The sequence below is a fragment of the Achromobacter xylosoxidans genome (assembly GCF_002192695.1).
GTDB classification, from domain to species: Bacteria; Pseudomonadota; Gammaproteobacteria; order Burkholderiales; family Burkholderiaceae_B; genus Achromobacter; species Achromobacter xylosoxidans_C.
Map to the genome: position 1 here is coordinate 1 of NZ_MTLG01000125.1, position 110,835 is coordinate 110,835.

A 110,835-nucleotide genomic window follows, 5' to 3' on the forward strand; every position below is an offset into this window, starting at 1 on the left:
CCCACGTTCACGTGCGGCTTGGTACGTTCAAACTTGCCTTTTGCCATGGCTGACTCCTGACCTGGATTGCGCTTCAGACTGAAGAAAAGAACTTCGAAATTTGTGGTGCCCATGGCGCGGATCGAACGCGCGACCTCTCCCTTACCAAGGGAGTGCTCTACCACTGAGCCACATGGGCATTTAAAAATCTTGGAGCGGGTGAAGGGAATCGAACCCTCGTCGTAAGCTTGGAAGGCTTCTGCTCTACCATTGAGCTACACCCGCGGCATACCCTTTCACCTTCTCTTTCCCAAACCTTTTTCAATCCAAAGCCCTGGAAAACTTTACAGCCTTCTTTGCGAAGGCCATTCGGCTTTCCGAGCCTTACATTTTAAATCCAGGCAAACCGCGCCTGGATTTAGGTATGGGTCTCTGGTGGAGGAGGTTGGATTCGAACCAACGTAGGCGCAAGGCCAACAGATTTACAGTCTGCCCCCTTTAACCACTCGGGCACTCCTCCAGCGGAGAATTCGAGATTATGAACACTTTCAAATCCGTTGTCAAACGCTTCGGACGAAATATTCAAAATCCTTCTTCAACCACCGCTGCGTTTCCGCGCAGAGGGGGCGAAGCTTACAGGTTTCCGCGGATTGCTGCACGAAAAAGATCGGCGTACTGCTGCGGCGTGTAGTTGACGGGGTTGGTGCCAGCCGAGGGGTCCTCCGCCGCCATGCGCCCTACCCGCTCCGCCTGCGCCTCGTCGATGCCGATTTCCGCCAGGGTGTGCGGGATGCCCAGCGTCTCGCGCAGGCTCAGCACCCAATCCAGCACCGCTGCCGGGCCGGTATCCGGCAGATCCAGGTAGCGCGCCAGCGCTTGCAGGCGCGGCGCCACCGCGTGTTGATTGGCTTTCAGCACGTACGGCATGAGGATGGCGTTGAGCATGCCGTGGTGCGCGTCGTACAGCGCGCCCAACGGATGCGCCAACGCATGCATGGCGCCGAGCCCGCGCTGGAACGCCGTCGCGCCCATGCTGGAGGCCACCAGCATCTGCAGCCGCGCCTGCAGATCGCCGCCGTTGGCCACCGCCTGCGGCAAGTATTCCTTGATCAGGCGCATGCCCTCGATCGCAATGCCGGCGGCCATGGGATGAAAGAACGGCGAACAGTAGGCCTCCAGGTTGTGCGACAGCGCGTCCATGCCCGTGGCCGCGGTGATCTTCGGCGGCAGGCCAACCGTCAACTCGGGGTCCAGGATCACGACGGAAGGCAACATGCGCGCATGGAAGATGATGCGCTTCACTTCAGCGGCCTCGTCGGTGATGACGGAGGCGCGCCCGACTTCCGAACCCGTGCCCGCGGTGGTCGGCACCGCCACCACCGGCGCCATGCCTGCCACGTCGACGCGCAGGTAGTTGTCGCCGATGTCCTCGAAATCCCACAGGGGCCGCGTCTGTCCCGCCATCAACGCGATGGCTTTGGCGGCATCCAGCGCGGAGCCGCCGCCAAATGCGACCACGCCGTCGTGGCCGCCTTGCTTGTACGCGCGCACGCCGTCGTCGACGTTGCGGCCCGTGGGGTTGCCTTTGATTTCGTGGAACAGGCCGCAAGCCAAGCCGGCGTCACGGCAGGCCTGGACGGCGCCCGCCACCATGGGCAAGGCGGCCAACCCGGGGTCTGTCACGAGCAACGGGCGCTTCATGCCGAGTCCGCGGCACAGTTCAGGCAGTTCCTTGATGCGGCCGGGGCCGGCCTTGATGGCGGTGGGGTAGTTCCAATTAACGCTGGGCACGGTCATGTTCGCTTCCTGATGGCGTCGTATCAGACGCTGCGCAGATGAAAGGATTTGGCTTGCGTGAGCTGTTCGTAGCCCACCACTGACAGGGACACGCCGCGGCCGGAATTCTTGACGCCGGTCCAGGCCAGCGCGGGGTCCAGATAGTCGCAGCGATTCATGAAGAACGTGCCCGTTCGGACCTGCCGGCCGATATGCAAGGCCGCGTCCTGGTCCTGTGTAAATACCGCTGCCGTCAGGCCATACGGACTGTCGTTCATCAGGCCTATGGCTTCCTCGTCGCTGTCGACCGCGATGATGCCGACTGCGGGTCCGAAGCATTCATCGCTCATGATGCGCATGCGATGATCGACCTGCGTCAGCAAGGCCGGCGCAACATAAGGCGAGCCTATGCTCGCTTTCTTGAAATGCGAGCTATCAATCATATTTCTGGCGCCGGCCGAAACCGCTTCATCGATGATTCCGCGTATCTCGGCGGCGGCCTTCGCACGCACCACCGGGCCCAAGGTCGTGTCGGCGTGCAACGGGTTTCCCAACACGTAGCTGCGCGTCAGCTCGACGGCACGCTCGACGAATTCGTCGTACCGGGCGCGCGCCACGTAGATGCGCTGGATGCCGCAGCAGGACTGGCCCGAATTGAAGAACGCGCCGTCCACCAGGGTCTCGACGGCGTGTTCGATCTTGGCATCGGTCCGTACATAGGCCGGATCATTGCCGCCGAGCTCCAGCCCGGCGCCGATGAAACGCCCCGCCGCGCTCTCTTCCACGGCATGCCCGCCGCGCACGGAACCGGTGAATGAAACGTAGCCGACCTCGGGCGCGCGGATCAACCGGTGCACGATGGCATGGTTGGCATGCAGATACTGGAACACGCCCTTGGGCACGCCGGCTTCGCGGAACGCTCGTTCGATGAACTCCGCGCACAAGGGCGTCTGGTCGGAATGCTTGAGGATGACGGTATTGCCCGCCATCAGTGCGGGGACGATGCTGTTCACCGCCGTCAACAGCGGGTAGTTCCACGGCGCTATCGTCAGCGCGACGCCTATCGGCTCGCGGCTGATGAAGCGCGTGAAACCGGTCTGCTCTGGTACCTGAATGGGCGCCAGCGCCTCGCCAGCAATGGCGATCATGTGGCGCGCGCGCGCCTCGAAGCCCGCCACCTCGCCCGGCGTGTAGCGCAATGGCCGCCCCATCTGGATGGTGATGGCGCGCGCAATTTCTTCTTTGGCGGCGACGAAGCGGTCGACGGCCGCGGACACGATGCGCCCCCGCGCCTCCACGCCCAGCGCCTGCCACGCGGCTTGCGCGGCCTGGGCGTCGGCCAGCGCCTGCGCGATCTGCGCCTCGCTGGCATAGGGGCGGCGCACAACCTCGCGCCCGTCGATGGGACTGATGGTGATGAGTTCCTGGGTCATGTCTGCCCTGCGCAAGCGGTTGGGTTTGAATTCAGATGATTTCGAAGTAGCGCGCCAGTTCCCAATCGGTCACGTGACGCCGGAACTGCCGTTCTTCCCATTCGCGCGTGGCCGCGTAGTGTTCGACGAAGGCGTCGCCGAACAAATGACGCGCGGCCTCGGATTCGCGCAGGCGTTGCGCGGATTCCCATAGCGTGTTGGGCAGGCGCAGATGCGCTGGAAACTGCTGCGTGTAGGCATTGCCCTGCACCATCGGCTCGGGTTCGAGCCCCTGCTCGATGCCATACAGGCCCGAAGCCAGGGCGGCGGACAAGGCCAGATAGGGATTGGCGTCGGCCGACCCGATGCGCACCTCGACGCGCTGCGATTTGTCGCTGCCCGGGATCAGCCGCAGCGCGGTGGTGCGGTTCTCCATGCCCCACGTGGCGTCCAGCGGCGCCCAGTAGCCGGGCACCAGGCGCGAGTAGCTGTTGATGGTCTGCGCATACATGGCCATGAATTCCGGCAGGTAGCGCTGCACGCCGGCCATGAAGGAGGTTTGCGTCGCGCTCATGCCGTGCGGCCGGGATTCGTCGTAGAAGGCGGAGCGGTTGGTCTTGTGGTCGCGCAGCGACAGATGGATATGGCCGCTCTGGCCGGGATGATCATGCGACCACTTCGCCATGAAGGTCGCCATCAGCCCGTTCTGCTGCGCCAGCGCCTTGGTGAAGGTCTTGAAGAGAAAGGCCTTGTCGCCAGCGGCCGCGGCCAGGTCCACCGCCAGGGCCGCTTCCAGCACGCCGGGCCCGGTCTCGGTGTGCAGGCCCTCGATGGGCATGTCCATGCGTTCGCACATGTCCAGCAGCTTGCGGTAGAAATCGCCTTCGACGGTACTGCGCAACACCGAATAGCCGAAATTTCCCGGCGTCCAGTTCTCCATGTTGCGGTAGTTCTTGGCGCGCACGGAGTGCGGCGTTTCGCGGAACATGAAGAACTCGTACTCGAGCGCGGCGTAGACGTCATAGCCCATGCCGGCGGCCCGATCCAGGGTCCGGTGCAACAGCCGCCGCGGACAGATGGCGCCCGCATCGCCCTCGAACTCCGCCAGGAACAGCAGCATGTCCTCGCCGCCCGGCCCCTGCTCCAGCGGCAGCCGGCGGCCGCTTTGCGGAATGATCCTGAGCTTGGCGTCGGGATAGGCCGTGTGCCAACCCGTGTACTTGGTGTTGTCGTAGAGCTGGTCATCGAGATCCCAGCCGAACACCACGTCGCAGAACGCCAGCCCCGAGCGCAGCGCGCCCAGGAATTTGTCGCGCCGCAAGTATTTGCCCAGCATGACGCCATCGACGTCGGACAAGCCTACCTTGATGTGCGAGAGCTGGCTGGCTTGCACCAGCCGCTCCGCGTCTTCCACCGTTGCTACCCCTAGTGCATGCATGCTCTTTCACCTTGTGGCTGAAGCGTTGCGTTGGACTGCGGGCGGGCGGCGCGGCGTTCAGGTCATGGCCGCCTCCAGCACCCGCATCGCCTGGCGATGCAGCTGCGGCGTGGCGGCCGCGACGACGCGGCCCTGCGATTCGAGGCTGAGCGGCTGCCCCGACCAATCGGTAATGACGCCGCCGGCCCCTTCGATAACGGGCATCAGCGCCAGATAGTCATACGGTTGCAAGCCGGACTCGACCACCAGGTCGACATGTCCGCTGGCCAGAAGGCCATAGCTATAGCAATCACCGCCGTAGCGGCGCATGCGCGCGGCCTGTGTCAGCGCCTCGAAGGCGGCCAGTTCCGCGCCGGCAAAGATGTCGGGCGAAGTCGCGTACAGAATGGCCTGGCGCAATTCGGCGCAGGCGCTGGTCCGGCAGGCGGCGCCGTTCAGCAGCGCGGATGCGCCGGAAACGCCAAGCCAGCGCTCGTCCAGCGTGGGGATGTCGATCACGCCGAGCACGGGTTTGCCCTGGTGCAGCAGCGCCAGCAGCGTGCCCCACAGCGGGTTGCCGGAAATAAAGGCGCGCGTGCCGTCGATGGGGTCCAAGGACCACACGAATTCAGCTTCGGCATGCGAGGCGCCGAACTCTTCACCAAAGATGCCATGGTCGGGGTAGTGCTGGGCAATCGCTGCGCGCAAGGCGGCCTCGACCTCTCTGTCCGCTTGCGTGACCGGGCTTTCGTCGGCCTTGGTGTCGACGTCCAGCGGATGCCGGAACCACTTGCGCGACAAGGGACGCACACGGTCCGCCAGCGTCTGGGCGAACGAGGAGTACGCGGCCAGCTGCTGCGCGGATAACGGCGGTGAAGTTTGCATCGATGAGCTCCAGGCGTGGCGCGGGAGGATGCGCCTACGCCAAAAAAACCCTTGAATACAGGTTTTTCCAGTCTAGACACGTTGCCACAAATTTGCAAACATACATAAAACTGCAACCTGGAGGATTTGTTGCAGAAGACTGCCCGCCTATGTAGCTCGCCACCGTTGCCGTGTATTCCAACCGGAGTCCCATCATGCAATGTATGAAGAAGCTTAGCCTTGTGGTTGCAGTAATTTCCCTAGGTTGGACGCAGGCTCACGCCGGCGCCATCACCGTCTATACCGCCCTCGAAGAAGATGAAATCGCGGCCTACCTGAAAGCCGCCAACGCCGCCATGCCGGACGTGAAGGTCAATGTGCTGCGGCTGTCCACTGGCGATCTGGGCGCCCGCCTGATCGCCGAGGCATCCAACCCGCAGCAGGACGTGATCTGGGGCTTCGCCGTCAGCAACATGCTGGACCCGCGCCTGCAGAATCTGCTGGAGCCCTATGCGGCCAAGGGCATGGACGCCCTGCCCGCGCAGTACAAGGGCGCCGACCAGAAGTGGTTTGCGGCCACCGGCTACGTGGCCGCGTTCTGTGTCAACACGGATCGGCTCAAGTCCAAGAACCTGCCCATGCCTACGTCCTGGGAAGACCTGACCAAGCCGGTCTACAAGGGAGAAATCGTTATCCCCAGCCCCGCCGCCTCGGGCACCGGCTATCTGCAGATCGTCGCGCTGCTGCAGGGCATGGGCAAGGAAAAAGGCTGGGCGCTGCTCAAGGACCTGGACAAGAACGTGGCGCAATACACGCCCTCGGGCTCGCGCCCCTGCAAGATGGCGCGTGCCGGCGAATACGCCATCGGCGTGTCCTTCGCCTTCCCCGCCATGCAGTCCATCGAAGAGGGCTTTCCCATCAAGATGGTCATCCCGTCCAAATGGGTGGGCTACGAGCTGGAAGCCTCGGGCCTGATGAAGACCGCCAAGAATCCCGCCGACGCCAAGCGCTTCCTGGACTGGACGCTGTCGGCGCAGGCGGGCGGCCTGTACAGCAAGTACAAGGAACTGGTGACCATCCCCGGCGCCACGCCCAACAAGGCCGCCGAAGCCGCCGGCCTGCCCAAGGACCTGACCGCCGTGCTGTACCCCGTGGACTTCCCCAAGTCGGCCGCGGAACGGGACGCCACCATCAAGACCTGGCAGGAAACCATCAAGCGTTGACGGGTCGGCGGCCGGTGGCGAACCGGCCGCCGCCTGTCCTGGAGACGCCATGTATCTGGAATTGCGCGGGATACGCAAGACGTTCGATGCGTCGGTAGCGCTGCAAGACATCGACCTGTCCGTGGGCGAGCATGAATTCGTCTGCCTGCTCGGCCCCAGCGGCTGCGGCAAGACTACGCTGCTGCGCATCGTGGCGGGCCTGCTGCCGTTCGACCACGGCACCATCACGCTGGGCGGCCGCGACCTGAGCGCGCTGCCGGCGCGCAAACGCGGCTTCGGCATCGTGTTCCAGTCGTACTCATTGTTCCCCAACATGACCGTGGCGGAAAACGTGGGCTATGGCCTGCGCATCCGCGGCGAATCGCGCGAACGCATCGCCGCGCGCGTGAAGGAATTGCTGACGCTGATCAAGCTGCCCGACTACGCGCAGCGCTATCCGTACCAGCTGTCGGGCGGCCAACAGCAGCGCGTGGCGCTGGCCCGCGCCCTGGCGGCGGATCCGGCCCTGATCCTGCTGGACGAACCCTTGTCGGCGCTGGATGCGCGCGTGCGCACCGACATGCGCGCCGAGATCCACGACGTGCAACGGCGCCTGAAGATCCCGACGGTAATGGTGACGCACGATCAGGAGGAAGCGCTGACGCTGGCCGACAAGATCGTCTGCATGAACGATGGGCGCATCGAACAGGTGGGCTCGCCTTCCGACCTGTACCTGCGGCCGCGCACGCGCTTCGTGGCGAACTTCGTGGGCCTGAGCAATCTGCTGCCCACCGACTGGGTGCGCGAGGCCATGCCTCAGCTGTTGGCGACGCGGCCCGACGGCGCCAGCGAACGCTTCGAAGCCTGCCTGCGGCCGGAAAACCTGCGCATTGCCGCGGACGCGCACGGACCCGGCCGTGTGCAAGACATGACGTTCATGGGCAACCTCACCCGCTTGCGCGTCGCCTGGCAAGGGCGCGAACTGCTGGTGGAGCAACATGGCGCCGCCGGCCTGTCGCGCGGCGCCCCCGTGCGGCTGGAGATGGAGCCGGGCCAGTGCGCCTGGGTCAGCGTATGACGGATCGCGCCATGCAAACCGGAGCTGCCGCTTGAGCGCCGCCCATGCCAGTACTGCCATCGCCACGCCGGCCGGCCGCGCGCCCTGGTCGGCGGACCGCGTATTGTTGTGGACCTGCGTCGGCATCCCTCTCGTGGGGCTTGCGCTGTTCTTCCTTTACCCGCTGGCGACCGTGGCCTGGCGCAGCCTGGTTGAAAAAGACGGCTCGATCGGCCTGGGCAACTATGCCGAGGTCTTCGCGACCCGCGGCGTCCTCACGGCCACGCTGAACAGCCTGGTCATGAGCGCTGCCACCACGGTGGTCAGCGTCGCGCTGGGCTTTGCCATCGCGTACGGCCTGGATCGCAGCTGCATGCGCGGCAAGGCCGCCGTGCGGCTGGCGCTGGTGCTGCCGCTGCTGGCGCCATCACTGGTGCAGGGCCTGGGCCTCATTTTCCTGCTGGGACGCAATGGACTGGTGCACCGCTGGACCGGTTGGGAGATCGACATCTACGGCTTCTGGGGCCTGTTGATCTCCAACGTGTTCTACGCCCTGCCCCAAGCCGTGCTGATCCTGCAGGCGGCATTGCGCAACATGGATGCGCGCTACTACGACGCGGCCGAAGTGATGGGCGCATCCAGCTCGCGCCAGTTCTTCGACATCACCCTGCCCAACTGCAAGTTCGGCCTGCTGAGTGCGGCCTTCGTGGTGTTCGTCATCACGATTACCGACTTCGGCAACGCCGCCGTGATCGGCGGCAATTATCGGGTGCTGGCCACCGAGATCTACAGCCAGGTATCCGGACAGATGAACTTCGGCATGGGCTCCGTGGTGGGCATTCTGCTGCTGCTGCCCTCGCTGATTTCGGTGCAGATCGAGCGCGTCGCCTCGCAGCGCCAGTTCGGCTCGGCCTCGCCCAGCGGGCTGCGGGTCACGCCGCAACCGGCCCGCGGGCGCGACGCGGCGTTCACCGCCGGCGTGCTGCTGGCCTGCGGCACCATCATCCTGACGGTGGCCACGGTGGTCTTCGCCAGCTTCATGCGGCTGTGGCCGTACCGCATGGAGTGGACGCTGAAGCACTACGACATCACGGTCAGCGGCGGCTATACGCCGCTTTGGACGTCCCTGTACATTTCGCTGGCGGCGGCGGGCGGCGGCGTGCTGCTGTTGTTCTTCCTGAGCTTCGGGGTGTGCCGCATTCCGCGGGCATGGGCCAAGCTGGTTTATCTGGTGTCAGTGCTGCCAGTGGGGGTTCCGGGCCTGGTGCTGGGCCTGTCGTACATCTTCGCCTTCAACGCCCCCGGCACGCCCCTATACGCACTGTATGGCAGCGCCGCGCTGATCGCCCTGTGCAACTTCTATCACTATCACACGCAAGGTTTCCTGACGATGATGACCGGCATGCGCGCCGTGCCGCAGGCGCTGGAGGAGGCGGTCAGCTGCCTGGGCGGCGGCACGCTGCGGGTGCTGCGCGACGCGGTGCTGCCGCTGATCGGCCCAACCGTGCTGGGCGTGTTCTTCTTCCTGTTCATGCGCTCCATGGTGACCCTGTCGGCGGTGATCTTTCTGGTCACGCCATCGGTCAGCGTGGCGCCCGTTTCCGTCCTGCGCCTGGACGAAGCGGGGTTCGTCTCGCAGGCCGCCGCCTATTCAACCCTTATCATGCTGGTCGTGGGAGGTTCCCTGCTGGCATTGCGTGCGCTGATCGCCGCAGCCGCGCGGCGCCGGACATAGATTAGGAAACATCGGACATGTGGCAAGAAGAGCGGTATCAGAGAATCCGCGCCCTGCTGTCTTCATTGCAGCAGGTATCGACCGACCGTATCGTCGGCGAACTAGGGGTGTCGAGGGAAACGGTCAGGCGTGACCTGCTGGAACTGGAGGCCATGGGCGAACTGCGCCGGGTGCACGGCGGCGCCGTGCCGGTGCACAGCGAGCCGCCCATCGCGGAGCGCGTGCATACGCGCGTCAAGTACAAGCGCGCCATCGCGCGTGCGGCCGCGGGCCTGGTTTCCAGCGGACAGACCCTGTTCCTGGACGCCGGCAGCACCACCAGCGTGCTGGCCGACGAACTGGCCAAGCTGTCGGGCCTGACCGTCATCACCAACTCGTTCGACGTGGCCTTGAAGGTGGGCGCGGCCGGCAACGGCGCGAACCAGCTCATCATGCTGGGCGGCTCCGTGGGCGGCCCCGTCTGCGCCACGGCCGGCGACATCACGATCGCCGAGATCCACCGCTATCGCGCGGATCTGGCGCTACTGTCGCCGGTGGGCGTGGATGCCGAATTCGGCGCCACCAACTACGACCTGCGCGAGGCCGAGGTGGCGCGCGCCATGGCGGCCAGCGCCAAGCAACTGGTGTTGCTGGCCGACTTCAGCAAGATCGGCCTGTGCAGCCGCGTGTCGTACTGCAGCGCGGACCGCATCGACCATCTGGTCACCAACTCCAGCGCGCAGAAGTCGCCGGCCTACGCCGCCCTGAAATCCGCGGTCGGCAAGATCGTGGCGGTGTAGCGCTACCGTCGGTGGCGCGTCAGTCCAGCGACACGCCGGCGGTCTTCACCATGTCGGCCCAGTACACGGTGTCTTCCTGCAGCCGCGTCTTGAACGCGGCGGGCTGGCTGCCCACCGCCCAGCTGCCGCCGCTGTTGATCTTGGCGATCACGGCGGGCGATTTCATCGCCTGCCCCACGGCTTGCGCCAGGTAGGCGATGCGTTCGGGCGGCGTGCCGGCGGGCGCGAACAGTCCGTACCAGTCATCGGCGGTAATGCCCTCCATGCCCGCCTGCTTGAGCGTGGGCGCCCCCTTGAAGATGCCGATGCTGTTCTCGTGGCTGAGCGCCAGGATGCGCAGCTTGCCGGCGGCGACCATGGGTTCGGCCGACGCCGGCGAAGTTATCAACATGTCCACCGTGCCGCCCATCAGGTCGGTGATGGCGGGCGCCGCGCCGCGGTACGGCACGTGCACCAGTTTCACGTCGGCCTTCTGCGACAGCAGCGCCCCCATCAGATGGCTCATGGTGCCATTGCCGGGCGTGGCGTAGGTAATCACGCCGGGCTGCTTGCGCGCGGCTTCCAGATAATCGTTCAGTGTGCGGTACGGGCTCTCGCTGCGCGCCACCAGCACCAGCGGCGCCGAGGTGATCTGCGAGATGGGTGTGAAGTCCTTGACCGGATCAAAGCCCACGTTCTTGTACAGGCGCGGATTGACGGCCATCACGCTGGTCTGCGACATCACCAGGGTGTAGCCGTCGGGCTTGGCGCGCGCGACTTGCGCCGTGCCGACATTGCCGCCAGCGCCCGAGCGGTTTTCCACCACCACGCTCTGGCCCGTGATGGCGCCCAGTTCCTGCGCCAGCAGGCGCGCGACGCCATCATTGCCCCCGCCCGGAGGAAACGGCGATACGACCGTGATGGCCTGCTTGGGATAGTCCGGCAGCGGCGCAGGCGCCTGGGCGTGGACCACCGTCCCCCACAGCAGGCCGGCGAGCGCCGCGGCAGCGGCCTTGCTTACGTGCGATGCATGGTGCTTCATCTGATTTCCCCTTGTGATCGGCGGCCGGATACTCGGCCGTCCTTTGCATTCCGGTTCGGCATGAACCGTCCGCACCCCGGCCGCGCAGGCCGGGGCGTACTTTTCGGATTGATGCGTCTGCTGTGCCGCGGGGCCGGATCAGGCGGGCGCGGCGGCTGCGGTGTCAGCGGGCCGGAAAGCGGTAGCCCGCCAATTCGCGTTCGTCGATCTGCTTGACCAGATTGGTCTCCCAGGCCAGGTACTGGCGCGCGGCGGCCTTGTTGCCGTCGTGGCGGTCATGCACGAAAAACAGGTAGTCGATGCAGTCGGCGTCGACGGGCTCGGCCGGCGTGGATGCCAAGGCGATGCCTTGCGCGGACCAGCCGGAGGGGTCGCCGGTATTGGCATGGATGTCGTTCACACCCAGCCCCCGCAGGTCCTGCGCGGCCCACGCAGCCAGGGCGGCGTCCTCGGCCAGCAGCACCACGGGACGCGCGGCGTCCAGGCGCAGGCTGGCCAGCCGCGGGCGGATGGACCAGCGCGCGCCTGCGATATGGCTGGCGCGATAGCGCATGCTGGGACGAAGGTCGACCAGCTGCGCGCCCTGCGCAAGCGCGGCGGCAAGCTGCGCATCGTCCAGCAGGGGCAAATTCGGCGCCAGCGCCTTTTCCACAGGGTTGTCCAGCCGCGCCTGCACGCCTTCGCGCAGCACGCAGGCGTCCCAGCCCATCTGCCGCAGCCAGCTGGCGACCACCGGCGCGCGCACGCCTTCGGCGTCGAACACGACGATGCGCGCGCCGCGCACCGCCAGGTACTGATCCGTGGCCTGGATCAACTGGCCACCGGGCGTGTGCTGGGCGCCGGGCAAGGAGCCTTGCGCGTATTCTTCAGCGCTGCGCACATCGCACAAGAAGGTGCTGCGGGTCTTGTCGCGCAACCACGCCTGCACGTCTTCCGCGACCACCACCGGCACGCCATGGCTTTCGGCCAATCGCAAGGAGCGCTGCGCCAGCCCGGGCAGGTCCTGCGGCGCGATGCCGTCGTCGTAGCGGCGGCGCGCGCCGTGTTCGAGCTGCAGGTCCTCGAGATACCAACCCTGGGTGCCGTTCTCCAGCGCGTAGACGGGATTGGGCACGCCCAGGTTGATCAGCGTCTGCGCGCCGATGATGCTGCGCGTGCGGCCGGCGCAATTCACCACGATGGTGGTCTGCGGATTGCTGGCCAGCATGTGGGCGCGCAGCGCCAGCTCGCCGTTGGGGCAGCAGATGCCGCCGGGAATGCTCATCTTCTGGTATTCGGCAAAGGGCCTGCCGTCCAGCACAATCAAGTCATCGCCGCGGCGCTGGCGTTCGGCCAGGTCACGCGCGCCGATGCGGGGGGTGTGGAAAACTTCTTCGGCCAGTTCGCCGAAGGTCTTGCTGGGCACGTTCACGCCGGCAAAAACGGCATAGCCATCGCGCTGCCATTGCGCGATGCCGCCGACCAGGCGATGCACCTTGCGGTATCCGAGCGCCGCCAAGGCCTGCACCGCGCGCGCCGCCGTGTCGTCGGCGCCGCCCTCGTCGTAGACCGCGATCCGCACATCGCGTCGCGGCGCGAGACGCACGATATCCACTTCCAGCCGGCTGTAGGGCACGGGCGCGGCATAGAACAGATGCCCCTCGCCATACTGGCCATGCTCGCGCACGTCCAGCAACGCGATCTCCGCGCCGTCATGCAGCCACTGCTTGAGCGTGTGCGGATCGATGTCGACGACGGGCTGGTCTTGGGTGGGATGCATCATGGTGTTCAGATAGGACTGAGAAATTTTGGATAGCGCTTGCTCGAGATCGGCGATGAGGTCATCGGGATCCTCCAGGCCCACATGCAGGCGCAGCATGGCGCCGCGCCGCGCGGGATCCGGCAGGGACCGCGCCGCGCCCAGATTGACGGGTATCACCAGGCTTTCGAAGCCGCCCCACGATGCGCCTATGCCGAACAGCCGCAGGCTGTTGATAAGTCGCTCAACCGCGTCAACGGTGACCGCGCCGCCGAATTCCACCGTCAGGAGACCATTGGCGCCGCTGCAATCGCGTTGCCACAGCACATGGGAAGGATCGCCAGGCAAGGCTGGGCACAGCACACGCGCCACTTCCGGACGGCCCAACAGAAAGTCGGCCACGCGCAGGGCGCTGCGAGCGTGCTGCGCCATGCGCAGGGACAAGGTGCGCATGCCGCGCAACACCAGATAGGCATCATCGGCGCCGACGGTCTGCCCCAGGTCCACGGTGGCGCGCTCCAGCGCATTCCAGGCGCGCGAGTTGGCGACCACCGCGCCCATCATCACGTCGGCGTGTCCGCCCAGGTACTTCGTGGCCGCCAGGATGGAGATGTCGGCGCCCAGCGTGAGCGGTTTGTGCAGCAGTCCGGAGGCCCAGGTGTTATCCACAGCCAGCCAACAATCATGCGCACGGGCCAACGCGACCAGCGCCGGCAGGTCGGGCATCTCGTAAGTCAGCGAGCCCGGCGACTCCGCGTAGATCATGCGGGTCTCGGGACGAATGAGCGCCTCGATGCCTGCGCCGTCCGGCCGATAGTACGTGTAAGCGATGCCGAGCCGCGACAGGTGCTCGGCGCAGAAGCGGCGCACGGGCTCGTACACCGCGTCCGTGATCAGCACATGGTCGCCGGTGCGCAGATAGGCCAGCAGCACTGTGGCGATGGCGGCCTGGCCGGTGGGATACAGCTTGGCGCGATAGCCCTCTTCCAGCTCCACCAATGCATCTTCAAGCGCGTGCGTGCTATCGGTGCCGCGCGCGCCGTAGGACGGCAGGCGTTCCTGGTCGCGGCGGCCGCGCGTGTCGCGCCAAGCCTGCACGCTGTCGAAGACGTAGGTGCTGGCGCGCGTGACGGGCGTATTGACCCAGCCGCGATGAGGGCGACCTGCGCGCAACAGGCGCGTGGCGGACCGATAGGGCTTGTCCATGATCAGCGGCGCGTCTGCACGCCGATCGGCATGACTTTGCAGGTGCCGGCTGCCAGATCGAACGCCAGGCGCTCGGTCAGCGTTTCCAGCGCGCGGCCGTACATGTGCAGATGGCGGATGACGCTGTCGCCCTGGATTTCCACGGCGTGGATATCGTCCGGCATCAGCGCGATGCCCGCGCCGGGGCCGACCACCACGGTGCCGGTCTTCTCGAGACGGCCCACGCCAGGCACGGAGCCGTCGTCGCTGCGGTCGTAGACGTAGTTGTATTCCACGCCTTCCACGGCCGCGATACAGGCCCAGGTCGTGTGGTTGTGCGGAACGATCTGCTTGCCCGGACGCATGACGTTCAGATAGAGCGCGTAGCTCTTGTCGGCGTCTTCGGCGATCAGGTAGCGGGCCTGGCGCTCGCCATCTTCCGGCGCGGGATAGCGGTCGGCGGCCCACCAGTCGGTGTGGCCGGCCAAGCCGATCAATTCGTCCAGCACGGTCTGCAGGCTGTCGCGGTTCAGCCCCTTATTTCCTACAGTTTTTTTAATATTTCCGATGGCGTTGCTGATACCCGCCTGATGAGGATGCGCGTTGCTCACTTTGTGTTTTCCCTATTTTCATGAGTTATGGCATTGAATGTATCCCCCCTCCCCGTGAGGAACAATTTAAATTGCCTTAAGATTCCATTAGCATCGCTAATACTTTCTAGACGCCCATGCGCAACCTGGATCTGGACCTGCTCCGCACGCTGACGGCCATCGCCCGGCACGACACTTTTTCGGAAGCCGCCAATCGGCTGCACAAGACGCAGTCCGCCGTGACGCAGCAGATGCAGCGGCTGGAATCCCTCATCGGCCAGCCCTTGTTCGAGAAGCAGGGCCGCAACAAGGTGCTTTCGTCGCATGGGCGGCGTCTGGTGGAATACGCCCGCCACATGCTGGCCATCAACGATGAGGCGCTGCGCGCCCTGCAGGACGGGCCGCTGGAAGGCGACCTGAAGCTGGGCGCGCCGCTGGACGTGGCGGACTCGATCCTGCCCACGCTGCTGACGCACATCGCGCGCTCGGCGCCGCGCGTGAAACTCGAGATCCGCACGGACCGCAGCCCCTTCCTGATGGATGCCCTGCGCGCGGGCGAACTCGATCTGACGATATCCACGCGCTTCGACCAGGACTTCGAGGGCGTGGCGCTGCGCACTTCGCCCACGGTGTGGCTGGCGTCCGCCGATTACGTGCACGACATGCATGCGCCCGTGCCGCTGGTGCTGGCCGACGAACCCAGCATCTTCCGCCGGCTGGCGCTCACAGCGCTGGAGCAGGCGCGCGTGCGCTGGCACACCAACTATGTGGCGCCGACGCTGGTGGGAATAAAGGCCGCGCTGCGCGCCGGCCTGGGCGTCACCGCGCGCAGCGTGGAACTGTTGGGGCCGGAAATGCGGGTGTTGGGCGAAAAGGAAGGATTGCCGCCCTTACCCGACGTGACGTACTTCCTGTGGATAAGGCCTGACCTGATCAATCCGCTGACGCGGCAGGTCTATGACATGCTCAAGACCAGCCTGGGACTGGCGCAGCAAGGCGATGCGGCGGCCGCGCCGCCGCGCATCAATAGCGGTCGAACAGATCCTGCAGGGCCGCCGGATCGCGCGTGAGCGACAAGCCCAGCATCAGCAGGATGCGGGCTTTCTGGGGATTCAGATCGCGCGCGGCGACAAAACCCAGGCTGGCGTCATCGAGTTCAACGTCGCGCGCCACGAAGCCGCTGCCCGTGCGGCTGGAGCGCACCACCGCCACACCATTGGCCGCGGCACGGCTCAGGCCGTCGATGGCGAGGTCCGTGGCATTGCCGTCGCCGACACCGGCCAGCACGATGCCGTCGGCGGCATCCGCCAGGAAATCGATCAGGTCGGCCTGCAAGTTGGCGTGCGCATAGACGACATCCACGCGAGGCCAGCCGGCCTTCCCCAACAATGCGAGTGAAAACTCGCTTTCCACGGTATGCGTGGTGGTGTTGCGCGAATAGAAGAACGGCGCGCCGCCATGCATGACGCCCGCGCGGCCGCGATTGGGCGAGGCGAAGGCGCACAGGCCGGCGCTGGCAATCTTCTGAATCTCGCGGGCGTAGTGCACGTCTTCGTTCATGACGACGAGCGGCCCGCGGCCGCGCGCATCGGGATGGCGCGCCAGCGCCACCGCGTTATACAGATTGGCCGGACCTTCGGCGCCCAGCGCGGTGGCGGGACGCATGGCACCCACCAGCACCACGGGCTTGTCGTGGCGTATCACCAGACTCAGGAAGTACGCCGTCTCCTCAAGCGTATCCGTGCCGTGCGTGATGACGATGCCTGCCACCGAGGCGTCGCGGCACAGCGCGTCCACGCGCTCGGCCAGCGCGCGCCACACGGCGTGCGTCATGTTCTGGCTGCCGACATTGGCGACCTGCTCGGCGCGGATCTCGGCAATGCCCGCCAGCTGCGGCACGGCGGCCAGCAAGTCGTCGACGGAAAACGACCCCGCCTTGTAGCCGGCGGAGGTCGCATCGGCCTGGGCGCCGGCGATCGTGCCGCCCGTCGCCAGTACCGCGATGACAGGCAGCGCGCGCTCAGGCATCCACCACTCCGGACAGGCCCTGGCGCTCGAGCAGGGAATTCAGGTGTTCCCAGCCATGGAAGTCGATGACGATCTGGCCCTTTTCCTTGGCGCCCACTTTCAGCGCGACGCGCGTGCCCAAGTGATCGGACAGGGCTTCTTCCAGGCGCGTCAGATCGCGCGATGCGCCGTTGGTCTTTTTCTTGGGCGCCGTGGACGACTCGGCTTCCTTGGCGGTCTTGGCGACCAGCTTTTCGGCTTCACGCACCGACAGGCGGCGCGCAATGATCTGGTTGGCCAGCTGGATCTGCGTGGCCGCGTCCACGGCGAGCAGCGCGCGCGCATGGCCCATGTCCACGTCGCCCGCCAACAGCATGGTCTGCACCGCGGCGGCCAGGTTCAGGAGACGCAGCAGGTTGCTGGTGGCCGAACGCGAACGGCCGATCGCTTGCGCGGCCTGTTCGTGGGTCAGGCCGAACTCGTCCAGCAACCGGCGCACGCCCTGCGCTTCTTCCAGCGGGTTCAGGTCTTCGCGCTGGATGTTTTCGATCAGCGCCATGACGGCCGCGTTCTCGTCGGCCACCTCGCGCACCAGCACCGGCACTTCCTTCAGGCCGGCAATCTGCGCGGCGCGGAAACGCCGTTCGCCGGCGATGATTTCGTAGTGGCCGGGCGCGGCTTCGCCCAGTGCGCGCACCAGAATGGGTTGCATGATGCCTTGTGTGCGGATCGATTCGGCCAGTTCACCCAATGCGCCCTCGTCCATGCGCGTGCGCGGCTGATACTTGCCGGCGCGCATCTTCGATACGGGCAAGGTGGACGGCGGACCCTCGGGCTTGGCGGCGGCGACCTTGCCGATGTTCTCGATGGCAGGCGCGTCCGCGCCGAGCAAGGCGTCCAGTCCGCGGCCCAATCCCTTGGGTTTCTTGGTGGCCATAGTTAAATCCTCTTTCCTTCTGTTTTTGTATCCCGAGCCAGGCTCAGGCGTCCGTCTGCTCGGCGGGCAGACGATACCAATACGCGTAACAGTCTTTGAAACCGTAGCGGCCATACAAGGCGCGCGCGGCTGTATTCTCCGGCTCAACCTGCAAATAGGCTGTCGTGGCGCCGCCGGCGGCGCCTGTTGCCAACAAGTATTCAATCAGGCCGGCTGCGTAGCCTTTGCGCCGCTGCCCCTGGTCGGTGACGATATCGAACAGTCCCAGCAGCTCGCCATCGCGGACAGCCAGGCCCGCGGCAACGCACTGCCCCGCCGCGTCCGTTGCCAGCACCGGCGAGATATCCACAGCCAGTCCTTGCAAGCGCGTCCGATGTTCGGCGATGTGTCGGGATTCCGAGTTGCGCATTGCCCCGACCGCCGCCGCGAAGCGTTCGGTATCGACAATATTGAAACGCAGATCGCCCCGGGCGCTGGGCCTGGGAGCGAGCGGCATGCACATGACTCGGGTCTCGTCGGTAAAGGTATAACCGCGGGACTCCAGTTCGGCGTCGAGGGAAAAATCGGGACCGATGGAGGTAATGCGCAGCACCATGGGCAGGCCATGGCGCGCATACAACGATGAACAATACGCCAGCCGCTCGTCCAACGGACGTGTGGATAACCCCAGCACATTGATGCTGCGCGCGCGCTTGGCCGACGAAGGCGCGAATCGCACCAGCCAGCCATCGTAAAGCACCTGCGCGCCGACCGCCGTCGCATTCAGCGCGGCTTCTTCCAGACGCGTGCGCAGGCTGTCGCGCGCGTCTATGCGCGGCGTACCGGAGACTTGCGTTTCGGTCTGGGAAAAGAGCGTGACGGCGGACATGGTTACGGCCTACTTCAGATCCTTTTTCACGCGCTCGATCATTTCGGCGCCAAACGAGATATAGGCCTGCGCACCACGCGAGGCGCGGTCGTACACCACACCGGGCATGCCATAGCTGGGGGCTTCGGCCAAGCGCACGTTGCGCGGCACGACGGTCTTGAAGACCTTGTCGCCGAAGTGCGCCTCGAGCTGCGCGGATACCTGCTGCTGCAGGGTCATGCGCGGATCGAACATGACGCGCAGCAACCCGATGACGCGCAGATCGTCGTTGATGTTCCGGTGCACGCGCTTGATTGTGTTGACCAGGTCGGACAGGCCTTCCAGCGCGAAGTACTCGCACTGCATCGGAATGATGACGCCATGGGCGGCGGCCAGGCCGTTCAAGGTCAGCAGCGACAGCGTCGGCGGGCAATCGATCAGCACAAAGTCGTACTGCGTGGCGACGGTGTCGATCGCGGCCTTCAACTGGCGCTCGCGTTGGTCCATCTGCACCAGGTCGATCTCGGCGCCGGACAGTTCGCGGTTGGCGGGCAGCACGTCGTAGCCCCCCGACTCGGATTTGACGCGGGCCTGCTCGATGTTCGATTCGCCGATCAGCACCTGGTACAGGTTCGACTCCAGCGAGTTCTTGTCGATGCCGCTACCCATCGTGGCATTGCCTTGCGGGTCCAGGTCCACCAGCAGCACGCGTTGGTTGTGCGTGGCAAGGCCCGCCGCCAAGTTGATGGCGGTCGTCGTCTTGCCCACACCGCCCTTCTGGTTGGCAATGCAGAAAATGCGGGCGGTGGTGCTGGGGGGTATGTTCTTCATAGGGTTCCTTGACTACGGCGCATCCAGATCAGGCAGCGTTCGGCCTGTAACTCAGGCACGCGCAACGGCTGGATGTGATCGACTTGCCATTCTCCGCGCGCATGCAGCGCCTGTATTTCGTCCTCGGGGACCTTGCCCTTCATGGCGACGAGGGTACCATCGTTGCGCACATGGCGACCCGCGAGTTGCGCAAAATCGTCCAAGGAAGCAAAGGCGCGCGACGTCACGATATTGCACTCGGCGCGAGCCAAGGTTTCGACGCGAGCGTGGCTCGCCTGCAGATTGGGCAAGGCCAGCACGCCGCTCATCTGCCGCACGAAGGCCGTCTTCTTTTCGACCGCGTCCACGCAGGTCACCGACCAGTGGGGCCGCATGATCGCCAGAACGACGCCAGGCAGGCCACCACCCGATCCGACGTCGTAGAGCTTGGCCGGCGTGTTCGACGCGCCCAGCGCCTCGCTGAACGGCCCTACGGCGGCCAGGCTGTCGAACAGGTGCTGGATCAGCATCTGCTGCGGATCGCGGATGGCGGTGAGGTTGTAGGTCCGGTTCCAGCGCTGCATCTGCGACAGATAATTCAGCAGCTTGGCCATCGTGGCGGCATCGGCCTCCAGCCCCAGCTGCGCGCATGCGCGAGACAGGCGGCCGGCCATGTCCGCGCCGGCCGTATCGGCGTGCGCGCTCATGCCGCTTGCTTGCGCGAGCCGTAATGCAGGCGCTTCAGATGGATCAGCAGCAATGAAATTGCAGCGGGAGTGACGCCTGAGATGCGCGCGGCCTGGCCTATGGTTTCCGGGCGGTGCGCCTTGAGCTTCTGGCGCACTTCGAACGACAGGCTGGTCACCGCGTCGTAGTCGACGTCGGCGGGTATGGCCTGCTGTTCGTGTGCGATCTGCTTCTGGACTTCGACTTGCTGGCGGTCGATATAGCCGGCGTACTTCACCTGGATCTCGACCTGTTCGGCCAACACTTCGTCTTCCGTCACGCCAGGGCCGGCCAGCAGCGAACCGTCGGCGTTGCGGGCGGCCATCAAGGCTTCATAGGAAACATTGGGCCGTTTCAACAGATCTGCAAGTGAGTACTCACGTTCAATTGCCTTGCCCAACAGAGGCTCGGCAACTTCGGCGGGCAGTATACGCGGATTCACCCAGGAGGATTTCAACCGTTCGACTTCGGCTGCCACCGCGTCGCGCTTGCGATTGAAGGCGTCCCAGCGGGCGTCGTCGACGATACCGAGACGACGGCCGATTTCGGTCAGGCGCAAGTCGGCATTGTCTTCGCGCAGGCTCAAGCGGTATTCGGCCCGAGACGTGAACATGCGATACGGCTCGGTCACGCCACGCGTGACCAGATCGTCGACCAATACCCCCAGATAAGCCTCATCGCGGCGCGGGGTCCATTGCTCGCGATCCAGCGCGAACAGCGCGGCGTTGACGCCGGCGAGCAGCCCTTGGGCAGCCGCCTCTTCGTAGCCAGTAGTGCCGTTGATCTGCCCGGCAAAGTACAGGCCTGCGATCGCCTTGGTTTCCAGCGTGCTCTTCAATCCACGTGGATCGAAGTAGTCGTATTCGATGGCGTAACCGGGCCGCAGGATGTGTGCATTCTCCAGGCCAGGCAGGGAATGGATCAGGGCCAACTGCACGTCAAACGGCAGGCTGGTCGACACGCCGTTCGGATAGACCTCATGCGTGTCCAGGCCTTCGGGCTCCAGGAAGACCTGGTGCGACTCTTTATCGGCAAAGCGATGGATCTTGTCTTCGATGGACGGGCAGTAACGCGGGCCCACCCCTTCGATCACGCCGCTGTACATCGGCGAACGGTCCAGGCCGCCCCGGATGATGTCGTGGGTACGGGCGTTGGTGTGCGTGATCCAGCAAGGCAGTTGACGCGGGTGCATGCCGACATTGCCCATGTAAGAAAACACGGGGATCGGATCCAGGTCGCCGGGCTGCTCTTCGAGGATGCTGTAGTTGATCGAGCGTCCATCGATGCGTGGCGGCGTGCCGGTCTTCAAGCGCCCCTGCGGCAGGTCAAGTTCCTTCAGGCGCTGTCCCAGGGAGATAGCGGGAGGATCACCGGCACGGCCACCCGAATAGTTCTGCAAGCCCACGTGGATCAGGCCGTTCAGAAAGGTACCGGCGGTAAGCACCACGGACTTCGCCCGAAACTTCAGGCCGATCTGCGTAACGGCGCCGACCACGCGGTCACCCTCCACCATCAGGTCTTCGACGGCCTGCTGGAACAGCCAGAGGTTCGGCTGATTTTCCAGGCGGCCGCGGATCGCCTGGCGGTACAGCACCCGATCCGCCTGAGCGCGCGTCGCCCGGACGGCCGGCCCTTTCGAGCCATTCAGGATGCGGAACTGAATACCCGCTTCATCCGTTGCCAAAGCCATGGCGCCACCCAGGGCGTCAACTTCTTTGACAAGGTGGCCCTTGCCGATCCCGCCGATGGAGGGATTGCAAGACATTTGGCCTAGGGTTTCGATGTTGTGCGTCAATAGCAAGGTCTGGGCGCCAGTGCGGGCGGCAGCCAGTGCTGCTTCGGTGCCGGCGTGGCCGCCACCGACGACGATGACATCGAATTCGCGGGGATAGTCCATGATGGGGGGAGGGGGTAAGAGAGCGTTCGGTGCTCATTATAGAGGCAGGGATTGCATGTTTCACGTGAAACATGCTTCGGCGCAGCAAGAGGTGGCCCACGGCCAGATCGCCGTCGGCAAAAGGCAACGGGCGTCGTCTTTGGCAGGGATAAATATGTCGGCAGTTGCCACTGCTTTGCCTGGTTTGTTTCACGTGAAACGTCGTATTGACCGAGCCGGACCACCCTCCTTCTCTGAAAATGCATGTCATGGATACTCGACCACGCCCCCACACTAGCCATACGCAACTCTCAACCCGATTCAAGGCAGTACGAATCCTGCGCATCGCGCTATATGTTCCACGTGAAACATCGGTGGTTGTCTACCCAAGGGTATTGGGGCACCAGTCACGAGTAGCAGATACCCAGTTCGCAAGCACTCGTATCTTCTGGCTGATTGATCTCAAATCTATTGCTGTTTCACGTGAAACATTTCCCGGTAGCGCAGCAGGATGGATCGGAACATCTACTTGGCGCTTGCGCGGCGCGAAGGCTAAGGCAATGGAGTAACACGTCGGCCTATAGAAGGAACTCTTTCTACAAGTTCCGGCTTCCCTCGCCCCATCGATGTTTCACGTGAAACATCGACAGAGTGCTGCTTGAAGACGCTGTTTCACGTGAAACATGCCCCCTAAAGAAGAGGCCGATCGCAAGAAAGCAGATCTCAAATCAGTCTATGTTCCACGTGAAACAGGTGAAGCCAACTTTGAAATCGAAGAATCCTGCAATCTCCGGTTCAACATTCAGCATCGAGCTCAACAGAAAGAACCTAAGGATTCCCCAATTCCATTCTTCAAGCGAATCTTCTGATGGCAACCTCATGAAGATTCATCCAAGAAAAAAGCAATTTTCGAACCCCTACCCTACCCCTTACCCAAAACAGAGTCGTTTTTTTGGTTTCACGTGAAACCTAAACGATCATGAACCACCAAGTAATCCCTGCCCGCGAGCAGCGGCATACCTAACTAGCCACCGTAGCGCGATGATCAGTCTGCTCACTTCGCGACTATCTGGTCAGATCAAGGCTCATCGGGCCCGTATCGAAACTGGCTGGGACCTGAAACAGCGTGACATTGGAAAATCAGAAAACAACGTTATGCCTTCCTCGGTGGTCGAGGGACAAGGACCAGGCGTGCCGGCCACGAATGATTGGATTCCGGAAAACTCGTCAGAGCGCGAGATGCACCAGAAAGCCTCGCCCCGACAAGCTATGCAATTCTGCACAGCGTTATCAACAGCTACCAAATCCGCTAGCTGCCGAAATTAGCCGTTTCACGTGGAACAATTCTGGGGATAAGTCGCAGCTGGACAGCACAGGTCGCCGAAAAATCCGAGGGCATTCAACGAGGGCGGCAAAGTGCCAAGAAGCATGAAAAAGCACAAATGCACAACGTCTTCCCTATGACAGCAATGGATAATTTCTATTTTGGATGCTTGTCAGACTTAGGAAATTCCATGGCCAATACGAGGCCGTGCATACGCAAAATACCGTGGAAAACTATGTGGATAAGATCAGCCTAGAAGCCACAGTAAGTTTTCGAAAACGTGCACAACATGCGCTCGCCTCTGCAACTCACCTGGAACTCTGCAACTGCGCTCCGGTCAAAATACCGCTAAAAATTCTGGCCGCGGATTATCCCCAAACCTATCCACGCGCTCCCGTCCTGCGGTCTACCACTAGGCGGAAACCGCCGGCAATCTGGGTGCTGATTCCTTGACCAGACAACAATCTTGCACCGCCATGACAGAGTGCACCATCATCCTTTTGGGCGAGGTCCAGCCTTTCATGTGAACCCTGTGGAAAACTCGCCGAACGGGATCTGGGTGAAGATTGTCTCTACCGCGAACCCAAGGCCGGGTTCCACTCCTGACATTCAGGATCGCGCGGCGGCCGGGTAAGCAGCAGGCCGTGCCCCCATCTTCCGGTGCCTATCCCCATTTCTATCCACAGGCTGACGCCTTCGCCTGAGCCACCAAAGGGTGTAATTCTGTGCATAACCCGGATGGGGATATCTTTGTGAACAACCGGCCTCCGCCCGGGTAAAAGCGGGCCAGAGCGGCCCTGAAACAGTATGGCCGTGCCGACCTATTCTGACTCAAACTCACCCCAGAAATCGCCTTAAATGCCTGTATTCCCTAGGGAAAGGCCATGTTTAAACATGACCGTCACCGCAGTTCCGGATCAGCTCAAACGCCATGACCGCGTAGCGGCATCGTTCCAGGAAAGATGGGATAACTGTGTAAAACCTAGCGCTCGATACGCAATTGCTTCATTGCTGAGCATGAAAATGCTCATGCCCGAAAATAATTATCCACAAACTTATCCACGGCTGGAGAATATGTTAGTGAATACTAACTATCTGCGTGGAACAGGCAGCGCAGGCATTCGCGGCCAAATGAAACAACGCCCCAGACCATACGGTCTTGGGGCGTTGTAGCCAGGTCGGACCTGGCAGACGGGAAATTGGGATTTCCCGATTTAGAGCGGGCGAATTTCGGCCGCTTGAGGTCCTTTCGGACCATCCTTGACTTCGAATTCGACTTCCTGGCCTTCGTTCAGGCTGCGATAGCCGCGGCCCTGGATGGCGGAAAAGTGTGCGAAAACATCGGTACCACCAACGTCCGGCGTGATGAAACCGTAACCCTTGTCAGCGTTGAACCACTTAACTTTGCCCTTCTGAGCCATTTTTTCTAGCGTCCTGTAATTAACTCGAAATGCAATGAATCAAGGACGCCGTGAGAACTGAACGACCGGTAGAAATACCTGCGTTGCTGCTGCGTTCACGTTTGCCGCCTAGCTGCAGAACGAGTCCGCGCGCTGCTTGAATCAACTGCGTAATCAGCATACTCAGCACGCATTACAGACTCATATAGTTGTTTACCCCAATGTCGTATTTTTAATACTGGGTCTCGTTCCGCTAGGCGCTGCCACGCTGTCGACGCGCTAGAAAAGCGTAGATCGGCCCGGTCACAATCACCACAAAAACCATGCGCATGACGTGGAATGCGGTCACCACCGGAACACCCAGCTGCAGCACCTTGGCGGTAATGGCCATCTCGGCAATGCCGCCCGGCGTGGTGCCCAGAATCAAGGTCGGAATGGGAGCGGCCGACCATAGCGACAGCAAGGCGCCCAGACCGAACGCGAGCGCCAGCGCAGCCACCGTGAAGCACGCCACCGCGGCAATGAAGCGCGGCGCCGCCCGAAAGAAATCCGGCCGGTAACGGTCGCCCAGCGACCAGCCGATCAGCAACTGGCCTATCTTCGGCACGTAATCAGGAAGCGCCGACAGCTCGATGCCATTGACCGTCAGGATCATGGCGACCAGCATTGGGCCGAGCACCCAGGGATTCGGCAACCGCAGCCTCATGAAGGCGGCGCCGCCGATGCAGGTCAGCACAACCAGTGCCGCCAGCCCCCAACCGTGGACGATCTTGGGTCCGGGCACAGTGGGATCCAGACCCGCCACGCCCCACCACTGAAAGATGAAGGGCACGGTGACCACAACCATCAGCACGCGCACGCTATGCGCCGTCGCCACGCGGTCTATGCGCGCGCCGTGGCGCTCGGCTAGGTTCGCCATTTCGCTGGCTCCACCGATGGCGGAAGAAAACCAGGCTGTCTTGAAATCGACGTCGGTGTAGCGGCGCAGGATTGCCGTGCCCATGAAGGCCAAGCCTAGCGCGAACAGCATTCCGACGATGATGGGCCCCGCGTTGCTACCAATGTGGCCGATTACCTGCGGCGTGAAGTACAGGCCCAATGAAGTGCCGATGACCCACTGGCCCGCATTGCGCGCCGGCCTCGGGCACGCCGTGCCCAAGCCCGCAATGCGCGTCGCGGCGGTCACCAGCAAAGCGCCCAGCATCCACGGCAACGGGACATGCGCCCACACCGCCAACAACGCGCCCGCCAATGCGAGCGCCAGACCGCCCAATACTCTCCACAACATGTTCTGAACCACGATACCGCCGCGCCTTAAGCTCATGTGAAAAACGAATTATGAGTTAGTGGGATACTTACGAAAACTCTCTCTGCTAGCAACGTTCACTCTCGCGTCCACCATGATCCGATCCAAACTTCCCGACGTTGGCACCACCATCTTTACCGTGATGAGCCGCCTGGCCATCGAACACAAGGCCATCAACCTGGGCCAGGGATTTCCCGACTTCGATCCCGACCCTGCCTTGTGCGCCCTGGTAACCAAGGCCATGGCCGACGGCCACAACCAGTATCCCTACATGCCGGGCGTGGCGCCCCTGCGCGAAGCCATCGCCGCCAAGACGCGCGAACTCTACGGCCATGCCTACGATCCGGAAACCGAGATCACCGTCACCAGCGGCGCGACCGAAGCGCTAATGGCAACCGTACTTGCCGCCGTGGGCAGCGGTGACGAGGTCGTCGTCATCGAGCCCTGCTACGACTCCTATCTGCCGGCAATCCGCCTGGCCGGCGGCACCGCGGTGCCGGTGCCGCTGCGCGCGCCCACCGAGGCCGACCCCTACTACCGCATCGACTGGCAACGCGTACGCGACGCCATCACGTCGAAGACGCGCCTGTTGATGCTGAACTTTCCGCACAATCCGACCGGCGCAGTGCTGGACGATAGCGACCTGGACGCGTTGGAAGCCATCGTGCGCGACACCGGCGTACTGCTGGTGTCCGACGAGGTCTACGAGCACATCGTGTTCGACGGCAAGCCCCACGCCAGCGTGGCGCGCCGCCCGCTGCTGGCCGAACATGCCTTTGTGATCTCGTCCTTCGGCAAGACTTATCACACCACTGGCTGGAAGATCGGCTACTGCTGCGCACCGCGCCAGCTCAGCGCCGAGTTGCGCAAGGTACACCAATTCATGGTGTTCACCGTGCCTTCTCCCATGCAGTTCGCGCTGGCCGAATTCATGCGCGACCCCAAGCCTTACCTGGACCTGCCCGCCTTCTATCAGGCCAAGCGCGACCGCCTGGCGCAAGGGCTGGCCAAGACGCGCTTCCGTCCGCTGCCCAGCCCGGGCACGTTCTTTCTGCTGGCCGACTACAGCCAGATTTCCAAGCAAAACGAGGCCGACTTCGCGCGCGATCTGACGGTGAATCATGGCGTCACGGTGATACCGGTATCGGCGTTCTACCGCCAGCCCGATGCGCCCGAATCCAACCATCGCATCGTGCGCTTCTGCTTCGCGAAGAAGGATGCAACGCTCGATGCTGCCTTGGAACGTCTGGCGCAGGTTTGACGTCCGATGCTGATGGCTTACTAGTGAGCTCAATATCTCCGCCGACTCTATATACAAGAGCTTTCATTGAAAAATATGAATAAAAGCTCGTATTAAAAAATAGGCCACGCAGAGCGAATTCACGAACAAAAAAAGGGCGCCCATAAGGCGCCCTTTGCAATTTCCGGCCCAGATCCCGCGACCGGCTGCTGCCCATTGCAACAGCCGCGCCGCGTACGGATCAGACCGGACCAGCGGCAAGATTTTTCGCCTTGCGCATACGACGCATGATCTGCGGCACGATCACGACCGCAGCCGCCCCCACCCACATCGAGATCGATACCGGACTGGCGAACAACACGCCCACGTCGCCATCGGTCATCGACAGGGCGCGGCGCAGGTTCTGCTCCATCATGTTGCCCAACACCACGCCCAGCACCAGCGGCGCCATGGGCACGCCGAACTTGCGCAAGAAATATCCCAGCGCGCCGATGCCCGCGACCAGCAGCAGGTCAAAGGTTCCTGCGTTGATGGCATAGACGCCGATGTAGCTGATGCACAGGATCCCCGGCACCATCAGCCATCCCGGCACCGACAACACCTTGGAGAAAAAGCGCACCAGCGGCACGTTCATGACGAACAGCAGAACGTTGGCCACGAACAGCGAGGCGATCAAGCCCCACACCAATTCGGGTTTGGAGTCGAACAGCACCGGACCCGGCGTGATGTTGTAGAGCGTCAGCGCGCCCATCATCACGGCAGTGGTACCCGAACCGGGCACGCCCAGCGTCAGCATCGGCACGAACGAGCCAATGGCCGAGGCCGTGGCGGCAGCTTCCGGCGCGACCAGGCCGCGCATGTCGCCCTTGCCGAATTTGGCATCCGGATCCTTGGCCTCGATGATGCGCTTTTCCTGCGAGTACGCCACGGCCGCGGCCACACTGGCGCCTGCGCCAGGCAACACGCCCACGCCAAAGCCCACCAGCGAACTGCGCACCACGCTCCACCAGGTGAGCGCCACTTCCTTCAGATTGAACAGCTTGCGGCCGCTGGGCTTGACCTCGACGCTGTGCCCCGCCACCACTTTTTCCAGCATCTCCAGCATCTCGCTGACCGCGAACAGCGCAATCACCACCACCACGAATTCGATGCCGTCGGCCAGATGCACCGACTCGAAGGTGTAGCGATAGACCCCAGAATTCGCGTCCACGCCCACCACCGAAATAGACAGGCCTATCATCGCCGCCAGCACGCCCTTCACGGGTTGTTTACCCAGCAGGCTGGTCAGGCAGCAGAACGCAAAAATCATCAGCACGAAGTACTCGGCGGGGCCGAAAGCCAAGGCCCATTTGGCCAGCAACGGCGCCAGCAGGATGATGCCCACCACCGACACGATTGCGCCGAAGAATGCGGACCAGGCAGAGAGCGACAGCGCAACGCTGGCCATGCCCTGCCGCGCCAGCGGATAGCCGTCCAGCGTCGTCATGATGGCACTGGCCTCGCCCGGCACGTTCAACAGAATGGCGGTGATGCGGCCGCCGTACTCGGCGCCCACATACACGGCAGCCAGCAGGATCAGCGCGGTCTCGGGCGGCAGGTTCATGGCGAACGCGATCGGGATCAGCATCGCCACGCCGTTGACCGGTCCCAGGCCGGGCAGCACACCCACCATGGTGCCGATGAACGAACCGATCATGGCCACCAGCAGGTTGGTCAGCGAAAAGGCTACGCCAAAGCCTATCGCCAGGTGATCAAGAATGCCGCTCATATCAGGGTCTCCAGCAAACCGGTGGGCAGGACCACGTCCAGCACCTTGTCGAACAGCAAGAAAAACAGGACGCTCATGACGGCGCCGCCGATGGCGCACTTGACCCAGCCGCCCCCGAACAGACGGCCGACGAATATCGTCATCAAGGTGGTCGCGATCACGAAGCCCAGCCACTGGAACACGAAGGCATAGGCCACCACGAACGCCATCATCAGCGCGATGCGCGCATTGGCGCCAGGCGGATTGGCCTCGACCTGATGGCCGCCCTTGTAGACCAGCCACAGGCCGCACAGGCCTATGATCAGCGCCAGCAGCAGGGGAAAGGCGCGCGGGCCTACCGGCTCATAGGCGAAGGGGGCTTCGATTCCCCAACCCGCCGCGGTCATGAAGGCGGCCAGCGCAAGCGCCGCCACGCCCAATATTCGATCGTTCATGATCACTTTTCCGTTGTAGTCGCATCGCGTGGCGCAGCGCTCCCCTGCCGCCGCGGCAATGCCGGCGGCGGGGAACCCTGAAAAACGCGATAGGGAGGAGAGCCTTGCGGCTTACTTCTTGACCAGGCCGAAAGAGTCGGCCAGTTCGCCGTAGGCCTTGACCTGGTTCTTCACGTAGGCGTCCAGCTCAGGCCCGGTCTTGTTGAACGGGAACAGGCCCTGCTGCTGGCGCAGCTTGTCGAACTCGGGCGAGGACGTGGCCTTGTTGAAGGCGTCGACCCAGAACTGGTAGTCGCTGTCCGACACCTTCGGACCGACATAGAAGCCGCGGATGATCGGCCAGACGATGTCGTAACCCTGTTCCTTGGCGGTGGGCACGGTGCCCAGCTTGCCCGGCAGGCGCTGGTCGTTGAACACGGCCAGCACGCGGATGGGGGCGCCGCCTTCGAGCATGGTGAAGGCTTCCGCCGCGTCGCCCATGTAGGCCTGGATGTGGCCGCCGCGCAAGGCCGTGACGGCTTCACCGCCGCCTTCAAACGCCACGAAGCGCATCTTCTTGAAATCCACGCCCGCGGCCTTGGCGGTCAGCGCGGCCTTCATCCAGTCCTGGCTGCCCACGGTGCCGCCCGCGCCCAGCACGATCTTGGTCGGATCCTGCTTGAAGGCTTCCATCAGGCTCTTCAGGTCGGTGTACGGAGAATCGTTGCGGACCACGGCCACACCGTAGTCGGTGCCGATGGCGGCCAGCCAGCGCACGTCGTTGACGTTGTATTTGCCGAACTTGCCCTGGGCCAGGTTCAAGAGCGAACCGCCCGAGAAGGCCACTATGGTGCCCGGTTCATTCGGGTGCTGGGCCACGATGTTGTTGTAGGCCACGGCGCCGATGCCGCCAGGCATGTAAACGATGCGCATGGCGGTCTTGAGCGCGCCGCTTTGCTTCAGGCCTTCGGTGGCCAGGCGGCAGGTCAGGTCGAAACCGCCGCCAGGCTGGGCAGGCGCGATGCATTCCGGGCGGCGCGGCTCGTCGGCCGCGTGGGCTGCGCCCAGGGACAGGGTAATCGCGCCCAGCGCCGCGACAGCGGCCAGGCGTAGTTTCAGACTAGTCTGCATTTTTTGCGTCTCCGAAATTTATAGGTCTAGGTATGGCTGGAAGCTCTGCTCAGACGGTTCTTTCCGCAATAACGGCCCCAGTGGACGCAACCGTACAAAACCGAAGCTTTCCAAAAGCTTTCAAATTCCGTGGTTTTCCTGGTGCGACGCAGCATTTGTCCCATTTCCCAGGGTAAACACCAGTGCAGCCCTCAAACCCGCCTGCGGCACCCGGTTCTCCAGCACCAGGCGCGCGCCCAGGATCTCGGCGATGGTGCCGACGATGGCCAGGCCCAGGCCGGCGCCAGGCTTGTTCTTGCCGGCCGCGCCCCTACGAAAGCGGACGCAGGCGCGGGCGATGTCCTCGGCGGACATGCCGGGGCCGCTGTCCTCGACCACCAGCCTGGCTCGCCCGGGTTCGATCTGGATCTTCACCGTGACTTCCCCCGCTGGCGAGGTGTAGCGGATGGCGTTGTCCACCAGGTTGCTGACCGCCTCCCTCAGCAGCCAGTCGGCCCCCTGCACCACCACTGGCCGGATCTCGGCTTCCAGGCCGATGTCCAGCTGGCGGGCCCGGGCAGTGGGAAGCAGGATGCGGATGACCGCGTCGGCCAGTTCGACCAGGTCGACCGGTTCGGGGCTGAAACCGCCTTCGGCCAGCGAGGCGTCTTTAGCGCGCGCCAGAGCGAGCATTTGGTTGGTGGTGCGTACAGCCCTGTCCAGGCCTTCCTGCATCGCCAGAAGGGCTGTACGGACCTCCTGGGGGTCTGTTTCGCGCAAGGCATAGGCCGTCTGGGTTCGCAAAACCGACAAAGGGGTGCGCAATTGGTGCGAGGCGTCGTCCAGGAACTGGCTTTGGACCCTCGCCTGGGCCGCAAAACGGGCCATGTGGAGGTTTACGGCCCCGACTAGGGGTAGGACCTCCCCTGGCATGTCCGACGCGCTCACGGGGCTTAAATCGTCCGCAGAACGCCCTTCCACCTCCTGCCGTAGCCTGGCAAGGGGGCGCAGCGCCATGAAAACCCCCAGGATGATCACCAGAACGCTGATCAGGATCACGGCCAGGTCCCGCTCCACCGAGCGCACCAGCACCTGGTGCAGGAAGGCCTGGCGGGTATCCAGGCCCTCGGCCACCTGCACGATAACCCGTCCCCCTTTGTTTGCGTACAGAGGCGGATCCATGGGACGCGCCAGCGCCGCAACCCGCACAGGCGTGCCCTGGTAATCGGCGTAGAAAAAGCGTGGTTCGCCGGAAACCAGGGGTTCGGCAGGCATGGGCAGGCCCGGACTGCCGATTTCGGCCAGCCCGTCCTCGGTGGCGACCCGGTAGAACACGCTGCCATTGGCCGTCAGCTCGAAAAATTCCAGCATCAGGTATGGCTGCTCCATGGCTAATCCACCGCTGGCTGTGGATATGTTGTGGTCGATGGCGCGTAGTGCGCCAGAAAGCGAACGGTCATAGGCTATGTCGACCTGGTTGCGCAGCTGGTGGTTCGACAGCCACAGGGCGCCCATCATCACGAAGACCAGTGTCGGGATCAGCCACCAGAGGAGCTGGGTTTTCAGGGTGCGATTACGCTTTTTTGCGGCGAAAAACCCCTTTTTTTCCGCACTTCTAGTTGTCAACAAGGTTCTCCAGGCAGTAGCCCATGCCGCGCATGGTCACGATCTGCACACCGGTATCCGCCAATTTTTTTCGCAAACGGTGCACCAGGACCTCGATGGCTTCCAGATTGATGTCCGCGTCGTCGGTCAGGATGCGGTCCAGGATCTGCTGCTTGTTGATGGGTTCGCCGCTTTTTTGGATCAGTACCCGCAGAACCGAGTGTTCACGTGGGGATAACTGCAAGGGCTGTCCGCTGACCGTGAATTTTTGAGCGGAAGTCTCGAAAACCAGGTTTCCCAGCGTAAGCCGCGGGTGTTCACGCCCACGGCTGCGCCGGATGAGTGCGATCAATCGCGCTTCCAACTCTTCCACAACAAACGGTTTCGGCAGGAAATCGTCAGCTCCCTGGTGGAGCGTCCCGATTTTTTCGGCCAGCGAATCGCGCGCGGTCAAGACCAGGACCGGCGTACGGTCGTCCCGCGCGCGAATCTTCGCGAGCAAAGCATGGCCATCCATGCCCGGTAGTCCCAGATCGAGGATGACCGCGTCGAATTCTTCCATCGCCAGTCTTCTTTCGGCGACCAGCCCGTCATCTGCCCACTCAACGACGAAACCTGCGTGCCTGGCCAGGCTTCTTGAAAGCCAGCGGGCAAGTTCTGCTTCGTCTTCTATCAGGAGGATGCGCATGGACGGAGTCCGGGGGGGGATGGCTGGGCGGAATGGGAGAGCATGTTTGGCTTTTCCTTTATTTCTCTTTATATAAAGACTAATGATTAATAAGGCCTGTGGATAACTACCTTAACCTTGAAAACCTCTTTTCTTTCATCAGCTTGCAGCCGTTTTTGGCTGTGCAAGAACTCTGTGTGGGAAAAAAGCTGAAGTTGGACAAGATTTTGGACCCTGTCCGAAACCCCTGCTTGTTCAACTTGCCTCCACAAAATGTGCACAAGGCGTCTACTTAGGAGTTATCCACAGCCCCTTTCTGCCGAACCGGTCTCAAAAACGGCACTTTTACCCCGAAAAACGCCTCGCTGCCTACCTGCGTTTTCGCCGTTCAGGAGGCCTTTAGCGGCCCCACAAGGCGTTCGCGAACCGGGGGATTCGAGGGGAGACGCGCAGCCGTTCTTGACTGGGAACTGAACAAAAAGTGAGCAGGTTCCGCCGTAGAATTCCGCCATGGCGACAGAAATCAGAATCAAGAAATCAGGGTGGGCAATCTGGCTGAGAAGCCGTTTGTTGGCGGACAACTTGCCGGCCACGCTCTGCGCGGCGGCGCTGATGGGCCTCTTGGGTGCACTGGCCACCGTGGTGTTCCGGGAGATGCTGGCGTGGACGCAGATGCTGCTCGGGGGCGAGGACACTCCCCATGGCATGGTGTCCCTGGCGCGGGGGCTGAGTCCCTGGCAACGCTTTCTGATGCCGGCCATGGGCGGCGCCATTGCCGGGGCCATCCTGCAAATGGCGGCCAGATGGCTGCCCAAGCGCGGCGCAGCGGACTATATGGAGGCGATTTCCATCGGCCGCGGAGTCATCGGCTTTCGCCAGACGGTCGCGCGCAGCCTGTCGTCGATTTTTTCCATCGGCTCCGGCGCCTCCATCGGCCGCGAGGGTCCCATGGTGCAGCTGGCGGCGATGCTGTCATCCCTGACGGGACGTTATCTGGTGCTGCCGCCGCGGCATTTGCGCTTGTTGGTCGCCTGCGGCGCCACGGCGGGGATCACTTCCGCCTATAACGCGCCCATTGCCGGCGCCTTGTTCATTTCCGAGATAGTTTTTGGCGCGATCGCTTCGGCTACTCTGGTGCCGTTGGTCGTATCGTCGGTCGTGGCAAACATTGTGACGCGCCAAATACTGCATTACGACGCGGTTTTTCACATGCCGCCCTTCACTTTCGTGTCCGGCTGGGAAGTCATCAACTATCTGGGCCTGGGGGTGATCGCCGGCCTGGCGGCGCCGCAATTCCTGCGCTTTCTCGACACCGCGCGCGCCGCGTTCGGCCGCGTGCCCGCGCCGCTATGGGTGCGCATGGCATTGGGCGGTCTGATCGTCGGCGCCTTGTCGGTGGTGAACCCCGAGGTCTGGGGCAATGGCTACAGCGTGGTCAACAGCATGTTGCATACGCAGTGGGCCTGGCAGGCGGTCGCCGCCATCCTGCTCTTGAAAACGCTGGCCACCGCGGCCAGCGTCGGTTCGGGCGCGGTGGGCGGCGTCTTCACGCCCACGCTGTTCGTGGGGGCGGCGCTGGGCGCCTTGTACGGGACTGGCCTGCAGGCCTTGTTTCCGGCTGGAGATCTGTCGGCGGTATCCAGCTATGCGGTGGTGGGCATGGGCGCCCTGCTGGCCGCCACCACCTATGCGCCATTGATGTCGATCCTGATGATCTTCGAGATGACGCTCAGCTATGAGGTCATGCTGCCGCTGATGCTGGCCTGCATCACGGGCTACGTCATTGCGCATCGCATACGGCCGGACTCGGTGTACGCGAAATCGCTGGCCAGCAACCGGCGCGCGCAGCGCGTCGTTGCCAAGGAGCGTGACGAGTGACAAGGTTTCATTAATACGAGTAAATACTCGCATTAATGAAGAATGAAGAATAGCCCTTAAATCAGGGCTTTTTTCATGAAGACGCGCTTCAATCCGATCTCCTCGGCGCGATGGGTTTCCACATAACCGTATCGCTTGTAGATAGCGATGTTCTCGGTCATTTTCTCCTGCGTGTAGAGACGGATGCTGGCATAGCCGGCCCGGCGCGCCACGTGTTCCGCGAACTGCATCAAGTCGCGGCCATAGCCTTTTCCCTGCGCTTGCGGAGCGACTGCGATGTTGTCCAGCAACAGGCAATCGGCCTCCTGAATCAGGACCAGCACAGCTTGCACGGTATCGCGCACCCGCAGTACATGGACCACGCCTTGTGCGATGCGGGCTGGGTAATCATCGAGCATCGGTCCAGGCGTCGCGCCGATGCGCGCGACATAGTGGCCGTAGGCTTGCGCGACGATCCGCTCGATGTCGGGCAGGTCGCGGAGGGTGGCGATGCGTATGTCGGGAGGCATGCGAGTTCCGGTTAGTGCGCCGCCCGGCGTGGACGGATTTCCCAGAAATATAAGACGCTCGGACCGTCCAAAGATTGTTTTGCGAATTAGTTATAAAATTTATAACTAATAGTTCGCGTATATACCCCGAAGATGATGTGCGATCACCGAAGAAAATGCTGAGTGATCCCGCAAAGGAGTGTCAATGGCACCTAATACGTCTTTTCCGGCGAATGGCGCGCCCGACAACCTGTGGAACGAGTATGCAAGGTTCCACGAAGCTTGTTCAGGCGTGCTGGACCGGATCGAGCAGCACAGGGATAGCGGTATTGCCTTGTCGGAGAACGAATTGTCGGAGTTGAGAACCATGGTGCTCAACCTCAATGCATTCGGCCGGGTGCTGCATGGCAAAAGAGCGCGCGAAATGCGCCAGCTGGCCGAGCGGGCCGAACAGGCATTGGGCAAGGCCGGATCAGCTGCTGCCGCACGGATCAAGGAAGAGAGCGAGTCCCAAGACGATTCAGCCATAGTGACGGGCTGAGCCGGTACGCAGGATCTTGCGTGGTCATGCGTGCCGCCGGCGCAGGACTGAGCGCCCCATCGCCCCGACCATCTTGAGCGTGTACAACACGAACAAGGATCCCGTGATGTCGCCGGTCAGCATCGCAATGTAGCTATCCGCGAGCGCGGCCCTTTCTCCCTGGAGAAAGAACCAGAGATGATGAATCGTCGTGTTCATCAGCGCATAGACCGCCGCGCAGACCAGCAGGCGCCAGGCAGTAAGGTTGCTCAAGTCCGGCTGCAGTCGCAGTGCCGACCTGGCCCAGCGGTAGGCCAGATAGGGAGCGGCGGCGGCCATGAGGCCGCCGGCCACCGAGCGCAGGACGTCGTCGGGGAAGTAGTAGAAAAAGCAGGCGAGCCAGGATCCCGCCAGCAAGCCCAGCGCTGCCGGCAGGCCAAACAGCAGCGTGCATATCAGGCGCACGCCCGCGGGCAGATAGATCCAGTTGATGCCGCGCACGAACTCAAGGTTGGTAAACACCCATTCATTGACTACCAGACTGCCCAGGAACAGCACTATCGTCACCAGAGCCCATTTACCCTGATCTAGAATGTTTTCCATGCCTCGAATTCCGCCGCTTATCGGTCGCCGCGTCCATTATCCATGAAAGAAAAAAAGAGACCTGCCGATATCTACTTGCGCTTTCTGCGCCTGGCCGACGCGCTGCGCGGCCTGCCTGCGCTGCCATCGCTCGATCCCATGGAAGAACGCATACTTACGCTGATCGCGCGCGCATCGCAGGAACACCGCCGCTTGTCCGTGCGCGACGTGATGGCGGTCGATAGTATCGGTTCGCCTGCTACCCTGCACGCCCGCTTGAAATCCATGCGCGAGAAAGGCTGGGTATTGCTGGTCGACACCGAGGACGCGCGCCGCAAGCAGGTCGAACTCAGCCAGGCCGCGCTGTCGCATTTCGACCGGCTGTCCGAATGCCTGGTCGAAGCGGCGCGCAAGCACTGAGTAGCAGGGCTGCGGCGCCGCAACACGCGGGATTTCGGGTTATTTCCCGATGCAGAAGCTGGAGAAAATCTCGCCCAGCAGATCGTCGCTGGTGAACTTGCCCGTGATGCTGGACAGGCTGTCGTGCGCCAGCCGCAGTTCCTCCGCAAACAGATCCAGTACCCGGTCGTCCTGTTCAGCGTGCGCGCCGGCCAGCTCTAGGTGCTCCGCCGCATCCTGCAGCGCATGCAGGTGCCGTTCGCGCGCCAGCCACGGCGATTCGCCGCCGGGATTCCAGCCGGCGATGCGCAGCAATTCGGCGCGCAATTCGTCCAGGCCCGCGCCGCGCTTGGCCGAGATGCCGAGTTCCTGAGGGCCTGCGGCAAAAGGTGTGGACAGCAGATCCACCTTGTTGAAAACCTTGAGCACCGGCGTGCGCGGCGGCAGGCGCGCGGTGATCTGGGCGTCCAGTTCGTCGCCGGGCTGGGTGGCGTCCTGCAGATGCAGGATCACGTCGGCGCGCTCGATCTCCTGCCAGGTGCGCGCTATGCCTATGCTTTCCACCGTATCCTCGGTTTCCCGCAGGCCCGCCGTGTCGACGATATGCAGCGGCACGCCGTCGATGTGGATCTCCTGCACCACCTTGTCGCGGGTGGTCCCCGCGATCGGGGTGACGATGGCGATGTCGTCGCCGGCCAGCGCGTTGAGCAGGCTGGACTTGCCCACGTTGGGTTGCCCGGCCAGCACCACGTGCAGGCCCTCGCGCAGAATCACGCCCTGGCGCGCCTGCGCGATCAGCTTGGCGAGGTCCGCGGTCAGCGCTGCCAGTGTCGGGCGGGCTTGATACTTTTCGAGGAAGTCGATTTCTTCCTCGGGGAAATCCAGGGTCGCCTCGACCAGCATGCGCAAGTGGATGATGCGGTCCGACAGGTCGTTCACACGCGCGGAAAAGTCGCCCGACAGCGACGCCATGGCGCCGCGCGCGGCGGCTACCGACGAGGCCTCGATCAAATCGGCTACGGCTTCGGCCTGAGCCAGGTCCATGCGGTCGTTGAGAAAGGCGCGGCGCGTGAATTCGCCCGGCTCGGCCAATCGGATGCCCAGGTCGCGGCCGGCGGCCAGACAGCTTTCCAGCACCCGGCGCAGCACTGCGGGGCCGCCATGCCCTTGCAGTTCGAGCACGTCTTCGCCGGTATAGGAATGCGGCGCGCGGAAATAGATGGCGATGCCTTCGTCCAGCAATTCGCCCGTACCGGATTTGAACGGCAGGTAGTGCGCATGGCGCGGCGTGAGTTCGCGTTGGAACAGGCGGCGCACGAGTTCGGACAGGTCCGTGCCGGAGATGCGGACGACGCCGATACCGCCTCTTCCGGGGGCGGTTGCGATGGCGGCGATGGGGGCGTAGGCGGACATATTTCGGGCAAGGCAAGGCGAGAACAATAAGGGAATATAACTGTTGCGCCGTCCCTTGTTTGCTGGTTAATGTGGCCCGGAGGTTCAAAACCCGAAACAATCCAGGGAGATCACAATGGCATCTCGGTTTTCGCGTGTCTTGGCCTGCGGCTCAGCCGCGGTGATATTGGCCTTTGGCACCTTCAGTTCGGCTATGGCCCGCGATCTGGTGATCGCCTTGAAGACCGAACCCTCCTCGATGGATCCGCAGTATCACGCGCTCACGCCCAATACGCAGATCTCCCAGACCATTTTCGATACCTTGGTTGCCACCGACGCGCAGCTCAAGCCGCAACCCGCGCTGGCCGAGTCCTGGACCGTGGACGGCAAGGTGTGGACCTTCAAGCTGCGCCCCAATGTGAAGTTCTCCGACGGCACGCCGTTCACCGCGGAAGATGTGGTCTTTACGTATGCGCGGGTCCCCAAGGTGCCGAACAGTCCTTCGCCGTTCACGCTGTACCTGGGCTCGGTCGAGAAGACCGAGGCGGTCGATGCCAGCACCGTGCGCATCACCACCAAGGACGTGGCGCCGAACCTGCTGGTCAACCTGGCGCAGTTGCCCATCATGTCCAAGAAGGCGGCGTCGGGCCCGGCGGCCGAGGGTAAGACGACGACGGAACTCAATAGCGGCGACGGCCTGATAGGCACCGGTCCCTACAAGTTCGTGTCGTGGAAGCGCGGCGCCGAATTCGTGCTGGCGCGCAATGACAACTATTGGGGCAAGAAGCCCGAATGGGATCGCGTGGTCTACCGTCCCATCAGCAACGCGGCCGCGCGCGTGGCCGCGCTGCTTGCTGGCGACGTCGACATGATCGAGGATCCCCCGACCGATGACCTGCCCAAGCTCAAGGGCGACAAAAAACTGTATGTCGAGGAAACGCCGTCGGTGCGGGTCGTGTACTTGGCGCTGGACCAGTTCGCCGAGCCCTCGCCTGGCGTGCAGGGCACCGAAAAGAACCCCATGAAGGACAAGCGCGTGCGCGAAGCGCTGTCGCTGGCCATCAACCGCGATGCGCTGGTCGAGCGCGTGATGGGCGGGGTGGCGCTGCCCGCGGGCAATCTGCTGCCCTATCCCATGTTCGGTTCCAGCAAGGAGCATTCCAAGGCCCCCAAGGCCGATGTGGAAAAGGCCAAGGCCCTGTTGAAGGAAGCCGGCTATCCCAACGGCTTTTCCATCACGCTGGGCTCGCCGTCGGGCCGTTATGTCAACGATTCGAAGGTGGCGCAGGCGATCGCGTCGATGTGGACCCGCATCGGCGTGAAGACCAGCGTGGATGCGATGGCGCCTCCGGTGTTCTTCAAGAACCGCGACAGCTATGCGTTCTCGGCCTATCTGGCGGGCTGGTCCGTGACCAGCGGCGAGATGTCCAACGCGCTGACCTCGTTGCTGGTGACGCGCAATCCCGAAGCGGGCTTGGGCACCACCAACCGCAGCCGTTACTCCAATCCCAAGATGGACGCGCTGGTGAAGGAAGCCTCGTCGACCATGGACGATGCCAAGCGTGCGGACCTCTTGTCCAAGGCCAGCAACATCGCCATGGATGACTACGCCATGCTGCCTGTGCATTTCGAGTTGTCGGTATGGGCGATGAAGAGCGACATCCGCTATCAAGGCCGCCCAGACCAGGTCACGCTCGCACAGTTTGCAACACTGAAGAAGTAAGGCGCTAGTGCTTGCAACGATCGTAAGAAGGCTGCTGCAGACCGTCGTCGTCATGCTCGTCATGTCGGCGCTGGTCTTTGCCGGCATCTACATGGTGGGCGACCCGGTGTCGATGCTGGCCAGCCCGGAAGCGACCGAGGCGCAGCGCGCTGCGGTGCGCGCATCGCTGGGTCTGGATCTGCCGCTATGGCGGCAGTACCTGATCTTCATGGGCCAGGCGGTGCGCGGCGACTTCGGCAACAGCTTCCTGACGGGCGAACCGGCCATGAGGCTGATCCTGGAGCGCATGCCGGCCACGGTGGAACTGGCCTGTGTGGCCATGCTGCTGTCGGTGCTGATCGGCGTGCCGCTGGGCATCCTGGCGGGACTCAAGCCCAAGGCAGTGGGTTCGCGCGCCATCATGACGGGCTCGGTGCTGGGCTTCTCGCTGCCCAACTTCTGGGTCGGCCTGATGCTCATCATGGTGTTCGCCGTGATACTGGGCTGGGTGCCGGCGGGCGGGCGCGGCCAGACCGTCAGCATCGGCTCGCTGCAGTTGAGCGTACTAACCTTCGACGGCTGGCTGAGCCTGGCTTTGCCCGCGGCCACGATCGCCTTCGCCAAGTGCGCCATGATCATCCGCGTGACGCGCGCCGCTACGCGCGAAGCCCTGCCCATGGACTACATCAAGTTCGCGCGCGCCAAGGGCCTGTCTGAAAAGCGCGTGCTGGGCGTGCATCTGCTCAAGAACATTCTGATCCCGGTGGTGACGGTGGCGGGCCTGGAATTCGGCCAGGTGATGGCCTTTGCGGTCGTGACGGAAACCGTGTTTTCCTGGCCGGGCATGGGCAAGCTGCTGATCGATTCCATCATCAATCTGGATCGTCCAGTGGTGGTGGCGTATCTGCTGTTGATCGTGTTCTTCCTGGTCATGTTGAATCTGGTGGTGGACATCATCTACACGGTGCTGGACCCCCGCGTACGCTTGGATAGCCGCCGATGAACACACCCGCCACCGCCGCCGCGCCCCCGGTTCAGGCCAAGGAGCAAACGCCCTGGCGCCGCTTCCTGTCTGACTTCTTCGCCAGCAAGCTGGCCACGCTGGGTTTGATCATGCTGGTCGTGATCGTGGGCGCCGCGCTGCTTGCGCCCTGGATCGCGCCGCAGAATCCCTATGACCTGGCGACGCTGGACATCATGGATTCCAAGCTCAAGCCGGGCAGCGAAAGCGGCGACGGCAGCATGCGCTATTGGCTGGGCACCGATGGCCTGGCGCGCGACTTGTTTTCGGCCATTCTGTACGGCATGCGCACCAGCCTGCTGGTGGCCAGCGTGTCGGTGCTGGCGGCCTTTGGCATCGGCGCCACGGTGGGCCTGGTGGCGGCCTATTTCGGCGGCCGCATCGACGCCTTGCTGATGCGGGTTGTGGATATCCAGTTGTCGTTCCCGGCCATCCTGGTTGCGCTGATGTTGCTGGCGATTCTGGGCAAGGGTGTGGATAAGGTGATCATCGCGCTCATCGTGGTGCAGTGGGCGTATTTCGCGCGTGCCGCGCGTGGCGCGGCGCTGGTCGAGCGCGGCAAGGAATACGTGGAAGCGGCGCGCTGCATGTCGCTGTCCTGGGGGCGCGTGCTGTTTCGCCATGTGCTGCCCAACTGTATGCCGCCCTTGATCGTGATCGCCACCATCGACCTGGCGCACGCGATTGCGCTGGAGGCCACCTTGTCGTTCCTGGGCGTGGGCGTGCCGGTCACCGAGCCGTCGCTGGGCATGCTGATCTACAACGGCTTCGAGTACCTGCTGTCCGGCCAGTACTGGATTTCGTTCTTTCCCGGCATTGCGCTGGCGCTGGCCATCGTCGCCATCAACCTGGTGGGCGACCATCTGCGCGATGTGCTCAACCCGCGCCACGCGAATTGAGGGCGGGCGCAATGCAGACACCTGTGGAAAAGTCCCTGGCGGCGCCTACGCCCATCCTTGAGGTGCATGGCCTGAAGACGCACTTCTACACGCGCAACGGCGTGGTGAAGGCGGTGGACGGCGTGGACCTGATGCTGGCCGAAGGCGAGATCCTGGGGCTGGTGGGCGAATCGGGATCGGGCAAGAGCATTACCGGCTTTTCGTTGATGGGTTTGCTGGATGAGCCGGGCCGCATCGTCGACGGCACCTTGCGGTTCAACGGCGAGGACCTGCGCGGCGCGACGCCCGCGCGCTGGCGCGAGCTCAGGGGCCAGGAGATCGCCATGATCTTCCAGGATCCCATGATGACCCTGAACCCGGTGCTGCGCGTTGACACGCAAATGATCGAGGCGGTGCAGGCGCACAGCAAGGTATCGCGCGAGCAGGCCCGCCAGCGCGCGCTGCAGACGCTCGCCATGGTCGGCATCCCCTCGCCCGAGGAGCGCCTGCGCACCTATCCGCACCAATTGTCCGGCGGCATGCGGCAGCGCGTGGCGATCGCGATTGCGCTCTTGAATTCACCGCGCCTGATCATCGCGGACGAGCCCACCACGGCGCTGGATGTGACCATACAAGGACAGATCCTGTTCGAAGTGCAGAAGCTGTGCCGCGAGACCGGCACCGCGCTGATCTGGATCACGCACGACCTTGCCGTGGTGGCGGGCCTGGCGGATCGCGTGTCGGTCATGTATGCGGGGCGCGTGGTGGAAACCGGCACCACGCAGGCCGTCATCAGCCATCCCATGCATCCTTACACGCATGGCCTGATCGCCTCCATACCGACGCCCGAATCCCGCGGCAGGCCGCTGGTCCCGATTCCAGGCATGACGCCGTCGCTGCTCAACCTGCCGCAAGGCTGTGCGTTCCGCGGGCGCTGCCCGCGCGCCACCGACGCCTGTCTGGTCGAACCGCAGCCCGTGGAGGTGCGCCCGGCGCAATGGGTGCGTTGCTGGCATGCTGGAGGACCAGACATCAAATGAACGCCGCAGAACGTGATCCCGCGGTCCCCATCCTGTCGCTGCGCGGGGTCGAGCTGCGCTTCGTGCAGCCCGTGGATCTGGCAGGCCGTATCGCCAACCTGCTGGGAGCGGGGTTGAAGACGCAGGTCGTGCACGCGGTGGCGGGCGTCGACCTGGATGTGCGGGCGGGTGAAGTGATAGGCATCGTGGGCGAATCGGGCTGTGGAAAATCCACCCTGGGCCGCATTGTGTCCGGCATTTTGCCACCGACCGCAGGCGAGGTCAGCTACAAGGGCCGCGCCGTGAAGGCCATGCCGGGTCCCGAACGCCGCGCCTATGAGCTGGGCGTGCAGATGATCTTCCAGGATCCCTATGCTTCGCTGAACCCGCGCATGCGCGTGCGCGAGATCATCGGCGAGGCGCCCGTGGCGCATGGTCTGGTCCGCGCGCGCGACAAGGCCGAGTACGTGGCCGGGCTGATGCGCCAGGTGGGGCTGGATCCGGCTTTTGCACAGCGTTATCCCCATCAGTTCTCTGGCGGCCAGAGGCAGCGCGTAGGCATTGCGCGGGCCCTGGCACTCAAGCCCTCGGTCATCGTTTGCGACGAGGCGGTCGCCGCGCTGGACGTGTCGATCCAGGCCCAGGTGCTTAATCTGTTCGAACAGTTGCGCGCGGACCTGGACCTGACCTATCTTTTCATCAGCCACAATCTCAGCGTGGTGAGCCACATATCGGACCGCGTGGCCATCATGTACCTGGGCCGCGTGGTGGAGCTGGCACCCACCGATACGGTTTTCCGGCGCGCCAACCATCCGTATACGCAGGCCTTGCTGAAGGAACTGCCGACGTTGCAGCCGGGGCGGCGCAGCTACCAGCCCATCAAGGGCGAACTGCCGTCGCCGCTGGACCCGCCGACGGGCTGCGCTTTCCACCCGCGTTGCCCGCATGCGATGCCGCGCTGCAAGGCAGAGCGGCCGCTGCTGCGCGAAGTGGCCCCGGGGCAGTTCAGCGCCTGCCATCTGAACGATACGTGAATTCAACTCTTACGCCTTATCCACAGCCATGAAAACCATAGACGAAATCGAACGCGCCCACGGCGACCTCACCGCATTGCGACGGGATATCCACGCGCATCCGGAACTCGCCTTCCAGGAAACGCGCACGTCCGCGCTGGTGGCGGAGCGCTTGCGCGGCTGGGGCCTGGAAGTCCACACCGGGCTGGGGAAAACCGGTGTGGTGGGCATATTGCGCGGCGGCAGCGGCAAGAAGACCATCGGCCTGCGCGCCGACATGGACGCGCTGCCCATGCCCGAGCACAACCGCTTTGCGCACAAGTCCACCATCAGCGGACGCATGCACGGCTGTGGCCACGACGGACACACCACGATGCTGCTGGGGGCGGCGCAGTACTTGTCCACACATCGCGATTTCGACGGCACGGTGGTGTTCATCTTTCAGCCGGCCGAGGAAGGCGGCAACGCCGGCGCGCGCGCCATGATGCAGGACGGCCTGTTCGAGAAATTCCCCTGCGATGCGGTGTTCGGTATCCACAACATGCCCGGCATGCCGGTCAACCAGTTCGGCTTCCGCGCGGGACCGACCATGGCGTCCAGCAACCGCTGGGACATCGTCATCAAGGGCGTGGGCGGCCATGCGGCGCAGCCGCATGCATCAGTGGACCCCATCATCGTCGCGGCCGACATGGTGCATGCCCTGCAGACGGTGATCTCGCGCAGCAAGAATCCGCTGGACCAGGCCGTGCTGTCGATCACGCAGATCCACGCGGGCGACGCCTACAACGTGATCCCTGGCGAAGCCGTGCTGCGCGGCACTGTGCGCACTTATTCGGTGGAGACCCTGGACAAGATCGAGGCCGACATGCGCCGCATCGCCACCACCCTGCCGCAGGTCTACGGCGGCACCGGCGAACTGGATTTCGTGCGCGCCTATCCCCCGCTGGTGAACTGGGAAAAGGAAACCGCTTTCGCCGCCCAGGTCGCCGAAGACGCGTTCGGCGCCGAAAATGTGCAGCGCGAGATGCCGCCCTTCATGGGCGCGGAGGACTTCTCGTTCTTCCTGGAAGCGGTGCCGGGAACCTATCTGTTCCTGGGCAATGGCGACGGCGACCACCGCATGGAGACCTATCACGGCATGGGCCCATGCCAGCTGCACAACCCGAATTACGACTTCAACGACGCCTTGCTGCCGGTAGGCGCAACTTATTGGGTGAAACTGGTGCAGGCGTTTTTACCGAAGTCCTGAAATACGCAAGTCATTGATTTAAAAGGCGCGGGCGCTCAGTAGCCCGCGCCTTTTTTCATGACGGGGTCTGGTTGTGCACAGGCTATCCACCTGCTATTCACCGCCTATCCACCGGGATATCCCCCGGCAATCCACCGTTTTTCCCTGGCTTGCCACCAGGCTTATCCCAAAACTTATCCACAGGTTTCGCCGGGGCAATTTGCCGGTGCAGCGCTCTCGTTCCCAGGGTAAATGCGTATGCCTGCGAGGCCGGCTCGGCCTTGACTCGTTCGGGTCTGCCGCCTAGCATTGATATAACTGTGAAATATCACTGTTATTTTAATTGGCAGTTCCACCCTACCCTGAACAGGAAATCCCATGGTCCAGAAAGTCCGCATCACCAGCCCCCACGTCGCCGAAGCCGAGCCCGGCCTGTGGTCCAACTGCCTGCGCGTGAAAGACTCGGTCTATCTGTCGGGGCTGACCGCCCGCGCCAACGACGGCAGCACCATCCAGGGCGCGAATGCCTATGAACAGGCCCAGGTCATTTTTGCGAAGATGAAGCATCTGCTGGAAGCCGCGGGCGGCCAGATCGATGACATGGTCACGATGACGATCTTCCTGACCAACATGGCGGACAACCAGCAAGTATGGAAGGCGCGCCGTGAATTCTTCAGCGGCGATTTTCCTGCCTGCGCGCTGGTGCAAGTATCCGCCTTGGCCAAGCCCGAGATCCTGGTGGAAATCCAGGGCCAGGCCCGTCTTGCGGACTGACACCCATGAAAATCGTTCGCTATGCCAGCGAATCCGGCCCGGTCCTGGGCCGGCTGGACGGCCAGGCCATCACGCCCTTTCAGGGCGTGGCCGACGTGCAGACGCTATTGAGCCAGGTCGCGCAGGCCAGCGGCGCGGCCGTGCCGCTGGATTCGGTGCGCTTGCTTGCCCCCATCGTGCCGCAGCGCAATGTGTTCTGCGTGGGCTGGAACTACCTGAAGCACTACGACGAAAGCAAGGGCAAGCGCGAAGGGCAGGAGGTCGAGCTGCCCGAACGCCCCACTTTCTTCAGCAAGCTGCCCACCACCGTCGTCGGGCCGCAAGACAGCGTCCCGCTGCATGAAGCCTACACGTCCAAGCTGGACTGGGAAGTCGAGCTGGCCGTGGTGATCGGCAAACAAGGACGCGATATTGCTGAGGAGGATGCCCTGGGCCACGTGTTCGGCTACACGGTGGCTAATGACCTCAGCGCGCGTGATCTGCAGCGCGCGCATGGCGCGCAGTGGTTCAAGGGCAAGAGCCTGGACGCGACCTGCCCGATGGGGCCGGTACTGGTGACAGCGGACGAGATCGGCGATCCGCAGAATCTCGCCCTGGGCTGCGAGGTCAATGGCACGCGCATGCAGGCAGGCCATACCCGCAACCAGATCTTCAGCGTGGCCCGTGTGATTGCGGAACTATCGCAGGGACTGACTTTGCTGCCCGGCGACGTCATCCTGACCGGTACGCCCGAAGGGATAGGAGCGGCCCGCCAGCCTCCCGTTTTCCTGCGCGATGGCGACATCGTGGAGTGTTGGGTGGACGGGATAGGTTCACTGCGCAACGTTGTACGCGCAGGCCTGCGCTACGCGGAATAAGCCGCCAGGCGTGCGGCACCAATGACAAATCAAGGGGTAAACATCATGAAGAAAACCGTATTGGCCGCCGCGCTGGCGCTGGCCAGCATGAACGCCGCCGCCGACACGTTCCCGTCGCAGCCCATGACGCTGATCGTGCCGTATACCGCGGGCGGCTCCTCGGACGCGTTGGCGCGGGCGCTGGGCAAGGCCATTGCGAAGAACACGGGCGCCAACATCATCGTCGAGAACCGTCCGGGCGGCAGTACCGTGATCGGCGCGCAGACCTTGCTGGGCAAGCCGGCAGACGGCAACACGGTGCTGCTGATCGCGGCCAGCTTCGTCATCAATCCCTATCTGTTGAACCAGCTGCCCTATGACAGCGTGAAGGACTTCCAGCCGGTCACGCAGTTGGCGTCCAACCCGCATGTGCTGGTGGTCGGGCCCAAGGTGCCGGCAGGCGATCTCAACGCGTTCCTGGCCTGGGCCAAGAGCCAGGGCGACAAGGCGACCTTCTCTTCGTTCGGCAATGGCTCATCAGGCCACCTGGGCTTCGAGATGCTGAAGAAGCAGGCCGGCTTGGGCATGATGCATGTGCCGTACAAGGGCGCGGCGCCGGCCACCATGGCGGTGCTGAGCGGCGAAGTGGACGCGACGTTGGGGGATGTGGGCGTGGTCGCGCCGCATGTCCAGGCGGGCAAGCTGCGCGCCCTGGCGGTGGCGGGAAGCGTCCGTACGCCGGCGTTGCCTGATGTGCCGACCTTTGCCGAGGCCGGTCTGCCGGGCTTCGAATCGCAAACCTGGATGGGGCTGCTGACGCGTACAGGCGTGCCCGCAGATCGCGTGCAGCGCTTGAACCAGATGTACTCGGAGGCACTGCAGGATGCGGACGTGCGTCAGATCCTGGCGCAGCAGGGCATGGTGGCCGCAGCCTCCACGCCAAATGCGTTCGCGGCGTTCATGAAGGCTGAATCCGCCAAATACGGGCAGGCCATCAAGGACGGCAACGTGCGCCTCGACTGAGGAAACGCTGGCCCGCCCGCACCGGTCGCTATAATCGCAGCGGTCTGCGCCGTTTGCGGCGCGTGGTCAGCAACCATCACCGCATGCCCAAAAACCCTACCCCCAAGCGACAGCAGGAAGACAGCGCGCCGGCGGCCTCGCTCGGCGAACAGGCGTATATCGCGATCAAGCGCATGATCCTCACGCAGGAGCTGCGCGCCGGGGACCAGATCAATGTCGCGCAACTGAGCGAACAGCTGTCGCTGGGCCGCAGCCCCATCCATCTGGCCATACACCGGTTGGACCGCGAGGGTCTGGTGGACATCCTGCCGCGCAAGGGCATCCTGGTCAAAGCGGAAACCATAGACAGCTTCCTGGAGCTGATCGCCGCGCGTCTGCTGGTTGAACCGCATCTGACCGGCCTGGCTGTGGACAATGCCACGCCGGCGCTGCTGGAGCGTTTGCAAGCGCTGGTGGCGGCAGGTTGGGAATGCCATGAACGCCAGGATCGCCTGGGCAGCATGGAGATCGACCGCAGGTTCCACCAGACGCTGTACCAAGCCGCGCGCAATGACATCCTGGCGGAGTTCGCCGGCAGTCTGCTGGACCGTTCCATGCGCCTGTGGTTCCGCCCGCCCGCAGGCAAGGCCGAAAAGCCCAATGTGGCCGAACTGGAAGACCTGTACAACATGGTCGAGCGCGGCGATAAAAAGGCCGCGGTGCGCAAGATGGAGCAGCACATCGGCTCCGTGCGCGGCAAGTTCCTCTCGCGCGAATAAGCTTATTGCCGCAACGCGATGGCGCGCCATATGACGCGCAGGCTTGAACAAAGGCCGAATAATTCGTTTGCGTAGGGGTTGCGCGTTTTCATAATGGATCGTTCCTGAGCCGGCCTGGCCGGCGGCATTCGCGCAAGGAGCGATCCATGTCCCAGAGCAACGCGCTGCGCCGGTCCGAGGCGTATGCCGAACCCGCGGCGCAAGCCTTTACGATCCGCCCGCTGGCAGCCGTGACCGGCGCCGAAATCATTGGCATCGACCTGTCGCGCGAGCTGGCCCCGGCCGATTTCGCCCAGGTGCATCGCGCGCATCTGGACCATCACCTGCTGGTGTTCCGCGATCAGCGCATCACGCCGCAGCAGCACATCGATTTCAGCCGCCGCTTCGGCCGACTGATGATCCACGTGCTGCATCAATTCCATCTGCCCGGGCATCCCGAGATCCTCATCGTTTCCAACATCGTTGAAGATGGCAAGCCGATAGGGCTGGGCGATGCCGGCAAGTATTGGCATTCGGATATCTCGTACAAGGAACTGCCCAGCCTGGGTTCGCTGCTGCACGCGCAGGAGCTGCCTGAGCAAGGCGGCGACACGCTGTTCGCCGACATGCATGTGGCGTACGACACCCTGCCTGCCGCCTTGCGCGACGCCATCGAAGGCCAGCGCGCCGTGCATTCCTATCTGGCCAAGTATGGCCAGTTGCAGAAGGAAGGCGCATGGCGCCCCAATCTCAGCGCGCAACAGGTGGCCCAAGTGCAGGAAGTGGTGCATCCGGTAGTGCGTACGCATCCGGAAACGGGCCGTCGCGCGCTGTTCGTGAGCGAAGGCTTCACCACGCGCATCGAGGGCCTGCCCGAAGACGAGAGCCGCCAGATCCTGGACGAGCTGTTCGCCCACAGCATCCGGCCCGAACACATCTACCGCCACCAGTGGCAGCCGCATGATCTGGTGTTCTGGGACAACCGTTCGTTGATCCACCTGGCCGGCGGCACGCCGGACCACCTGCGCCGCAAGCTGTACCGCACCGCGATCGAAGGCGACGTGCCGTTCTGACGTCCAGCCCCTCCGAAATTTCGCGCAAAACCATTTATCCACAGGGTCCGCCATGGGTTTTTCCTCCGCTGTTCGAGATCGTTTGGTCCAGACCGCCACCGGCGCGGGCCTGGCGTTGATACTTGCCGTGCTGGCGCTGGCTGCGCCCACGCCGGCCATGGCGGAGGGCCGCATCCGCATCGCCGAGCAATACGGCATCGTGTACCTGCTGCTGAACGTGGCGCGCGATCAGCAACTGATCGAAAAGCATGGCAAGGCCGATGGTGTGGATATCTCGGTCGAGTGGGCCAAGCTGTCGGGCGGCTCGGCCGTGAACGATGCGTTGCTGTCCGGGGCTGTGGATATCGCGGGGGCGGGCGTGGGACCGCTGCTGACGATCTGGGACCGCACGCGCGGCAAGCAGAACGTGAAGGGCGTGGCCTCGCTGGGCAACTTTCCCTATTACCTGGTCAGCAACAACCCCAACGTAAAGACGATCGCGGATTTCACCGACAAGGACCGCATCGCGGTGCCGGCGGTGGGCGTGTCGGTGCAATCGCGCGTGCTGCAGCTGGCGTCGGCCAAACTGTGGGGCGACGCGCAGTTCAACAAACTGGACAGGATTTCCGTCGCCCTGCCGCATCCGGACGCGGCCGCGGCCATCATCGCGGGCGGCACGGAAATCACGGGGCATTTCGGCAATCCGCCCTTCCAGGAGCAGGAGCTGGCCGAGAATCCCCGGGCGCGCATCGTGCTCAATTCCTATGATGTGTTGGGCGGACCCAGTTCGTCCACGGTGCTGTTCGCCACCGAGAAATTCCGCAAGGAAAATCCCAAGACCTACAAGGCGTTCCAGGCCGCGCTGAAGGAAGCAGCGCAGTTCGCCGCCGCCAATCCGGAAAAGGCCGCGGATACCTATCTGCGCGTCACCGGCGCCAAGCTGGACCGCGATTTCCTGATCAAGGTGATCAAGAACCCCGACGTGCAATTCAAGCTGGAGCCGCAGAACACCTATGCGCTGGCCGAGTTCATGCACAAGGTCGGCGCGATCAAGAATGCCCCGGCCAGCTGGCGTGACTACTTCTTCGACGATCCCGTCACGGCGCAAGGCAGCTGAGATGGGATTGAGCGCCGCGACCCCTGTGGATAACGCCGAAAAGGCCGCGCCTTTGCTGGCTGTGGATAAGGTGTCCATCGAATACAAGACGCGCGAACGGCGCGTGCGTGCCACGCATCAGGTCAGTTTCGACGTGCATGGCGCGGAGCGCTTCATCCTGCTGGGCGCATCGGGTTGCGGCAAGTCCACGCTGCTCAAGGCGATCGCGGGTTTCATCGAACCGACCGAAGGCCGCATCGCCGTCGATGGCAAAGCCGTGCGCGGCCCGGGGCCCGACCGCATCGTGGTGTTCCAGGAATTCGACCAGCTGCCGCCGTGGAAAACGCTGCGTCAGAACGTGGCGTTTCCGCTGGTGGCCTCGCGCAAGCTGAGCCGGCGCGAGGCCGATGAGCGCGCCATGCACTATCTGGACAAGGTGGGGCTGTCGGCGTTTGCCGATGCCTATCCGCACACCTTGTCCGGCGGCATGAAGCAGCGCGTGGCCATCGCGCGCGCCCTGGCCATGCAGCCGCGCGTATTGCTGATGGACGAACCGTTCGCGGCGCTGGACGCGCTGACGCGGCGGCGCATGCAGGAAGAGCTGCTGGCGCTGTGGGAAGAGGTGCGCTTCACTTTGCTGTTCGTCACCCATTCGATCGAAGAGGCATTGGTGCTGGGCAGCCGCGTGCTGCTGCTGTCGCCGCATCCGGGGCGCGTGCGCGCGGAGCTGAACGCCCATGCCTTCGGGCTGCACAGCCAGGGCTCGGCGGCGTTCCAGTCGGCCGCCAGGCGCGTTCATGACCTGCTGTTCGATGTGGCGCCGGCGGAACAACCCGCTGAACTTGCCGCAGAACGCGTTGCCGCCTGAAGGACAAACGCATGACTACTGCCCATGCGGGCTTGGTGCCCATCCGACCCGAAGTGGAGTACGAGCTGCCGCCCCTGCCACCGCAAGCGGCCGAAGCTCCCCTGCCCTGGCATGAACGCCTGTGGCAGCACGCCAGCCTGCGCAAGCTGGCGATCCTGGCGCTGCTGGCCGCGATCTGGGAGCTGGCGGCGCGCTATACCGATAACGACCTGCTGCTGCCTAGCGCGTCGCAGACGGCGGTGGCCTTCGTGCAGGGCATGGCCGGCGGCGAGCTGTTGGCGCGCGCCGGACAGTCGCTGCGCGTGCTGGCGCAGGGCTATGCGGCCGGCGTGGCGTTGGCCTTCGTGCTGACCACGCTGGCGGTGTCGACGCGCTTCGGGCGCGATCTGCTGTCCACTCTCACGGCCATGTTCAATCCCCTGCCCGCGATCGCGTTGCTGCCGCTGGCGTTGCTGTGGTTCGGCCTGGGCGAAGGCAGTCTGGTGTTCGTGCTGATCCATTCGGTGCTGTGGGCATTGGCGCTGAACACGTATGCCGGCTTTCTCGGGGTGTCCGAGACCCTGCGCATGGCGGGCCGCAATTACGGACTGACGGGTCTGCGCTACGTGCTGCAGATCCTGGTGCCCGCGGCCTTGCCGGCCATCCTGGCCGGGCTGCGGATAGGCTGGGCGTTTGCCTGGCGCACACTGATCGCGGCGGAACTGGTGTTCGGCGCGTCCAGCGGCAAGGGCGGCCTGGGCTGGTACATCTTCCAGAATCGCAACGAGTTATACACAGACCGCGTGTTCGCCGGGCTGGCGGCGGTGGTGATCATCGGCCTGCTTGTGGAAAACCTGGTGTTCGACACCGTGGAGCGCTTCACGGTCAGACGCTGGGGCATGCAGCGCTGACTGCCCGCCTCGCCGCGCGGCGTTGCAACCATAAAAAAGGCGGCCCATCTGGGCCGCCTTGTACATGGGCGCGTCGCGCTCTACAGCTTCAATCCCAGCGCCTTGGCCACGCCGGCGGCGTAGGCGGGATCGGCCTTGCGGAAGTGTTCCAGCTGGCGGCGCTGGATCTCTTCCGGCACGCCGGCCATGTGGCGGCCGATGTTGCCGAACAGCTGTTCCTGCTGCGCGGGCGTCATCAGGCGGAACAAGGCGCCCGGCTGCGAGTAGTAGTCACCGTCCACGCGATGGTTCCAGCGCGCCGCGGCCTGGCCGTCCAGCGCCAGCGGCGGTTCGCCTGCCGACGGGGTTTCCTGCCATTCGCCCGCGCTGTTGGGCTCGTAGTTCAGCGTGGCGCCCGCATTGCCGTCGACGCGGCCCGCGCCGTCGCGGTGGAAGCTGTGGAACGGGCAGCGCGGCGCGTTCACCGGGATCTGGTGGTGGTTGATGCCCAGGCGGTAGCGGTGCGTGTCGCCATAGGAGAACAGGCGGCCCTGCAACATCTTGTCCGGCGAAAAGTCGATGCCGGGCACGACGTTGGCAGGCGTGAAGGCGGCCTGCTCCACTTCGGCGAAGTAGTTCTCGGGGTTCTTGTTCAGTTCCAACACGCCGACTTCGATCAGCGGATAGTCGCCATGCGGCCAGACCTTGGTGAGGTCGAAGGGGTTGATGTGGTACGTCGCGGCCTCGGCCTCGGGCATGATCTGCACCTTCAGCGTCCACTTCGGGAAATTGCCCTGCTCAATATTGTTGAACAGGTCGCGCTGCGAGCTTTCGCGGTCATGGGCGACCACTTGGGCGGCTTCCTCGTCGGTCATACAGGCAATGCCCTGCTGTGACTTGAAGTGGAACTTCACGTAGAAGCGCTCGCCGTCCTTGTTGACGAAGCTGAACGTATGCGAACCGAAGCCATGCTGCTGGCGCAGGTTGGCGGGAATGCCGCGGTCGCTCATCAGGGTCGTGACCTGGTGCAGCGATTCCGGGTTGAGCGACCAGAAGTCCCAAGCGGCGGTGGCATTGCGTAGGTTGGTCTTGGGGTCGCGCTTCTGGGTGTGGATGAAGTCCGGGAACTTCAGCGGATCACGGATGAAAAAGACGGGCGTGTTGTTGCCGACCAGGTCCCAGTTGCCTTCCTCGGTGTAGAACTTGATGGCGAACCCGCGCACGTCGCGCTCGGCGTCCGCCGCGCCGCGCTCGCCCGCCACGGTGGAGAAACGCAGGAACAACGGGGTCTGCTTGCCGACTTGGGAAAAGATCTTGGCGCGGGTGTAGCGCGAAATGTCGTGCGTGACGGTGAAGGTGCCGTAGGCGCCCGAGCCTTTGGCGTGCACCACGCGTTCGGGGATGCGCTCGCGGTCGAAATGGGCGAGCTTTTCCATCAGCCAGAAGTCTTGCAACAGCGCCGGGCCGCGCGGACCTGCGGTCATCGTGTTGTTGTTATCGGGTACCGGCGCGCCTGCGGCGGTGGTCAGATGCGTCTTCTTGTCGGTCATAGCACACTCCCTATGAAATGCCTGGAATGCGGGGCCGCTGCGGGCCCGCGCCGTGTCTGGGACAGCCCCGGCATTGCCGGCCTGAGGCTATCTCCGACACATCATAGGGGGCTTGTCTTACGGTGTGAAGTTGATTGATCTATAAATCTTGATAAAGAATAACTATCAAGAGAATCGCGGATCGGCATGAGGAGACACATCGCGGGCGAAAAAAAACCGGTCCGCCTGGGACCGGTTTCTTGTGTAAGAGGAGGCCTAGCGGTTGGCCGCCGCTTCCGTCTTGCGCTGCATGGCGCGGGTGATGGACCACTGCTGCGCGATCGACAAGGTGTTGTTGACGCACCAGTAGAGCACCAAGCCGGCCGGGAAGAAGAACATCATCCCGCCGAACACCAGCGGCATGATCATCATGACCTTGGCCTGGATGGGATCCGGAGGCGTCGGGTTCAGTTTGATCTGCAGGAACATGGTGGCCATCATGATGGCGGGCAGAATGAAGAACGGGTCGCGGATCGACAGGTCGTGCACCCACAGGATCCAGGGCGCGCCGCGCATTTCCACGCTGGCCAGTAGTACCCAGTACAGCGAGATGAACACCGGGATCTGCACCACCATCGGCAAGCAGCCGCCCAGCGGGTTGATCTTCTCGGTGCGGTACATCTCCATCATGGCCGCGTTGAGCTTCTGCTTGTCGTCGCCGTACTTTTCCTTCAGGGCCTGCAGGCGCGGAGCCACCTGCTTCATGCGGGCCATGGAGCGGTAGCTGGCGGCGGCCAGGGGGTAGAACACGGCCTTGATCAGCACGGTCAGCGCCACGATCGTCCAGCCCCAGTTGCCCAGGATGGAATGCAGCCAGGTCATCAGCTTGAACAGGGGCTTGGCGATGATGGTCAGCCAGCCGTAGTCGACCACCAGTTCCAGGCCGGGGGCCAGGGCCGCCATGGCCTTCTGGTCCTGCGGACCGACCCACAGGTGCGAATCGACGCGCGTGGCGGCGCCGGGGGCGATCTCACCCACGGCTTCGATGCTGCGGGCGGCGTACAGGTTCTTCTGCACTTCCAGCAGTTCGTTGGTGCGCGGCTTGCCCTGCGGGGGCACCCAGGCGGTGGCGAAATAGTGCTGGACCACGGCGATCCAGCCGTTGTCCGACTGCTTGATGTAGTTGGCCTTCTTCTTTTCGATGTCGCTGAAGGTGATCTTCTGGAACTTGTCTTGTTCCGAGTAGACGGCGAAACCGGTGAAGGTGTGATAGAAGCTGGACGTGTCGGCCGGATCGTTGCCGTCGCGTTCGAGCTGCAGGTACAGGGCGGGCGACACGGGGGCGGCGCCGACGTTGGCCAGGTCGTGGCGCACGTCGACGTCATAGCGGCCGCGGTGCAGCGTGAACGTCTTGGTGACCTTGACGCCGCCGGATTCGCCTTCGAAGGCGACCACCAGGTTGTCGCCGGTCAGCTGGCGCTCCGAGGACACGATGCGGAAAGGCGTCTGGTGCGTGGGGAAGCTCTGGCCGTTGGGCGCGCCCACCACGCCGGTCTGCACCACGTAGTTCAGGCCGGCGGCGCGGTCCAGCAGCACCGTGGGCTTGTCGGGCTGGCCGGTGGCCGGGTACTTCAGCAGCTCGGCGCGCACCAGTTGGGCGCCCATGGTGTCGAACGTCAGGCGCAGCACGTCGGTCGTGATGACGACTTCTTCGGAGCGCGCGGCAACAGGCGCCGCGGCGCCGGGTACGGCGGACGCGGCGGCGGTCGTGGGGACCGGCGCGCTGGGCACCGAAGGCGTCGCGTTGTTCGCGGCGGCCTGCGGCTCGCTCGTGGTGGCGGCCGGCGTGGGGCCGAACAGCGACGGCTTGCCGTTATGGATCTGCCAGTTGTTCCATAGGAGCAACAGCGAGAAGGAAAAAATCATCCAGAGGACGGTGCGTCGGATATCCATGGTGCCTACTGAAGTGAATACGGGCCAGCAAAGCCCGCCAGTTTAGCGTCAATCGTGCTCGGTGCGGTGGCTGTGGGAACAGCACGAGGGGCCATTGGTTCCCTTGGCCGGTGGAACCGGGTCCAATCCGCCCGGCGACCAAGGGTGGCAGCGGCCGATGCGCCGGACCGCCAGCCAGAAGCCGCGCCAGGCGCCATGGCGTTCGATCGCTTCGATCGCATACGCCGAGCAGGTGGGAGTAAAGCGGCACTGCCTGCCAATCCAAGGGCTCAGGAAAAACCTATAGAACCGGATCGGGGCAATGAGTAGAGCCTTGATCATCGCGCGATCCGCTCAAAGTGAGCGTCCACTTCGGCTCTAGCCAGGCGTTTAAGCGCGGTGAGCGTGGTGGGCGCGACCTTGCTATGCAGGCGCACGACGTAATCTTTTGCCGGCAGCCCCAGGCGCCGATGGCGGAACGCTTCGCGGATGACCCGCTTGATGGCGTTGCGCGTACTGGCGTGGGCGGCGAATCGCTTGGCGATCACCAGGCCCAGGCGGGCACAGGCATCCTGGCCAGGGGGCAGATCATTGGGAGCGGCGCTCACAATGAAAAACGCCCCTCGGGCAAGACGCCGGCCTTTGAGGGTGGCGGCAAACTCGGAGGGGCGATGCAGCCGCGCCTCCGGGGGAAGCGTGGAGCGCGGCATGGACTGCGGGTCAGGCGTTTGCGCGGAACCGGAACAAGATTGCGAGAGGTCTTGCAATATGGCTGGTCCGTGCAAATAGTCAGGTTTCCGGATAAACCGGAAAACCAGGACTTAGACGGCCAGACGCTTGCGGCCCTTGGCGCGGCGAGCGTTCAGGATGGCGCGGCCAGCGCGGGTTTTCATGCGCACGCGGAAACCATGGGTGCGCTTGCGACGGGTAACGGAAGGTTGGTAGGTACGTTTCATGGACGATCCACAAAAAGAACAAAAGTCAGAAGGGACCTGCCCGGAAGGGTTCCAGATCGCGCATTCAGGAAGCGGGTATCTACTGGGCATTTTTGCAACAGGTGCAAAAAACAACTCGTAGACGGGGCTCTGACCGGGGAAACCCCGGGCGACCTATAGAAGCTAAAACCAGGCATTTGTGTAGGCGCAGGCATCGTTAGACACCTCCGGCAGCAAAGCGCGGCTAAGCTCTCTGTGGAACCTTCTGACAGACAGAATTCGGAAAAGCCCACCATTTCAGCAAGTTTTCCCTGTCTTGTCAAACAGTTATGCCTGTGCCGTGCGGACGCTTATGCCCTACCCTGTGGATAACCCCAGCCCAGGCAAGGTAGAATCGAGGTTTGAATAAGAGCGACATGAAAGAATTCTGGCAGACCTGCGTCAGTCGTCTTGAGCAGGAACTCCCCCCCCAACAAATCAGCGCGTGGATACGACCGCTGGTCCCGCTTGCGTACGACGAAACGCAGGCGGTGCTGCGCGTGGCCGCGCCCAACCGCTTCAAGCTGGATTGGGTGCGCAAGAACTTTTCCCACCAGATCGAAGCGTTGGCCGCGGAGTGGTTCGAGCGTCCGGTACAGGTACTGTTTGAGTTGCCTTCCCAAGGCGCCGCGCCGCGCATGCCGGTCGCGCCCGTGCGCGCTCAGCAACCCGCGCAAACGTACCCGTCCGGCGGTTCCCCTTCAGGTGGCGCGCCGCCGCCTGGGCCCGCGGTGGCGCCCGCCCCTCCCGCTCCTGCGCCCGCGACGACGGCGGCTGCGCAAGCGGTGAACGCGGATGCGGCAAACATCGTGTACGAGCGCTCGCGCTTGAACACCGACCTGACGTTCGAGAACTTCGTGACGGGTAAGGCGAACCAGCTGGCGCGCGCCGCCGCGCTGCAGGTGGCCGAGAACCCGGGCACGTCCTACAACCCGCTGTTCCTGTACGGCGGCGTGGGCCTGGGCAAGACCCACCTGATCCACGCCATCGGCAATGCGATGGTGGCGGCGGGCACGGGGGTGCGGGTGCGCTATGTGCATGCCGACCAGTACGTGTCCGACGTGGTGAAGGCGTACCAGCGCAAGGCGTTCGACGATTTCAAGCGCTACTACCACTCGCTCGACCTGTTGCTGATCGACGATATCCAGTTCTTCTCCGGCAAGAACCGCACGCAGGAAGAATTCTTCTATGCGTTCGAAGCGATGGTGGCCCAGCGCAAGCAGATCATCATCACCAGCGACACGTACCCGAAGGAGCTGTCGGGCATCGACAGCCGCCTGATCTCGCGCTTTGACTCCGGCCTGACGGTGGCGATCGAGCCGCCGGAACTGGAAATGCGCGTGGCGATCCTGCTGCGCAAGGCGGAATCCGAAGGCGTGCCCATGCCCGAGGAAGTGGCGTTCTTCATCGCCAAGCATCTGCGCAGCAACGTCCGCGAGCTGGAAGGCGCGCTGCGCAAGGTCCTGGCCTACGCCCGCTTCCATGGCCGCGACGTGCTGACGGTGGATGTCTGCAAGGAAGCCCTGAAGGACCTGCTGTCGGTGTCCAACGGCCAGATCACCGTGGAGAACATCCAGAAGACGGTGGCGGATTTCTACAAGATCAAAGTGGCCGACATGTACTCGAAACGCCGGCCCGCCAATATCGCTTTGCCGCGCCAGGTCGCGATGTACCTGGCGAAGGAGCTGACTCAGAAAAGTCTGCCGGAAATCGGCGATCTGTTCGGTGGCCGTGATCACACCACCGTGCTGCATGCCGTACGCAAGATTTCCGACCTTCGCGCCAAGCAAGCGGAGCTCAACCATACCCTGCACGTGTTGGAACAAACTCTAAAAGGATGAACATGCAACTCGTACAAACCACACGCGATGCATTGCTGAAACCGCTATCGACTGTGGCGGGCATCGTCGAAAGACGCCATACCCTGCCCATTCTGGCGAACATCCTGATGCGCAAGGAAGGCAACAAGGTTGCTTTCATTGCGACCGACCTGGAAGTACAGATCACCACCCATGCCGACTTCGGCGTGGGCCAGGACAACGAATCCACCACGGTCGCGGCGCGCAAGCTGCTGGACATCCTGAAGGCCCTGCCGGACACCGGCGACGTGCGCCTGGCCCTGGCCAGCAACAAGCTGTCGGTACAGTCGGCCAAGAGCCGCTTCGCGTTGCAGACGCTGGCCGCCAGCGAGTTCCCCACCGTGGCTCAGCCCGAGCAGTGGGACGTATCGCTGACCATGCCACAACGCACGTTGCGCCACCTGTTCAACATGGTGCACTTCGCCATGGCGCAACAGGACATCCGCTACTACCTGAACGGCATGCTGCTGGTGTTCGAACCGGGCCGCGTGCGCGCCGTCGCCACCGACGGCCACCGCCTGGCGCATTGCTCGACGGAAGCCGACGGCATCAGCGAACGCCATGAAGTGATCGTGCCGCGCAAGACCGTGCTGGAAATGCAGCGCCTGCTGGAAGACTCCGACGAGCCGGTTTCCATTGACGTGGCGCCGGGCCAGATCCGTTTCCGCTTCGGCGACGTGGAACTCGTCTCCAAGCTGGTGGAAGGCAAGTTCCCGGACTTCACGCGCGTGATCCCGACCAACTACACGCGCCATTTCCTGGTCGGCCGCGAAGCGCTCCAGGGCAGCCTGCAGCGCGCCGCCATCCTGACCACCGACAAGTTCAAGGGTGTGCGCCTGCAACTGGCGCAGAACCAGATGAAGATCTCGTCCTCCAACGCCGAGCAGGAAGAGGCGCAGGAAGAAATCGACATCGACTACGGCCACGAAGCGCTGGACGTGGGCTTTAACGTCGGCTACCTGCTCGACGTGCTGGCCAACGTCAAGGTCGAGAACATCCAGTGGTCGGTCATGCCCGATGCCAACGCGTCGGCGCTCATCACCCTGCCCGAAGACGACCAGTTCAAGTACGTCGTCATGCCCATGCGGATTTGATCCGCGCCCCTATCGTGGGTTTGTGCCGCTTGCGGGCCTGAGGGCCCGTGGGTGGTCCGGCCGCCAGGCCGTTCTTTAAAGCGTTATCGATACAGACATGTCAGATCAGCAGAACACCACTCCCGAGAACAGCGGCTACGGCGCTGACTCGATCAAGATGCTCAAGGGGCTGGAGGCCGTGCGCAAGCGCCCCGGCATGTACATCGGCGACACCTCCGACGGCACCGGCTTGCACCACATGGTGTTCGAAGTCGTCGACAACGCCATCGACGAAGCCCTGGCCGGCTATTGCGACGACATCGTCGTCACGATCCACACCGACAACTCGATCTCGGTCACCGACAACGGCCGCGGCATTCCCACGGACATCCACAAGGATGACGAATTCCACCGCAGCGCGGCGGAAATCGTCATGACCGAGCTGCACGCCGGCGGCAAGTTCGACCAGAACTCCTACAAGGTGTCTGGCGGCCTGCACGGCGTGGGCGTGTCTTGCGTGAACGCGCTGTCCGAATGGCTGCGGCTGACCATCCGCCGCAATGGCGAAGTACACCAGATGGAGTTCCGCCAGGGCGAGCGCGTCGCGCCCCTGGCAGTGACCGGCACGACCGACAAGCGCGGCACCGAAGTGCGCTTCCTGGCCGACCCGATCATCTTCAACAACATCGAATACCACTACGAGATCCTCTCGAAGCGCCTGCGCGAGCTGTCGTTCCTGAACAATGGCGTGAAGATCCGCCTGATCGACCAGCGCCAGGGCAAGGAAGAGAACTTCGCCTTCTCCGGCGGCGTGAAGGGCTTCGTCGAGTACATCAACCGCAGCAAGACCGTACTGCACCCGAACGTGTTCTCGGTCACCACCGAGTCCTCGGCGGGCGGCGTGCCGGTCGGCGTCGAAGTGGCGATGCAGTGGAACGACAGCTACAGCGAAAGCGTGCTGTGCTTCACCAACAACATCCCGCAGCGCGACGGCGGCTCGCACCTGACTGGCCTGCGCGCGGCGATGACCCGCATCATCAACAAGTACATCGCCGACAACGAACTGGCCAAGAAGGCCAAGGTCGAAACGTCCGGCGATGACATGCGCGAAGGCCTGGCCTGCGTCCTGTCGGTAAAGGTGCCGGAGCCCAAGTTCAGCAGCCAGACCAAGGACAAGCTGGTCTCCAGCGAAGTGCGTCCGGCCGTTGAGGAAGCCGTGGCCCGCACGCTGGAATCCTGGCTGCTGGAGAATCCGATCGACGCCAAGGCGCTGTGCGCCAAGATCGTCGAAGCCGCCCGCGCGCGCGAAGCCGCGCGCAAGGCGCGCGAGATGACTCGCCGCAAGAGCGTGCTGGAAGGCGCCGGCCTGCCCGGCAAGCTGGCCGACTGCCAGGAAAAGGATCCCGCGCTGTGCGAGCTGTACATCGTCGAGGGTGACTCCGCAGGCGGCTCGGCCAAGCAAGGCCGCGACCGCAAGTTCCAGGCCATCCTGCCGCTGCGCGGCAAGGTGCTGAACGTGGAGAAGGCGCGCTTCGACCGCCTGATCGCCAGCGAACAGATCGCGACGCTGATCACCGCGCTGGGCACCAGCATCGGTCCCGACTTCAACGTCGACAAGCTGCGCTACCACCGCCTCATCATCATGACCGACGCGGACGTCGACGGCGCGCACATCCGCACCCTGCTGCTGACGCTCCTGTACCGCCAGATGCCCGAACTGGTACAGCGCGGCTACGTGTATATCGCGCAGCCGCCGCTGTACAAGGTCAAGGTCGGCCGTGAAGAACGCTATCTGAAGGACGACCAGGAAGAAGCGCAGTTCATGCTGCAGCTGGCGCTGAAGGATGCCGAGATCATCTCGGGCGGCAACATCATCCGCGGCGACGAGCTGAGCGACCTGGCCCGCCAGTACGTCGCGGCCGACGCCGTCATCGCGCGCCTGTCGCGCGTGTTCGACGTGGGCGCGCTGTCGGCCATGGCCGAAGGCGTCGAGATCAACCTGGATTCGGCCGAGTCCACCGCCGACTCCGCCCGCCGCCTGGCCGACGCCATGCGCGATCCGGTCAGCGGCAACGGCGTCGAAGTGGTGCCGCAGTTCGACGAAGCCACCGAACGCCATCGCCTGTCGGTGCAGCGCATGCACCACGGCAACGTGCGCGTGAGCATCATCGACGCGGACTTCGTCAATGGTTCGGACTACGCGGTCCTGTCCAAGGCCGCCAAGAGCTTCCTGGGCAAGGTCGGCGCGCGTTCGCTGGCCGCCCGCGGCGAAGGCGAAAAGCGCAAGGAGCAGACCGTCTCCGACTTCCGCGAAGCCATGCAGTGGCTGCGCAGCGAAGCCGACCGCAGCATCTCCAAGCAGCGCTACAAGGGTCTGGGCGAAATGAACCCGGAACAGCTGTGGGAAACCACCATGGACCCGAAGGTGCGCCGCCTCCTGCGCGTGCAGATCGAGGACGCCATCGCGGCCGACGAAGTCTTCACCACGCTGATGGGCGACGACGTTGAACCGCGCCGCAACTTCATCGAAACGCACGCGTTGTCGGCGGGGAACATCGACGCCTGACGGCTCGCTATCCCGCGAGAATCCGGTTTCTTCCCGAGAGACCCGGATTCCGTGAAAGGGGGCTGCCTTGCAGCCCCCTTTTTCTTTGCGCAACCACGGCGGGTTTTGGCTTCCCGAACACTTCGTGCGCTGCCTGGCCGTGCCGATGCGCCAGCCCGTCCCGGACAAGCGCCAGCGCGCGGGCCAAGCGCTTCAAAGCTTGGACGATTGTTCAACGGGCCGCTTGGCGAGGCATTCGACGAGCAAGTCTCCCGTCGCGCGGATGTGCTGCGTCAGGAGCCTACAGGCGTTGTCCACCTCGCCCTGCTTGCACATTGCCAGAAGCTCCCAGTGCTCCTGTTGCGAGCGATTCCGGTGCGTCGTGAATTCCCACGTGTAACGCAGGTAGCGTTCGAAGCCCAGGCGCAATGTTTCGACCGTCGTCAGCGTCCTGGGACGATTCGCAGCGGCGTACAGCCCGCGGTGAAAGCGGGCATTCAGCAAGATGATCCGATCGACGTTCTTTTCATCGTCCAGTTCCTTGAGCACGCGCTCGGCGGCCTCGAACTGAACCTCTGTCAGCCGTGGGATGGCCCAAGCCAAGGCTTGCGGCTCAATCAGGCTGCGCAAGGTCGTCATCTCTTCCGCCTCGTCAGTCGACATCGTCGCCACGCTGACGCCGCGACGCGGTTCCGCGACCAGGAAGCATTCGCGGATCAGGTCCTTGAACGCCTCCCTGACGACCGTTTGGCTGACCCGGAAGCGCGTGGCCACGGCGTCCTGGCGCAGGCGTTCACCCGGCCTTAACTGGCCGTGAATGATCTCTCCGCGCAGGGCGTCCACCACCGCGCCTGCGATCGAACGATCCGCCAGGGCTTGGCCCGCCGGCGGCGTTTCACCGTAGTCCATAGATTTTCTCCTCCTAGGGATTATACGGACTCATCAGGTATTGCCGATTATCGATTATCGATTATAGTTCGAGGACCCCATCACTTTTCATCAAGGTTGCATATGACGCTCCGCCTTTCCGATTTCGATGCCGTGACCTTCGACGTGTACGGCACGTTGATTGATTGGGAGCCTTCGATCGCCAAGTTCCTGACGCGCTGGGCGCGCGAGAACCGCATCGAGGCCGACGCCGAAACCCTGATCATGGCTTTCGACGGCGCCCGCGCGGCGATCCAGAAGGAACGTCCGGCACACCTCTACCCCGACGTCCTGACCAAGTGCTTCGAGCGCATCTGCGCCCAGTTCAAGGTGGCCGTGGACCCGGACCTGCGCCGCCAGTTCGCGGCCGCGCCGCACACCTGGCCGGCATTCGCCGACAGCCATGCCGGCCTGGTGCGCCTGCAGCAGTCCGCCAAAGTGGGCGCTTTCAGCAACATCGACCAGGCCTCGCTCAATACCTCGTGCGACAACCTGGATTTCCGCTTCGATCTGGTGGTCACGGCGCAACGCGTGGGGGCCTACAAGCCCGATTGGCCGCATTTCGATACCGGCATAGGCGAACTCATGCGCATGGGCATCCCGCGCGAACGGATCCTGCACGTCGGGCAAAGCCTGCGGGCCGACATCACGCCGGCCAACCGGCTGGGCGTGCGTTGCGCCTGGGTCAACCGCCCGGGCAGGCTGCTGGGCTTGTCCGGGGAAGGCGCCGCCGAGGCGAAACCCGATCTCACGGTCTCCAGTCTCGCCGAGCTTGTTGCCGCCCTGACTGGCGCTGACCAACCCGCCGCAACGCTGGTCTGACTAGGAGTGACTCCATGACCACCACCACCCGCTTCGTGCCCCGCGTCCTGCTGGGCATCCTTGGCGCAGCATTGCTGGCAGGCAGCGCCGCGGCGTTGGCGCAGAGCACCGATCCCATCCTGGAACGCATCAAGGCAAAGGGAACCATCACCCTGGGTTACCGCGAATCGTCGATTCCCTTTTCCTATCTGGACGACGGCAGGAAGCCCGTGGGTTACGCAATCGACCTGTGCATGAAGGTGGTGGATTCCGTCCGGCAGCGGCTGCAGATGCCGGCACTGAAGGTCGACTACATCGCGGTGAACCCGCAAAACCGGATCGCGTTGGTCGCCAACGGCACCGTCGACCTCGAATGCGGCTCGACGGTCAACTCCCTGGGCCGCCAGGCCCAGGTCGACTTCAGCGCCCCGCACTTCATCTCGACCACCCGGCTCCTGGTGCGCAAGGGCGCGGACATCAAGGAGGTCGAGGACCTCGACGGAAAAGCCGTGGCGTTGCCCATCAACACCACTCCGGAGCGGCTGATCAAGGCCTTGATCGAAGCGAAGAAGCTGCAAGTCCGCATCGTTCCGGTAAGGGACAACTCCGAAGGCTTTCTGGCGCTCTCGACGGGCCGGGCCGACGCTTTCTCGACCGACGACATCCTGCTCTACGGATTGCGCAAGAGCGCCCCGATGCCGGCCGATTTCGAGGTGGTCGGCCGGCCTCTGTCGTTCGATCCCTACGGCCTGATGCTGCAGAAGAACAGCACCGTGTTCCTCAGCCTGGTGAACGCAACCATTGCGCGCGGCGTGCGCTCAGGGGAACTCAACGCTTCCTATGACAAGTGGTTCGCGCCTATGAGCGTTCCGCTTTCGAAGGACCTCGCGGCGGCTTTCAAATTGGCCGCACTCCCGGAATGACGCGACCCGCTCGGGACTCATGATGAACTACGCATGGAATTGGAACGTTCTTTTCGAGGAGCCTTACGCGGGATGGCTGCTTTCCGGGCTGCAAGCGACGGTGTTGATTTCGCTCGCGGCCTGGGCCATCGCCGTCGTGATCGGCCTGGTGCTGGGCGTGTTGGGCTCTCTGCCCGGCCGCATCCGTTGGTTACTGACGGCTTACGTTGCGGTGTTCAGGAACGTGCCGCTTCTGGTGCAGTTGTTCATCTGGTTCTTTGTGCTGCCGGAACTGCTGCCGAGCGAAGCCGGTCACTGGCTCAAACGCGATCTGCCGATGCCTGAAGTCTGGACTGCGATTGCCGCCCTGGGCCTGTTCACCGCCGCGCGCGTTGCGGTTCAGGTCCGTTCCGGCATCGCTGCATTGCCGCGGGGACAACGGTTCGCGGCCTATGCGAGCGGCATGACGCTGGTGCAGACCTATCGCTTCGTCCTGCTGCCCCAGGCCTTGCGGCTGGTCCTGCCGCCGTTGACCTCGGAGTTCCTCACGGTCTTCAAGAACTCGGCACTGGCACTGACTATAGGCGTCTTCGAGATGACGGCGCAGAGCCGCCAGATCGAGAGCTATACCTTCAGCGGCTTCGAAGCATTCACGGCGGCAACGTTGGTGTACCTGTCAATCGCGCTATGCGTCACGGCGGGCATGCGTAGCCTGGAGAAGAGACTGCTGATCCCCGGCACCCAAGGAGGGCGGGCATGAACGGAATGTTGGACGTCTCGGTCATCGTGAAGGCGTGGCCGTTCCTGCTAGAGGGGTTGGGGCTGAGTCTGCTGCTGACCCTGGTGGCGATGGCCGGGGGGTTGGCGCTTGGCCTGCTGCTGGCGCTTGCCCGCCTCTCCAGGCATGCGCTGCTCGCGGGCGCCGCGGCCGTGTATGTGAACGGATTCCGGGCGGTGCCATTGATTCTTGTCATCTTCTGGTTCTATTTCATGGTGCCGCTGATCGTCGGCAAGCCGGTGGGGGCGCTACCCTCGGCACTGATCGCCTTTACGCTCTTCGAGGCGGCCTACTACTCCGAAATCATCCGCGCGGGGCTGCAGAGCGTGCGGCCGGGGCAGTGGCAGGCCGCCGCAGCGTCGGGTTTGAGCCGTGCGCAGGCATTGCGCTTCGTGGTGCTGCCGCAGGCGCTGCGCAACATGATGCCCGTGCTGATCACGCAGGCGATCGTGCTGTTCCAGGATACCTCGCTCGTCTATGTCATCTCGTTGCGAGACTTCATGACCTCCACAAGCATCGTGGCCAACCGGGATAACCGGTTGATCGAGATGTACCTGTTCGCAGCGCTCGTCTACTTCGTGCTCTGCGCATCCCTTTCACTGGCGGCGCACCTGGCCGCCAAGCGCAGGAGCGCCGCATGACTGTAGAAAAGAGAGAAGAAGCGCCAATGATCGACGTATCTGGACTGCACAAGTCCTACGGCGCGACCCCCGTGCTCAATGGTTGCGATCTGACGATCCGCCGCGGCGAGGTGGCCGTGATCTGTGGACCCTCGGGCTCGGGCAAGAGCACGTTGATCAAGTGCTTCAACGGCCTGGAGTCGTTCCAGCGCGGCAGCGTACGCGTCGACGGCGTCGAGGTGGGCGCCGCTGCCGCCAATCTGAGCGATCTGCGCAGCCGTGTCGGCATGGTGTTTCAGCACTTCGAGCTTTATCCGCATCTGACCGTGCTCGACAACCTCTGTCTTGCTCCCATGAAGGTGCTGGGGCGCACGCGCGAGGCTGCGCATCACAAGGCCAGGGAGTTGCTGGGCCGTGTCGGACTGCCTGGAAAGGTCGATGCGTATCCGGCCCAGCTTTCCGGCGGCCAGCAGCAGCGCATCGCGATTGCCCGGGCGCTGGCAATGGATCCCATCGTCATGCTCTTCGACGAACCCACGTCGGCCCTGGATCCGGAAATGATAGGCGAGGTGCTATCCGTGATGCTGGAGCTGGCGCAGGACGGCATGACGATGGCTGTCGTCACGCACGAGATGGGCTTTGCCCGGCGTGCCGCGGACAACGTCATCTTCATGGATACCGGGAAAGTCGTGGAGAACACGCCGACGGACACGTTCTTCGCATCGCCCCGCTCTGTGCGCGCGCAGGAGTTTCTGTCGCGGCTCGTCTCCCATTGAAGATATCGCCTACGAAAGCACCCAATGACACGACACAAACCGAAGACCCGACCTGAAGCCTTCATCGTGCACGAATCGCTGGGCAAGATGCGCGTGCCCGATTTCGACGATGTGCGGGCAGCGCTTGAACGCATCCGGCCTCACGTGGTCTCGACGCCACTGATCCGATCGGCAGCCCTTGATTGCATTGCTGGCGCGCCAGTCTGGATCAAGGCCGAGAACCTGCAGGTGACGGGATCGTTCAAGGCCCGCGGCGCATTCAACGCCTTGCTGGGCTTGAACGCGTCCGAACGGCAACGGGGCGTTGTCGCCTACTCCACGGGCAATCACGGCCAGGCCATCGCCTGGGCGGCGCGGCGTCTCGGGGTGCCGGCCACGATCGTCATGCCGGCCGACGCGCCTCGCAACAAGGTCGCTCGAGCGCTGGCCCACGGCGCGCGCGTGGTTCATTACGACCGGCGGCGCGAGAGCCGGGAAGCCATCGGCATGCGCTTGCTGCAGGAGTCGGGTGGCACGCTCATCCCGCCCGGCGATCACCCCGATGTGCTGGCGGCGCAAGGAACGGTGGCGCTGGAAGCGCTGGATGCGTTGACGCCCGCGGCCAGAGCAGGCCTGGGTACATTTGCCGCGCCTTGCGGCGGCGGCGGCCTGGTGGCCGGTTGCGGCCTGGTGCTGGACGCCCTTCTGCCGAACCTGCGGGTGGTCGCGGTGGAGCCTTGCGGGTTTGACGATACCGTGCGTTCGCTTGCCAGCGGAATCCGGGAGGTCAACGCGCCAACGGCGGTCACACTCGCCGACGCCTTGCAGGCCGTGACGCCCGCGCAACTGCCGTTCGAGATCAATCGGCACTTCCTCGATGAAGCCCTGGCCGTGACGGACGCCGAAATTGCGCACGCCATCCGTTTTGCATTGACGGAGTTGGGCATGGTGGTCGAACCGGGCGGGGCCGTGGCGTTGGCGGCGCTGCTGGCTGGACGGCTCCAGCTTGGCGGCAAGGACGCGCTGATAGTGCTGTCTGGCGGCAATATCGACATGCCCTTGCTGGCCCGATTGCTTCAGGAGAACGATGCAACGATCGAGAGCGGTTCGGATGCGGCAGATGAACCATCACATGTCACCCATTTCCTTAACACGACGAGAACGCCATGAATGCGATTGAAGAAAAATTCCTGAAGTTGGGCATTGATAACGCGCCTGGCCAGGAGGTGCGGGAAAGCCGTGGTGGCGAGCCGCCGGCGCAGGAAGGCGCAAGCCTTTCGGGCATCGCTGTCGACTTCTCGCACGGCGACGTCAATACCGACGCGTTTGAACCCACTCCGGGAGCGCTCGAAGCCTTTGTCCAGGGCGTTCATCGCGGCGGTTCCCAGGCCTATACCGAGTATCGTGGCCAGGCGGCCATCCGGGAGAAACTTGCGCTCGATCTGGCGGCGTTTTCGGGCCATCCCGTTTCGGGGGCCGAAGAACTCATCATCACTCCCGGTACCCAAAGCGCCTTGTTTCTCGCCGTCGCCAGCACGGTGACCGCGGGCGACAAAGTCGCGATCGTTCAACCCGACTACTTCGCCAACCGCAAGCTGGTCGAGTTCATGGGGGCGGAGATGATCCCCGTGCAACTCGAGTATCTGAACAACACGGTACATGCCGGCCTGGACCTGCAGCAACTGGAATCGGCATTCAAGGCGGGCGCCAAGGTCTTTCTCTTCTCGAATCCGAACAATCCCACGGGGGCGGTCTATTCCCCCAATGAAATCGGGCAGATCGCGGCGCTGGCCGACAAGTTCGGCGCAACGGTTATCGTCGACCAGCTCTACTCCCGTCTTCTGTACGCGGGGCAGCCGTACGTCCATCTGCGGGGCGCGTCGGAAGCGGGCGACAACGTCGTCACCATCATGGGGCCGTCCAAGACGGAATCGTTGAGCGGCTATCGACTAGGGGTGGCATTCGGCAATGCCCGCATCATCCAGCGCATGGAAAAGCTCCAGGCCATCGTCTCGTTGCGCGCGCCCGGGTACTGCCAGGCCGTGCTGCAGACCTGGTTCTCCGAGCCCGCGGGATGGTTGGCTGACCGCATCGAAAAGCACCAGCAGATCCGCGACGACCTGCTGGCGCTGTTTCGTGGCATCGAGGGCGTGGCGGTTCGCACGCCGCAAGCGGGCAGCTACCTTTTTCCGCGGCTGCCTAAGCTGCGCACGCCGTTACAGGCCTTCATTCGGGAGTTGAGGTCGCGGGCCGGCGTCACGGTTACGCCGGGGACTGAATTCAGCCCGCACGCCGGCGACAGCATCCGCCTCAATTTTTCGCAGAACCATGACGCGGCGGTCGATGCCGTCAGGCGCATCGCGACCGTCATCGACGAGCATCGTCTTGCGTAACCTCAATCCCCTGGAAACATGATCCGAAAAGCTTACTCCAGCGCATCGACGCCGCCGCCAGCCGGTACCTACAGCGTGGCCGTGCAGGCTGGCCAACTTGTCTTTCTCTCAGGCCAGACCCCGCGCGATCGCGACAACGTCCGGCATGGAGACAAGCCCTTTGCGGTGCAGGCGAGAATGGCGCTCGATAATCTCGAGGCGGCCGCAAACGCCGCAGGGGCGAGTCTGTGCGACGCAGTCAAGGTGGGCGTGTTCTTGCGGGACATGGCCCACGCACAGGAATTCGACGCGATCTACGCAAGCTACGTTGGCGAACCGCCGCCGGCCAGGACATTGATCCAGTCCGGATTCAGCGCATTCGACATCGAGGTTGACGCCATACTCGTTCGAAGTCCCGCCTAGCCATTCAATGACGGCGTGCGCCAGTCCCGCCTGGCGCCGCCGCCTCGGCGCATGCCCAGCGCCGCAGGCTTTCTACACCTGCACATCATTGGCCCAAGGCTCCGCCGTCAAGCGCTCGGCCAGATACTCGATGAACGCCTGTACCCTGGCCGGCCGGCGGCGTCCCGGCGGCGTGACGATGTGCAGGGCGATGGGATCCACCTGCCAGTCGTCCATCACGGTCTCCAGCGCGCCTGATTGCAGATCCTTCCACGCCAGGAACTCCGGCTGCAGCGCCAGTCCCATGCCCGCCTGCAGCGCCGGCGTCAGGGCTTCGGCATTGTTCACGTTCAGGTGCACGGGCAGAGACTGCGAGAACTCGCCGTGCTTTTCATGCCGGAAGCGCCAGCTCGAGCCGTTGCGCGCATACATGTATTGCAACGCCGTGTGCTGCGCCAGGTCCTTCGGGTGCTTGGGGCGTCCCGCGCGCTTGAAGTAGCTGGGCGCGCCCACCAGCAGGATGCGCACGGAACACAGGCGCCGCGCCAGCAGCGTGGAGTCCACCAGGTTGGAGATCCGCAGCGCCAGGTCGAAGCGTTCCGAGACCAGGTCGGCCTGCTTGTCGCTGAATTCGATTTCCAAGGCCACATCGGGGTTGGCCTGCATGAAGGGCGGCAGCATGGGCGCCAGATGCGTGACGCCGAAGGACATGGGCGCGGACAGCCTGATCTTGCCGCGCAGGCTGCTCGACTTTTCCGTCACCTCGGATTCGACGGCCTCGCCTTCCTCCAATATGCGCGCTGCGCGTTCCAGCGCCGCGTAGCCGGATTCGGTCAAGGTCATGCTGCGGGACGTGCGATGAAACAGCGTCGTCTTCATGCGCGCTTCCAGACGGCTGATGGTCTTGGAAACCGTGGCTTGCGACAAGGCGAACTCGGCCGCCGCCTTGGCGAACGATCCCGTCTCGGCGACCTTGGCGAAGATCGCCCAACCCTCTAAATCCGGCAGCTTGCTCATCTCGTGTTCTCGGGAAACGCCCGCGCCGATGATAGCCCCTGCCTATGGCATGGACAAGAATGGTGTTGAACGCAGTGCAGCAGAGACTGTCACGCCATGGTCATCATGCAAGAAATGGAAAGGATGGAATTCCATGCTGCGGGTTCTCAGGAACGCGGCCGCTCCCTACTATGCATACACCGACAGACGAGATGTACGGGCCCTCCCAGCGGCGCCCCGCCACGCTCTCACCGGTGCAGGCCAGGATGGTTTGCCAGCTACACCGAATTCTTCGCCGCCGCCCTACTTGATAGTTTTTCTTAAAGAGAGTCCCGCCATGTCCGCCAACAAATACCTCGAAGTCCTGACTCCGCAGAACAGCCAGATCATCTTCATCGACCAGCAGCCGCAGATGGCGTTCGGCGTGCAATCCATCGACCGTCAGACCCTGAAGAACAATGTGGTGGGCCTGGCCAAGGCGGCGCGCGCCTTCAACATCCCGACCACCATCACCACCGTCGAAACCGACAGCTTCTCCGGCAACACCTACCCCGAACTGCTGGCCGTGTTCCCCGAGCACAAGATCCTGGAGCGCACCTCCATGAACTCCTGGGACGACCAGAACGTGCGCGACGCGCTGGCCGCCAATGGCCGCAAGAAGGTCATCGTTGCCGGTCTCTGGACCGAGGTCTGCAACACCACCTTCGCGCTGTGCGCCATGCTGGAAGGCGAGTACGAAATCTATATGGTGGCCGATGCTTCGGGCGGCACCTCGGTGGACGCGCACAAGTACGCCATGGACCGCATGGTGCAGGCTGGCGCCGTGCCCATGACGTGGTTGCAGGTGATGCTGGAATGGCAGCGCGACTGGGCCCGCAAGGAAACCTATGACGCCGTCACCGGCATCGTCAAGGAGCACTCCGGCGCCTACGGCATGGGCATCGACTACGCGGTCACCCACGTGCACAAGCTCGCGGAGCGTGTGCAGCACGGCGAGCGCATCGGCCCCAACCCCGCCAAGTAAACCGCAAGCCGGATCGTCCAGACAGCGTCTGGCCGGTCCGGCGCCTTGCTTTTTGAACACGGCGGGCGGCGGGACTTGCGGGTCCGAACGCCGCCTGGCGCGATCCAGGAGAGTCCCATGCCAGACCAGAAGAATCCCGCCGCGCGCGGCACCTTCGCGCCCTTGCGCCAGTCCGTGTTCGCCGTGCTGTGGGCCGCGACCGTGCTGGGCAACGTCGGCAGCTTCATGCGGGACGTGGCCAGCTCCTGGCTGGTGACCGATCTGTCGGCCAGTCCGACCGCGGTGGCGCTGATCCAGACGGCCGCGACCTTGCCCATCTTCCTGCTGGCGATTCCCGCCGGCGTGCTTTCCGACATCCTGGACCGGCGCCGCTTCCTGATCTTCGTGCAGCTGCTGCTTGCCTCGGTCAGCGGCACGCTGTTGCTGCTGTCGCATTTCGGCGCGCTGACGGTCGACTACCTGATTGCCCTGACCTTTGTCGGCGGCATCGGCGCGGCCTTGATGGGGCCGACCTGGCAATCCATCGTCCCCGAACTCGTGCCGCGCGAAGAACTCAAGGGCGCGGTTGCGCTCAACTCGCTGGGCATCAACATCGCGCGCGCCATCGGTCCGGCAGCGGGCGGGCTGATCCTGGCCAGCTTCGGCGCCGCGGTCACCTATGGGTTGGACGTGCTGAGCTACGTGTTCGTCATCGCCGCGCTGCTGTGGTGGAAGCGTCCCGTGGCCGCCGATAGCGCGCTGTCGGAGAACTTCTTCGGCGCGTTCCGCGCCGGCCTGCGCTACACGCGGGCCAGCAAGGAGCTGCACCGCGTGCTGCTGCGCGCAGCAGCCTTCTTCCTGTTCGCCAGCGCCGTCTGGGCCTTGCTGCCGCTGGTGGCGCGGCAGATGCTGGGCGGCTCCTCGGGCTTTTACGGCGTGCTGCTGGGCGCGGTGGGCGCGGGAGCCATCATCGGCGCCCTGCTGCTGCCCAGGATTGGCGCCCGCCTGGATGCCGACGGGCTGGTGCTGTTGGCGTCGGTGGCCAGCGCGGCGGTGATGGCCGTGCTGGTGTTCGCGCCGCCCCAATGGCTGGCCGTGCTGATGCTGGTGGTGCTGGGCATGGGCTGGATCACCGCGCTCACCACGTTCAACGGCGTGGCCCAGGCCGTGCTGCCCAACTGGGTGCGCGGCCGCGGGCTGGCGGTGTACCTGATGGTGTTCAACGGCGCGATGGCGGCCGGCAGCCTGGGCTGGGGCCTGGTCGCGCGCGAGATCGGCGTGCCCTACGCGCTGGCGGTAAGCGCCGCCGGCCTGGTCGTGGTGGCGTTGCTGTTTCATCGTGCCCGGTTGCCGGTCGGCGAAGCGGATTTGCAGGCGTCGAATCACTGGCCCGAACCGCTGGTCGCCGAACCGGTGGCCCACGATCGCGGGCCGGTGCTGGTGCAGGTCGAGTACCGCATCCGCCAGGAAGACCGCCCCGCCTTTCTCGACGCGATGAAGCGCCTGTCGCAAGAGCGCCTGCGTGACGGCGCCTATGCCTGGGGCGTCGTCGAGCACACCAGCGATCCGCAGCGGGTGGTCGAATGGTTCTTCGTGGAATCCTGGGCCGAACATCTGCGCCAGCATCATCGCGTGTCCCATGCCGATGCCGACCTGCAAGCGGAAGCATTGCGCTTTCACATGGGGCCGGACAAGCCCGAAGTGCATCACTTCCTGGCCCTGAAGCACTGACCGGCCGCATCGGGAGCAAGTCCATGAATCTCGCCCAGCATGCCGCCATGATCGGCGGCAGTCCAACCACGCAGGCGCGCCATGATTGAGCGCCGTCCGCTCGCGAGCCTGGGCCATGAACGGCGCGGCTGGCTCGATGCCAAGCATCATTTTTCCTTCGCCGCGTACCAGGACCCCGCGCGCATGAGCTGGGGCGCGCTGCGTGCGTGGAACGACGAAACCATTGCGCCGGGCGCGGGCTTTCCGCCATCGCTGCATGCGGACGTGGAAATCATCACCTGCGTGCGCGAAGGCGCGCTCACCCATGAAGACGATCTGGGCAATCGCGGACGCACCAGCGCCGGCGAAGTGCAGGTCGTGAGCGCGGGTAGCGGGGTGACGCATGCCGAATTCAATATGGAAGGCGGACCCGCGCATGTATTTCAGATCTGGATAGAACCCGACCGCCGCGGCGCGCCGCCCAGCTGGGGCCGGAAGTCCTTTACCCGCGAAGCCTGCAAGGGGCGCTTCATCACGCTGGCCAGCGGCATCGACGGCGACGACGACGCGCTGCCCATCCGCAGCGACGCGCGCGTGCTTGCGGTGGCGCTGAAGGCAGGCGAAGCCGCGACCTACCGTTTCGCGCGCGGCCGCCGCCGCGGCTATCTGGTTGCCTTCAAGGGCAGATTGCAAGTCAACGGCGTGGAGATCGGCTCGGGCGACGGCGCCGCGATCCGCGACGAAACCGATGTGCGCCTCATGGCCCTGGACGACGCCGAAGTCCTCCTGGCCGATACGCACGCATGAGCGGCGCGCGCTCATAACCTCTACACAACGCGAGGACGCACATGAAGATCTATCTGCTTTCCCTGGGCGCCGGACTGCTGGTCGGCGTGGTTTACAGCCTCTTGCAGGTCCGCTCGCCCGCCCCGCCGCTGGTGGCGCTAATTGGCCTGCTGGGCATATTGGTCGGCGAGCAGGTCATCCCGGTGGGCAGGCAGCTGCTCAACGGAACCGCTTTCGCCGCCGCCTGCGACAAGGAAAAGGCCGTCAGCCACGTGCTGGGGCAATTGCCTGGCCGCCATCAGGCCCAAGACAAGGACCACGGCTGAGCCGGTTCCCGCATCCAAGGAGATATTGCATGCCTACACGCCGCGATCTCATCGGTGTAGCTTCCGCCCTGGCGCTCAACGGTATGTTGGGACGCCCCGCCATCGCCAGTTCCAAAGGAGACTCCAACATGTCCAACGCCACGCCGGACGTCATTTTCCACAATGGCCGCATCACCACGCTGGACCGCAGCAAGCCACAGGCCAGCGCCGTCGCGATCAAGAACGGACGGTTCGTGGCCGTCGGTTCCGATGCCGAAGTCATGGCGCTTGCCGGCGCCGGCACGCGGGTCATCGATATGAAGCGCCGCGCGGCCCTGCCGGGCCTGTTCGACAACCACACCCACGTGGTGCGCGGCGGCCTGAACTACAACATGGAGCTGCGCTGGGACGGCGTGCGCTCGCTGGCCGACGCCATGGCCATGTTGAAGCGCCAGGTCGCGATCACGCCCGCGCCGCAATGGGTGCGCGTGGTGGGCGGCTTTACCGAGCATCAGTTCGCCGAGAAGCGCCTGCCCACGATCGAAGAGATAAACGCCATTGCGCCCGACACGCCGGTGTTCATCCTGCATCTGTATGACCGCGCGCTGCTCAACGGCGCTGCGCTGCGCGCGGTGGGCTATACCAAGACCACGCCCAATCCGCCAGGCGGCGAGATCATGCGCGACGCCCAGGGCAATCCCACGGGGCTGCTGCTGGCCAAGCCCAACGCGACCATCCTGTACGCCACGCTGGCCAAGGGCCCCAAGCTGCCCTTCGACTACCAGGTCAATTCCACGCGCCACTTCATGCGCGAGCTGAACCGCTTGGGCGTGACCGGCGTGATCGATGCGGGCGGCGGCTTCCAGAACTATCCGGACGACTACGCCGTCATCCAGAAGCTGGCCGATGAAAACCAGATGACGGTGCGCCTGGCCTACAACCTTTTCACGCAAAAACCCAAGCAGGAAAAGGAAGACTTCCTCAACTGGACGTCGAGCGTGAAGTACAAGCAGGGCAGCGATTACTTCCGCCACAATGGCGCGGGTGAAATGCTGGTGTTCTCGGCGGCCGACTTCGAGGACTTCCGCGTCGAGCGTCCGGACATGCCGCCCGAGATGGAGGGCGAGCTGGAGGAGGTCGTGCGCGTGCTGGTGCAGAACAAGTGGCCGTGGCGCTTGCACGCCACCTACGACGAGACCATCTCGCGCGCCCTGGACGTGTTCGAGAAGGTGCATCGCGACACGCCGCTGACCGGGCTGAACTGGTTCTTCGACCACGCCGAAACCATCTCCGACAAATCGATCGACCGCATCGCGGCGCTGGGCGGGGGCATCGCCGTTCAGCACCGCATGGCCTACCAGGGCGAGTACTTCATCGAACGCTACGGCGCGAAGGCCGCCGAAGCCACGCCGCCTGTCGCCAAGATCCTGCAGCGCGGCGTGAAGGTCTCGGCCGGCACCGATGCGACTCGTGTCGCCTCGTACAACCCCTGGGTGTCCTTGTCCTGGATGGTCACCGGCAAGACCGTGGGCGGCACCCGCCTCTACCCTGCGCGCAACTGCCTGGACCGCGAGACCGCGCTGCGCATGTGGACCGAGAACGTGGCCTGGTTCTCCAACGAGGAAGGCAAGCGCGGCCGCATCGAACCCGGCCAGCTGGCCGACTTCATCGTGCCGGACAAGGACTACTTCAGCTGCACGGAGGACGAGATCTCCTTCCTGACCTCGGACCTGACCGTGGTGGGCGGGCGCGTGGTCTACGGCGCGGGCGAGTTCGCGCCGCTGGACGACAACCCGCTGCCGCCCGCCATGCCCGACTGGTCGCCTACCCGACTGTTCGGCGGCTATGGCGCCTGGGGCGATCCTGACGGCGCCGGCCGCAATTCGCTGGGCTATCGCAACATGGCGGCCTGCGCGTGCGCCAGTTCCTGCGGCTTGCATGGACACGACCATGCCCGCGCCTGGGCGTCGAATGCGCCCAGCTCGGATCTGCAGGGCTTTTTCGGCGCGCTGGGCTGCTCTTGCTGGGCCGTCTGAGGAGGCTGGCCATGAATGCTACTTTCCAATGGGAACGGCGGCTGGCCGGCCTGGCCCGCCCGCTGTTCGGTGCGTCGGCGGTCCGGTTCCTGGCCTATCTGGGGTTGTGCGCCGCCTACCTGCAGGGCGGGCTGGTGAAGCTCTTCGACTTTCCCGGCGCGGTGCGCGAAATGGCGCATTTCGGGCTGTCGCCCGAGCCCTTGTTCGCGGCGCTGGTGATTGCGCTGGAACTGGTCGCTTCCCTTATGATCCTGACGGGCCGGCTGCGTTGGCTGGGCGCGCTGGCATTGGCGGCCTTCACGCTGGTGGCGACCGGCATTGCGTTGCGCTTCTGGGAGATGCCGCTGGGGCAGGAACGCTTCATGGCCGCCAACTCGTTCTTCGAGCACCTGGGGCTGGCCGGCGGGTTGCTGCTGGTGGCTTGGCTGGATTTGCGCGAATCGAAGTCGGGCGGCGCGGCATCAGGTTGTTGAGAGGTGCCAGGCTTGCATCAGGGGTGATCAGACGCCTGCTTGCCGGCGTTGCGCGAACAATCCCGGTACTTGGCGCGGGCCGCGTCGGTCGCGATCCGGTCGCGGTCCTGGCGCGCGGCCAGCACTTCCGTCTGCAGCGCCTCGCGGCAGGCTTGAAGTTTCGCGTTGCGCTCGTCCTCGCGGGCCTTGCGTGCATCCAATTTCTGGCGTGCCGCGGCGTTTCTGTCTTGAATCGCCTGCGCTTCGATGGGATCCAGGGGAATCGAATTTCTTTGTGCGCGAGCGTCGCGAGCCATTTCGGGCGTGATGACCGCCTTGATTGGCGAGGCCTCGATGGCGCGCGCCTGCTTGTCGTCCGGCGGACACTGATCGACCGCATGGTCTTTCAGCCGGGCAAGGCCGCCGGGATTCATCGCAAGCAGGCTGGCGATGTCCTGCGGCGGTCGGCCCTGCCAGAAATAGAAAAGTGACGTCTCTTCCTTGCGGCCCGCGTACATGCAGCGCAGGATATGATTTTCAGGCTTGCCGACCCGATGATCGAATCCCCGCATCATCGGCGTTTCGCCAAAGAACAGGCGCGCGGGTATCACGCTGCCGGGCTCGATCAGTTTGCGGGCCGCGCCGCTGTGCTGAGCTTCCCAGTCGTCGTACTCGGCCTGATCCCGCAGGCGCCGGTAGGTTTCGTACTCTTTCAGGCTGCCGCTGCTGGCCAGGGCGGCAGCAGTCTTGATCGGATCCGGGGTCATTCCAAGCCCGGCCCCGACGCTGAAGCCCACGGCGGAAGTCCAGCTGTTGAAGGCCTGTCTGGCGCTGGGCGGAATGCCGCCGTCGAGCGGGCGGCCATTGTTTCCGAGCGTCATGAGACTGGCCAAGCGCTGGGCCTGGTCCCCGCCGGCACTGATGCGCGGCCACGCAATCATCAGGTCCTTCTGGAACAGCAACTCGCCGAACTTGTCGCCGGCCGCGGCGCGATCCGTGGGGGCGGCGGCGAAGTATGCGCGCCGCGCTTCCCCGACCCGCGCCTCGAACTGCGCCATCTGCTGGCGCAGTTCGGCGTAGCCTTCGACGGCACGCTGGACATTCAGGGCCAAATAGTCGCGGGCCGAGGGCTGGCCGATCCAGATGACATCCTGTCCGAAAGCGCTGGCGGCCGCCAGCATGCCAATCAGGATCAGGAGCCAGCGCGGCCGGCGCCAGACCCTCGGATCCGCTGTCCTGCAGACATATGCAGGTTCAGGATGGTGCATGGGCAAGCTCTCCGGATGTAGTCCGGCGCAGGGTGTCCGGATAGCAGATGCAGCCATTCTTGGCGGTGGAGTGCGAAAAACTATAGGCGAACGGCTAAGTGGCGTCTGTCCTCTCTTTGGATGGCATGACGGTGCGCAGGCCATGCATATGGCCAGATCCGAACCCGATGGCTGACAGCGCGTAGTTCGCCGCATCCGGCGAAAGCGCTAGGGAAAATACCCATATCCGCTATCTCTTCGTTGCCGGAAAATCGCAAAAATTGTTCAACAATCCTGGCGCGAAAATACCTCAAGGTATAGGGCAGACCCAATCTGGCCGCGGCTTTCAGGGCGTTCCATAGGGGAAAGCATGTTCACTCAGATTCTGGTGGCGTCGCGTCTCGGCGTCGCTCACGCACTGGCCGCGTTCATGTTGTGCACGGCAGCTCCCATGGCGTTTGCCGCCGCCACCATCAAGGCGGACAGCCTCACGGTCGGGTCCGACCTCACCTACCCGCCCTATGCCTACATGGATGGCGGCAAGCCCGCCGGATTCGACGCGGATTTCTCCCGGCTGCTGGCCTCCAAGCTGTCGCTTGCGCCGGTGTTCGTTGACACGCGCTTTCCCGACCTGATCCTGGGCATGCGGGCGCGCCGCTTCGATACCGTCGCGTCGGCCCTTTATGTCACGCCCGAGCGCACCAAGCTGATCGATTTCATCCCGTACCTGAAGACGGGTGCTTCGCTGCTGGTGCTGGCTTCCAGCCAGTATGCGCCCACGGGGCCGGAGGCGTTGTGCGGCAAGCGGGTGGCGTCGATCAAGGGAGCGTCGTGGACGCCCAAGCTGCAGAAGGTCTCGCGCGAGACCTGCCAGCCCAAGGGCCAGGGCGAGATCAAGGTGCTGGAGTTTCCGACCTCTCCCGAGGCGATGATGGCGCTGCGCTCGCAGGCGGCGGACGCGATGATCGAGGATGCGGCGGTGGTGCACGGCATGCTGGCGCAGTCCAAGGACAGCTTGAAAGTGACCTCCACCTCCCTGCTCTATCCGATCGTGATCGGGCTGGGGATCAACAAGGAATCGAAGGAACTGCAGAACGCATTGAACGGCGCGCTGCAACGGGCCCGCGATAGCGGCGAGTATCAAGCGCTGCTGGCCCGCTACGGGCTGGAGGAGCCGTCCCCCGCGGAAGTCCAGGCCGCCCTGGCGGGCCCGGCGCGATAAGGCCGCGAGGGAAGCCGCAACCATGCATTTCGATTGGGATTACGCCGTCAGCCTGCTTTGGGACACCGACTTCTGGAAAGCGTGTTGGGTGGTGGTGAAGCTGAGCACGGCAACGTGGGTGATAGGCGTGGCGGCGGGCTTTCTGCTGGCGCTGGGCAAGCAGGCGAAGAACCCCTTCGTCAGCCGTCTGGCGGGCCTGTATATCTGGTTCTTCCGCAGCCTGCCGCTGTTGGTGCTGCTGGTGTTCATCTACAACCTGCCGCAGGTGTTTCCTGCGGCGGGCGGGTTGCTGTCGGACCCGTTCTACGCCGGCCTGACCGCCCTGGTCGTTAGCGAAACCGCCTTCATCGCCGAGATCCATCGTGGCGGCATCCTGGGCGTGCCGCGCGGACAGATCGAAGCCGGACGAGCGCTGGGCCTGCGCTATGCCGGCATCCAGCGCATGATCGTGATTCCGCAGGCGTTGCGGATCGCGCTGCCCGCCTTGAGCAACGAATTCATCACGATCGCCAAGCTGACCTCGCTGGTGTCGGTGATCTCGCTGGCCGAGATCCTGTTGGTGGGACAACGCTTGTACACGCAGAACTTCCTGGTGTTCGAGACTATGCTGGCGGTGGCGCTGTACTACGTGCTGATCGTCACGCTGTTCGACAAGCTGTTGGGCTGGCTGGAGTCGCACATGAATATCCTGCGGCGCGCGCCCAAGCCGCTGGCGCTGGACGCCGAGGCGCGGCGCGAGATCCAGGAAGGACAGTCCGGGCCGGCGCTGCCGGCTGCCGGCGACGCGCCCGCGCTGGAAGTGCGGCAGGCGCGCAAGCGCTTCGGCGACCATGAAGTGCTCAAGGGCATAGACCTGAAGGTCAAGGCCGGGGAAGTCATCAGCATCATCGGTCCGTCAGGTTCGGGCAAGACGTCGCTGATACGCACGTTGAACGGCCTGGAGACGCTGGACGGCGGCGAGGTGCTGCTGCATGGCAAACCCTTTCTAGGATCGCCGGGGACCGGCGCTCAGGCGGGCCCCGGCGACCGCATCCTTGATATCGGCATGGTGTTCCAGAGCTTCAATCTGTTTCCGCACAAGACCGTGTTGCAGAACGTGATGCTGGCGCCGGCGTACCACGGACGCGGCAGCGCCAGCGTGTTGCGTCGCGAAGCCCTGGTGCTGCTCAACAAAGTAGGCATGCTGGATCACGCGCACAAGTATCCGCATCAGCTCTCCGGCGGGCAGCAGCAGCGCGTGGCGATCGCCCGCGCGCTGGCCATGCGCCCTTCCATCATGCTGTTCGACGAGCCGACGTCCGCGCTGGATCCGGAACTGGTGGCCGAAGTGCTGAAGGTGGTGGAGACGCTGGCGCGCGAAGGCATGACGATGCTGATCGTGACCCACGAGATGGGGTTCGCGTTCAAGGTGTCCGATCGCGTGGTGTTCATGGAGGCCGGCCGCGTACTGCTGGACGCGCCGCCGGCCGAGGTGCTGGCAAGCGCGGACTCGCGCGTCAAGGATTTCCTGAGCCATGTCCATGTGTCCTGAACGGCGCGACGTTTCCCTGCGCGCGGTGTCGACCTGCCTGGAGCGGGTGTCGGCTGACCCTGCAAGTGCGGCCCTCGCCCTCGTGGCGCGCCGCGACGAGGATGCGCTGGCCGAGGCGGGTACGCGCGACGCCTTGCGCGGATTCGCGCCGGACGACGAGCCGCTGGCCGGCATGGTGCTGGGCGTGAAGGCTTGTTTCGACGTGCGCGGATGGACGACGCACGCGGGCTCGCGGGTGCTGGCCGACGCGCCGGCGGCGGGCCGGGATGCTGCGCTGGTGCATGCGCTGCGGCGCGCGGGCGCGGTGCTGCTGGCGCAGAACAACATGACAGAGTTCGCTTACGGCGCGCTGGGCCTGAATGCCCGCTTCGGCACGCCGCTATCGCCGCTGATGGCCGACGTGCCCCGTGTCGCCGGCGGCTCCAGCAGCGGCGGCGCCGTTGCGGTGGCGCGCGGCATGGTGGACCTGGCGCTGGCCTCGGATACGAGCGGATCGGCGCGCATTCCCGCCGCGTTCTGTGGCGTCGCGGGCTTCAAGCCGTCCCGCGGCCGCTACCAGGACGCGGGCATGATGTATCTGTCGCCCACTTTCGATGTGCCCGGCATCATCGCGGCGGACGCCGCACGATGCCTGCTTGTGGATAAGGTGCTGGCGCCCTGGGATGCCGCCAAGCCGGCATCGGGCGTTCACGGCGCGACGCCGCTGGCGAGCAAGGTGTTCGTGGTGCCGGACCATGTGGAAGAGCTGCTGGAGCCGGAAGTCAGGCGCGCCTTCGCCGCAAGTCTGGAATGCCTGATGGATGCGGGCGCCGCGCTGCGCCGCGAATCCATGCCCTGCCTGGCGCTGGCCGGCAGCGTGGCGCGCGACGGCGGCATCATCGCGGCCGAGGCCTATGCCTTGCATGCGTCCCGCTTGGCGATGGACGCGGCCGGCTACGACCCCCGCGTGGGGCCGCGCATGCTGTTGGGCGCGCAGGTGCCGGCGCATGCCTATATCGCGGCCCATCGCCGGCTGACGGAATTGCGCCGCGAGTACGACCACGCCATCGCGGGCGCCGACGCGGTGTTGACGCCGACGGTGCCCATGCTGCCGCCGCCGGTCGCGCTGCTGGACGACAACGGCATTTATCTGCGCGAGAACGGCCGGGCATTCAGCCTGACGGAATTCGCCAACCGCCTGGACCTGCCCAGCATTTCCTTGCCGGGCGATCCGGCCGCAAAGAAGGCGGTAGGCCTGATGGCGACCGGCCTGCGCGGCGGCGACCGGGCCTTGCTATTGGCAGCCGCGCAGATCGAACACGCGCTCGGATCGGCCTCGCGCCGCCGGCATTGATTTTTTTCCACTCCTCCGCGGATCCCACTCATGATAGTTATCCACAGCGACGACCTGACCGATACCGAACGCCACGCCCGGGGACCGGGCTGGGAAAGCAAGCGCATCATCGTCAAGCGCGACGGCATCGGGTATTCAGTGCACGAAACCCGGGTCTTTGAAGGCGCCGAGCTGCACCTGCACTACAAGCACCACTACGAGGCGAACTACTGCATGGAAGGCGAAGGCGAGGTGCTGGACGTGGTCACGGGCGCGACGCACGCCATACGGCCGGGGACCCTGTACGCGCTGGACAAGAACGACCAGCACGTGCTGCGGGCGGTGAAGGGAGACCTGCGCCTGGTTTGCGTCTTCAACCCGCCTTTGAGCGGACAAGAGACGCACCGGGCGGACGGCAGCTATGCCGAACCTGAAGCGGAGGCGCGCGCCTAGGCGCCCTCAGCGGACCAGGCCAGGCGGTGCTTACTTGGCCTGCTGCTTCAGGCGGGTCAGCACGGCCATCAGCGTGCGTTCGGAATCGTCGAGATAGTCGGCAAGGGCTTGCGCGGCCAGGTCGCGCCGGCCCTCCACCAACAGGCCGTGGATGCGCCGTTCGCGCTCGATCCAGTCGGGCGTCTGGATCAGGCTTTCGTCGACCTCCGACGCGAACACCAGGCGCAGCTGCGCACAGAGCGTAAGAAAGAACTCGTCCAGCAGGCGGCTGCCCAGCTGCGCGACGATATGCTGGTGCACCTGCAGGCTCAGCGTGCCGACATTGCGCCACTTCTTCTTGGACAGCGCGCGCTCGGCGGCGTCGATGGCCGTGAGCATCTTGTCCAGCAAGGCGGGCTGCAACGGCAGGCTGCCGGCGATGGCCTGCAGTTCCAGGGCACGGCGCGCCGCGTAGATCTCGCGCAGATCCTTGCGTTCCATGCGGCGGACCACGACGCCCTTGTGGCGGATGAAGGTGGCCAGCCCTTCACGGCCCAGCTGGTGCAGGACTTCGCGGATCGTGTTGCGCGAGGCGCCATAGTCAGCGGCCAGATCGACTTCGACCAGTTGCGTGCCTGGGGGCAGCTTGCCTTCCATGATGTCGTCGCGCAGCTGATGGCTGATGCGTTCGGCGATCGAGATTCCGCTGTCGCGTTCGGCGGGCATGATGGCATGGGCTCCTAGCGAGGCGCCGCGGGGTGGCCGGGCGCCTCTTGTTGTTATTTCCACTCGACCTTTTCAGGGTGCAGTCCGTGGACGCCCTTATACGGTGAAACCTCGGGCGGTGTCCAGCCTTGCAGCAGGGCAGGATCCAGCGCGTAGATCTCTACCCCCAGGGGGCGGCAGACGTCGATGGGATCACGTGCATCGGGACCCCACATCGGCACGGAAAGGTCGCCGCCGGGGCAGGTGGACAGCGCGCAGAGCAGGTCCATTTCGGCGAAGAACTCCAGGTAGTCGCCCGGCTTGGCCGGGCACGCCTTCATGAAGTACTTGTCGTCGTCGTTCAGCCCGGTGACCTGGAACACGTTGAGGACATCATGGACGTCGAACTCCGTCAGGCCGTGCGGCGCCACGGCGCGGGTCAGGTTGGAATGGCAATGGAAGTGGAAGTCCTCGCCGGTGAGCAGCTTGTTGACGTAGGGGTCGCAGCGCGTGCCCAGCAGGTCGTGCACGCGGCCGCCGTCGCTGTCCGTGCCATAGCCGGCCAGCGTATCGTCGGTGATCGTGACCATGGGGCGCAGATACGGCAGCGTGGACCAGATGCGGTCGTGGGTGCTGACGTGCGCCTGCTGCAGCTGGCGCGTCCGCGACGCCCACATGCGTTCGCGCGGGTTGTGCAGGTTCCACATATTGAAATCCGCCACTTGCGGGCCTTCCAGCGTGACGATACGGAAAACGTGGCCGGCCGGAACCTTCCAGGCGAAGCCGCTGCGGATGGGAACGACGTGCGTTTCAAGCAGCTTGCGCTGCGCCGGGTCGGCGATGAGCGTCCGGTAGAAATCCCGGTCCACATTCAATACCGAACCCTTGCTCACCTGATACGCCGCGGGGTAATTCGACATGGTCTGCCTCCTGGAAACGCTCCTGGATCCGATGCCAGGATTGTTGAACAATTTCGGGGCAGTATACAGGAGCGGAAGGCGCTGGGAAGCCTCTTTTTACGAGGCCGTGGCAGCATCCGCAGGGGTGCCGCAGACTTGCTTGATCGTCTGCCTTAGCCAGCGGTGCGCGGGGTCGCTGTCCAGCCGCGGCGGCCAGGCCTGCACCACGGTGACCGGGCGCATGGGCACCGGCACTTCGAACGCGCTCAGCTTCAGGCCCAGGCGTTCGACGCCGGGCATCAGGTTCTGGGGCATGGACGGCAACACCAGGTCGGAGTCGGCCAGCGCGAAGATCGCGGCATGGAAGGTCGGCGTGATCAGCGTGACGTGGCGCGCCAGCCCGAGTTCTTCCAGGGTGTCGTCTATCGGTCCGTGCGCGCGTCCCCGGCGCGAGACGCTGACGTGGTCGTAGGCGCAGAAGCGTTGCGGGGTGATGGGCGCCTTGAAGATCGGGTGCTCCTTGCGCGCCAGTCCGCAGAAGGCGGTGGTGAACAGGGTCTGCACCTTGATGTCGGCGCCGAACTTCTGGGAAGAACCGATATAGAGGTCGGCATCGCCGCTGAGCGCGTCGGCGTCGTGATTGCCTTCGGAGACGAAACGCAGCACGGCGCGGGGTGCGTAGCGGCGCAGGTGCTCGCGCAGCCGGCCGCCGTAGCCGCCCACGAACACGTCGTTGGCGCGCAGGGTGAAGACGCGCGTCAGGGTCGCCAGATTGACGTCCTCGCCGAAGGCCGTGAAGACGGCCTGCGCCTGTTCGATCACGTGGCGCACTTGCGCATGCAGGGCCAGCGCCCGGGGCGTGGGCGCCAGGCCGCGGCCGGAGCGCACCAGCACGGGGTCGCCGACGGCTTCGCGGATGCGCGCCAGGCTGCGGCTCATGGCGGGAGTGCTCAGGTTCAGCCGGCGCGCCGCGCCGACGACGCTGCCTTCCTGGATCAGCACGTCCAGGGTCAATAGCAGATTCAGGTCTAGCGGTTTCATGTGACCAAGCATAGCGCGGTCGCCAAACCGGGCGGGCGCTTCAGGGTTGCGTCTGCTGCACTTCTGGATTGCGCCAGACGGCATTCCCCGGCATCCCGTACGGGACCAACATTCGAGCCGTGGCCGCGCGTGGGCGCAGGCCGATGAGAACCGAGGAGAGACAAATGGCGCTGGAAGTTCTGGAGCTGCATCATCACGCGGTGCGCATGTCGCTGGATAAGGTCGCGGCCATGGGCGCATTCTATGGAGACGTGCTGGGACTGGACACGGACCGTGGCCGCTGGGAGATTCCGGGCATCGCCGGCTACTTCCTGGACATGGGTAACGACTGCCAGATCCACCTGCTGGGCAGCGACGGCCCGTCGCCCTATTCCCAAGGCCCGGGCTGTGATCCTGTGGAAAACCACGTGGCGCTGGCCGTGCGCGATATCGCGGCGGCCGAGACGGAACTGCAGCGCCTTGCGGTGGACTATTGGAAGCTGGACAACGTGGCCGCGCCCGAACTCATGCAGCTGTTCCTGCGCGACCCGGTGGGCAACCTGATCGAGCTGCACCAGATCGGCCGCTGCCGCTGCAAGCGCAGCGACCGCGCCTTCGCCGACGCGAAGGCCGCGCAAGGCGCCGCGCCGTCGCAGGGCCGGGACTGAGGGGCTGGGGATAAGCCATGTTCATCGATCTGAATGACCTGGCGGGCCCGGCGCGCTACAAGCTGCTGACCGCAGCGATCGTGCCGCGGCCCATCGCCTGGATCGTGTCGCGCGACGCCGCAGGGACGACGAACGTGGCGCCGTTCTCGTTTTTCAACCTGATGTCGGGCGATCCGCCGTTGATCTGCGTCGGCATCGGCGTGCGCGGCGACGCGCCCAAGGACACCGCGCGCAACATCGCCGAACGCGGCGAGTTCACCGTGAGCCTGGTGTCCGCTCCGCAGGCCGGACGGATGAACGTGACGGCGGTGGACTTTCCGGCGGGCGTGGACGAGTCCCTGGAGGCTGGCCTGGAGCTAGCGCCGTCGCGGCGCATCGAGGTGCCTTGGGTGGCGCAATCGCCCGTGGCGTTCGAGTGCCGCGTGCATGAACTGCTGCGCATCGACCGCCGCAGCCTGATCGTGGCGCAAGTGGCGGCCATGCACGTGCGCGACGACGTGGTCGCGGACCGCGAGCATCTGTATCTGGATGGCCCCGCGATGGACCTGCTGGCGCGGCTGCACAACCCTGGCTGGTATTGCCGGCCGCAGGCGGCCTTTCAAATGCCCCAGCTGACGCTGGCGCAGTGGGAGGCGTTGAAGCAGTCGGGCGAGGCCGAGCGGTATCTGGAGCGGGGCGCCGCAGAGCGCTGATGGCACAAGCGCGCGGCGTCACCGCCCCGGCCGCGCCTTCAAATCCCCCATCTCTTCCTGCATGAGCTGGTGCGCATAACGTGAAAACACGCTGACCAGCCGCGTGCGCGTGTGGTACGGCGGATAAAGCAGCGCCACCGTCACCGGCACGGCGGGGCTGAAGGGGCGGATCTCGACGTTGTGCGCGGCGTATTCCTCGCGCGCGGCCAGCGGGTTGATGAGCGCCACGCCCAAGCCCGCGCCGACCAGGGCGCAGATCGAGGAACCCAGGCCGGCCTCGGCCACGGTCTGGCGTTCGACCTTGGCTGTCTTGAATATCGTGTCGATCTTTTCGCGCAGCGGCGTGCCGCTGGTGAAGGCCACGAACGGCTCGCCGGCGAAGTCGGCGGGCTTGAGTTTCTTCAGCTTGGCCAGACGATGCCCCTTGGGCACCACCGCGACGCAGCTCATGGTCAATACCGGTTCGACCTGGATGCCGGGGGAATCTCCCGACAGCATGGCCAGGCCCGTGTCGCAGAACCCCGAACTGATCCAGTTATGCACCGTGCTGGCGTTGCCGGAATGGATGGACACCATCACGTCCGGGTATTCCGTCTTGAAGGCGGCGACAATGCGCGCCAGCAGCCCGCCAGCCAGCCGGGGCATGGCGGCCACGCTCAGGCGGCTGGCGCTGAACGAGCGAATGCTGGCCGCCGCCGATTCCAGGCCGGCCAGGCCGATGAAGGTCTTTTCCACTTCCTGGAAGAAACGTGATCCGTCCTGCGTCGGGGTCAGGCGGCTGCCGTTGCGGTCGAACAAGGCGAACTGGGTAATGGCTTCCAATTGCGCAATTAAGCGGCTAACGTGCGGCTGCGAGGTATGCACGCGCCGTGCGGCGGCGGTCATTGAGCCGGTCATCATCACGGCGCGGAACGCCTCGATATGCCTCAAGCCCATCCGTGGAATGGCCATGTCAAATCCGTATAGAGGAATACTCGATTGGAACTGGATAAAACCATACCGCTAGTTGATACTTTTCGCCAGCCGCGGGGCTCATCGCGGGACGAGGCGGCAGTCAGCCTGGCTGACGCCGCCGATCGTGAACATAAGCATGCGCCGCTCGAACGGCGCCAAGGGAATCAGATGAAAGCACTTGCTGCGATCTCCGCTGCCGTAGCCCTGCTGGGCAGCGCCGCAACCGCCCACGCCGAAGGCCCCAGCCGCCTGGACAAGATCAAGGAAACCGGCGTGATCACGCTGGGCCATCCGGAGACGTCGGTCCCGTTTGCCTATCTGGACGGCAATCAGAAGCCGATCGGCTACACGGTGGAGATCTGCCAGGAAGTCGCCCAGTACGTGAAGGCCGCCCTGAAGCTGCCCAAGCTGGAGGTGCGCTACAACCCGACGACTTCCGCCACGCGCATTCCGCTGCTGGCCAATGGCACCATCGACCTGGAATGCGGCAACACCACCAATAACCTCGAACGCCACAAGCTGGTGTCGTTTGCGCCCACGACCTTCGTGGCGCAGGTGGTGCTGGTGGCGCGCAAGGACGGCGGCGTGGATCCCAACAACCTGGAGTCCTTCCGCGGCAAGTCCATCGCCGCGCAGGCCGGCGGCCAGACCTTCCGGCTGATCTCGCAGCTGAACGCCAAGGGCAACCTGGGCATCACCATGGCGCCGACCAAGGACACCGCCGAAACCATCCTGATGGTGGAATCAGGCCGCGCCGCGGGCTCGGCCAATGACGACGGCATCGCCTATGGCGCGGTGGCTTCGTCGAAGAATCCGGACGCCTTCGTGATCGGCACCAAGGGCCTGGAAATGGCGCCTTACGGCATCATGGAGCCCAAGGATGATCCGGCCTTCAAGAAGGTGGTGGACGATGCCGTGCGCGACCTGATCAAGACGGGCAAGGTGGCCGCGATCTACGACAAGTACTTCAATGCGCCGATCCCGCCCAAGCAGATCAACCTGAAGTACCCGATGAGCGATGCGCTCAAGCGCGCGCTGGCCAATCCGACCGATTCCGGCGATCCCAAGGCGTACGAGTAAGCAGGCCGTGCGCGGGACGCCTGGCGTCCCGCGGCTTGCGTGCAAGGATGCCGGCCGCCAGGCGCGGTGGGCATCGCCATCAAGGGACGGGGCATGAATTACAACTGGAGCTGGAGAGTCTTCCTGGATATGTCGCCGGACGGCGTGCATACCTTTCTGCAGACGATCTTCATCGGCGTGGGCTGGACCCTGGCGCTGGCCCTGACGGCGTGGGTGTTCTCGCTGTTGCTGGGGTCGGTGCTGGGCGTGATGCGCACCGCCAGTTCGCGCCTGATGAATGCGCTGGGCGCGACCTATGTGGAGGTGTTCCGCAACATCCCGCTGCTGGTGCAGATGTTCCTGTGGTATTTCGTGCTGCCCGAGCTGCTGCCGCATGCCTGGGGCCTGGCCATGAAGCAGATGCCGCAGCCCTGGGGCCAGTTCGTGCCCGCGGTGCTGTGCCTGGGGTTCTATGGATCGGCGCGCGTGGCCGAGCAGCTGCGCGCGGGCATACAGTCGCTGCCGCGCGGCCAGTTCCAGGCGGGCACGGCGCTGGGCCTGACCGAGGCGCAGGTGTACCGCTACGTCATCCTGCCGGAAGCGTTCCGCATCGTGCTGCCGCCCCTGACTTCCGAGTTCATGGGCACCATCAAGTATTCGTCGGTGGCGCTGACGATAGGGCTTTTGGAACTGACCGGCCAGGCGCGTTCGATGGCGGAATTCAGCTTCCACATCTTCGAGGCGTTTTCTGCTGCCACGGTGATCTACCTGATCATCAATGGCATTGTGGTGCTGGGCATGCGCCTGCTTGAACGCCACGTAGCCGTGCCCGGGCTGATCGGTTCGGCGAAAAGGCCCTAGGACGAGATCATGGGCAAATTCGATTTCGACGTGATCTGGGCGGCGCTGCCCTATCTGTTCAAGACCGGCATGACCTTCACGCTGACGCTGACCGCGCTGGCGGGCGTGATGGGCCTGGCGCTGGGCACGCTGCTGGCCATGATGCGGCTGTCGCGCTTCAAGATCCTGTCGGTGCCGGCGGGCATCTACGTGAACGTGATGCGTTCGATCCCGCTCCTGCTGGTGATCTTCTGGTTCTACTTCCTGATGCCCTACATTGCCGCCTGGGTGGTGGGATCGTCCACGCCGCTGCGCGTGGGGGCGTTCAATTCGGCGGTGATCACCTTCACCCTTTTCGAGGCTGCGTACTTCTGCGAAATCATGCGCGCGGGCATCCAGTCCATCGCGCGCGGCCAGGTGTCGGCCAGCATGGCGCTGGGGCTGAACCACTGGCAGGGCATGCGCTACGTGGTGTTGCCGCAGGCGTTCCGCAACATGCTGCCGGCGCTCCTGACGCGCATCATCATCCTGTTCCAGGACACCTCGCTGGTGTATGTGCTGTCCCTGACCGACTTCCTCGGCGCGGCCGCCAAGATCGGCCAGCGCGACGGCCGTCTGGTGGAGCTTTATCTGTTCGTGGCGGTGGTGTATTTCGTGATCTGCTTCACGGCGTCCCGCCTGGTCAAGCTGCTGGAAAAGCGCACGCGGGTGCTGCGCTAGCGCGGCCCTTTCAGTTATCCACAGGTTTCAACAATGCAACTCTCTTCCAAGCCCCCGATGATAGCGATCAAGCAGGTCAGCAAGTGGTATGGCGACTTCCAGGTGCTGGACGATTGCTCCACCACGGTGGGCCGCGGCGAGGTCGTGGTGGTGTGCGGGCCGTCGGGTTCCGGCAAGTCCACGCTGATCAAGACCGTGAATGCGCTGGAGCCCTTCCAGAAGGGCGAGATCCAGGTCAACGGCATTTCGGTGGGCGATCCGCGCACCAACCTGCCCAAGCTGCGCGCGGTGGCGGGCATGGTGTTCCAGCACTTCGAACTGTTCCCGCACCTGTCGGTGACGGAGAACCTGTGCCTGGGCCAGCTCAAGGTGCTCAAGCGTGGTAAGGACGAGGCCCGCCAGCGCGCGCTGGCGTTGCTGGAGCGCGTGGGCCTGTCGACGCACAAGGATAAGCACCCCGGCGAGTTGTCGGGCGGCCAGCAGCAGCGCGTGGCGATCGCGCGCGCGCTGTCGATGGACCCGGTGGTCATGCTGTTCGACGAGCCGACCTCGGCGCTGGACCCGGAGATGGTCAACGAGGTGCTGGACGTGATGACCGACCTGGCCGCCGAAGGCATGACGATGATGGTGGTGACCCATGAAATGGGATTCGCCCGCCGCGTCGCCGACCGTGTGATCTTCATGGACGGCGGCAAGATCGTGGAGGACTGCGACAAGGAGCAGTTCTTCGGCGATGTGGAGGCGCGTGCGCCGCGCACGCGCCAGTTTCTTTCCAAAATCCTGCAGCACTGACAGCCATGACCCAGACCTCTTCCGCCGCCGCCCGCGCACCCGTCGACCTGCGCAGCGACACGGTCACCCATCCCACCGCGGCCATGTACGAACGCATGCGCACCGCGCCCATCGGCGATGACGGCCTGGACGGCGACCCCACCGTGCGCGAGCTCGAGGCGTATGTGGCCGCGCAGCTGGGCAAGGAAGGCGGGCTGTTCGTGCCCAGCTGCACCATGGCCAACCTGCTGGCGGTGCTGGCGCAGACGCAGCGCAATGAGCAGGTGGTGCTGGAGTCGGCCGCCCACATGTACACGTCGGAACGCGGCGCGGCCACGTTCACCGGCTCGTTCTATCTGGGCGTGCCCGGCACTGACGGCGCAATGGATTTGAACCGCCTGGAGGAAGCCTTGCAGTCTGGCGGTCACAGGTTGAAGACGGCGCTGGTGACGATGGAGACTTCGCACAACAACGCCGCCGGCGCGGTGCTGCCGCTGGACCACATGCAGGCGGTCCATGGTCTGGCGCGGGCGGCGGGCGTGCCGGTGCACCTGGATGGCGCGCGCCTTTTCAATGCGGCCGTGGCCCTGGGCGTGGCGGCGGGTGACATTGCCCGCCATGCCGACACCGTGTCGCTGTGCCTGTCCAAGGGCCTGAGCGCGCCGGTGGGCGCGGTGCTGGCGGGCAGCCAGTCCCTCATGGCCCGCGCGCGGGTGCTGCGCCGCATGCTGGGTGGCACGCAGCGCCAGTCGGGCATCATGGCGGCGGCCGGCCTGGAAGGCGTGCAGACCATGGCCGGGCGGCTGGCCGAGGATCATGTCCGCGCGCGCCGCCTGAGCGCGGGCGTCAACCGCCTGGGACCGGCGATCTCGGCCACCGAACCGCAGACCAACATCGTGCAGGTGGAGACCGCCGGCACCGGCATGAGCAACACCGAGTGGGTGGCGGCCCTGCAGGCGGCGGGCCTGTTGGTGCGCCCCTGGGGCCGCACGCGGCTGCGCTGCGTGACCCACCGCCACATCGGCGACGCGGACATCGACGCTGCCGTGCAGGCCTTTGAAGCGGTGCTGAACGCCCCCTGATCTGCTCCGTTCCGCGGGCGGGACGCGATGCGATAATGCCGCATGACCACGACCCATCTTTCCCGAAAAGACTATCTCTGCGCACTGGCGGTCGTGGTCATCTGGGGCACCAACTTCGTCGCCATGAAGGTCGGCATGCGGGGCCTCTCTCCCATGCTGCTGGGCGCCCTGCGCTTCGCGCTGGCGGCCTTTCCCCTGATTCTCTTCGTGCGTGCGCCCAGGCTGCCCTGGCGCTGGGTGGCGGCTTACGGGCTGGTGCAGGGCCTGGGCCAGTTCGGGCTGCTCTTTACCGCCTTGAAGTTCGGCATGCCGGCGGGAATGGCCTCGCTGGTAATCCAGACGCAGGCCTTCTTCACGCTGCTGCTGGCCGCGCCCATCCTGCATGAGCGCGCGCAGCGCCACCACTGGATCGGGCTGGGCGTGGCGGCGCTGGGGCTGGCGGTGATTGCCGGCGGCCGCGGCGAAGGGCCGGGCCAGATGACCATGGTGGGCTTCGCGCTGACGCTGGGCGGCGCGTTCATGTGGGCCGTGTCCAACATCATCGTGCGCCTGGCCAGCCGCAAGTCTCCCGGCTACGACCCGTTTGCGTTCATCGCCTGGAGCAGCGCCGCGCCGGTGCTGCCCTTCCTGCTGCTGGCCGTGCTGATCGACGGTTGGGAGCCGGTGGCGGGCATGATCACCGGCATGGGCTGGGGCGAGGTCCTGTCGGTGCTGTATCTGGCGGTGCTGGCCACCTTGGTGGCCTATACCTTGTGGACGCAGCTATTGACGCGCCACCCGGCCGCCAAGATCGCGCCGTTCTCGCTGCTGGTTCCCGTGGTGGGGTTGTGGGCCGCGTCCATGGCCTTTGGCGAACGCCTCGAGCCGCTGCAATGGCTGGGCGTGGCCGGCGTGCTGGCCGGCCTGCTTTTCAATCAGCTGGGCGGGCGCTGGCTGCGCACGCGCTGAGCCGTCCGCCAGGCGCGCCTTCCCCTTTCGAGGCCCCCTCAGCCGCCCAGACTAGGCCATAACGGCTAGCGAAGGCGGCGGCATCACAGTTGCTCGAAACGGATGTAACGCTTATCGGTGTACTCCCGGCGGGTGGTGATCTCCTGCACGCTGGCGCCCGGGGGGCCGCGCCGCAACCATTCCAGCATGTGGTCGACCTGGTCGGCGGTGCCCTGCACCATGGCTTCGACCGTGCCGTTCGGCAGGTTCTGCACCCAGCCCTTGGCGCCCAGCATGTGGGCGCGCCGCACCGTGGCGTGGCGGTAGCCCACGCCCTGGACGGCGCCGGTGATCGTGACGTGCACGGTCTCGATATGGGTATCGGCTTTAGGGTCTTGCATCGATTCTCTCTTGGATGAGGCGCCGCGCTCGGCGATGTACGTAGACGGTAGTGACTACAGCGGATGGTCTATAGGCCCGGGGGACGCCTGGCGATACGTTAGAGCTCATGTCAAAACGTGCCAGCGGGAACACCCGTTACCAGAGCTTGGAGAAGCCATTATGGAAGAGACCAGTTTGTTGTCGGAAGCCGAGACAGCGCGCTACAGGGAAGAGGGTTACCTGGCCCTGAAGGACATGTGCCCGCAAGACGAGGTGGGTTACATCCGCAGGACGCTGCTCGACCTGTTTGCGAACAAGACCGGCTACAACGAGGGTGCGCAGTATGACTTTGTGAGCCGCGACGACCCGTCCAAACCCGCCAAGTTTCCCAGCTTGCACGATCCACGCCATTATGCCCCGGGCCTCTTGAAGACCGAGTACCACGAGCGCACCCTGGAGCTGGCGCGCCAGCTGCTGGGCCCCGAGGCCGCCCTGTACGGCGAGCATGCCCTGCTCAAGCCCGGACCGCATGGGCCGGAGACGCCGTGGCACCAGGACGAGGCTTTCCGCTCGCCGGACTTCATCTACAACGAACTCAGCATCTGGCTGGCGCTGCAGCCGGCCACCACGGAAAACGGCTGCATGCAGTTCATCCCGGGTTCGAACAAATGGGACGTGCTGGAGCACCGCTCGCCGGGCGGCGACAAGACCCTGCATCCGCTCGAATGCTGCGGTGATTTTCCGCGCGACCAGGCGGTGCCGGAGCCGCTGGATCCGGGCGGCATCACGGTGCACGATGCCCGTACCCTGCACTTCACCGGGCCGAACACCTCGCAGGCGCCGCGGCTGGCCTACATCCTGATCTACAACACGCCGCCGGTCTACAAGCCGGGCCGTCGCGAGTTCCCGTGGCTGGAGGGCCGCTGGACCGACAGCCAGACCCGCAAGAAGCAGTGGCACAAGCGCGGCGGGCTGGCCGTGGACGTGATGCGCCGCCTGCCGGGCGCGCGGCTGACCAGTCCGCGCTGGGTGGCATGGGCCACGATCCGGGCTGTGTCCAAGGTCTGGCCGCGATAAATGGGGGCGCAGGGGCCGCAAGAGCCCCTGTGACTGGGGGGCGAACGAGGCCGGCAAGCGACGCTTGCCGGCCTCGGCGCGTATACTGGGCGGCGTTGCGGACCGGGAGAGGTCCGCGCAATCGCTGGAGCTGCCCGCAGCAGGCGGCCCGGCGTCTAAAAATAACCAGCCGCAGCTGGCGCCCCAACACTCCATAGATCACTCCATGACCGCTAACCTTTCTACGATCACCTGCATCGAAGATCTGCGCGCCATTGCGCAGAAGCGCGTGCCGCGCATGTTCTACGACTACGCGGATTCCGGCGCCTGGACCGAAGGCACCTATCGCGCCAACGAAAGCGATTTTCAGAAGATCAAGCTGCGCCAGCGCGTGGCGGTGAACATGGAAGGCCGGTCGCTGCGCACCACCATGGTGGGCCAGGACGTGATCATGCCGCTGGCGATTTCGCCCACCGGCCTGACCGGCATGCAGCACGCCGACGGAGAAATCCTGGCGGCCAAGGCCGCGGCGGACTTCGGCGTGCCCTTCACCCTGTCGACCATGAGCATCTGCTCGCTGGAAGACGTGGCCGCGGCCACCAAGAAACCGTTCTGGTTCCAGCTCTATGTGATGCGCGACCGCGAGTTCGTCGCCAACCTGATCGACCGCGCTAAGGCCGCCGGCTGCTCGGCGCTGGTGCTGACGCTGGACCTGCAGATCCTGGGCCAGCGCCACAAGGACATCAAGAACGGCCTGTCGACGCCGCCCAAGCCCACCTTGCGCAACCTCATCAACCTGGCCACCAAGCCGCGCTGGTGCATGGGCATGCTGGGCACCAAGCGCCGCACCTTCGGCAACATCGTCGGCCATGCCAAGGGCGTGAGCGACCTGTCCTCGCTGTCGTCGTGGACCGCCGAACAGTTCGACCCGCGCCTGAGCTGGGACGATGTCGAATGGATCAAGCAGCGCTGGGGCGGCAAGCTCATCATCAAGGGCATCCTGGACGTCGAGGATGCGCAATTGGCCGCCAACAGCGGCGCCGACGCGCTCATCGTCAGCAATCATGGCGGACGCCAATTGGATGGCGCCATGTCGTCCATCGCCGCCCTGCCCTCGATCGCCGATGCCGTGGGTTCGAAGATCGAAGTGTGGATGGACGGCGGCGTGCGTTCCGGCCAGGACATCCTGAAGGCCGTGGCGCTGGGCGCGCGCGGCGCCATGATAGGCCGCGCCTTCCTCTACGGCCTGGGCGCCCATGGCCAGGCCGGCGTGACCCGCGTGCTGGAGATCCTGTACAAGGAAATGGATACGACGATGGCGCTGTGCGGCCGTCGCTCGATCGAGCCCGGCGACCGCAGCATCCTGCTGCCCGGAACCTACCCGAACTGAACGGTTCGGCGGCCCATGAGAAAAAGCCTGGATACGGTAGCGTGCCAGGCTTTTTTCGTTGGCGCGCCGGTTCGCGAGGTCGCATGAGCCCATGCAGGAACCAATATGACGCGTAACAAACAAGATGGGCAGCGCCGTCTGGGTGCAGGCAGGCGGCTGCTGGGCGCGGCGCTGGCGGCGCTGTTGTCGGCCGGGGCGGCGGCGCACCAGACCACGCTGTACGTAGGCATGAACGGCGGCGACATGGCGCGCGCGTTTTCGCAGCACGTGTTTCCGGATTTCGAGCGGGCCCACAACGTCAGGATCGTGGTGGTGCCGGGCATGTCGACCGAGGTGCTGGCGCGCGCCCAGGCCGACAAGGGCAAGCCGCGGCTGCACCTCATGTTCCTGGACGACGGCGTCATGGCGCGCGCGATCTCCATGGGATTGTGCGCGCAGCTCAACGACGATCCCGTGCTGAAGGATCTATACCCCACGGCGCTGAAGAAGGACCGCATGGCCGCGGGCATCGACATCGGCATGACCGGCCTGGGCTACAACACCAAGGTATTCGCCGAGCGCGGCTGGGCGCCGCCGACGTCGTGGATGGACCTTGCCGATCCGAAGTACCGGGGCCAGGTCGTGGTCCAGTCGGCTTCGAGCAGCACCTTTGGCCTGCACGCGTTCCTGATGATCAACCGCATCCTGGGCGGCGACGATCGGAACTACGGACCCGGCTTCGCGCATTGGCCGACCGTGGTCGGCCCGAACGTGCGTGAATACCTGCCGGATTCGGCGCGCCTGGCCGACATGGTGCAGGCCGACGAGGCGGTGCTGTTTCCCTGGACGCCCACGGCCATCACCCGCCTGAAGAAGCGCGGCGTGCACGTGGAGTACGCACAGCCGCGCGAGGGCTCCATGATCCTGATGGTGGGTGAGTGCGTGGTCGCCGGTAACAGCGAGCCGGAGCTGTCGCAGAAGCTGGCGCTGTACCTGCTGTCGGAGCAGGCGCAGACCAAGGCGCTGGAGATGGGCGGGCACTTCCCGTCCAACCGCAATGTGCTGGCGCCTGCGGGCCACGCGGAGGCGCTGCAGCGCTTCCAGGGCTATATGTCGAACGCAAAGATACCGAACTGGGATCAGATCAACGAGACCCGGCCTGCCTTCAACGCCCGTTGGAACCGGGAGATCGGGCGCTGAGGGCCCCAGCTGCGGGCGCGCCAAAATTCGCAAAATCTGCAAAGGCCGGACCGCTACATTGTTCTCCAAGGAGACCGCATGAAGCCCGCAACCCTGAACCACTATGGCCAGCGCCTGGAGCCCGTCCTGCGCTGGCTGGCCAGCCACCCCGACGCCGACCCGGACCTGTACCGGCTGGCCGAGCTGGCCTGCCTGTCGCCGTACCACTTTCATCGCGTCTACCGCGCCATGATGGGAGAGACGGTGAACGCCACCGTGCAGCGCATCCGCATGCACCGCGCGGCGGTGGCGCTGGGGAATCCCGAGGCTTCCTTGCGCGAAGTGGCGCAGCGCGCCGGCTATGAGTCGGACGCGGCGTTCAACCGGGCATTCGGCGCGACCTTCGGCATATCGCCGGGGCGCTACCGGGCCGCCCGCTCCCGTCCCTTCGACCCACAGGAGCTAGGCATGTATCCCATCGAGATCGAAACCTTTCCCGGCGCGACGCTGGCGGTCCTGTCGCATCGCGGCAGCTACCAGGAAATCGGCCCGCTGTTCACGCGCGCCTTCATGCTGGCCGTCAGCCGCGGCATCGCGCAGCCGGAATCCATCGGCTACGGCGTGTATTTCGACGACCCCGAGCAGGTACCCGCGAGTCAGCTGCGTTCCATGGCCGGCATGTCGGTGGCGCCGGATGCGGACCTGGGCGGCGAGCTGGAGCGCTTCGAGATTCCGGAAGGCCGCTGCGCCATCCTGACCTACACCGGGCCCTATAACGAGATGGACAAGGCCTACAACTGGATGTTCTCGCAATGGCTGCCGGCCAGCGGCGAGGTGCCGGCGGACTTCCCGATGTTCGAGCAATACCTGAACGATCCGCGCACCACGCCGCCGGCGCAATTGCAGACGCGCATCTGCCTGCCGCTGAAGTAAGGCGCGGCGGCGCGAGCGCCGCGCCCGGCGCGCTCAGCGGGCCGGCGTCTGGAAGCTGACCTGGGTCGGACGGCCTGGCAGGTTCAAGGTGGCGGTAGCGGGCGGCGTGGTCGCCACTACCTGGCCCGCGCGCAGCACCATCAGGCGGGTGGCGCGCAGGCGCAGCGCTTCGACCGCGTCGCGCGCCTGCAGCAGCACCAGGTCGGCGCGCTTGCCGACCGCCAGGCCGGTATCGTCCAGGCCCAGGATCTTGGCCGGCGTGGTGGTGACGGCTTCGAAACAGGCGCGCATGGCGTCCTGGCCTGTCATCTGGGCCACGTGCAGGCCCATGTGGGCCACTTCCAGCATGTCGCCCGAACCCAGGCTGTACCAGGGATCCATCACGCAATCGTGGCCGAAGGCCACGGGCACGCCGGCGGCCAGCAGTTCGGGCACGCGCGTCATGCCGCGGCGCTTGGGATAGGTGTCGTGGCGGCCTTGCAGCGTGATGTTGATCAGCGGGTTGGCGATGGCGGACACGCCGGCTTCGCGCATCAGCGGAATCAGCTTGGAGACGTAGTAGTTGTCCATGGAGTGCATGGACGTCAGGTGCGAACCCGTCACGCGGCCTTGCAGGCCCAGGCGCTGCGTGTGGTACGCCAGTGTTTCGATGTGGCGCGACAGCGGATCGTCGCTTTCATCGCAGTGCATGTCCACGCGCAGGCCGCGCTCGGCCGCCAGTTCACAGAGGATGCGCACCGATTCCGCGCCGTCCTGCATGGTGCGCTCGAAATGCGGAATGCCGCCCACCACGTCCACGCCCATGTCCAGCGCGCGCTTGAGGTTGTCCAGGGCGCCAGGGGCGCGCAACACGCCATCCTGCGGGAAGGCGACCAGTTGCAGGTCCAGATAGGGTTTGACCTTCTCGCGCACGTGCAGCAGCGCTTCCGTGGCCAAGAGACGCGGGTCGCACACGTCCACATGCGAGCGGATGGCCAGCAGGCCGCGCGCCACGGCCCAGTCGCAATAGGCCAACGCGCGTTCGACCAGCGCTTCCTGCGTCAGCAGCGGCTTGAGCTCGCCCCACAACGCAATGCCTTCCAGCAGCGTGCCGGACTGGTTCACGCGCGGCAGGCCGAAAGACAGCGTCGAGTCCATGTGGAAGTGCGCGTCGACGAAGGGCGGCGCCACCAGTTGGCCGGCGGCATCCACGGTCTGTGCCGCCTCGGCCTTCAGCGCCGGCTCCAGCGCCACGATACGGCCATTGGCGATGCCAATGTCGATGTTCTGGCGGCCATCGGGCAGCGTGCAGTGTTTGAGTATCAGGTCGAGCATGGAATTCCTTGCGGAAGGTTTCTGTTGTTCATGGTACTGCGGCCCCCGCTCTTCGCATTGAGCTGGCGCATCCCATTCCGGGGCGCACGGAGCCGGCTTTGCCGGTCCGTAGCGTCGCCCCCTTGAGGGGGAAGCGCGCAGCGCTTCGGGGGTGGGCCCTTCCTCTACCTTTCTCCTTTACGGTAAGGCTTCATCAGGGCTTGCGGGTAGGCGGCACGGCGCGCCATCACCACCAGGGCGAGGATGGACAGGACGTAGGGCAGCATCAGATAGACCTGGTACGGCAGTTCCGGCAGGCCGGGCAAGGCCGCGCCGCCCTGCTGCATGCGCAGCTGCAACGCGTCGAAGAAGGCGAAGATCAGCGCGCCCAGCAAGGCCTTGCCGGGCCGCCAGGACGCGAATACGACCAGCGCCACGCAGACCCAGCCGCGGCCGTTGACCATGTTGAAGAAGAAGGCGTTGAACGCCGCCAGCGTCAGGAAGCTGCCGGCCACGCCCATCAGCGCGGAACCGGCCACGATGGCGCCCATGCGCAGGCGAGTCACCGACAGGCCCTGGCCTTCGGCCGCGGCCGGGTTCTCGCCCACCATGCGGATCGCCAGGCCGACCGGCGTGCGGTTCAGCACCCAGGCCAGTATCGGCACCGCGGCCAAGGCCAGCAAGGTCATCGGAGTCTGCCCGGCCAGCACCGGCCCGATGAGCGGAATGCCGTCCAGGAACTTCATTTCCGCAAACGGCGTGATCGTGGGCGGCGTGGTCACGCTGGGGAACGTGACGCGGTAGGCGAAGTAGCTCAGGCTGGTGGCCAGCAGCGTCACGCCCAGGCCGGACACATGCTGCGACAGGCCCAGCGGCACGGTCAGCACCGCGTGCAGCAGGCCGAACACCGCGCCCGCAAAAGCGGCCGCCAGCACACCCACGTATAGCGGCGCGCCCAGGTACACCACCAGCCAGCCGGTGAAGGCGCCGGCGGCCATGATGCCTTCGATGCCCAGGTTCAGCACGCCCGCGCGTTCGCACAGCAGCACGCCCAGCGTGCCCAGTATCAGCGGCGTCGCCAGGCGCAGCACCGCCACCCAGAACGCCGACGAACTCATCAGATCCATCCATTCCATGGCGCGCTCCTCAGGCCCGGTTGCGGCGCAGGCGGTACTGCGCGAATAGCGTCGCGACCAGCATGGCGAGCAACGAAGTGGCGACGATGACGTCGGCGATGTAGTTCGGCACCGCGATGGCGCGGCTCATGCTGTCCGCGCCCACCAGCATGCCGGCCACGAACAGGCTGGCCAGGATCACGCCCAGCGGATGCAGGCCGGCCAGCATGGCGACCACCACGCCGGTGTAGCCATAGCCCGGCGACATGTCGAGCGTGACGTAGCCGGTACGGCCGGCCACTTCGATCGCGCCGGCCAGGCCGGCCAGCGCGCCCGACAGCATGGCGGTGCCCAGCATCACGCGGTTCACCGGCAGGCCCAGGAAGCGCGAGGCATGCGCGTTGGCGCCGACCGCGCGCATCTGGAAGCCGAACACGGTGTAGCGGTTCAGCAGCCACAGCCCCAGCGCCAGGCCGGCGGCCCACAGCAGGCCGGTATGGGCGCGCGTGCGCTCGATCAGCTTGCCCAGTTCCAGGTCACCATTGAGCGCCACCGACTGCGGCCAGCCCATGGCCATTGGGTCCTTCATGGGACCGTCCAGCATCATCGACACGAACAGCAGCACGATAAAGTTGCCCAGCAGCGTGGTCACCACTTCATCCACGCCCAGGCGGGTCTTGAGGATGGCGGGAATCAGCAGCAGCAAGGCGCCGGCCAGGGCTGCCGCCAGCATCATGCCGGCAAACAGCGCGGGCACGGGCAGGTCGAAGCCGGTGCCGTCATGCAGGCCGCCCACCGCCACCGCGGCCAGCGCGCCCAGATATAGCTGGCCCTCGGCGCCGATGTTGTAGAAGCGCGCGCGGAATGCCACTGCACAGGCCAGGCCGGTCAGCATCAGCGGAGTGGCGCGGGTCAGCGTTTCGGACAGCGCGAAGCGCGAGCCGAACGCGCCTTCGAACAGCAAGGCATAGGTGCGGCCCACGGGGGCGCCGGCCCAGGCCACCAGCAGGGTGCAGACCGCCAGCGTGAAGGCGATGGCCGCGAAGGGCGCCAGGGCCAGCGCCAGGCGGCTGGGCTCCGGGCGGCGTTCCAGGATCAGTTTCATGCGAGTAATGCTCGGTAAGAGGTGGAGTCGCGCGGAAGGGAGCGGGTATTCATCCCTGCGTGCCCGTCATGGCCAGGCCCACCGTGGCAGGCGTCCATTCGGATACCGGCTTCACGGCGATCAGCTTGCCGCCGCACAGCACGGCGATACGGTCGGCCAGCGCGAAGATCTCTTCCAGGTCCTCGGACACCAGCAGCACGCCCGCGCCGCGCGTGCGCGCCGCCAGGAGCTGCTCGCGCACGTAGGCGACCGCGCCGATGTCCAGGCCCCAGGTGGGCTGGTCGGCCACGATGAAGCGCGGTTCGCGCGCCAGCGTGCGGCCCAGGATCAGCTTCTGCATATTGCCGCCGGACAGGCTGCGGGTACGCACGTCCAGCGACGCGGCGCGCACGTCGAACTGCTTGGCCAGGGCCTGGGCATAGGCTTTGCCCGCGCGCGCCCGGATCAGGCCCCAACGCGCGAAGCGCGGGTCCTTCAGGTCTTCGACGATGGCGTTTTCCCACAAGGGGCTGTCGCCGATCACGCCTTCGCCGTGACGGTCTTCAGGGATGCGGCCGACGTGGGCCGCGGTCCAGCCGGCGGGCGTCGTGGGCGCCGCCGCATGCTCGGGACCCAGGCGGATGGTGCCGTCGGTGGGTTGGCGCAGGCCGGTCAGCACCGACACCAGCGCCTGCTGGCCGTTGCCGGCCACGCCCGCAATCGCCACGATCTCGTGCTTGTGGACAACCAGGTCCAGGCTGTCCAGGCGCGTCGCGCCGTCGCGGTCGTCGCGCACGGTCACTTGCGACAAGGTCACCACGGGCGCGGCCTGCTCGGCCGCGGCCACGGCTTCGGCGTGCGGCATGACGACCTTGCGGCCCACCATCAGCTCGGCCAGTTCGGCCGGGCTGGTGCTGGCGGTTTCGCGCTCGGCCACCAGCTTGCCCTGGCGCAGCACCGCCACGCGGCCCGACACCGCCATGACTTCATCCAGCTTGTGCGAGATGAAGATCACCGCCAGGCCTTCGTCGACGAAGCCGCGCAGGGTCGCGAACAGGTCCTGCACTTCCTGCGGCGTGAGCACGGCGGTGGGCTCGTCCAGGATCAGGACGCGCGCGCCGCGGTACAGCGCCTTCAGGATTTCGACCCGCTGTTTCTCGCCGACCGACAGCGTGCCGACGCGCGCGTCCGGATCCACGCCCAGGCCGAAGCGCTGGCCGAGTTCCACCAGGCGCTGGCGCGCCTTGCCGCGGCCGGAGGCCAGCTTCCACAGCGATTCCGTGCCGACCATGATGTTGTCCAGCACGGTCAGGTTGTCGGCCAGCGTGAAGTGCTGATGCACCATGCCGACCCCTGCCGCCAGCGCGGCGTCGGGCCGGCCGGCGGGCAAGGGTTGGCCAAAGACTTCGATGTTGCCGGCGTCGGCCACGTAATGGCCGAACAGGATCGACACCAGGGTCGATTTGCCGGCGCCGTTCTCGCCCAGCAGGGCCAACACTTCGCCCTGGCGCAGCGTGAGCGATATGTCGTCGTTGGCCGTGAGGCTGCCAAAGCGTTTGGTGATCCCCGTCAGCTGCAGGGCGAGAGGCGCGTGGTTCATCGTGCCGAGGACTTGGGTTCTTTGTCGTTGACCTTGACGCTGAAGCTGCCATCCAGGATGGCCTTCTGCTTGGCTTGCACCTTGGCGACCAGGTCGGCGGGAATCTTGCTTTCGAAGGTGCCCAGCGGCGCCAGCGAGGAACCCTTGTGCTTCATCAGCGAGTACTGGCCGTAGTCATCGGCCTTGAACGTGCCGGCGCGCACCTGCTTGAGGGCTTCGTCGATGGTGGGCTCCATGCTCCACAGCGCCGAGGCGACCACGGTTTCCGGATACTGCTGCTGCGTGTCGATCACGTTGCCGATGGCCAGCTTGCCGCGTTCCTTGGCCGCGTCCGAGACGCCGAAGCGCTCGGCGTAGAGCACGTCCGCGCCCTTGTCGATCATGGCGAAGGCGGCTTCCTTGGCCTTAGGGGGATCGAACCAGGAACCGATGAAGGTCACGGTGAACTCGGCCTGCGGATTTACTTCCTTGGCGCCTTCGATGAAGGCGTGCATCAGGCGGTTCACTTCAGGAATGGGGTAGCCGCCCACCAGGCCGATCTTGCCCGTCTTGCTCATGCCGCCGGCGATCATGCCGGTCAGGTAGGCGGGTTCCTGGATGTAGTTGTCGAACACCGAGAAGTTGGGCTGCTGCGGCTTGCCCGAGGAACCCATCAGGAAAGCGGTCTGCGGATAGTCCTTGGCCACCTTGCGGGCGGCGGCTTCCACCGCGAAGGCCTCGCCCACCACCAGCTTGTTGCCTTGTTCCGCGTACTGGCGCATCACGCGCTCGTAGTCGGCGTTGGTGACGTTTTCCGAGAACGTGTATTCGATCTCGCCGCGATCGCGGGCCGCGACCAGCGCCTTGTGGATGCGCGACACCCATTGTTGTTCGACCGGCACCGTGTAGATGGCGGCGACCTTGGTCTTGGCGGGCGCCTGGGCCTGGGCGGCGCCCGAGAACAGCAGCGCGCCGGCGGCGGCGGCGGCCAGCTTGAGCAGGCCGCGGCGGGCGATGCCGGCGACGGACGGGGTGGAAGAGGCTTTCATGCGGGTGACTCCTGCGAAGGGAGGGAAAGGGATGGGTATTGGAGGCGATGGGCGCTGGCCCGCGCGCGGCTGGCGCGCGCGCGGCCGCGGCCCCGTTCCATATGGCCGCCGCCGGCAGGCGTGCCGGGACTAGCGTACGGAAACGAGGGCGTGGGATCGGTCATCGGATGGGGAGCGCCAGGCGACGCGCCCCATCCGAATGGTCGGGTTCGCTGCCAGCCCTGGCGAAGCAAGTTGTATGCCATGGGGCATTCCCGCGACAAGTCGGGGAAACCTGATGGCCGGGCAGGATTATAGGCACCCTGGCGGGGATTGGTGGCACCAGAGCGGTGCGTGTCTGCCAAGGGGTGGACAGACCGGCCGCATGGAACGGGCCGTTGCGGCTGCCAACACCCCGATCCAGGGCCCGCGCGCCTAAAATCGCAGGTATGAGCCGCGCGCGTGGCGCGGCAAGCTGGAAGACCCCATGCAAGATATACAACTGCTGCTGGAACAGTACGGCGGGTGGCTGGTGTTCGCCAACGTGCTGGTCGAGCAGGCCGGCTTGCCGGTGCCCGCCTATCCCATGCTGATCGCCGCCGGCGCGCTGGCCGGCGCGGGCGGGTGGCTCGTGCCCTGGATGGCCGCCACGGCTGCTTGCCTGCTGGCCGACAGTCTCTGGTATGTGGCTGGGCAGCGCTACGGCTCGCGTCTTCTGGGCGTGATCTGCAAGATGTCACTATCGCAGGATTCCTGCATCCGCCAGACGCAGCGTCTGTACCTGCGCATCGGTGTGCGCGCCCTGCTGGTGTGCAAGTTCCTGCCCGGCGCGGGGGCGCTGTCCACCGTGATGGCGGGCCTGACGGGCACGCCCTACCGCCGCTTTCTGGGCTACGACCTGGTGGGCTCCCTGATCTGGTCGGGCTCGGCCCTGCTGCTGGGCGGCCTGTTCCACAACGTGGTCAACGACGTGCTGGAGATTCTGGGCACCTATGGCGCGATGGGCCTGGGCGTGCTGGCGGCGGTGCTGGCGCTGTACATCCTGGCGCGTTTCCTGCGGCGCCGGATCCTGTTGCGTAGCCTGCGCGTGATTCCGCGCCTGTCGGTGGATGAATTGATGCAGTGGCGGCAGGACGGCCGCAACGCGCTGGTGTTCGACGTGCGTCCCGAAGCGCTGCGCGAAGAGCAGCGCATCCCTGGCGCCATCGCCGTGGACCTGAAGGCGCCCTTGCCCCGGCTCGATGCCCAGGCGCTGGAATCCGACATCGTCGTGTACTGCGCCTGCCCCAACGAAGTGTCGGCCGCGCTGCTGGCGTCGCGGTTGCGCGCCGCCGGTTATCCCAAGACCTGGGCCCTGCGCGGCGGTTACCAGGCTTGGCAGGAGCACGAACACCCGCTTCCCCCGCAAGGCGCATAATTCCGCCATGAGCCCGCGCAGACGGCGGGCGGCCTACAAGGAGAGACAGGCATGCGGATGTTGTTCTTGGGCGCCGGCGGCACCGGCGGATACTTCGGCGGACGGGCGGCCCAGGCGGGCGCGGACGTGACCTTCCTGGTGCGCGAACCGCGCGCCGCGCGGATCCGCGAACAGGGCCTGCGCATCAAGAGCCCGCTGGGCGATGCCACGCTGCAGCCGCAGCTGGTCACGCAGCAGACGCTGCAAGGCAGCTACGACGTGGTGGTGCTGAGCTGCAAGGCCTATGACCTGGCCAGCGCCATCGAGGCCATCCGCCCCGCGGTCGGACCCGATACCGCCGTGCTGCCCATCATGAACGGCGTGCTGCAGTACGACGTGCTGGACCGCGAGTTCGAGCCGCACCGGGTGCTGGGCGGACTGTGCCAGATCAACGCCACCCTGGGCCCCGAGGGTGAAGTGGTGCATCTGGGCAAGTACGCCAACATCGTTTTCGGCGAGCGCGCGGGCCCCGCTCGCAGCGAGCGCTGCGTGGCGCTGGAACAGGCCCTGGCCGGCGGCGAATACGTCAGCCGCCTGAGCACCGACATCTACCAGGACATCTGGGAAAAATACGTGTTCCTGACCACGCTGGCCGCGGCTACCTGCCTGATGCGCGGCTCGGTCGGGCAGATTGCTTCTACCGACGACGGCATCGACATCATGAGCGGGCTGCTGCAGGAATCGCAAGCCGTTGCCGCCGCCTCGGGCCACGCCGTGCGGCCGGAAGCCGACGCCTCCGCGCGCAAGCTGATTACCGACCGTACCCAACCCGTGACCGCGTCGATGTTCCGCGACCTGAGCCAGGGCCTGCCGGTCGAGGCCGATCACATCGTCGGCGACATGGTGCGGCGCGCCCGCACCCTGGGCGTGGACGCGACCTATCTGCGCACGGCTTACGCGCATCTGCAGGTCTACCAGGCGCAGCGCGCCGCGGCCTGAACACCTGCCGCCGCGGCGGCCCCCTGTTCAAGCGGGGCCGTCGGGAGCACACTGGCCTGGCGGCTGCGAAAGCGCCCGGCAGGCTGTCCCTTCCGTCCAATCCGTCCGGATTTACCGGCTATTGGTGCATAAATTGCAAAAAACTAGTCCGATTTAACGGGTTTTTCGATCGGATTTGTACGAATAGTATGGCTTTGCCTGAGCCTAAGCACGTAGCGCCGCAAGTTGCGGCGGCCCTGGCTCCCCCTACCCAAGGAGCAAGACCATGAAAGTTGCATTGATCGGAATTACCGGCCGCGTGGGTTCGCGCGTGGCTGACGAATTGCTCAAGCGTGGCCACCAGGTCACGGGCATCGCCCGCAATCTGTCCGATGTGAATCCGCAGCTCGGCCTGACCATCAAGCAGGGCGACGCCACCGATCCGGAAGCGCTGACCGCGTTGCTGACCGGCCACGACGCCGTGATCAGCGCATCGCGCTTCGTGTCGTCGGACGCCAAGCCGCTCTTGAGCGCCGTGAAGGACGCGGGCGTGCCGCGCCTGCTGGTGGTCGGCGGCGCGGGCAGCCTGCTGGTCGCGCCCGGCAAGATGCTGATCGACACCCCCGAATTCCCCGACGCCTACAAGCCGGAGGCCCGCGCCGGCGTAGTGTTCCTGGACACCCTGCGCCATGAAAAGGTGCTGAACTGGACCTTCCTGTCGCCCTCCGCCCTGTTCGAGCCGGGCGAACGCACCGGCAAGTTCCGCCTGGGCGACGACACCCTGCTGGCCGATGACGAAGGCAAGAGCTGGATTTCGATGGAAGACTATGCGATTGCGCTGGTCGACGAACTCGAGACGCCCAAGCATTCGCGCCGCCGCTATACCGTCGGCTATTGATCCCGCCCGCAGGCAGATCGGGAAGGGCCTCGGCGAGAGGCCCTTTTTCATTGGACCCCGGGGCCGGAATCCATGTTTTTGTTTGTAAACTGGCGCACCGCCAGCCGGCGTTCCGACACCTGAGTTTGCCCTGTATGCGTATGAAGTTGAAATCGTTGGCCCTCTGCCTGCTGGTCGCGGCGTCCTGTATGGCGGCTGCGCCGGCCGCCGCCGCCTCCCAGTCCAACAAGGACATCGTGGTGGCTTTCTTTCGCATGATGTTCCAGGACCGCGACATCGACGAGGCGGTGCGCCTGTACGTCAGCCCGAACTACACCCAGCACAACCCCTATATGCAGGACGGCGTCGGTCCCCTGGTGGACTTCTTTCCCGCCTATTTCGAGCAGCATCCGCAGTCCATCGTCGAAATCAAGCGCGTCATCGCCGAGGGCGATCTGGTGCTTATCCACAACCTGTGGCGCGATTCGCCGGAAGACCGCGGCCAGGCCGTGATGGACATCTTCCGCGTGGAAGACGGCAAGATCGTGGAACACTGGGACGTGAGCCAGGAAATCCCCGAGAACCCCGCCAACAAGAACGGCATGTTCTAGGAAGCGCCGCATGTCCCCCATCGAACCCGTAGACCTGTCCCGCGCCTATCTGCTGCTGAATCACGGCCCCACGGTGCTGGTGACCAGCGCCCACGGGGATGCGCGCAACGTCATGGCGGCTGCCTGGGCCATGCCTCTGGATTTCAGCCCGCCCAAGATGCTGGTGGTGGTGGACAAGAACACCTACACGCGCGGCCTGATCGAAGCGTCGGGCGAGTTCGCGCTGTGCATCCCGTCGCGCGCGCAAGCCCGCGCCACGCTGCGGGTGGGTACCGATTCCGGGCGCGACGAAGACAAGTTCCAGGCCAGCGGCCTGACGACCTTTCCCGCCAGCAAGATCGGCGCGCCGCTCATCAGCGGTTGCCTGGGCTGGCTGGAATGCCGCGTCGTACCCGAGCCGCACAACCAGCAGGCCTATGACCTCTTCATTGGCGAGGTCGTGGCCGCATGGGCCGAGCCGGAAGCGTTTTCCGGCAACCGCTGGCATTTCCCCGACGATGAGCGCCGCTCGGTGCATTACGTGGCCGGCGGCTCTTTCTTCGCCACCGGCGAAGCCTTCAACGTTTCCGATCCGGAGTAGTCATCATGCGCAGCGTATATCTGGCGGGTTTCGACGTGTTCCTGCCCGATGCGGCGGCGCATGGCAAACGCTTGAAGGCGCTGTGCGCCACGTATGGGTTCGAAGGCTTGTTCCCGCTGGACAACGAGGCGCCGCAGGACCTGGCGGGCCAGGCGCTGGCGCAATGGATCTACCGCGAGAACGTCGCGCTGATCCGGCGCGCCGACATGGTGATGGCGAACCTGAACCCGTTTCGCGGCGCCGAGCCCGATTCCGGCACGGCTTTCGAAGTCGGCTATGCCATCGCTTGCGGCAAGACCGTATGGGGCTACACCGGCCAGGCGGGTTCGCTGATCGATCAGGTGGCGGTGGGCGCCGCGGCCGATGACGGCATGTCGCGCATGGTCGATGCGGAGGGCTACACCGTGGAAGACTTTGGCCTGAATCTGAACCTGATGCTGGCGTGCAGCGCCCGCATCGTTACCGGCAGCGCCGCCGACTGTTTGGCCGAGATGGCCCGGGATCCGGGCCGCTAGTTGTCCGGCATCGGGGGTATGTCACCAGCAGCCTGGGCCAATCGCCGCTGGCCCGAAATGCGCGGTTAGCGGCGCACGGTCCTTGCGGTCTTCCGTGGCGCCGGGCGGGCGGCTGTCGCCGGCGCGCCCAAGTATCCCATCACCGCGTCGACCACCGCCTGTTCCAGCTGCTGCGTCGAGAACCCCGCCGGCGGCTCCAGCGCCGCAGCGTGCACCAGCGACTCCATGATGCGCAACACCACATAGGTCGCCAGGTCGCGGTCCTGTTGCGCGATTTCGGCGCGATGCAGTTCCAGCAGATGGCGCATGCGCCGGTGGATATCCTGGTCCGCGCGGCTGTGCTCATGCGGCTGGTCGAACAGGGGGAACTCCCTTTCCAACACGCGATGTAGGGCGGGCTCCAGCATGTGGGCATGCAGCATTGCTTCGACAATGGCCGCGACGCGCTCGCGCAGCGTGGCCGCGGGATTGCTGTCCAGGACCCCGTCGATCACGTCCAGCATCTGGTTGTCGTGGCGGTTGTGCAGCGCCGCGATCAAGGCGTTCTTGTTCGGGAAGTACTGGTATAGCGAACCGACGCTGACGCCGGCCGTCTCCGCGATCAGATTGGTGTTGGTGCCCGCATAGCCGTGGGTGGCTAGAACGCGAGCCGTGGCTTGCAGAATCGTCTCTACGGTGTGCTGGGATCTGAGCTGGCGCGGCGATTTCCGGGGCTGTGGGATGGCGGTCATGGGTACTGTGAAAGGCGAGTATCGAATATGAGCAACGGCTCATAAAATTTCCAGCAGGCAATCCGGTTCATCGCCCGCACACGGCGATTATGCCATCGGCGGTTTTCAAACTGGTTCCGGTTTGCGCATCTCTCACTTAAGGAAATTCAATGTCGCATTCATCGACGGCCGGGGCCATGCCCGCGGCCCAGGGGCCCGTGCGCTCCGTCTTCGCGCAAGTGCTGCCGCTGGCGCTGGCGGTGTTCGTCGGGTTCTTCATGATCGGCCTGCCCATGCCGGTGCTGCCTCTGTATGTGGATGGCACGCTGGCGCTGGGGGCGCTGGTCGTCGGCGTGGTGGCGGGCCTGCAGTTCGCCGCCGCCTTGCTGTCGCGCGCCTATGCGGGTTCGCTGGCTGATCGTCGCGGCGCCAAGCGCGCGGTGGTGGGCGGCTTCGTGCTGGGCTCCATTGCGGGACTGTTCTATCTGTTGGCCGACGACCTGTCGGCGCGGCCGCAGGCGGCGCTGGGCGCGCTCTTGGCCGGACGCGCGTTGATGGGCTGCGCCGAAAGCCTCATCGTCACCGGTGCACTGAGCTGGGGCGTGGGCCGCGTGGGGCCGCAGAATGCGGGCCGCGTGATGGCCTGGGTCGGCGTGGCGATCTACGCCGCCTATGCGCTGGGCGCGCCCGCCGGCATGCGGCTCTACGGCGTCACAGGCTTTGCGGGCATTGCCTGGGCCACGGCGCTGATTCCGCTGGCGGCCCTGGCGTTGGTGTTGCCTTTGCGCGGGGTGCGCGCGGCGGGCGGCGTGCGTACGCCTTTCTACAAGGTGCTGGGCCTGGTGCTGCTGCCCGGCGCGGGCCTGGCGCTGGCCAGCGTCGGCTTCGGCGTGATCACCGCGTTCGTGAGCTTGCTGTTTTCGCAACGCGGCTGGGACGGCGCCGCGTGGATGTTCACCGCGTTCGGCGTGGGCTTCATCCTGGCCCGCGTGTTCTTTGCCGGCCTGCCGGACAAGCTGGGCGGCGCGCGTGTGGCGCTCGTGTGCGTGCTGATTGAAGCCGCAGGGCAATGGCTGATCTGGACCGGAACCACACCGGCCTGGGCATTTGCAGGCGCGCTGCTGACGGGTGCGGGCTACTCGCTGGC

107 protein-coding genes, 3 tRNA genes and 1 pseudogene (1 of these 111 only partly in view) are annotated in these 110,835 nt (G+C 64.8%); 65 read left to right on the forward strand and 46 right to left on the reverse strand.

What is annotated here, in order from left to right; translation table 11 throughout:
* Nucleotides 1-103: 103 nt before the first annotated feature.
* From BRO63_RS31695 to hisN, 7 genes are all read right to left on the reverse strand, one after another.
* Nucleotides 104-178 (reverse strand) — tRNA-Thr (locus tag BRO63_RS31695).
* A 12-nt stretch (nt 179-190) separates the two neighbouring features.
* Nucleotides 191-264 (reverse strand) — tRNA-Gly (locus BRO63_RS31700).
* Nucleotides 265-412: 148 nt separating this feature from the next.
* Nucleotides 413-499 (reverse strand) — tRNA-Tyr (locus BRO63_RS31705).
* A 113-nt stretch (nt 500-612) separates the two neighbouring features.
* A complete protein-coding gene (locus tag BRO63_RS31710) occupies nt 613-1,776 on the reverse strand; it encodes an iron-containing alcohol dehydrogenase (protein ID WP_088143504.1) in 1,164 nt (387 codons plus the stop codon).
* A 23-nt stretch (nt 1,777-1,799) separates the two neighbouring features.
* On the reverse strand, nt 1,800-3,188 hold the full coding sequence (locus BRO63_RS31715; RefSeq protein ID WP_088143505.1) for an aldehyde dehydrogenase family protein: 1,389 nt from the start codon (nt 3,186-3,188) through the stop codon (nt 1,800-1,802).
* Between the two features lie 31 nt (nt 3,189-3,219).
* Nucleotides 3,220-4,605: a glutamine synthetase family protein gene (locus BRO63_RS31720; protein ID WP_088143506.1), complete on the reverse strand. Its 1,386-nt coding sequence runs from the start codon at nt 4,603-4,605 to the stop codon at nt 3,220-3,222.
* 57 nt (nt 4,606-4,662) lie between these two features.
* Nucleotides 4,663-5,469: a histidinol-phosphatase gene (gene hisN, locus BRO63_RS31725; protein WP_088143507.1), complete on the reverse strand. Its 807-nt coding sequence runs from the start codon at nt 5,467-5,469 to the stop codon at nt 4,663-4,665.
* 194 nt (nt 5,470-5,663) lie between these two features.
* Between hisN and BRO63_RS31730 the strand changes: the two genes are divergently transcribed.
* From BRO63_RS31730 to BRO63_RS31745, 4 genes are read left to right on the forward strand one after another with little or no spacing between them, the layout of a single operon-like run.
* Nucleotides 5,664-6,671, forward strand: coding sequence for an ABC transporter substrate-binding protein (locus BRO63_RS31730; protein WP_088143508.1), 1,008 nt, complete (start codon nt 5,664-5,666; stop codon nt 6,669-6,671).
* Nucleotides 6,672-6,720: 49 nt separating this feature from the next.
* Nucleotides 6,721-7,728 (forward strand): ABC transporter ATP-binding protein, encoded by a 1,008-nt coding sequence (locus tag BRO63_RS31735; protein WP_088143509.1) that lies wholly within the window; start codon nt 6,721-6,723, stop codon nt 7,726-7,728.
* A 31-nt stretch (nt 7,729-7,759) separates the two neighbouring features.
* Nucleotides 7,760-9,442, forward strand: coding sequence for an ABC transporter permease subunit (locus tag BRO63_RS31740; protein WP_088143510.1), 1,683 nt, complete (start codon nt 7,760-7,762; stop codon nt 9,440-9,442).
* Between the two features lie 17 nt (nt 9,443-9,459).
* The gene (locus BRO63_RS31745; RefSeq protein WP_088143511.1) at nt 9,460-10,221 is read left to right on the forward strand and encodes a DeoR/GlpR family DNA-binding transcription regulator; all 762 of its coding nucleotides are present in this window, start codon (nt 9,460-9,462) and stop codon (nt 10,219-10,221) included.
* A 19-nt stretch (nt 10,222-10,240) separates the two neighbouring features.
* On the opposite strand, the gene BRO63_RS31750 is transcribed toward BRO63_RS31745, so the two are convergent.
* From BRO63_RS31750 to BRO63_RS31765, 4 genes and pseudogenes are all read right to left on the reverse strand, one after another.
* Nucleotides 10,241-11,242, reverse strand: a complete 1,002-nt coding sequence (locus tag BRO63_RS31750; RefSeq protein ID WP_088143512.1) for a Bug family tripartite tricarboxylate transporter substrate binding protein — start codon at nt 11,240-11,242, stop codon at nt 10,241-10,243.
* A gap of 163 nt (nt 11,243-11,405) precedes the next feature.
* Nucleotides 11,406-13,004, reverse strand: a complete 1,599-nt coding sequence (locus BRO63_RS31755; RefSeq protein ID WP_088143840.1) for a rhodanese-like domain-containing protein — start codon at nt 13,002-13,004, stop codon at nt 11,406-11,408.
* Nucleotides 13,005-13,040: 36 nt separating this feature from the next.
* Nucleotides 13,041-14,186: pseudogene (gene metC, locus BRO63_RS31760) on the reverse strand (cystathionine beta-lyase); the annotation flags it as partial.
* A gap of 2 nt (nt 14,187-14,188) precedes the next feature.
* On the reverse strand, nt 14,189-14,776 hold the full coding sequence (locus BRO63_RS31765; RefSeq protein WP_088143513.1) for a cysteine dioxygenase family protein: 588 nt from the start codon (nt 14,774-14,776) through the stop codon (nt 14,189-14,191).
* 116 nt (nt 14,777-14,892) lie between these two features.
* Here BRO63_RS31765 and BRO63_RS31770 point away from each other — a divergent pair, with 116 nt between their 5' ends.
* Nucleotides 14,893-15,825 (forward strand): LysR substrate-binding domain-containing protein, encoded by a 933-nt coding sequence (locus BRO63_RS31770; RefSeq protein WP_088143514.1) that lies wholly within the window; start codon nt 14,893-14,895, stop codon nt 15,823-15,825.
* On the opposite strand, the gene BRO63_RS31775 is transcribed toward BRO63_RS31770, so the two are convergent.
* From BRO63_RS31775 to mnmG, 6 genes are read right to left on the reverse strand one after another with little or no spacing between them, the layout of a single operon-like run.
* Nucleotides 15,779-16,783, reverse strand: coding sequence for an asparaginase (locus tag BRO63_RS31775; RefSeq protein WP_088143515.1), 1,005 nt, complete (start codon nt 16,781-16,783; stop codon nt 15,779-15,781). The genes BRO63_RS31770 and BRO63_RS31775 overlap by 47 nt on opposite strands.
* Nucleotides 16,776-17,699, reverse strand: coding sequence for a ParB/RepB/Spo0J family partition protein (locus BRO63_RS31780; protein WP_088143516.1), 924 nt, complete (start codon nt 17,697-17,699; stop codon nt 16,776-16,778). Before BRO63_RS31780 ends, BRO63_RS31775 begins: the two co-directional genes overlap by 8 nt.
* A 43-nt stretch (nt 17,700-17,742) precedes the next feature.
* Nucleotides 17,743-18,567: a GNAT family N-acetyltransferase gene (locus tag BRO63_RS31785; protein ID WP_088143517.1), complete on the reverse strand. Its 825-nt coding sequence runs from the start codon at nt 18,565-18,567 to the stop codon at nt 17,743-17,745.
* Nucleotides 18,568-18,576: 9 nt separating this feature from the next.
* Entirely contained in the window at nt 18,577-19,377 is an 801-nt protein-coding gene (locus BRO63_RS31790) for a ParA family protein (RefSeq protein WP_088143518.1), read from the reverse strand.
* A complete protein-coding gene (gene rsmG / locus BRO63_RS31795) occupies nt 19,374-20,063 on the reverse strand; it encodes a 16S rRNA (guanine(527)-N(7))-methyltransferase RsmG (RefSeq protein ID WP_088143519.1) in 690 nt (229 codons plus the stop codon). The genes BRO63_RS31790 and rsmG overlap by 4 nt, the downstream gene beginning before the upstream one ends.
* Nucleotides 20,060-21,979: a tRNA uridine-5-carboxymethylaminomethyl(34) synthesis enzyme MnmG gene (mnmG, locus tag BRO63_RS31800; protein ID WP_088143520.1), complete on the reverse strand. Its 1,920-nt coding sequence runs from the start codon at nt 21,977-21,979 to the stop codon at nt 20,060-20,062. The genes rsmG and mnmG overlap by 4 nt, the downstream gene beginning before the upstream one ends.
* 2,197 nt (nt 21,980-24,176) lie before the next feature.
* Here mnmG and BRO63_RS34100 point away from each other — a divergent pair.
* Nucleotides 24,177-24,455, forward strand: a complete 279-nt coding sequence (locus BRO63_RS34100; protein WP_143219532.1) for a hypothetical protein — start codon at nt 24,177-24,179, stop codon at nt 24,453-24,455.
* Between the two features lie 41 nt (nt 24,456-24,496).
* Here the strand turns inward: BRO63_RS34100 and BRO63_RS31805 are convergent, their stop codons facing one another.
* Nucleotides 24,497-24,703 (reverse strand): cold-shock protein, encoded by a 207-nt coding sequence (locus tag BRO63_RS31805; RefSeq protein WP_006216596.1) that lies wholly within the window; start codon nt 24,701-24,703, stop codon nt 24,497-24,499.
* A 232-nt stretch (nt 24,704-24,935) separates the two neighbouring features.
* On the reverse strand, nt 24,936-26,006 hold the full coding sequence (locus tag BRO63_RS31810; RefSeq protein WP_088143521.1) for an AbrB family transcriptional regulator: 1,071 nt from the start codon (nt 26,004-26,006) through the stop codon (nt 24,936-24,938).
* A 76-nt stretch (nt 26,007-26,082) separates the two neighbouring features.
* Between BRO63_RS31810 and BRO63_RS31815 the strand changes: the two genes are divergently transcribed.
* Nucleotides 26,083-27,249: a pyridoxal phosphate-dependent aminotransferase gene (locus tag BRO63_RS31815; RefSeq protein WP_088143522.1), complete on the forward strand. Its 1,167-nt coding sequence runs from the start codon at nt 26,083-26,085 to the stop codon at nt 27,247-27,249.
* Nucleotides 27,250-27,469: 220 nt separating this feature from the next.
* Here the strand turns inward: BRO63_RS31815 and BRO63_RS31820 are convergent, their stop codons facing one another.
* The 5 genes from BRO63_RS31820 to BRO63_RS31840 all read right to left on the reverse strand — a co-directional run bounded on the left by BRO63_RS31820 (nt 27,470) and on the right by BRO63_RS31840 (nt 32,812).
* Entirely contained in the window at nt 27,470-28,996 is a 1,527-nt protein-coding gene (locus BRO63_RS31820; RefSeq protein WP_088143523.1) for a tripartite tricarboxylate transporter permease, read from the reverse strand.
* The gene (locus tag BRO63_RS31825; RefSeq protein ID WP_088143524.1) at nt 28,993-29,430 is read right to left on the reverse strand and encodes a tripartite tricarboxylate transporter TctB family protein; all 438 of its coding nucleotides are present in this window, start codon (nt 29,428-29,430) and stop codon (nt 28,993-28,995) included. Before BRO63_RS31825 ends, BRO63_RS31820 begins: the two co-directional genes overlap by 4 nt.
* A gap of 111 nt (nt 29,431-29,541) precedes the next feature.
* Nucleotides 29,542-30,540 carry a Bug family tripartite tricarboxylate transporter substrate binding protein gene (locus BRO63_RS31830; protein ID WP_088143525.1) on the reverse strand — a complete coding sequence of 333 codons (999 nt, stop codon included), beginning with the start codon at nt 30,538-30,540 and terminating at the stop codon, nt 29,542-29,544.
* A gap of 120 nt (nt 30,541-30,660) precedes the next feature.
* Complete coding sequence (locus BRO63_RS31835; RefSeq protein ID WP_088143526.1) at nt 30,661-32,145, reverse strand: sensor histidine kinase; 1,485 nt, start codon at nt 32,143-32,145, stop codon at nt 30,661-30,663.
* Nucleotides 32,135-32,812, reverse strand: a complete 678-nt coding sequence (locus tag BRO63_RS31840; RefSeq protein WP_088143527.1) for a response regulator — start codon at nt 32,810-32,812, stop codon at nt 32,135-32,137. The genes BRO63_RS31835 and BRO63_RS31840 overlap by 11 nt, the downstream gene beginning before the upstream one ends.
* 489 nt (nt 32,813-33,301) lie before the next feature.
* Between BRO63_RS31840 and BRO63_RS31845 the strand changes: the two genes are divergently transcribed.
* Entirely contained in the window at nt 33,302-34,669 is a 1,368-nt protein-coding gene (locus BRO63_RS31845) for a ClcB-like voltage-gated chloride channel protein (protein ID WP_088143528.1), read from the forward strand.
* A gap of 56 nt (nt 34,670-34,725) precedes the next feature.
* On the opposite strand, the gene BRO63_RS31850 is transcribed toward BRO63_RS31845, so the two are convergent.
* Nucleotides 34,726-35,178 carry a GNAT family N-acetyltransferase gene (locus tag BRO63_RS31850; protein ID WP_088143529.1) on the reverse strand — a complete coding sequence of 151 codons (453 nt, stop codon included), beginning with the start codon at nt 35,176-35,178 and terminating at the stop codon, nt 34,726-34,728.
* A 184-nt stretch (nt 35,179-35,362) separates the two neighbouring features.
* Between BRO63_RS31850 and BRO63_RS31855 the strand changes: the two genes are divergently transcribed.
* Nucleotides 35,363-35,698, forward strand: coding sequence for a hypothetical protein (locus tag BRO63_RS31855; RefSeq protein WP_143219533.1), 336 nt, complete (start codon nt 35,363-35,365; stop codon nt 35,696-35,698).
* A gap of 24 nt (nt 35,699-35,722) precedes the next feature.
* Here BRO63_RS31855 and BRO63_RS31860 read toward each other — a convergent pair whose 3' ends face one another.
* Nucleotides 35,723-36,280 carry a hypothetical protein gene (locus BRO63_RS31860; RefSeq protein ID WP_088143531.1) on the reverse strand — a complete coding sequence of 186 codons (558 nt, stop codon included), beginning with the start codon at nt 36,278-36,280 and terminating at the stop codon, nt 35,723-35,725.
* Nucleotides 36,281-36,322: 42 nt separating this feature from the next.
* Here BRO63_RS31860 and BRO63_RS31865 point away from each other — a divergent pair, with 42 nt between their 5' ends.
* Entirely contained in the window at nt 36,323-36,679 is a 357-nt protein-coding gene (locus BRO63_RS31865) for a MarR family transcriptional regulator (protein ID WP_088143532.1), read from the forward strand.
* Between the two features lie 39 nt (nt 36,680-36,718).
* On the opposite strand, the gene mnmE is transcribed toward BRO63_RS31865, so the two are convergent.
* On the reverse strand, nt 36,719-38,071 hold the full coding sequence (gene mnmE / locus BRO63_RS31870) for a tRNA uridine-5-carboxymethylaminomethyl(34) synthesis GTPase MnmE (RefSeq protein WP_088143533.1): 1,353 nt from the start codon (nt 38,069-38,071) through the stop codon (nt 36,719-36,721).
* Between the two features lie 115 nt (nt 38,072-38,186).
* Between mnmE and BRO63_RS31875 the strand changes: the two genes are divergently transcribed.
* The 14 genes from BRO63_RS31875 (at nt 38,187) to BRO63_RS31940 (ending at nt 52,187) form a co-directional block, all read left to right on the forward strand.
* The gene (locus BRO63_RS31875; RefSeq protein ID WP_088143534.1) at nt 38,187-39,773 is read left to right on the forward strand and encodes an ABC transporter substrate-binding protein; all 1,587 of its coding nucleotides are present in this window, start codon (nt 38,187-38,189) and stop codon (nt 39,771-39,773) included.
* Nucleotides 39,774-39,780: 7 nt separating this feature from the next.
* Nucleotides 39,781-40,755: an ABC transporter permease gene (locus BRO63_RS31880; RefSeq protein ID WP_088143535.1), complete on the forward strand. Its 975-nt coding sequence runs from the start codon at nt 39,781-39,783 to the stop codon at nt 40,753-40,755.
* The gene (locus BRO63_RS31885) at nt 40,752-41,672 is read left to right on the forward strand and encodes an ABC transporter permease (RefSeq protein WP_088143536.1); all 921 of its coding nucleotides are present in this window, start codon (nt 40,752-40,754) and stop codon (nt 41,670-41,672) included. Before BRO63_RS31880 ends, BRO63_RS31885 begins: the two co-directional genes overlap by 4 nt.
* Nucleotides 41,673-41,683: 11 nt before the next feature.
* Nucleotides 41,684-42,691 carry an ABC transporter ATP-binding protein gene (locus BRO63_RS31890; RefSeq protein WP_179215269.1) on the forward strand — a complete coding sequence of 336 codons (1,008 nt, stop codon included), beginning with the start codon at nt 41,684-41,686 and terminating at the stop codon, nt 42,689-42,691.
* A complete protein-coding gene (locus BRO63_RS31895) occupies nt 42,688-43,704 on the forward strand; it encodes an ABC transporter ATP-binding protein (protein WP_088143538.1) in 1,017 nt (338 codons plus the stop codon). The genes BRO63_RS31890 and BRO63_RS31895 overlap by 4 nt, the downstream gene beginning before the upstream one ends.
* A gap of 28 nt (nt 43,705-43,732) precedes the next feature.
* Complete coding sequence (locus BRO63_RS31900) at nt 43,733-44,932, forward strand: M20 aminoacylase family protein (protein ID WP_088143539.1); 1,200 nt, start codon at nt 43,733-43,735, stop codon at nt 44,930-44,932.
* A 357-nt stretch (nt 44,933-45,289) separates the two neighbouring features.
* Entirely contained in the window at nt 45,290-45,685 is a 396-nt protein-coding gene (locus BRO63_RS31905; RefSeq protein ID WP_088143540.1) for a RidA family protein, read from the forward strand.
* Between the two features lie 5 nt (nt 45,686-45,690).
* A complete protein-coding gene (locus tag BRO63_RS31910) occupies nt 45,691-46,542 on the forward strand; it encodes a fumarylacetoacetate hydrolase family protein (RefSeq protein WP_088143541.1) in 852 nt (283 codons plus the stop codon).
* A gap of 45 nt (nt 46,543-46,587) precedes the next feature.
* On the forward strand, nt 46,588-47,544 hold the full coding sequence (locus tag BRO63_RS31915) for a Bug family tripartite tricarboxylate transporter substrate binding protein (RefSeq protein ID WP_179215270.1): 957 nt from the start codon (nt 46,588-46,590) through the stop codon (nt 47,542-47,544).
* Between the two features lie 83 nt (nt 47,545-47,627).
* Nucleotides 47,628-48,302: a GntR family transcriptional regulator gene (locus BRO63_RS31920; RefSeq protein ID WP_088143543.1), complete on the forward strand. Its 675-nt coding sequence runs from the start codon at nt 47,628-47,630 to the stop codon at nt 48,300-48,302.
* 146 nt (nt 48,303-48,448) lie between these two features.
* A complete protein-coding gene (locus BRO63_RS31925; protein WP_088143544.1) occupies nt 48,449-49,354 on the forward strand; it encodes a TauD/TfdA dioxygenase family protein in 906 nt (301 codons plus the stop codon).
* Nucleotides 49,355-49,406: 52 nt separating this feature from the next.
* Nucleotides 49,407-50,450: an ABC transporter substrate-binding protein gene (locus BRO63_RS31930; RefSeq protein ID WP_088143545.1), complete on the forward strand. Its 1,044-nt coding sequence runs from the start codon at nt 49,407-49,409 to the stop codon at nt 50,448-50,450.
* A gap of 1 nt (nt 50,451) precedes the next feature.
* Nucleotides 50,452-51,297 carry an ABC transporter ATP-binding protein gene (locus BRO63_RS31935; protein WP_088143546.1) on the forward strand — a complete coding sequence of 282 codons (846 nt, stop codon included), beginning with the start codon at nt 50,452-50,454 and terminating at the stop codon, nt 51,295-51,297.
* An 11-nt stretch (nt 51,298-51,308) separates the two neighbouring features.
* Nucleotides 51,309-52,187, forward strand: coding sequence for an ABC transporter permease (locus BRO63_RS31940; protein WP_088143547.1), 879 nt, complete (start codon nt 51,309-51,311; stop codon nt 52,185-52,187).
* Nucleotides 52,188-52,267: 80 nt separating this feature from the next.
* Here BRO63_RS31940 and BRO63_RS31945 read toward each other — a convergent pair whose 3' ends face one another.
* From BRO63_RS31945 to rpmH, 5 genes are all read right to left on the reverse strand, one after another.
* Nucleotides 52,268-53,716: a catalase gene (locus BRO63_RS31945; RefSeq protein WP_088143548.1), complete on the reverse strand. Its 1,449-nt coding sequence runs from the start codon at nt 53,714-53,716 to the stop codon at nt 52,268-52,270.
* Nucleotides 53,717-53,971: 255 nt separating this feature from the next.
* Nucleotides 53,972-55,648, reverse strand: coding sequence for a membrane protein insertase YidC (gene yidC, locus BRO63_RS31950; protein WP_088143549.1), 1,677 nt, complete (start codon nt 55,646-55,648; stop codon nt 53,972-53,974).
* A 48-nt stretch (nt 55,649-55,696) separates the two neighbouring features.
* Entirely contained in the window at nt 55,697-55,969 is a 273-nt protein-coding gene (yidD, locus tag BRO63_RS31955; protein WP_013397082.1) for a membrane protein insertion efficiency factor YidD, read from the reverse strand.
* Nucleotides 55,966-56,337, reverse strand: a complete 372-nt coding sequence (locus BRO63_RS31960) for a ribonuclease P protein component (RefSeq protein WP_088143550.1) — start codon at nt 56,335-56,337, stop codon at nt 55,966-55,968. The genes yidD and BRO63_RS31960 overlap by 4 nt, the downstream gene beginning before the upstream one ends.
* A gap of 111 nt (nt 56,338-56,448) precedes the next feature.
* A complete protein-coding gene (gene rpmH / locus BRO63_RS31965) occupies nt 56,449-56,583 on the reverse strand; it encodes a 50S ribosomal protein L34 (protein WP_003816025.1) in 135 nt (44 codons plus the stop codon).
* Between rpmH and BRO63_RS34610 the strand changes: the two genes are divergently transcribed.
* The 4 genes from BRO63_RS34610 (at nt 56,582) to gyrB (ending at nt 62,099) form a co-directional block, all read left to right on the forward strand.
* Nucleotides 56,582-56,704 (forward strand): hypothetical protein, encoded by a 123-nt coding sequence (locus BRO63_RS34610; RefSeq protein WP_256943448.1) that lies wholly within the window; start codon nt 56,582-56,584, stop codon nt 56,702-56,704. The two genes, rpmH and BRO63_RS34610, sit on opposite strands and share 2 nt — an antisense overlap.
* Nucleotides 56,705-56,978: 274 nt before the next feature.
* Nucleotides 56,979-58,442 (forward strand): chromosomal replication initiator protein DnaA, encoded by a 1,464-nt coding sequence (gene dnaA, locus BRO63_RS31970; protein ID WP_088143551.1) that lies wholly within the window; start codon nt 56,979-56,981, stop codon nt 58,440-58,442.
* Between the two features lie 2 nt (nt 58,443-58,444).
* Nucleotides 58,445-59,554 carry a DNA polymerase III subunit beta gene (gene dnaN, locus BRO63_RS31975; RefSeq protein ID WP_173144748.1) on the forward strand — a complete coding sequence of 370 codons (1,110 nt, stop codon included), beginning with the start codon at nt 58,445-58,447 and terminating at the stop codon, nt 59,552-59,554.
* Between the two features lie 97 nt (nt 59,555-59,651).
* On the forward strand, nt 59,652-62,099 hold the full coding sequence (gene gyrB, locus BRO63_RS31980; protein ID WP_088143553.1) for a DNA topoisomerase (ATP-hydrolyzing) subunit B: 2,448 nt from the start codon (nt 59,652-59,654) through the stop codon (nt 62,097-62,099).
* A gap of 192 nt (nt 62,100-62,291) precedes the next feature.
* On the opposite strand, the gene BRO63_RS31985 is transcribed toward gyrB, so the two are convergent.
* A complete protein-coding gene (locus BRO63_RS31985; protein ID WP_088143554.1) occupies nt 62,292-62,987 on the reverse strand; it encodes a GntR family transcriptional regulator in 696 nt (231 codons plus the stop codon).
* Between the two features lie 102 nt (nt 62,988-63,089).
* On the opposite strand from BRO63_RS31985, the gene BRO63_RS31990 reads away from it, so the two are divergent.
* From BRO63_RS31990 to BRO63_RS32025, 8 genes are read left to right on the forward strand one after another with little or no spacing between them, the layout of a single operon-like run.
* Nucleotides 63,090-63,827 carry an HAD-IA family hydrolase gene (locus BRO63_RS31990; protein ID WP_088143555.1) on the forward strand — a complete coding sequence of 246 codons (738 nt, stop codon included), beginning with the start codon at nt 63,090-63,092 and terminating at the stop codon, nt 63,825-63,827.
* Nucleotides 63,828-63,841: 14 nt separating this feature from the next.
* On the forward strand, nt 63,842-64,729 hold the full coding sequence (locus BRO63_RS31995) for an amino acid ABC transporter substrate-binding protein (protein ID WP_088143556.1): 888 nt from the start codon (nt 63,842-63,844) through the stop codon (nt 64,727-64,729).
* Between the two features lie 22 nt (nt 64,730-64,751).
* Entirely contained in the window at nt 64,752-65,468 is a 717-nt protein-coding gene (locus tag BRO63_RS32000; protein ID WP_179215280.1) for an amino acid ABC transporter permease, read from the forward strand.
* Nucleotides 65,465-66,127 carry an amino acid ABC transporter permease gene (locus BRO63_RS32005; protein WP_088143558.1) on the forward strand — a complete coding sequence of 221 codons (663 nt, stop codon included), beginning with the start codon at nt 65,465-65,467 and terminating at the stop codon, nt 66,125-66,127. The genes BRO63_RS32000 and BRO63_RS32005 overlap by 4 nt, the downstream gene beginning before the upstream one ends.
* A gap of 26 nt (nt 66,128-66,153) precedes the next feature.
* Complete coding sequence (locus tag BRO63_RS32010) at nt 66,154-66,882, forward strand: amino acid ABC transporter ATP-binding protein (protein WP_143219534.1); 729 nt, start codon at nt 66,154-66,156, stop codon at nt 66,880-66,882.
* Between the two features lie 24 nt (nt 66,883-66,906).
* Nucleotides 66,907-68,031: a threonine ammonia-lyase gene (locus BRO63_RS32015; RefSeq protein WP_306425696.1), complete on the forward strand. Its 1,125-nt coding sequence runs from the start codon at nt 66,907-66,909 to the stop codon at nt 68,029-68,031.
* Nucleotides 68,028-69,254: a pyridoxal phosphate-dependent aminotransferase gene (locus BRO63_RS32020; RefSeq protein WP_088143560.1), complete on the forward strand. Its 1,227-nt coding sequence runs from the start codon at nt 68,028-68,030 to the stop codon at nt 69,252-69,254. The genes BRO63_RS32015 and BRO63_RS32020 overlap by 4 nt, the downstream gene beginning before the upstream one ends.
* 18 nt (nt 69,255-69,272) lie before the next feature.
* Nucleotides 69,273-69,656 (forward strand): RidA family protein, encoded by a 384-nt coding sequence (locus tag BRO63_RS32025; protein ID WP_088143561.1) that lies wholly within the window; start codon nt 69,273-69,275, stop codon nt 69,654-69,656.
* 72 nt (nt 69,657-69,728) lie between these two features.
* On the opposite strand, the gene BRO63_RS32030 is transcribed toward BRO63_RS32025, so the two are convergent.
* Nucleotides 69,729-70,652 (reverse strand): LysR family transcriptional regulator, encoded by a 924-nt coding sequence (locus BRO63_RS32030; RefSeq protein ID WP_088143562.1) that lies wholly within the window; start codon nt 70,650-70,652, stop codon nt 69,729-69,731.
* Nucleotides 70,653-70,968: 316 nt separating this feature from the next.
* On the opposite strand from BRO63_RS32030, the gene BRO63_RS32035 reads away from it, so the two are divergent.
* The 6 genes from BRO63_RS32035 to BRO63_RS32060 all read left to right on the forward strand — a co-directional run bounded on the left by BRO63_RS32035 (nt 70,969) and on the right by BRO63_RS32060 (nt 76,944).
* Nucleotides 70,969-71,655 carry a hydrolase gene (locus tag BRO63_RS32035; RefSeq protein WP_088143563.1) on the forward strand — a complete coding sequence of 229 codons (687 nt, stop codon included), beginning with the start codon at nt 70,969-70,971 and terminating at the stop codon, nt 71,653-71,655.
* 117 nt (nt 71,656-71,772) lie between these two features.
* Entirely contained in the window at nt 71,773-73,365 is a 1,593-nt protein-coding gene (locus BRO63_RS32040; RefSeq protein WP_088143564.1) for an MFS transporter, read from the forward strand.
* A gap of 81 nt (nt 73,366-73,446) precedes the next feature.
* The gene (locus BRO63_RS32045) at nt 73,447-74,151 is read left to right on the forward strand and encodes a pirin family protein (protein WP_088143565.1); all 705 of its coding nucleotides are present in this window, start codon (nt 73,447-73,449) and stop codon (nt 74,149-74,151) included.
* A gap of 41 nt (nt 74,152-74,192) precedes the next feature.
* Nucleotides 74,193-74,456, forward strand: a complete 264-nt coding sequence (locus BRO63_RS32050) for a XapX domain-containing protein (protein WP_088143566.1) — start codon at nt 74,193-74,195, stop codon at nt 74,454-74,456.
* 128 nt (nt 74,457-74,584) lie between these two features.
* Nucleotides 74,585-76,471 (forward strand): amidohydrolase, encoded by a 1,887-nt coding sequence (locus tag BRO63_RS32055; protein ID WP_218824129.1) that lies wholly within the window; start codon nt 74,585-74,587, stop codon nt 76,469-76,471.
* Nucleotides 76,472-76,482: 11 nt separating this feature from the next.
* Entirely contained in the window at nt 76,483-76,944 is a 462-nt protein-coding gene (locus BRO63_RS32060) for a DoxX family protein (protein ID WP_088143568.1), read from the forward strand.
* Between the two features lie 17 nt (nt 76,945-76,961).
* Here the strand turns inward: BRO63_RS32060 and BRO63_RS32065 are convergent, their stop codons facing one another.
* Nucleotides 76,962-78,191 (reverse strand): hypothetical protein, encoded by a 1,230-nt coding sequence (locus BRO63_RS32065; protein WP_143219535.1) that lies wholly within the window; start codon nt 78,189-78,191, stop codon nt 76,962-76,964.
* A 349-nt stretch (nt 78,192-78,540) separates the two neighbouring features.
* Between BRO63_RS32065 and BRO63_RS32070 the strand changes: the two genes are divergently transcribed.
* Genes BRO63_RS32070 through BRO63_RS32085 form a run of 4 tightly spaced genes read left to right on the forward strand, consistent with a single transcriptional unit; the run spans nt 78,541 to nt 82,688 of the window.
* Nucleotides 78,541-79,392, forward strand: coding sequence for an ABC transporter substrate-binding protein (locus tag BRO63_RS32070; RefSeq protein ID WP_088143570.1), 852 nt, complete (start codon nt 78,541-78,543; stop codon nt 79,390-79,392).
* A gap of 22 nt (nt 79,393-79,414) precedes the next feature.
* Nucleotides 79,415-80,923 (forward strand): amino acid ABC transporter permease/ATP-binding protein, encoded by a 1,509-nt coding sequence (locus BRO63_RS34640; protein WP_088143571.1) that lies wholly within the window; start codon nt 79,415-79,417, stop codon nt 80,921-80,923.
* Nucleotides 80,907-82,256 (forward strand): amidase, encoded by a 1,350-nt coding sequence (locus BRO63_RS32080; protein WP_088143572.1) that lies wholly within the window; start codon nt 80,907-80,909, stop codon nt 82,254-82,256. Before BRO63_RS34640 ends, BRO63_RS32080 begins: the two co-directional genes overlap by 17 nt.
* A gap of 30 nt (nt 82,257-82,286) precedes the next feature.
* Nucleotides 82,287-82,688, forward strand: a complete 402-nt coding sequence (locus BRO63_RS32085; protein ID WP_088143573.1) for an ectoine synthase — start codon at nt 82,287-82,289, stop codon at nt 82,686-82,688.
* A gap of 30 nt (nt 82,689-82,718) precedes the next feature.
* Here the strand turns inward: BRO63_RS32085 and BRO63_RS32090 are convergent, their stop codons facing one another.
* The 3 genes from BRO63_RS32090 to BRO63_RS32100 form a co-directional block, all read right to left on the reverse strand.
* On the reverse strand, nt 82,719-83,393 hold the full coding sequence (locus BRO63_RS32090; protein ID WP_088143574.1) for a GntR family transcriptional regulator: 675 nt from the start codon (nt 83,391-83,393) through the stop codon (nt 82,719-82,721).
* Between the two features lie 53 nt (nt 83,394-83,446).
* Entirely contained in the window at nt 83,447-84,292 is an 846-nt protein-coding gene (locus BRO63_RS32095) for an urea carboxylase-associated family protein (RefSeq protein WP_088143575.1), read from the reverse strand.
* 96 nt (nt 84,293-84,388) lie between these two features.
* Nucleotides 84,389-85,312, reverse strand: a complete 924-nt coding sequence (locus BRO63_RS32100) for a LysR family transcriptional regulator (protein WP_088143576.1) — start codon at nt 85,310-85,312, stop codon at nt 84,389-84,391.
* Nucleotides 85,313-85,476: 164 nt separating this feature from the next.
* On the opposite strand from BRO63_RS32100, the gene BRO63_RS32105 reads away from it, so the two are divergent.
* Both BRO63_RS32105 and BRO63_RS32110 read left to right on the forward strand, forming a co-directional pair.
* Nucleotides 85,477-85,959, forward strand: coding sequence for a VOC family protein (locus tag BRO63_RS32105; protein ID WP_054455770.1), 483 nt, complete (start codon nt 85,477-85,479; stop codon nt 85,957-85,959).
* Nucleotides 85,960-85,976: 17 nt separating this feature from the next.
* Nucleotides 85,977-86,651 carry a flavin reductase family protein gene (locus tag BRO63_RS32110; RefSeq protein ID WP_088143577.1) on the forward strand — a complete coding sequence of 225 codons (675 nt, stop codon included), beginning with the start codon at nt 85,977-85,979 and terminating at the stop codon, nt 86,649-86,651.
* A gap of 18 nt (nt 86,652-86,669) precedes the next feature.
* On the opposite strand, the gene BRO63_RS32115 is transcribed toward BRO63_RS32110, so the two are convergent.
* Nucleotides 86,670-87,602 carry a LysR substrate-binding domain-containing protein gene (locus tag BRO63_RS32115; RefSeq protein ID WP_088143578.1) on the reverse strand — a complete coding sequence of 311 codons (933 nt, stop codon included), beginning with the start codon at nt 87,600-87,602 and terminating at the stop codon, nt 86,670-86,672.
* Nucleotides 87,603-87,773: 171 nt separating this feature from the next.
* On the opposite strand from BRO63_RS32115, the gene BRO63_RS32120 reads away from it, so the two are divergent.
* From BRO63_RS32120 to BRO63_RS32145, 6 genes are all read left to right on the forward strand, one after another.
* Nucleotides 87,774-88,685, forward strand: a complete 912-nt coding sequence (locus BRO63_RS32120; protein WP_088143579.1) for an amino acid ABC transporter substrate-binding protein — start codon at nt 87,774-87,776, stop codon at nt 88,683-88,685.
* A 93-nt stretch (nt 88,686-88,778) separates the two neighbouring features.
* A complete protein-coding gene (locus tag BRO63_RS32125; RefSeq protein ID WP_088143842.1) occupies nt 88,779-89,525 on the forward strand; it encodes an amino acid ABC transporter permease in 747 nt (248 codons plus the stop codon).
* A 9-nt stretch (nt 89,526-89,534) separates the two neighbouring features.
* Nucleotides 89,535-90,224, forward strand: coding sequence for an amino acid ABC transporter permease (locus BRO63_RS32130; protein WP_088143580.1), 690 nt, complete (start codon nt 89,535-89,537; stop codon nt 90,222-90,224).
* A 57-nt stretch (nt 90,225-90,281) separates the two neighbouring features.
* Nucleotides 90,282-91,016 (forward strand): amino acid ABC transporter ATP-binding protein, encoded by a 735-nt coding sequence (locus BRO63_RS32135; RefSeq protein WP_088143581.1) that lies wholly within the window; start codon nt 90,282-90,284, stop codon nt 91,014-91,016.
* Nucleotides 91,017-91,021: 5 nt separating this feature from the next.
* Nucleotides 91,022-92,077 carry a threonine aldolase family protein gene (locus tag BRO63_RS32140; protein ID WP_088143582.1) on the forward strand — a complete coding sequence of 352 codons (1,056 nt, stop codon included), beginning with the start codon at nt 91,022-91,024 and terminating at the stop codon, nt 92,075-92,077.
* A 42-nt stretch (nt 92,078-92,119) separates the two neighbouring features.
* Nucleotides 92,120-93,025, forward strand: a complete 906-nt coding sequence (locus tag BRO63_RS32145; RefSeq protein ID WP_088143583.1) for an EamA family transporter — start codon at nt 92,120-92,122, stop codon at nt 93,023-93,025.
* A gap of 83 nt (nt 93,026-93,108) precedes the next feature.
* Here the strand turns inward: BRO63_RS32145 and BRO63_RS32150 are convergent, their stop codons facing one another.
* Nucleotides 93,109-93,405, reverse strand: coding sequence for an acylphosphatase (locus BRO63_RS32150; protein ID WP_088143584.1), 297 nt, complete (start codon nt 93,403-93,405; stop codon nt 93,109-93,111).
* A gap of 160 nt (nt 93,406-93,565) precedes the next feature.
* Here BRO63_RS32150 and BRO63_RS32155 point away from each other — a divergent pair, with 160 nt between their 5' ends.
* The 4 genes from BRO63_RS32155 (at nt 93,566) to BRO63_RS32170 (ending at nt 97,922) form a co-directional block, all read left to right on the forward strand.
* Nucleotides 93,566-94,462, forward strand: a complete 897-nt coding sequence (locus tag BRO63_RS32155; RefSeq protein WP_088143585.1) for a phytanoyl-CoA dioxygenase family protein — start codon at nt 93,566-93,568, stop codon at nt 94,460-94,462.
* Nucleotides 94,463-94,667: 205 nt separating this feature from the next.
* Nucleotides 94,668-95,831, forward strand: a complete 1,164-nt coding sequence (locus tag BRO63_RS32160; protein ID WP_088143586.1) for an alpha-hydroxy acid oxidase — start codon at nt 94,668-94,670, stop codon at nt 95,829-95,831.
* A gap of 105 nt (nt 95,832-95,936) precedes the next feature.
* Nucleotides 95,937-97,010, forward strand: a complete 1,074-nt coding sequence (locus tag BRO63_RS32165) for an extracellular solute-binding protein (protein WP_088143587.1) — start codon at nt 95,937-95,939, stop codon at nt 97,008-97,010.
* Between the two features lie 78 nt (nt 97,011-97,088).
* The gene (locus BRO63_RS32170; protein ID WP_088143588.1) at nt 97,089-97,922 is read left to right on the forward strand and encodes an AraC family transcriptional regulator; all 834 of its coding nucleotides are present in this window, start codon (nt 97,089-97,091) and stop codon (nt 97,920-97,922) included.
* 33 nt (nt 97,923-97,955) lie between these two features.
* Here the strand turns inward: BRO63_RS32170 and BRO63_RS32175 are convergent, their stop codons facing one another.
* The 5 genes from BRO63_RS32175 to BRO63_RS32195 form a co-directional block, all read right to left on the reverse strand.
* Entirely contained in the window at nt 97,956-99,236 is a 1,281-nt protein-coding gene (locus BRO63_RS32175) for an amidohydrolase family protein (RefSeq protein WP_088143589.1), read from the reverse strand.
* A 164-nt stretch (nt 99,237-99,400) separates the two neighbouring features.
* The gene (locus tag BRO63_RS32180; RefSeq protein WP_088143590.1) at nt 99,401-100,351 is read right to left on the reverse strand and encodes an ABC transporter permease; all 951 of its coding nucleotides are present in this window, start codon (nt 100,349-100,351) and stop codon (nt 99,401-99,403) included.
* A gap of 10 nt (nt 100,352-100,361) precedes the next feature.
* Nucleotides 100,362-101,435, reverse strand: a complete 1,074-nt coding sequence (locus tag BRO63_RS32185) for an ABC transporter permease (protein WP_054455738.1) — start codon at nt 101,433-101,435, stop codon at nt 100,362-100,364.
* Nucleotides 101,436-101,484: 49 nt separating this feature from the next.
* Complete coding sequence (locus BRO63_RS32190) at nt 101,485-103,014, reverse strand: ABC transporter ATP-binding protein (protein WP_088143591.1); 1,530 nt, start codon at nt 103,012-103,014, stop codon at nt 101,485-101,487.
* Nucleotides 103,011-104,042: a BMP family protein gene (locus tag BRO63_RS32195; RefSeq protein WP_088143592.1), complete on the reverse strand. Its 1,032-nt coding sequence runs from the start codon at nt 104,040-104,042 to the stop codon at nt 103,011-103,013. The genes BRO63_RS32190 and BRO63_RS32195 overlap by 4 nt, the downstream gene beginning before the upstream one ends.
* Before the next feature lie 466 nt (nt 104,043-104,508).
* Here BRO63_RS32195 and BRO63_RS32200 point away from each other — a divergent pair, with 466 nt between their 5' ends.
* The 6 genes from BRO63_RS32200 to BRO63_RS32225 all read left to right on the forward strand — a co-directional run bounded on the left by BRO63_RS32200 (nt 104,509) and on the right by BRO63_RS32225 (nt 108,978).
* Nucleotides 104,509-105,438 carry a DedA family protein/thiosulfate sulfurtransferase GlpE gene (locus tag BRO63_RS32200; protein WP_088143593.1) on the forward strand — a complete coding sequence of 310 codons (930 nt, stop codon included), beginning with the start codon at nt 104,509-104,511 and terminating at the stop codon, nt 105,436-105,438.
* A gap of 51 nt (nt 105,439-105,489) precedes the next feature.
* Nucleotides 105,490-106,416: a 2-dehydropantoate 2-reductase gene (gene panE, locus BRO63_RS32205; protein ID WP_088143594.1), complete on the forward strand. Its 927-nt coding sequence runs from the start codon at nt 105,490-105,492 to the stop codon at nt 106,414-106,416.
* Between the two features lie 265 nt (nt 106,417-106,681).
* Nucleotides 106,682-107,293 (forward strand): NAD(P)-dependent oxidoreductase, encoded by a 612-nt coding sequence (locus BRO63_RS32210; RefSeq protein ID WP_088143595.1) that lies wholly within the window; start codon nt 106,682-106,684, stop codon nt 107,291-107,293.
* Nucleotides 107,294-107,427: 134 nt separating this feature from the next.
* Nucleotides 107,428-107,883: a nuclear transport factor 2 family protein gene (locus BRO63_RS32215; protein WP_088143596.1), complete on the forward strand. Its 456-nt coding sequence runs from the start codon at nt 107,428-107,430 to the stop codon at nt 107,881-107,883.
* A 10-nt stretch (nt 107,884-107,893) separates the two neighbouring features.
* Nucleotides 107,894-108,463, forward strand: a complete 570-nt coding sequence (locus BRO63_RS32220; protein WP_088143597.1) for a flavin reductase family protein — start codon at nt 107,894-107,896, stop codon at nt 108,461-108,463.
* Between the two features lie 5 nt (nt 108,464-108,468).
* Entirely contained in the window at nt 108,469-108,978 is a 510-nt protein-coding gene (locus BRO63_RS32225; RefSeq protein WP_088143598.1) for a nucleoside 2-deoxyribosyltransferase, read from the forward strand.
* Between the two features lie 65 nt (nt 108,979-109,043).
* Here BRO63_RS32225 and BRO63_RS32230 read toward each other — a convergent pair whose 3' ends face one another.
* On the reverse strand, nt 109,044-109,709 hold the full coding sequence (locus BRO63_RS32230) for a TetR/AcrR family transcriptional regulator (RefSeq protein WP_088143599.1): 666 nt from the start codon (nt 109,707-109,709) through the stop codon (nt 109,044-109,046).
* A 149-nt stretch (nt 109,710-109,858) separates the two neighbouring features.
* On the opposite strand from BRO63_RS32230, the gene BRO63_RS32235 reads away from it, so the two are divergent.
* Nucleotides 109,859-110,835: the 5' portion of an arabinose transporter gene (locus tag BRO63_RS32235; RefSeq protein WP_088143600.1), read on the forward strand. It continues 223 nt past the right edge of the window; 977 of the gene's 1,200 nt are visible here — the first part of the coding sequence; its start codon is at nt 109,859-109,861; the stop codon falls past the right edge of the window.

What these genes read in the sequence shown, in the direction of transcription:
- BRO63_RS31710 (WP_088143504.1), bottom strand. Translation starts at nt 1,776, where the DNA reads ATGACCGTGCCCAGCGTTAATTGGAACTACCCCACCGCCATCAAGGCC.
- BRO63_RS31715 (WP_088143505.1), bottom strand. Translation starts at nt 3,188, where the DNA reads ATGACCCAGGAACTCATCACCATCAGTCCCATCGACGGGCGCGAGGTT.
- BRO63_RS31720 (WP_088143506.1), bottom strand. Translation starts at nt 4,605, where the DNA reads ATGCATGCACTAGGGGTAGCAACGGTGGAAGACGCGGAGCGGCTGGTG.
- hisN (WP_088143507.1), bottom strand. Translation starts at nt 5,469, where the DNA reads ATGCAAACTTCACCGCCGTTATCCGCGCAGCAGCTGGCCGCGTACTCC.
- BRO63_RS31730 (WP_088143508.1), top strand. Translation starts at nt 5,664, where the DNA reads ATGCAATGTATGAAGAAGCTTAGCCTTGTGGTTGCAGTAATTTCCCTA.
- BRO63_RS31735 (WP_088143509.1), top strand. Translation starts at nt 6,721, where the DNA reads ATGTATCTGGAATTGCGCGGGATACGCAAGACGTTCGATGCGTCGGTA.
- BRO63_RS31745 (WP_088143511.1), top strand. Translation starts at nt 9,460, where the DNA reads ATGTGGCAAGAAGAGCGGTATCAGAGAATCCGCGCCCTGCTGTCTTCA.
- BRO63_RS31750 (WP_088143512.1), bottom strand. Translation starts at nt 11,242, where the DNA reads ATGAAGCACCATGCATCGCACGTAAGCAAGGCCGCTGCCGCGGCGCTC.
- BRO63_RS31755 (WP_088143840.1), bottom strand. Translation starts at nt 13,004, where the DNA reads ATGATGCATCCCACCCAAGACCAGCCCGTCGTCGACATCGATCCGCAC.
- BRO63_RS31770 (WP_088143514.1), top strand. Translation starts at nt 14,893, where the DNA reads ATGCGCAACCTGGATCTGGACCTGCTCCGCACGCTGACGGCCATCGCC.
- BRO63_RS31775 (WP_088143515.1), bottom strand. Translation starts at nt 16,783, where the DNA reads ATGCCTGAGCGCGCGCTGCCTGTCATCGCGGTACTGGCGACGGGCGGC.
- BRO63_RS31780 (WP_088143516.1), bottom strand. Translation starts at nt 17,699, where the DNA reads ATGGCCACCAAGAAACCCAAGGGATTGGGCCGCGGACTGGACGCCTTG.
- BRO63_RS31785 (WP_088143517.1), bottom strand. Translation starts at nt 18,567, where the DNA reads ATGTCCGCCGTCACGCTCTTTTCCCAGACCGAAACGCAAGTCTCCGGT.
- BRO63_RS31790 (WP_088143518.1), bottom strand. Translation starts at nt 19,377, where the DNA reads ATGAAGAACATACCCCCCAGCACCACCGCCCGCATTTTCTGCATTGCC.
- rsmG (WP_088143519.1), bottom strand. Translation starts at nt 20,063, where the DNA reads ATGAGCGCGCACGCCGATACGGCCGGCGCGGACATGGCCGGCCGCCTG.
- mnmG (WP_088143520.1), bottom strand. Translation starts at nt 21,979, where the DNA reads ATGGACTATCCCCGCGAATTCGATGTCATCGTCGTCGGTGGCGGCCAC.
- BRO63_RS34100 (WP_143219532.1), top strand. Translation starts at nt 24,177, where the DNA reads ATGACCGTCACCGCAGTTCCGGATCAGCTCAAACGCCATGACCGCGTA.
- BRO63_RS31805 (WP_006216596.1), bottom strand. Translation starts at nt 24,703, where the DNA reads ATGGCTCAGAAGGGCAAAGTTAAGTGGTTCAACGCTGACAAGGGTTAC.
- BRO63_RS31810 (WP_088143521.1), bottom strand. Translation starts at nt 26,006, where the DNA reads ATGAGCTTAAGGCGCGGCGGTATCGTGGTTCAGAACATGTTGTGGAGA.
- BRO63_RS31815 (WP_088143522.1), top strand. Translation starts at nt 26,083, where the DNA reads ATGATCCGATCCAAACTTCCCGACGTTGGCACCACCATCTTTACCGTG.
- BRO63_RS31820 (WP_088143523.1), bottom strand. Translation starts at nt 28,996, where the DNA reads ATGAGCGGCATTCTTGATCACCTGGCGATAGGCTTTGGCGTAGCCTTT.
- BRO63_RS31825 (WP_088143524.1), bottom strand. Translation starts at nt 29,430, where the DNA reads ATGAACGATCGAATATTGGGCGTGGCGGCGCTTGCGCTGGCCGCCTTC.
- BRO63_RS31830 (WP_088143525.1), bottom strand. Translation starts at nt 30,540, where the DNA reads ATGCAGACTAGTCTGAAACTACGCCTGGCCGCTGTCGCGGCGCTGGGC.
- BRO63_RS31840 (WP_088143527.1), bottom strand. Translation starts at nt 32,812, where the DNA reads ATGCGCATCCTCCTGATAGAAGACGAAGCAGAACTTGCCCGCTGGCTT.
- BRO63_RS31845 (WP_088143528.1), top strand. Translation starts at nt 33,302, where the DNA reads ATGGCGACAGAAATCAGAATCAAGAAATCAGGGTGGGCAATCTGGCTG.
- BRO63_RS31850 (WP_088143529.1), bottom strand. Translation starts at nt 35,178, where the DNA reads ATGCCTCCCGACATACGCATCGCCACCCTCCGCGACCTGCCCGACATC.
- BRO63_RS31855 (WP_143219533.1), top strand. Translation starts at nt 35,363, where the DNA reads ATGGCACCTAATACGTCTTTTCCGGCGAATGGCGCGCCCGACAACCTG.
- BRO63_RS31860 (WP_088143531.1), bottom strand. Translation starts at nt 36,280, where the DNA reads ATGGAAAACATTCTAGATCAGGGTAAATGGGCTCTGGTGACGATAGTG.
- BRO63_RS31865 (WP_088143532.1), top strand. Translation starts at nt 36,323, where the DNA reads ATGAAAGAAAAAAAGAGACCTGCCGATATCTACTTGCGCTTTCTGCGC.
- mnmE (WP_088143533.1), bottom strand. Translation starts at nt 38,071, where the DNA reads ATGTCCGCCTACGCCCCCATCGCCGCCATCGCAACCGCCCCCGGAAGA.
- BRO63_RS31875 (WP_088143534.1), top strand. Translation starts at nt 38,187, where the DNA reads ATGGCATCTCGGTTTTCGCGTGTCTTGGCCTGCGGCTCAGCCGCGGTG.
- BRO63_RS31885 (WP_088143536.1), top strand. Translation starts at nt 40,752, where the DNA reads ATGAACACACCCGCCACCGCCGCCGCGCCCCCGGTTCAGGCCAAGGAG.
- BRO63_RS31890 (WP_179215269.1), top strand. Translation starts at nt 41,684, where the DNA reads ATGCAGACACCTGTGGAAAAGTCCCTGGCGGCGCCTACGCCCATCCTT.
- BRO63_RS31895 (WP_088143538.1), top strand. Translation starts at nt 42,688, where the DNA reads ATGAACGCCGCAGAACGTGATCCCGCGGTCCCCATCCTGTCGCTGCGC.
- BRO63_RS31900 (WP_088143539.1), top strand. Translation starts at nt 43,733, where the DNA reads ATGAAAACCATAGACGAAATCGAACGCGCCCACGGCGACCTCACCGCA.
- BRO63_RS31905 (WP_088143540.1), top strand. Translation starts at nt 45,290, where the DNA reads ATGGTCCAGAAAGTCCGCATCACCAGCCCCCACGTCGCCGAAGCCGAG.
- BRO63_RS31910 (WP_088143541.1), top strand. Translation starts at nt 45,691, where the DNA reads ATGAAAATCGTTCGCTATGCCAGCGAATCCGGCCCGGTCCTGGGCCGG.
- BRO63_RS31915 (WP_179215270.1), top strand. Translation starts at nt 46,588, where the DNA reads ATGAAGAAAACCGTATTGGCCGCCGCGCTGGCGCTGGCCAGCATGAAC.
- BRO63_RS31920 (WP_088143543.1), top strand. Translation starts at nt 47,628, where the DNA reads ATGCCCAAAAACCCTACCCCCAAGCGACAGCAGGAAGACAGCGCGCCG.
- BRO63_RS31925 (WP_088143544.1), top strand. Translation starts at nt 48,449, where the DNA reads ATGTCCCAGAGCAACGCGCTGCGCCGGTCCGAGGCGTATGCCGAACCC.
- BRO63_RS31930 (WP_088143545.1), top strand. Translation starts at nt 49,407, where the DNA reads ATGGGTTTTTCCTCCGCTGTTCGAGATCGTTTGGTCCAGACCGCCACC.
- BRO63_RS31935 (WP_088143546.1), top strand. Translation starts at nt 50,452, where the DNA reads ATGGGATTGAGCGCCGCGACCCCTGTGGATAACGCCGAAAAGGCCGCG.
- BRO63_RS31940 (WP_088143547.1), top strand. Translation starts at nt 51,309, where the DNA reads ATGACTACTGCCCATGCGGGCTTGGTGCCCATCCGACCCGAAGTGGAG.
- BRO63_RS31945 (WP_088143548.1), bottom strand. Translation starts at nt 53,716, where the DNA reads ATGACCGACAAGAAGACGCATCTGACCACCGCCGCAGGCGCGCCGGTA.
- yidC (WP_088143549.1), bottom strand. Translation starts at nt 55,648, where the DNA reads ATGGATATCCGACGCACCGTCCTCTGGATGATTTTTTCCTTCTCGCTG.
- yidD (WP_013397082.1), bottom strand. Translation starts at nt 55,969, where the DNA reads ATGATCAAGGCTCTACTCATTGCCCCGATCCGGTTCTATAGGTTTTTC.
- BRO63_RS31960 (WP_088143550.1), bottom strand. Translation starts at nt 56,337, where the DNA reads ATGCCGCGCTCCACGCTTCCCCCGGAGGCGCGGCTGCATCGCCCCTCC.
- BRO63_RS34610 (WP_256943448.1), top strand. Translation starts at nt 56,582, where the DNA reads ATGGACGATCCACAAAAAGAACAAAAGTCAGAAGGGACCTGCCCGGAA.
- rpmH (WP_003816025.1), bottom strand. Translation starts at nt 56,583, where the DNA reads ATGAAACGTACCTACCAACCTTCCGTTACCCGTCGCAAGCGCACCCAT.
- dnaA (WP_088143551.1), top strand. Translation starts at nt 56,979, where the DNA reads ATGAAAGAATTCTGGCAGACCTGCGTCAGTCGTCTTGAGCAGGAACTC.
- dnaN (WP_173144748.1), top strand. Translation starts at nt 58,445, where the DNA reads ATGCAACTCGTACAAACCACACGCGATGCATTGCTGAAACCGCTATCG.
- gyrB (WP_088143553.1), top strand. Translation starts at nt 59,652, where the DNA reads ATGTCAGATCAGCAGAACACCACTCCCGAGAACAGCGGCTACGGCGCT.
- BRO63_RS31985 (WP_088143554.1), bottom strand. Translation starts at nt 62,987, where the DNA reads ATGGACTACGGTGAAACGCCGCCGGCGGGCCAAGCCCTGGCGGATCGT.
- BRO63_RS31990 (WP_088143555.1), top strand. Translation starts at nt 63,090, where the DNA reads ATGACGCTCCGCCTTTCCGATTTCGATGCCGTGACCTTCGACGTGTAC.
- BRO63_RS31995 (WP_088143556.1), top strand. Translation starts at nt 63,842, where the DNA reads ATGACCACCACCACCCGCTTCGTGCCCCGCGTCCTGCTGGGCATCCTT.
- BRO63_RS32000 (WP_179215280.1), top strand. Translation starts at nt 64,752, where the DNA reads ATGAACTACGCATGGAATTGGAACGTTCTTTTCGAGGAGCCTTACGCG.
- BRO63_RS32005 (WP_088143558.1), top strand. Translation starts at nt 65,465, where the DNA reads ATGAACGGAATGTTGGACGTCTCGGTCATCGTGAAGGCGTGGCCGTTC.
- BRO63_RS32010 (WP_143219534.1), top strand. Translation starts at nt 66,154, where the DNA reads ATGATCGACGTATCTGGACTGCACAAGTCCTACGGCGCGACCCCCGTG.
- BRO63_RS32015 (WP_306425696.1), top strand. Translation starts at nt 66,907, where the DNA reads ATGACACGACACAAACCGAAGACCCGACCTGAAGCCTTCATCGTGCAC.
- BRO63_RS32020 (WP_088143560.1), top strand. Translation starts at nt 68,028, where the DNA reads ATGAATGCGATTGAAGAAAAATTCCTGAAGTTGGGCATTGATAACGCG.
- BRO63_RS32025 (WP_088143561.1), top strand. Translation starts at nt 69,273, where the DNA reads ATGATCCGAAAAGCTTACTCCAGCGCATCGACGCCGCCGCCAGCCGGT.
- BRO63_RS32030 (WP_088143562.1), bottom strand. Translation starts at nt 70,652, where the DNA reads ATGAGCAAGCTGCCGGATTTAGAGGGTTGGGCGATCTTCGCCAAGGTC.
- BRO63_RS32035 (WP_088143563.1), top strand. Translation starts at nt 70,969, where the DNA reads ATGTCCGCCAACAAATACCTCGAAGTCCTGACTCCGCAGAACAGCCAG.
- BRO63_RS32040 (WP_088143564.1), top strand. Translation starts at nt 71,773, where the DNA reads ATGCCAGACCAGAAGAATCCCGCCGCGCGCGGCACCTTCGCGCCCTTG.
- BRO63_RS32045 (WP_088143565.1), top strand. Translation starts at nt 73,447, where the DNA reads ATGATTGAGCGCCGTCCGCTCGCGAGCCTGGGCCATGAACGGCGCGGC.
- BRO63_RS32050 (WP_088143566.1), top strand. Translation starts at nt 74,193, where the DNA reads ATGAAGATCTATCTGCTTTCCCTGGGCGCCGGACTGCTGGTCGGCGTG.
- BRO63_RS32055 (WP_218824129.1), top strand. Translation starts at nt 74,585, where the DNA reads ATGTCCAACGCCACGCCGGACGTCATTTTCCACAATGGCCGCATCACC.
- BRO63_RS32060 (WP_088143568.1), top strand. Translation starts at nt 76,483, where the DNA reads ATGAATGCTACTTTCCAATGGGAACGGCGGCTGGCCGGCCTGGCCCGC.
- BRO63_RS32065 (WP_143219535.1), bottom strand. Translation starts at nt 78,191, where the DNA reads ATGCACCATCCTGAACCTGCATATGTCTGCAGGACAGCGGATCCGAGG.
- BRO63_RS32070 (WP_088143570.1), top strand. Translation starts at nt 78,541, where the DNA reads ATGTTCACTCAGATTCTGGTGGCGTCGCGTCTCGGCGTCGCTCACGCA.
- BRO63_RS34640 (WP_088143571.1), top strand. Translation starts at nt 79,415, where the DNA reads ATGCATTTCGATTGGGATTACGCCGTCAGCCTGCTTTGGGACACCGAC.
- BRO63_RS32080 (WP_088143572.1), top strand. Translation starts at nt 80,907, where the DNA reads ATGTCCATGTGTCCTGAACGGCGCGACGTTTCCCTGCGCGCGGTGTCG.
- BRO63_RS32085 (WP_088143573.1), top strand. Translation starts at nt 82,287, where the DNA reads ATGATAGTTATCCACAGCGACGACCTGACCGATACCGAACGCCACGCC.
- BRO63_RS32090 (WP_088143574.1), bottom strand. Translation starts at nt 83,393, where the DNA reads ATGCCCGCCGAACGCGACAGCGGAATCTCGATCGCCGAACGCATCAGC.
- BRO63_RS32095 (WP_088143575.1), bottom strand. Translation starts at nt 84,292, where the DNA reads ATGTCGAATTACCCCGCGGCGTATCAGGTGAGCAAGGGTTCGGTATTG.
- BRO63_RS32100 (WP_088143576.1), bottom strand. Translation starts at nt 85,312, where the DNA reads ATGAAACCGCTAGACCTGAATCTGCTATTGACCCTGGACGTGCTGATC.
- BRO63_RS32105 (WP_054455770.1), top strand. Translation starts at nt 85,477, where the DNA reads ATGGCGCTGGAAGTTCTGGAGCTGCATCATCACGCGGTGCGCATGTCG.
- BRO63_RS32110 (WP_088143577.1), top strand. Translation starts at nt 85,977, where the DNA reads ATGTTCATCGATCTGAATGACCTGGCGGGCCCGGCGCGCTACAAGCTG.
- BRO63_RS32115 (WP_088143578.1), bottom strand. Translation starts at nt 87,602, where the DNA reads ATGGCCATTCCACGGATGGGCTTGAGGCATATCGAGGCGTTCCGCGCC.
- BRO63_RS32120 (WP_088143579.1), top strand. Translation starts at nt 87,774, where the DNA reads ATGAAAGCACTTGCTGCGATCTCCGCTGCCGTAGCCCTGCTGGGCAGC.
- BRO63_RS32125 (WP_088143842.1), top strand. Translation starts at nt 88,779, where the DNA reads ATGAATTACAACTGGAGCTGGAGAGTCTTCCTGGATATGTCGCCGGAC.
- BRO63_RS32130 (WP_088143580.1), top strand. Translation starts at nt 89,535, where the DNA reads ATGGGCAAATTCGATTTCGACGTGATCTGGGCGGCGCTGCCCTATCTG.
- BRO63_RS32135 (WP_088143581.1), top strand. Translation starts at nt 90,282, where the DNA reads ATGATAGCGATCAAGCAGGTCAGCAAGTGGTATGGCGACTTCCAGGTG.
- BRO63_RS32140 (WP_088143582.1), top strand. Translation starts at nt 91,022, where the DNA reads ATGACCCAGACCTCTTCCGCCGCCGCCCGCGCACCCGTCGACCTGCGC.
- BRO63_RS32145 (WP_088143583.1), top strand. Translation starts at nt 92,120, where the DNA reads ATGACCACGACCCATCTTTCCCGAAAAGACTATCTCTGCGCACTGGCG.
- BRO63_RS32150 (WP_088143584.1), bottom strand. Translation starts at nt 93,405, where the DNA reads ATGCAAGACCCTAAAGCCGATACCCATATCGAGACCGTGCACGTCACG.
- BRO63_RS32155 (WP_088143585.1), top strand. Translation starts at nt 93,566, where the DNA reads ATGGAAGAGACCAGTTTGTTGTCGGAAGCCGAGACAGCGCGCTACAGG.
- BRO63_RS32160 (WP_088143586.1), top strand. Translation starts at nt 94,668, where the DNA reads ATGACCGCTAACCTTTCTACGATCACCTGCATCGAAGATCTGCGCGCC.
- BRO63_RS32165 (WP_088143587.1), top strand. Translation starts at nt 95,937, where the DNA reads ATGACGCGTAACAAACAAGATGGGCAGCGCCGTCTGGGTGCAGGCAGG.
- BRO63_RS32170 (WP_088143588.1), top strand. Translation starts at nt 97,089, where the DNA reads ATGAAGCCCGCAACCCTGAACCACTATGGCCAGCGCCTGGAGCCCGTC.
- BRO63_RS32175 (WP_088143589.1), bottom strand. Translation starts at nt 99,236, where the DNA reads ATGCTCGACCTGATACTCAAACACTGCACGCTGCCCGATGGCCGCCAG.
- BRO63_RS32180 (WP_088143590.1), bottom strand. Translation starts at nt 100,351, where the DNA reads ATGGAATGGATGGATCTGATGAGTTCGTCGGCGTTCTGGGTGGCGGTG.
- BRO63_RS32185 (WP_054455738.1), bottom strand. Translation starts at nt 101,435, where the DNA reads ATGAAACTGATCCTGGAACGCCGCCCGGAGCCCAGCCGCCTGGCGCTG.
- BRO63_RS32190 (WP_088143591.1), bottom strand. Translation starts at nt 103,014, where the DNA reads ATGAACCACGCGCCTCTCGCCCTGCAGCTGACGGGGATCACCAAACGC.
- BRO63_RS32195 (WP_088143592.1), bottom strand. Translation starts at nt 104,042, where the DNA reads ATGAAAGCCTCTTCCACCCCGTCCGTCGCCGGCATCGCCCGCCGCGGC.
- BRO63_RS32200 (WP_088143593.1), top strand. Translation starts at nt 104,509, where the DNA reads ATGCAAGATATACAACTGCTGCTGGAACAGTACGGCGGGTGGCTGGTG.
- panE (WP_088143594.1), top strand. Translation starts at nt 105,490, where the DNA reads ATGCGGATGTTGTTCTTGGGCGCCGGCGGCACCGGCGGATACTTCGGC.
- BRO63_RS32210 (WP_088143595.1), top strand. Translation starts at nt 106,682, where the DNA reads ATGAAAGTTGCATTGATCGGAATTACCGGCCGCGTGGGTTCGCGCGTG.
- BRO63_RS32215 (WP_088143596.1), top strand. Translation starts at nt 107,428, where the DNA reads ATGCGTATGAAGTTGAAATCGTTGGCCCTCTGCCTGCTGGTCGCGGCG.
- BRO63_RS32220 (WP_088143597.1), top strand. Translation starts at nt 107,894, where the DNA reads ATGTCCCCCATCGAACCCGTAGACCTGTCCCGCGCCTATCTGCTGCTG.
- BRO63_RS32225 (WP_088143598.1), top strand. Translation starts at nt 108,469, where the DNA reads ATGCGCAGCGTATATCTGGCGGGTTTCGACGTGTTCCTGCCCGATGCG.
- BRO63_RS32230 (WP_088143599.1), bottom strand. Translation starts at nt 109,709, where the DNA reads ATGACCGCCATCCCACAGCCCCGGAAATCGCCGCGCCAGCTCAGATCC.